Source organism: Paenibacillus sp. J22R160 (assembly GCF_059692135.1).
In genome coordinates this window covers 1-99,200 of sequence record NZ_JCAUAU010000025.1, presented here as the reverse complement: position 1 = coordinate 99,200, position 99,200 = coordinate 1, and the positions used below count along the sequence as shown (strand labels likewise).

79 protein-coding genes and 1 pseudogene are annotated in these 99,200 nt (G+C 46.5%); 18 read left to right on the top strand and 62 right to left on the bottom strand.

The window, feature by feature from the left end; genetic code table 11:
- Nucleotides 1-318: 318 nt before the first annotated feature.
- The 3 genes from AC58UW_RS29655 to AC58UW_RS29645 all read right to left on the bottom strand — a co-directional run bounded on the left by AC58UW_RS29655 (nt 319) and on the right by AC58UW_RS29645 (nt 5,202).
- Complete coding sequence (locus AC58UW_RS29655) at nt 319-1,728, bottom strand: HEAT repeat domain-containing protein (RefSeq protein WP_497424161.1); 1,410 nt, start codon at nt 1,726-1,728, stop codon at nt 319-321.
- A gap of 116 nt (nt 1,729-1,844) precedes the next feature.
- Nucleotides 1,845-3,440, bottom strand: coding sequence for a response regulator (locus AC58UW_RS29650; RefSeq protein WP_497424160.1), 1,596 nt, complete (start codon nt 3,438-3,440; stop codon nt 1,845-1,847).
- The gene (locus tag AC58UW_RS29645; protein WP_497424159.1) at nt 3,433-5,202 is read right to left on the bottom strand and encodes a cache domain-containing sensor histidine kinase; all 1,770 of its coding nucleotides are present in this window, start codon (nt 5,200-5,202) and stop codon (nt 3,433-3,435) included. Before AC58UW_RS29645 ends, AC58UW_RS29650 begins: the two co-directional genes overlap by 8 nt.
- A 262-nt stretch (nt 5,203-5,464) precedes the next feature.
- Here AC58UW_RS29645 and AC58UW_RS29640 point away from each other — a divergent pair, with 262 nt between their 5' ends.
- Nucleotides 5,465-6,259, top strand: coding sequence for a helix-turn-helix transcriptional regulator (locus AC58UW_RS29640; protein WP_497424158.1), 795 nt, complete (start codon nt 5,465-5,467; stop codon nt 6,257-6,259).
- On the opposite strand, the gene AC58UW_RS29635 is transcribed toward AC58UW_RS29640, so the two are convergent.
- The 5 genes from AC58UW_RS29635 to AC58UW_RS29615 form a co-directional block, all read right to left on the bottom strand.
- Complete coding sequence (locus AC58UW_RS29635) at nt 6,256-7,488, bottom strand: HAD-IA family hydrolase (RefSeq protein WP_497424157.1); 1,233 nt, start codon at nt 7,486-7,488, stop codon at nt 6,256-6,258. The two genes, AC58UW_RS29640 and AC58UW_RS29635, sit on opposite strands and share 4 nt — an antisense overlap.
- 63 nt (nt 7,489-7,551) lie before the next feature.
- Nucleotides 7,552-8,796, bottom strand: a complete 1,245-nt coding sequence (locus AC58UW_RS29630) for an MFS transporter (RefSeq protein WP_497424156.1) — start codon at nt 8,794-8,796, stop codon at nt 7,552-7,554.
- Nucleotides 8,797-8,874: 78 nt separating this feature from the next.
- A complete protein-coding gene (locus AC58UW_RS29625) occupies nt 8,875-9,906 on the bottom strand; it encodes a zinc-dependent alcohol dehydrogenase (protein ID WP_497424155.1) in 1,032 nt (343 codons plus the stop codon).
- A gap of 31 nt (nt 9,907-9,937) precedes the next feature.
- Nucleotides 9,938-11,185, bottom strand: a complete 1,248-nt coding sequence (locus AC58UW_RS29620; protein WP_497424154.1) for an aminotransferase class III-fold pyridoxal phosphate-dependent enzyme — start codon at nt 11,183-11,185, stop codon at nt 9,938-9,940.
- A 21-nt stretch (nt 11,186-11,206) separates the two neighbouring features.
- Nucleotides 11,207-12,361 (bottom strand): glycosyltransferase family 2 protein, encoded by a 1,155-nt coding sequence (locus AC58UW_RS29615; RefSeq protein ID WP_497424153.1) that lies wholly within the window; start codon nt 12,359-12,361, stop codon nt 11,207-11,209.
- Nucleotides 12,362-12,663: 302 nt separating this feature from the next.
- Here AC58UW_RS29615 and AC58UW_RS29610 point away from each other — a divergent pair, with 302 nt between their 5' ends.
- Both AC58UW_RS29610 and AC58UW_RS29605 read left to right on the top strand, forming a co-directional pair.
- Nucleotides 12,664-13,557 (top strand): AraC family transcriptional regulator, encoded by an 894-nt coding sequence (locus AC58UW_RS29610; RefSeq protein ID WP_497424152.1) that lies wholly within the window; start codon nt 12,664-12,666, stop codon nt 13,555-13,557.
- 191 nt (nt 13,558-13,748) lie between these two features.
- Nucleotides 13,749-14,815: pseudogene (locus AC58UW_RS29605) on the top strand (UxaA family hydrolase); the annotation flags it as partial.
- 1 nt (nt 14,816) lies between these two features.
- Here the strand turns inward: AC58UW_RS29605 and trhA are convergent.
- The 3 genes from trhA to AC58UW_RS29590 form a co-directional block, all read right to left on the bottom strand.
- Nucleotides 14,817-15,461 carry a PAQR family membrane homeostasis protein TrhA gene (gene trhA, locus AC58UW_RS29600; protein ID WP_497424151.1) on the bottom strand — a complete coding sequence of 215 codons (645 nt, stop codon included), beginning with the start codon at nt 15,459-15,461 and terminating at the stop codon, nt 14,817-14,819.
- A 112-nt stretch (nt 15,462-15,573) separates the two neighbouring features.
- The gene (locus AC58UW_RS29595; RefSeq protein WP_497424150.1) at nt 15,574-16,206 is read right to left on the bottom strand and encodes a glycerol-3-phosphate acyltransferase; all 633 of its coding nucleotides are present in this window, start codon (nt 16,204-16,206) and stop codon (nt 15,574-15,576) included.
- Nucleotides 16,203-17,297, bottom strand: coding sequence for a glycosyltransferase family 2 protein (locus AC58UW_RS29590; protein ID WP_497424149.1), 1,095 nt, complete (start codon nt 17,295-17,297; stop codon nt 16,203-16,205). The genes AC58UW_RS29595 and AC58UW_RS29590 overlap by 4 nt, the downstream gene beginning before the upstream one ends.
- 215 nt (nt 17,298-17,512) lie before the next feature.
- Here AC58UW_RS29590 and AC58UW_RS29585 point away from each other — a divergent pair, with 215 nt between their 5' ends.
- The 5 genes from AC58UW_RS29585 (at nt 17,513) to AC58UW_RS29565 (ending at nt 20,858) form a co-directional block, all read left to right on the top strand.
- A complete protein-coding gene (locus AC58UW_RS29585) occupies nt 17,513-18,064 on the top strand; it encodes an S-Ena type endospore appendage (protein ID WP_497424148.1) in 552 nt (183 codons plus the stop codon).
- Nucleotides 18,065-18,195: 131 nt separating this feature from the next.
- Entirely contained in the window at nt 18,196-18,528 is a 333-nt protein-coding gene (locus AC58UW_RS29580) for an S-Ena type endospore appendage (RefSeq protein WP_497424147.1), read from the top strand.
- A gap of 157 nt (nt 18,529-18,685) precedes the next feature.
- A complete protein-coding gene (locus tag AC58UW_RS29575) occupies nt 18,686-18,862 on the top strand; it encodes a hypothetical protein (RefSeq protein WP_164819425.1) in 177 nt (58 codons plus the stop codon).
- A gap of 42 nt (nt 18,863-18,904) precedes the next feature.
- The gene (locus tag AC58UW_RS29570; protein WP_497424146.1) at nt 18,905-19,663 is read left to right on the top strand and encodes a hypothetical protein; all 759 of its coding nucleotides are present in this window, start codon (nt 18,905-18,907) and stop codon (nt 19,661-19,663) included.
- 319 nt (nt 19,664-19,982) lie between these two features.
- Nucleotides 19,983-20,858 (top strand): helix-turn-helix transcriptional regulator, encoded by an 876-nt coding sequence (locus AC58UW_RS29565; RefSeq protein WP_497424145.1) that lies wholly within the window; start codon nt 19,983-19,985, stop codon nt 20,856-20,858.
- A gap of 21 nt (nt 20,859-20,879) precedes the next feature.
- Here AC58UW_RS29565 and AC58UW_RS29560 read toward each other — a convergent pair whose 3' ends face one another.
- The 19 genes from AC58UW_RS29560 to iolD all read right to left on the bottom strand — a co-directional run bounded on the left by AC58UW_RS29560 (nt 20,880) and on the right by iolD (nt 49,072).
- The gene (locus AC58UW_RS29560; protein WP_497424144.1) at nt 20,880-22,031 is read right to left on the bottom strand and encodes a Gfo/Idh/MocA family protein; all 1,152 of its coding nucleotides are present in this window, start codon (nt 22,029-22,031) and stop codon (nt 20,880-20,882) included.
- A 104-nt stretch (nt 22,032-22,135) separates the two neighbouring features.
- Entirely contained in the window at nt 22,136-22,903 is a 768-nt protein-coding gene (locus AC58UW_RS29555) for a response regulator transcription factor (RefSeq protein WP_497424143.1), read from the bottom strand.
- Nucleotide 22,904: 1 nt separating this feature from the next.
- Nucleotides 22,905-24,686, bottom strand: a complete 1,782-nt coding sequence (locus tag AC58UW_RS29550; RefSeq protein ID WP_497424142.1) for a sensor histidine kinase — start codon at nt 24,684-24,686, stop codon at nt 22,905-22,907.
- Nucleotides 24,687-24,839: 153 nt separating this feature from the next.
- Complete coding sequence (locus AC58UW_RS29545) at nt 24,840-25,667, bottom strand: carbohydrate ABC transporter permease (RefSeq protein WP_497424141.1); 828 nt, start codon at nt 25,665-25,667, stop codon at nt 24,840-24,842.
- Nucleotides 25,668-25,671: 4 nt separating this feature from the next.
- Nucleotides 25,672-26,541 carry a carbohydrate ABC transporter permease gene (locus AC58UW_RS29540; RefSeq protein WP_497424140.1) on the bottom strand — a complete coding sequence of 290 codons (870 nt, stop codon included), beginning with the start codon at nt 26,539-26,541 and terminating at the stop codon, nt 25,672-25,674.
- 90 nt (nt 26,542-26,631) lie between these two features.
- The gene (locus AC58UW_RS29535; protein ID WP_497424139.1) at nt 26,632-27,960 is read right to left on the bottom strand and encodes an ABC transporter substrate-binding protein; all 1,329 of its coding nucleotides are present in this window, start codon (nt 27,958-27,960) and stop codon (nt 26,632-26,634) included.
- A 171-nt stretch (nt 27,961-28,131) separates the two neighbouring features.
- Complete coding sequence (locus AC58UW_RS29530; RefSeq protein ID WP_497424138.1) at nt 28,132-33,873, bottom strand: carbohydrate binding domain-containing protein; 5,742 nt, start codon at nt 33,871-33,873, stop codon at nt 28,132-28,134.
- Between the two features lie 117 nt (nt 33,874-33,990).
- Nucleotides 33,991-34,749 carry a response regulator transcription factor gene (locus AC58UW_RS29525; protein ID WP_497424137.1) on the bottom strand — a complete coding sequence of 253 codons (759 nt, stop codon included), beginning with the start codon at nt 34,747-34,749 and terminating at the stop codon, nt 33,991-33,993.
- Between the two features lie 134 nt (nt 34,750-34,883).
- Nucleotides 34,884-37,682: a carbohydrate binding domain-containing protein gene (locus tag AC58UW_RS29520; RefSeq protein ID WP_497424136.1), complete on the bottom strand. Its 2,799-nt coding sequence runs from the start codon at nt 37,680-37,682 to the stop codon at nt 34,884-34,886.
- Nucleotides 37,683-38,560: 878 nt separating this feature from the next.
- Nucleotides 38,561-38,731 carry a hypothetical protein gene (locus tag AC58UW_RS29515; RefSeq protein ID WP_161406315.1) on the bottom strand — a complete coding sequence of 57 codons (171 nt, stop codon included), beginning with the start codon at nt 38,729-38,731 and terminating at the stop codon, nt 38,561-38,563.
- A 35-nt stretch (nt 38,732-38,766) separates the two neighbouring features.
- On the bottom strand, nt 38,767-39,750 hold the full coding sequence (locus AC58UW_RS29510) for a formylglycine-generating enzyme family protein (protein WP_497424135.1): 984 nt from the start codon (nt 39,748-39,750) through the stop codon (nt 38,767-38,769).
- A 116-nt stretch (nt 39,751-39,866) separates the two neighbouring features.
- Nucleotides 39,867-40,877 (bottom strand): LacI family DNA-binding transcriptional regulator, encoded by a 1,011-nt coding sequence (locus AC58UW_RS29505; protein ID WP_497424164.1) that lies wholly within the window; start codon nt 40,875-40,877, stop codon nt 39,867-39,869.
- Between the two features lie 82 nt (nt 40,878-40,959).
- Nucleotides 40,960-41,778: a 5-deoxy-glucuronate isomerase gene (iolB, locus tag AC58UW_RS29500; RefSeq protein ID WP_497424134.1), complete on the bottom strand. Its 819-nt coding sequence runs from the start codon at nt 41,776-41,778 to the stop codon at nt 40,960-40,962.
- 33 nt (nt 41,779-41,811) lie between these two features.
- Complete coding sequence (iolG, locus tag AC58UW_RS29495) at nt 41,812-42,855, bottom strand: inositol 2-dehydrogenase (protein WP_497424133.1); 1,044 nt, start codon at nt 42,853-42,855, stop codon at nt 41,812-41,814.
- Nucleotides 42,852-43,730, bottom strand: a complete 879-nt coding sequence (gene fba, locus AC58UW_RS29490) for a class II fructose-1,6-bisphosphate aldolase (RefSeq protein WP_497424132.1) — start codon at nt 43,728-43,730, stop codon at nt 42,852-42,854. The genes iolG and fba overlap by 4 nt, the downstream gene beginning before the upstream one ends.
- Before the next feature lie 43 nt (nt 43,731-43,773).
- The gene (locus AC58UW_RS29485; protein WP_497424131.1) at nt 43,774-45,219 is read right to left on the bottom strand and encodes a CoA-acylating methylmalonate-semialdehyde dehydrogenase; all 1,446 of its coding nucleotides are present in this window, start codon (nt 45,217-45,219) and stop codon (nt 43,774-43,776) included.
- A gap of 42 nt (nt 45,220-45,261) precedes the next feature.
- Nucleotides 45,262-46,272 (bottom strand): 5-dehydro-2-deoxygluconokinase, encoded by a 1,011-nt coding sequence (gene iolC / locus AC58UW_RS29480; protein WP_497424130.1) that lies wholly within the window; start codon nt 46,270-46,272, stop codon nt 45,262-45,264.
- A gap of 7 nt (nt 46,273-46,279) precedes the next feature.
- Nucleotides 46,280-47,188 carry a myo-inosose-2 dehydratase gene (iolE, locus tag AC58UW_RS29475; protein WP_497424129.1) on the bottom strand — a complete coding sequence of 303 codons (909 nt, stop codon included), beginning with the start codon at nt 47,186-47,188 and terminating at the stop codon, nt 46,280-46,282.
- 18 nt (nt 47,189-47,206) lie between these two features.
- Nucleotides 47,207-49,072, bottom strand: coding sequence for a 3D-(3,5/4)-trihydroxycyclohexane-1,2-dione acylhydrolase (decyclizing) (gene iolD, locus AC58UW_RS29470; protein WP_497424128.1), 1,866 nt, complete (start codon nt 49,070-49,072; stop codon nt 47,207-47,209).
- Nucleotides 49,073-49,358: 286 nt separating this feature from the next.
- Here iolD and AC58UW_RS29465 point away from each other — a divergent pair, with 286 nt between their 5' ends.
- Entirely contained in the window at nt 49,359-50,171 is an 813-nt protein-coding gene (locus tag AC58UW_RS29465) for a CPBP family glutamic-type intramembrane protease (protein ID WP_497424127.1), read from the top strand.
- On the opposite strand, the gene AC58UW_RS29460 is transcribed toward AC58UW_RS29465, so the two are convergent.
- The 5 genes from AC58UW_RS29460 to AC58UW_RS29440 form a co-directional block, all read right to left on the bottom strand.
- Complete coding sequence (locus AC58UW_RS29460; RefSeq protein WP_497424126.1) at nt 50,146-51,030, bottom strand: TolB family protein; 885 nt, start codon at nt 51,028-51,030, stop codon at nt 50,146-50,148. The two genes, AC58UW_RS29465 and AC58UW_RS29460, sit on opposite strands and share 26 nt — an antisense overlap.
- A gap of 141 nt (nt 51,031-51,171) precedes the next feature.
- Nucleotides 51,172-52,386, bottom strand: a complete 1,215-nt coding sequence (gene fdhA, locus AC58UW_RS29455) for a formaldehyde dehydrogenase, glutathione-independent (protein WP_497424125.1) — start codon at nt 52,384-52,386, stop codon at nt 51,172-51,174.
- Between the two features lie 142 nt (nt 52,387-52,528).
- Nucleotides 52,529-53,455 carry a hypothetical protein gene (locus AC58UW_RS29450; RefSeq protein WP_497424124.1) on the bottom strand — a complete coding sequence of 309 codons (927 nt, stop codon included), beginning with the start codon at nt 53,453-53,455 and terminating at the stop codon, nt 52,529-52,531.
- Between the two features lie 37 nt (nt 53,456-53,492).
- Entirely contained in the window at nt 53,493-53,810 is a 318-nt protein-coding gene (locus AC58UW_RS29445; RefSeq protein ID WP_497424123.1) for a MocE family 2Fe-2S type ferredoxin, read from the bottom strand.
- Nucleotides 53,800-54,939 carry a fatty acid desaturase family protein gene (locus AC58UW_RS29440; RefSeq protein ID WP_497424122.1) on the bottom strand — a complete coding sequence of 380 codons (1,140 nt, stop codon included), beginning with the start codon at nt 54,937-54,939 and terminating at the stop codon, nt 53,800-53,802. The genes AC58UW_RS29445 and AC58UW_RS29440 overlap by 11 nt, the downstream gene beginning before the upstream one ends.
- Nucleotides 54,940-55,108: 169 nt before the next feature.
- Between AC58UW_RS29440 and AC58UW_RS29435 the strand changes: the two genes are divergently transcribed.
- The gene (locus tag AC58UW_RS29435) at nt 55,109-55,993 is read left to right on the top strand and encodes a helix-turn-helix domain-containing protein (protein ID WP_497424121.1); all 885 of its coding nucleotides are present in this window, start codon (nt 55,109-55,111) and stop codon (nt 55,991-55,993) included.
- 13 nt (nt 55,994-56,006) lie between these two features.
- On the opposite strand, the gene AC58UW_RS29430 is transcribed toward AC58UW_RS29435, so the two are convergent.
- From AC58UW_RS29430 to AC58UW_RS29410, 5 genes are all read right to left on the bottom strand, one after another.
- Nucleotides 56,007-57,284: a polysaccharide lyase family 7 protein gene (locus tag AC58UW_RS29430; RefSeq protein ID WP_497424120.1), complete on the bottom strand. Its 1,278-nt coding sequence runs from the start codon at nt 57,282-57,284 to the stop codon at nt 56,007-56,009.
- Nucleotides 57,285-57,965: 681 nt separating this feature from the next.
- Nucleotides 57,966-58,967, bottom strand: a complete 1,002-nt coding sequence (locus AC58UW_RS29425) for an aldo/keto reductase (protein WP_497424119.1) — start codon at nt 58,965-58,967, stop codon at nt 57,966-57,968.
- Between the two features lie 165 nt (nt 58,968-59,132).
- A complete protein-coding gene (locus AC58UW_RS29420) occupies nt 59,133-59,279 on the bottom strand; it encodes an aspartyl-phosphate phosphatase Spo0E family protein (RefSeq protein ID WP_145657396.1) in 147 nt (48 codons plus the stop codon).
- A gap of 149 nt (nt 59,280-59,428) precedes the next feature.
- Entirely contained in the window at nt 59,429-61,270 is a 1,842-nt protein-coding gene (locus AC58UW_RS29415) for a PAS domain-containing sensor histidine kinase (RefSeq protein WP_497424118.1), read from the bottom strand.
- Between the two features lie 213 nt (nt 61,271-61,483).
- Nucleotides 61,484-62,362, bottom strand: coding sequence for a phytanoyl-CoA dioxygenase family protein (locus AC58UW_RS29410; protein WP_497424117.1), 879 nt, complete (start codon nt 62,360-62,362; stop codon nt 61,484-61,486).
- A 173-nt stretch (nt 62,363-62,535) separates the two neighbouring features.
- On the opposite strand from AC58UW_RS29410, the gene AC58UW_RS29405 reads away from it, so the two are divergent.
- Nucleotides 62,536-63,396, top strand: a complete 861-nt coding sequence (locus tag AC58UW_RS29405) for a helix-turn-helix domain-containing protein (RefSeq protein WP_497424116.1) — start codon at nt 62,536-62,538, stop codon at nt 63,394-63,396.
- Nucleotides 63,397-63,540: 144 nt separating this feature from the next.
- Here AC58UW_RS29405 and AC58UW_RS29400 read toward each other — a convergent pair whose 3' ends face one another.
- A complete protein-coding gene (locus AC58UW_RS29400) occupies nt 63,541-64,740 on the bottom strand; it encodes an ATP-binding protein (protein WP_497424115.1) in 1,200 nt (399 codons plus the stop codon).
- A gap of 233 nt (nt 64,741-64,973) precedes the next feature.
- Here AC58UW_RS29400 and AC58UW_RS29395 point away from each other — a divergent pair, with 233 nt between their 5' ends.
- The gene (locus tag AC58UW_RS29395; RefSeq protein WP_497424114.1) at nt 64,974-66,131 is read left to right on the top strand and encodes a glycosyltransferase family 4 protein; all 1,158 of its coding nucleotides are present in this window, start codon (nt 64,974-64,976) and stop codon (nt 66,129-66,131) included.
- A 14-nt stretch (nt 66,132-66,145) separates the two neighbouring features.
- Nucleotides 66,146-67,474 (top strand): UDP-glucose dehydrogenase family protein, encoded by a 1,329-nt coding sequence (locus tag AC58UW_RS29390; protein ID WP_497424113.1) that lies wholly within the window; start codon nt 66,146-66,148, stop codon nt 67,472-67,474.
- A gap of 58 nt (nt 67,475-67,532) precedes the next feature.
- Here AC58UW_RS29390 and AC58UW_RS29385 read toward each other — a convergent pair whose 3' ends face one another.
- From AC58UW_RS29385 to AC58UW_RS29310, 16 genes are all read right to left on the bottom strand, one after another.
- On the bottom strand, nt 67,533-68,237 hold the full coding sequence (locus AC58UW_RS29385) for an MgtC/SapB family protein (RefSeq protein ID WP_497424112.1): 705 nt from the start codon (nt 68,235-68,237) through the stop codon (nt 67,533-67,535).
- Nucleotides 68,238-68,256: 19 nt separating this feature from the next.
- Complete coding sequence (ald, locus tag AC58UW_RS29380; protein ID WP_497424111.1) at nt 68,257-69,390, bottom strand: alanine dehydrogenase; 1,134 nt, start codon at nt 69,388-69,390, stop codon at nt 68,257-68,259.
- A gap of 19 nt (nt 69,391-69,409) precedes the next feature.
- Nucleotides 69,410-70,510 (bottom strand): 2-aminoethylphosphonate--pyruvate transaminase, encoded by a 1,101-nt coding sequence (gene phnW / locus AC58UW_RS29375; protein WP_497424163.1) that lies wholly within the window; start codon nt 70,508-70,510, stop codon nt 69,410-69,412.
- A 42-nt stretch (nt 70,511-70,552) separates the two neighbouring features.
- A complete protein-coding gene (gene phnX / locus AC58UW_RS29370) occupies nt 70,553-71,368 on the bottom strand; it encodes a phosphonoacetaldehyde hydrolase (protein WP_497424110.1) in 816 nt (271 codons plus the stop codon).
- Between the two features lie 35 nt (nt 71,369-71,403).
- Nucleotides 71,404-72,189, bottom strand: a complete 786-nt coding sequence (locus tag AC58UW_RS29365) for a DeoR/GlpR family DNA-binding transcription regulator (RefSeq protein ID WP_497424109.1) — start codon at nt 72,187-72,189, stop codon at nt 71,404-71,406.
- Nucleotides 72,190-72,235: 46 nt separating this feature from the next.
- A complete protein-coding gene (locus AC58UW_RS29360) occupies nt 72,236-73,960 on the bottom strand; it encodes a putative 2-aminoethylphosphonate ABC transporter permease subunit (RefSeq protein WP_497424108.1) in 1,725 nt (574 codons plus the stop codon).
- Nucleotides 73,960-74,997 carry a putative 2-aminoethylphosphonate ABC transporter ATP-binding protein gene (locus AC58UW_RS29355; RefSeq protein ID WP_497424107.1) on the bottom strand — a complete coding sequence of 346 codons (1,038 nt, stop codon included), beginning with the start codon at nt 74,995-74,997 and terminating at the stop codon, nt 73,960-73,962. The genes AC58UW_RS29360 and AC58UW_RS29355 overlap by 1 nt, the downstream gene beginning before the upstream one ends.
- 88 nt (nt 74,998-75,085) lie before the next feature.
- Nucleotides 75,086-76,180 carry a putative 2-aminoethylphosphonate ABC transporter substrate-binding protein gene (locus AC58UW_RS29350; RefSeq protein WP_497424106.1) on the bottom strand — a complete coding sequence of 365 codons (1,095 nt, stop codon included), beginning with the start codon at nt 76,178-76,180 and terminating at the stop codon, nt 75,086-75,088.
- Between the two features lie 453 nt (nt 76,181-76,633).
- Nucleotides 76,634-77,608: a substrate-binding domain-containing protein gene (locus AC58UW_RS29345; protein WP_497424105.1), complete on the bottom strand. Its 975-nt coding sequence runs from the start codon at nt 77,606-77,608 to the stop codon at nt 76,634-76,636.
- Nucleotides 77,605-79,368 carry a sensor histidine kinase gene (locus AC58UW_RS29340; protein WP_497424104.1) on the bottom strand — a complete coding sequence of 588 codons (1,764 nt, stop codon included), beginning with the start codon at nt 79,366-79,368 and terminating at the stop codon, nt 77,605-77,607. The genes AC58UW_RS29345 and AC58UW_RS29340 overlap by 4 nt, the downstream gene beginning before the upstream one ends.
- Complete coding sequence (locus AC58UW_RS29335; protein WP_497424103.1) at nt 79,361-81,001, bottom strand: response regulator; 1,641 nt, start codon at nt 80,999-81,001, stop codon at nt 79,361-79,363. The genes AC58UW_RS29340 and AC58UW_RS29335 overlap by 8 nt, the downstream gene beginning before the upstream one ends.
- 105 nt (nt 81,002-81,106) lie before the next feature.
- Entirely contained in the window at nt 81,107-82,114 is a 1,008-nt protein-coding gene (locus tag AC58UW_RS29330; RefSeq protein WP_497424102.1) for an ABC transporter substrate-binding protein, read from the bottom strand.
- A gap of 66 nt (nt 82,115-82,180) precedes the next feature.
- Entirely contained in the window at nt 82,181-83,179 is a 999-nt protein-coding gene (locus tag AC58UW_RS29325) for an ABC transporter permease (RefSeq protein ID WP_497424101.1), read from the bottom strand.
- A gap of 16 nt (nt 83,180-83,195) precedes the next feature.
- Entirely contained in the window at nt 83,196-84,695 is a 1,500-nt protein-coding gene (locus AC58UW_RS29320) for a sugar ABC transporter ATP-binding protein (protein WP_497424100.1), read from the bottom strand.
- Between the two features lie 179 nt (nt 84,696-84,874).
- Nucleotides 84,875-85,573, bottom strand: a complete 699-nt coding sequence (locus AC58UW_RS29315; RefSeq protein WP_497424099.1) for a hypothetical protein — start codon at nt 85,571-85,573, stop codon at nt 84,875-84,877.
- Nucleotides 85,574-85,756: 183 nt separating this feature from the next.
- Nucleotides 85,757-86,542, bottom strand: a complete 786-nt coding sequence (locus tag AC58UW_RS29310) for a DeoR/GlpR family DNA-binding transcription regulator (protein ID WP_497424098.1) — start codon at nt 86,540-86,542, stop codon at nt 85,757-85,759.
- A 190-nt stretch (nt 86,543-86,732) separates the two neighbouring features.
- Here AC58UW_RS29310 and AC58UW_RS29305 point away from each other — a divergent pair, with 190 nt between their 5' ends.
- From AC58UW_RS29305 to AC58UW_RS29290, 4 genes are read left to right on the top strand one after another with little or no spacing between them, the layout of a single operon-like run.
- Nucleotides 86,733-88,304, top strand: coding sequence for a spore germination protein (locus tag AC58UW_RS29305; protein WP_497424097.1), 1,572 nt, complete (start codon nt 86,733-86,735; stop codon nt 88,302-88,304).
- Nucleotides 88,305-88,330: 26 nt separating this feature from the next.
- On the top strand, nt 88,331-89,488 hold the full coding sequence (locus AC58UW_RS29300) for a Ger(x)C family spore germination protein (protein WP_497424096.1): 1,158 nt from the start codon (nt 88,331-88,333) through the stop codon (nt 89,486-89,488).
- A 15-nt stretch (nt 89,489-89,503) separates the two neighbouring features.
- Nucleotides 89,504-89,746: a hypothetical protein gene (locus AC58UW_RS29295; RefSeq protein ID WP_497424095.1), complete on the top strand. Its 243-nt coding sequence runs from the start codon at nt 89,504-89,506 to the stop codon at nt 89,744-89,746.
- 24 nt (nt 89,747-89,770) lie between these two features.
- Entirely contained in the window at nt 89,771-90,919 is a 1,149-nt protein-coding gene (locus AC58UW_RS29290) for a GerAB/ArcD/ProY family transporter (RefSeq protein ID WP_497424094.1), read from the top strand.
- 34 nt (nt 90,920-90,953) lie between these two features.
- On the opposite strand, the gene AC58UW_RS29285 is transcribed toward AC58UW_RS29290, so the two are convergent.
- The 5 genes from AC58UW_RS29285 to AC58UW_RS29265 all read right to left on the bottom strand — a co-directional run bounded on the left by AC58UW_RS29285 (nt 90,954) and on the right by AC58UW_RS29265 (nt 98,658).
- Nucleotides 90,954-92,576, bottom strand: a complete 1,623-nt coding sequence (locus AC58UW_RS29285) for an extracellular solute-binding protein (protein ID WP_497424093.1) — start codon at nt 92,574-92,576, stop codon at nt 90,954-90,956.
- Between the two features lie 26 nt (nt 92,577-92,602).
- Nucleotides 92,603-94,882 (bottom strand): helix-turn-helix domain-containing protein, encoded by a 2,280-nt coding sequence (locus AC58UW_RS29280; protein ID WP_497424092.1) that lies wholly within the window; start codon nt 94,880-94,882, stop codon nt 92,603-92,605.
- Between the two features lie 238 nt (nt 94,883-95,120).
- On the bottom strand, nt 95,121-96,002 hold the full coding sequence (locus AC58UW_RS29275; protein ID WP_497424091.1) for a carbohydrate ABC transporter permease: 882 nt from the start codon (nt 96,000-96,002) through the stop codon (nt 95,121-95,123).
- 10 nt (nt 96,003-96,012) lie between these two features.
- Nucleotides 96,013-96,867 (bottom strand): ABC transporter permease, encoded by an 855-nt coding sequence (locus AC58UW_RS29270; RefSeq protein ID WP_497424162.1) that lies wholly within the window; start codon nt 96,865-96,867, stop codon nt 96,013-96,015.
- Nucleotides 96,868-97,038: 171 nt separating this feature from the next.
- On the bottom strand, nt 97,039-98,658 hold the full coding sequence (locus AC58UW_RS29265; protein ID WP_497424090.1) for an extracellular solute-binding protein: 1,620 nt from the start codon (nt 98,656-98,658) through the stop codon (nt 97,039-97,041).
- A 108-nt stretch (nt 98,659-98,766) separates the two neighbouring features.
- On the opposite strand from AC58UW_RS29265, the gene AC58UW_RS29260 reads away from it, so the two are divergent.
- The gene (locus AC58UW_RS29260; protein ID WP_497424089.1) at nt 98,767-99,009 is read left to right on the top strand and encodes a hypothetical protein; all 243 of its coding nucleotides are present in this window, start codon (nt 98,767-98,769) and stop codon (nt 99,007-99,009) included.
- The last annotated feature ends 191 nt before the right edge of the window (nt 99,010-99,200 follow it).

The window sequence follows — 99,200 nt, the reverse complement described above, 5'->3', positions numbered from 1 at the left end:
GCAAGCGAATCCACGGTGCGATAGGTTACATGTCACCAGCTCGCTTTGCTGCGCAGTTCAAGAACAAAAAAACGGGATAAGAGTGTCCACTTTCTTGACAGAGGTCCATTTTTCCTGTTAACTGGATTACTAAGCCAGGACATGCTTGAAATAACGGTAGGATTTCCCGTTACATATTGAATTCAGCTGAGCGAAGCAAATATTTCATGTGTAAAATGGAATGATGAATAGGCTGTTCCAGATGCCAAAAATGAAGGAGCTAAGCGCAAACAGGCCGCTTAGCTCCTTATTCATTTCAAATATTCACTGTGGCGTGGCTTACGGATAAAAGGCGTTCGCTTTTGTCGTCGTGGAGCACCAGCGGTTGTTCAGCAGGAAACGGATCAACGAATTTTTCGCCCGCTCCGTACCGATGTAGTTCAATGTTTCCGCGGCATGCGCACGAACATATCTGTTCTCGTCATCCAGCGCGATCTCCAATTGCGGAACAGCCGGCTCTGCCGAAGCGCCTAAGCGGGACAATGATAAACTGGCCATGAAGCGCACCTGTGCATTCTGATCTTGAAGGCCGCGGGTTAAGCTAGCAACGACATCCTCTACGGGCGAGTTCATGAAACCAAGCGCATCAACAACGGCGCTGCGAATTTTATCCTCCGGATGATCAAGCAGCTTCGTTAGAGCAGGAACCGCTCTTGCTGCTAATCCGCTCAATTCTCCCAGTGCAAACACAGCATGCGTTACCGTATTTACATCCTCATGGTTCAGCGCAGCGATCAACCCATCAACCGCTTCGCTTCCAGCAACCGCCAAGCCATACGCAGAGATCCGTGATACATGAACATCATCGCTGCGAAGTCCATCGAGCAATGCATTCACCCCAGCCTGCCCTCTACGGGCAAGATCATAAGAGGCATTAATGGCGATAGTCTCATCACCACTCAATTTCCCTGCCAGTACCTGAACTTCTTGCGGATCAGATGAAGCCGTTCCTGCCAAGGAGCTGATTTCACCGGATAACCAGTTCCATGTCTCTTCCCACATCAAATCGTGCGCAGCAAGCGGTGCAAGCAAGTTCACAGGCTTCTTCCATTCGCGCTCTTGATTATTCCAGCTTGGCTGCTTCGGCAGCTCGGTGCGCATGAACTCAAACTTCAGCATATAGCGTGGCTGTCCAAGAATATTCGGCGTGGAACGGTGCCAGATATCATAATGGATCAATGCGAATGTGCCTGCCTCGCCGCTTGCCAAAACTTCAGCTGGATGCTCATTGGCTTCGAATGCCCGTTTCTGATGATTTTGCGTGCCTGGCATAATGCCTGTCGGCCCCAAATCTACCGGTGTATCCTGCGGGAAATACATAATCATGGCCCAGTTCGGGTGATGATTGCGCACGCGGTCATATCCCCAATAGCTGTCTTTATGCCAGCCCCCAGCAGTAGGCAGTGCATTGAAATGCCCATGTCTGTGTGCGTGCATCATATAATTGGGACCTAACACACTTGTTAATGCACCAGTAACAACAGGATGGTCGAACACTTTTTGCAGCTCACGGATACGCGGCAGCAAGTTATTTCCAGGATTCCCCTCTTCTGCGTACACCGTATTTAATTGCTCAAGCAAATTGTCATGAAACGCATGGGAAAAATCCGTTTTAAGAATCAGACACCCGTTGGTAATAAACTCTCTCATTTGCTCATCCGTCAATAGTAAAGGTTGTTTCTCCTGCATTGTTCCTGCCTCCTTGGCGTGTATTGAATGCTGTAACCTTACCCTTATTATAAAAAAGACGAATGAGATACTTAATAGACATTCTTAATCAGAGCTAGCACAAAACTAAGATAGAATCATTCCAACAAGCTTTTAGCGCCCGCATTCCGCCTAAATTCCGTTACGGTACGGCCTTCAATCTCTTTAAATACTTTGCAAAAATAAGAGGTCTCTTGGAATCCCGTTTTTTCTGCTACCTCGTATACTTTACAAGAAGGATCGCTCAACAATCTCTTCGCCTTTTTAATCCTATAGCGGTTAATATATTCGATAATCCTTAGTCCGGTTTCATGCTTAAATAAATTCGACAAGTAGTTTGCGCTTAAATTTAGGACTTGTGCCAACTTAACAACGGAAATATCCTCGGCATAATGGATATGCACATACTCCAGTGCAAGTTGAATTTCTTTCCGCGAGAACCGTTTGTATTCATCCGATTTATGAAGCAGCTGTTTACACTCCACAAGGAACAAATCCTTCAGCTCTCCTAACGGATTGAGCTCCTCAATCGATCCGAGAACTTCGGCATGCCAGTCTGCCATATTATCGGTATGCAGGTTCTTTTCAAGCGAGGTGAACTTTAATAAAGCAAACAAATCGATAAGCCATTTTCGAAGATCAACCATCTCGGGCTGACCTTTATAAAGCAATTGAAAAAAATGATCGGTGATGGTCTCAACGCCCCTTAAATCGCCCCTTTTCATGGCTTGAGCCAATCGCCCGAGAAGGGTCATTCCTTCATTCGCATTAACATTTGAACGGAATGACAGCGGGTACCTATAAATTTGCTTAGGGCTCTCATAAACCGATTGATACAGCGCCTTCTCCGCTTGCTGATACAGGGTATTGAGCGCTTTAAGCCCATAGCCTACTGAGCTTATTCCAATGGCAGAAGAACGATATTCTTTCCTCAAAACAGAGGCTAATTCGGATGCTATCTGCATCGCAGATGAGCCCATATTGGTTTCACTTTTCTCGTGATAAAACGAGACTACAACGGCCATTTTCCGCTCTGTAACCGGTTTAACCATAAGATTACGCTCGGTACCTGTATGAGGCGCAAGGCAGGTTTCAAGGCTTAATTTCCACGCCTGCGTGTCGACATCGTTACCCGAACAAGCAGCAAGCAACACAATCGTGGGCTCATGAAGAATGGGGAATTGGGTAACCACAGCACGATGCTCGATTTCCTTGACATTCACCAACTCGCCTAGCAGCAGTTTGCTCACCAAGTCTGTCTTTAAACATGTAAGGCTGGATGCCATGAACGAAGTATCCTGCCTTCTCTGGCGATCCCGCAATATCTGTGTTTTCATCTGCTCAAGCAGATTATGCAAGGATTGCGGCTCCAACTCATGTTTGAGCAAGTAGTCCTCAGCTCCGAGTTTAAGTGCTTCCTTAACAAAATGAAAGTCGTCGTATGAACTCAGCGCTACGATTTTAATGTTGGGATCAAACAACTTTACATGTTGGATGAGCTCAATTCCGTTGAGTTGTGGCATACTGATGTCCGTCAGAATGAGATCCACCTGAGACTGCTTTAGCAGCTCCAACGCATGCTTGCCGTTTAATGCTTCATGTATGATTTCAAAGCCATGATCCTCCCAGCGGAGAATCGATTTCACTGCATAGCGATACATGGCATTATCCTCTACGATCATGGCTTTAAGCATAATTTTCGGCCTCCCGCAGATTTAGAATATACGGTAATCGAATCATTGCTTTCGTACCGCATCCCTCCTCACTCTCATAACTAAGCCCATAGTCGCAGCCATAATAAAGTTGAATGCGTTCATGTACACTTCGGATCCCAATGCTAGTTAAGCCTGAAAAAAGCCCTTTTCTGTCTCCTCTATGCAAAATACGATCAACTTTCTTCGCACTCATTCCGATGCCGTTATCCTCAACAAGGAGAAGCAGTGTTTGCCCGTCTCTGTAAGCGTGAATCGTAATTAATCCATTCCCTTTGGACATTTCCAACCCATGCAAAATCGCATTTTCCACCAAAGGCTGCAGAGCGAAATATGGCACATAGGCAGGCATGACTTCCGAATCAATTTCATAATGGACGTCAATCGCTTCCCCGTAACCAATCTTCTGAATGTAGATGTAATCTCGGATATGGCTAATCTCCTCGCTTAATGGATGGTATTCACTTTCTCGCCTGACAGATGATTTAAGCAGATTAATAATGGCATTCATCATCTGAACAATATCATTTTGCTGCTTCATATGCGCATACCACTTGACGGTGCCCAGCGTATTGTAAAGAAAATGCGGATTGATCTGGCACATCAATACAGAGAACTCCGCCTGCTGCTTGGCTAACCTTTCCTTATAGACCGTGTTGATCAATTCTCTGATACGGGCAATCATGAAATTGAAACGAATCGTTAAGCTTCCGATTTCATCCTGACCAGAAGGTTGAATATGCACATCAAAATCTCCCTCCTCAACAAGCTTCATAGCCTGTTCCAGCTTCTTAATAGAGCTTGTGGTAGAAACGGAGAAATAGAATGCAAAGATCGACGAGATTACTAACGCTACAAAGGAAACCAAAATAATAACAACGGTTAAGACGTGTTTGTTTGCATATAAAACGTCCTTGGGAATAAAACAAAGCACCTGCCAATCGAGGCTTTTCATGTGCTCTCGCACCAGAAAAAAACTGTTGTTCCCGCTTTGGCCGATCCACTCATCGGCAATCGCCGTTCCTCCATTTGCAAGAAGAGAGCCCTCCTCGTTCAAAATCGCTAAATTTTCCTTTCGTATTAAAGAACTGTTGGATTCCATGGAAAGCAAATAGGCCGAGTCGATGCCAAAAACAAGCGTACCGAGACTTTGATTCACATGATTCAGATTAATAAACTTTCTTGCCATCAAGACTTCATTCGGCGTTCTCGTAGAGGCATGCCAAGCAATTTCAAAACCAGCGTGTTCAATAGCAACCGCTTCAGATGATAGAATTTCATTAAAATAATTCACATCCTGTGTCCTGCCGGCACCTTTTTTATTTTCCCACCAAATTACCTTTCCTGCATTCGTCCGAATTCCAATAAAATTAATAGATGGATTGCTATTTCCATATTGCAGTAATAAAGCTTCCAATTGGCTGCGAAAAATGGGGTAGTTATCACTTGCCGTATCTAGTGATCTTTCGGAAAGGATGCTTCGAAATGCCTCATCACCGAGTAAATAGACCGACGTGTTAATGAGACTTTTGGAATGATTATCCATATTTTCAGAAAACTGTTGAAGCACTTGCATCGACAAATCTCGCGTGTTTCTCTCTAGATACTTGGAAGATGCATAAACGGCAACCCCCCCAATGGATGAGGTAATAAATACGATAATGAGCAGGTTTGACAGAAAAATTTTGGTGCGGAAGCCGAAATCTCTAGGCTTTTTAATAAACAGATTCAAGTTAGTTCTCACTGCCCTTCGCGTTTAGTAACAGCATCCAAGTGAAACCATTTTTTTACATACATGTATTATAGCAGCGATCTATTAAATGGAAAACTATGGAACTATTTCTTTATATTCTGTGTTATGTATACAAAATTGTAGTTATTTTCAATGTAAGTCAGATAACTCGTCTTTATAATAAATACAAACAGGTGAAAGAAGCCCTTGAATACATCCAAGGGCTGCAAGTAGGTTTCAAGTTAACTTCTTCTTAATTTGAAAGGAGACATCCATGCCTAAAGATTATGTACTTCCTTTATTGATTACCAGTCACGGCAGCATGACTCTCACTGACCACCGAACCATGCTGCATCATCCCTCCGACTATTTCATGATTTATTGTAGGAAGGGATCTGGCCGTATTATTTGTCATGATCGCGAATTTGTGCTCCATGAGGACATGATCTTTATTTCTCCTCCTCAGGTATCCAGCACATACAACATGATCAGCGAACCCTGGAACTTCACATACCTTACCTTTAACGGTTCTCTATTAAATCGATTTCTGTATGCCTTACAACTAGTAGATGCCAGCGTTTTTCTACTTGATGACATGCAGCAGATGATTTTTAATGAAATTGTACTTTTTCAAAAATCCCAGCACAAGGATCGTGATTATCATGGATCAGGACTACTATACATGCTGTTAATCAAGTTGAAAATCGCTCGAGATCATTCGCCTCTTGACGATCATAAAGAAAATAAGCTGATGTTTTCCAGCATTATCTCTTACATAAAACAAAACTATCAGCATGACATCTCGCTGACCATGTTAGCCAACCAAATGTCCATCACCGAACAGCATTTTAACCGTATGTTTAAAAAAGAATATCAAATGACACCCATCACTTATTTAACACGCTATCGACTGTTCAAGGCCAAGGAATTGCTGATTCGTGACGATCAGATGACCGTGAAGGATATCTCAGAAGCTGTAGGATTTAACAGTCCCAGTTACTTCGGAGCTGTGTTTAAAAAATATATGGGCTGCTCCCCCATCGAATTGCGCAGAAAGAATGAAAGCTAGAAAACCCCCAGATCAATCTCTTCAAGCGAGGCAACCATCAAATCATGTGCTAAAAACTCCAAGTTCCGTGTAACTTCATTCGGCACGACAACGCATCGGATACCTGCAGCCTTAGCGGCTTTCAACCCATTCGGTGAGTCTTCAAAGACGAGAGTCTCCATGGCAGCTACGCCAAGTCTATCGAGCGTCAACGTATACAACTCAGGGTCAGGCTTCACCCGCTCGACATCATCAGCTGTATGAATCACATCAAAATAGGAAAAGATGCCTTGCTCTTTCAAGTATTTATGAACCCAATCGCGCGTAGAACTAGACGCCAAACCAATTCGTAGACCTCTCAGCTTGGCTGCTTCCAACAGCTTATGTACACCAGGAAGCAGCTGCGCTTCACCTAAATAGGTTGCATACTTCTCTTCAGACAGCTGCCTGATATGTCCATGATCCAAAGGTTTCTGGATCGAAGTCTCCAGATAAACATAGGGGTTAAACTCATCGAAGGAAGTTCCCACATTTTTAGACCAAAGCTCAATTGAAAGTTCAATGCCGTGTTCCTGGTAAATGTCTTTAAAAGCGTAGTACCAAGGAGTTTCCGTGTCCATAATTAAACCATCAAAATCGAAGATAATGGCTTTAAGGCCAAATCGACTTTCGGGTTTTGCCTCCGTAATTATTAAATTCATAAAATTCGTCGTGCTTCCTGTTCCTTGAGGAGATTGAGAGACAAGCCCAGCCTTCCCTCCGTTTGGCGTTCGCATCCCGAAATAACGAACTAACGTCCACTCTTCACCATCCTGCGAGTAAAAGAATGATACACAATCGTCAACTTTACGTATTTTCAAATACGGGTTAGCCACTTGAACGATCTCTGAATTACAATCATCGGAAACGCCATCTTTTGTCACGACAGATACAATCGTTGCCGCTTTACCGTTATATTCAAAACACAATTTACACCAATTGTTTTCGTCTACTAAAAGCATTAAGCATCCCGAGTCATATTTGTTTTTCATTTCAACAGTAAGCTGCGTTGTCATTTCAAATGATTGCTCCACAATTGTGTACAGAAAAGGAGCCGAAGCACAGATATGCTTTCCGGCCGGATCGCAAAAGAAATCAGCCCCGGGAGGAGCGGTAACGATGATACCCCCATCCTCTGTAAATCCCCACTGCTCTGGCTTATTCAACCAAGAAAGTTCAAGCTGCTTTTCAATATGCAAAATATTGGTCATTTTTACCTCCTAAGGTACTTTTATGTATATTTATTTCTCTTTTAAGGGACAAAAACCTTTTCTTTAAAAAGATGAATCCACCATTTGTTGTCGCCCAGCTGGAAGAGGCAGAAATAAGACAACAATCATTAAGACAGCATATAAACCAAGGACAACAACAAATAGCGAAAATGGGCTATTGTTATAAATAAGTCCTGTTAAATAGCCGGAAGGGATAGCGGTTAAGGTCATGACTGTTTGCACGGCAGAATACATGTCTGCTTTCTCATGGGTGCCCAAACGGTTCATTAACAATGCGTCCCGGTAGGTTTGCAAAATAAATGTTCCGGCAGCCAGAATCGTAATGGTTATCATGAGAATGAGAATATTCCCTGATGGAATGAACAGAAACAGCAAGGAGCCCACTGTGCATAAAGCAACGGATATGCCGACATATTTTTCATCCGAGTGCCGTTTTAATTTCGGGAAAATGACAAAGTAGAGCAGCATAACGGTTACAGCGGAAACGACCGGAATATAGGATAGCGTATGATTGTCAAAACGCAATTGCTCTTTGAAAAAGATAACTTGAAAGAAATTGAGCTGTAAAATGAAGTTGGATAAAACGGTGATCAAAATAATAGGGAACAGTCTGCGAGTCCGGAATGCTTTGGCAAATAAAAGCAAACTTGCCCTCAAGCTTTTGATAACATGGGTCTGGTGATGCACCTTCATCAGCTCTTTGCCCACTTCCGTCTCGTCCGTCATTCGATTACGAAGCAGAAACAACACCGTCATAATGATCCCGCCAAAAAAATAAATATAGGCAAGTGTACGCGCTATGCCATAATTAGCCATTATCAAGCCTGCAAGAGGTGTAAGTACGCCTGCAGCAGTAATGATCATATTCATTATGCCGAATACTTTTGGCCGCTTTCTCTCTTCTACATCCTCAATAATAAGACAATTGAATGATACCGTCACAATCTTGGACGTAGCATTTAATAAATAGGCGATGAGAAATAACCAGAAGCTTTGGGAAAAAGCCCAAATAAACATCGGAATACTCCAAGCCAACAAATCGAAGAAAAGCGTAGTTCGTTTTCTGCCTAATTTATTCGTAATCGTTCCGGCAAATAACTGAAAGACAAAAGCAAAATATAAATGAAGCGAATTGATAATTCCAATCTCAATATCGCTAAGTCCGGCCTCCTTCATGTAAAGCGGCGCATAAAATAAAACAATCGTTCCAGGTATGGCCCACAATGGTTCAAATAATATGGAATAGCGCGGATTTTTCGGTAAATCATCCAGCCACTTCTTTTTCAAAGTAAAGACCCTCCTTCTGACCTTCATCGCTGCAAACGTTTACCCCAAGCCTGTTTGCAGCGACAAGCGGTCCGTTTTTTATGAAATTAACACGGCTTTGACTGAGGTCATCGGCCTGGATACTCCTGTCCGTAAATCATACCCCATGGTCTCATTAAAAGCTTGTTCATACTGATCCAGTGATTGACTGGATGTCACCATGTTCTCCAATTCAGGCAAGTTTTGCGCAAACTTGAGCGCTCTGCTGATGATTTGATGAACGGCTACGTCACCGATAATATTCACGCCATTATTAATAAAATCCGTAGGCTTGAATGATACCTCATAACTATCATCGTACCCCATGGGGATGATTCGTCCCCCTTTGCCAATCAGACCTAAGGCCACATGCAGTTGGTTGCCGACCGCATCGACGATAATATCAAACTTTTGATTGTTATTGATTTCATATACTTTTTCAAGCGTAAGCTCGCTCGGATGAAAGACGTGATCCGCAATTTTGGATGCGAATTGCTTGCGGTACTCATCGATCTCCGTTCCAACCGTTAAACGGGCAAATCGCTTACTCACCAGTTGGCATAACGAGCCGATGGCACCCGAACCAAGCACTAGCACAGCATCACCGGGCTTGATATTAGCCTTCAAAAACGTATTTAACACGCATCCAAGCGGTTCTACCAACATTGCCGCTTCCCAGCTCATAGATTCCGGGATTTGATAGATATACTTTTCTTCGCCTACGTAATATTCCGTGAACGTTCCATGAATGGTCATCCCTACCTGATGCTCCTCAAAATTCTCGCAGTAACAATGCAAGCCCTCACGGCAATATGTGCATATCCCGCAAGATTGCGTGGGGTCGATGAGGACACGATCGCCAACGCGGACGCTTCTTACTTTGGGACCAACCTCAACGACCGTACCGACCCCTTCATGGCCGATAATGGTCCCTTGATTAGCAAAAATCTTCCCTTTTACAACATTCAAATCCGTTCCGCAAATGCCTGATCCGTAAATTTTGACCTTTACCCCAGTCTCTGATTGTATAACGGGCTCTTCGACATCCATTAGTTCTACCTTCCGGTAATCCTGAAATACAAGTGCTTTCATAAAAAGTGTTCCTCCTCATGGAATCTTATTTTTATTGGTATCGCGGCCAAGCTCGCAGTATTTGCTTTAAAGTCTCTTTCACCCACATGATTTCCATCCGGGTATGGCTGTCTGAAAAGATAAAAAAGCCTTTGGAGAAAATGCCTTGTATAGCTAATTCTTTCACCATAAATTCCCGGAAAGGGTCCCGGTAGAAATCCCGCTCCGCTGTCGATCGGATGCAGAAGCTAGCGTAAGTTCCTTTTAACTCCAATTCTCCCGTTAAATTCAGCCCTATCAGCTCGTCCTGTAGTTCGAACATGAATTCTTCCGTCACCCCTCGCCAGCTCGGCCAAACAGGCGCACTTTTCATCAGCTGTTCGCAGGCAATAGCAGCCGCTAACGCAGTGGTTTCACTGGAATGAGCGTTGCTAAATTTGACTTGACCGCACAGGCTCATTACGTCTTCATTGCCGAGCACGGCGCCAAGTGGGAAACCATTTGCCATACCTTTGGAGAGACAGAGCAAATCCGGCCAAATATCAAACTCTCCTGCAGTTGCCTTCTTCCCCATCCGAATGCCAGAAGTCACTTCATCAAAAATAACCAGGATTTCGTTACTCCGGCATACGTTTACAACTTCAAGCAGTTTATCCCGCTCCCATTCATTAGGACACAGAACGATGCAAGCAGCTCTATCTGCATGTTGATGAACCACTTCTGTAATTCGATCCACAGTGGGTTCGCCGACCCACACCGTGCTCCTCTCAATTTCCTGCGGAATCCCAAGCGCATCCGCTTGTTGGCCATAATAGCCATAGGCAGACCAGTCATGCCACCCATGATACGCAGTCGTGATCACAATCGGCTTATGACTGTAGGCTCTTGCGAGCCGCACTGCGCCGCTAACCGCGTCGGCGCCGCTTTTGCAGAAACGAAGGGCGGAATACTTACCTTCAAACCGATCTAATATGAGTTCGCCGCAAGTCAGTTCAATGTCAGAAGGAATAGAAAAGCTTGTTCCTTTGGACAATTGCTGAATAACCGCGCTTTGAATTTCTTTGCGAGCATGTCCCCATACCGCCGTTCCCATCGCCATCTCGCAATCCAACCACTGGTTCCTATCGATATCAATAAAACGGGCATTCTGGGCTTCCGTACAACATACCGGTGTATGACCTGGAAATAAGCGCTCAGGTGTTTTGGCTAATGTACTGCAGCCATTCGGAATAATTTGCTGAACATGCTGCCACCAGGCCAAATTCCGGGTAAAAGAAGCTTGTTCCTCAATAGACTTCATAGGGTTCCTCCCTCCTTCTGATTAGCGAACTTTGGTACCCGGCCAGCAGCTCTCGTAAATTCGATCAATCGTAACCACATTCCCGTACAAATCAATTATTAAATCGTTCACCCGTTTGGCGTGGCGCATTTCAATCCAATAACGGTTCTCCAGCAATCGTGTGAAATTATCAACAAGAATTAACAAACGCTGCTTACTCTGAAAAAGCTCCTTGCCTAGCACCTGCGGCAGCCAGATAGCGCCATTGGAATTAAAGCGATTGGAATAATCATAAACCTCCGTCACCTTACAGATCTCTGTTTCTTCCAATCGCTTCCAGAACGTATCGGCATCGGCTCTTACCTCAGCCAGATCAACTCCTATCATCGGGAGAGCTGAAACGATCCCTTCTTCTTTAAGATGCTTTTGCAAACGTTCTAACATAAAAGGCCAAAGATCGGCTTTAATTTCGCTGCCCCATTTTTTCCAGAAACGACCCAGGTTGTTTTTACGATTATGACTGCGGTGAATCCCGCTGCTTCGCTCCCAATGATAAGCTGTAATCTCAGGATTAATGACGATATCATAGCCTTCAGCTCTGGCTCTCATTTGATAATCAAAGTCTTCATATCCGTTAAAAAACTCCTCATCCAGTTCCCCTACTGCTTGATAGACTTCCCGCTTCATGCCAAACATGGCAAATACGACAAGCTGGACAGAAAACGTATGCTGAGGAATATCCGAAGGTGAAGCATTCAGGAACAAATGCCGCCCGATAGAGTCTGTAAATGCGATACCACAATGCTGAATACCCCCGGTTTGAGGGTATAGCAGCACGCCGCCAACCATGCCTGTTCGGCTGTTGCTATTTAATGTTTCACTCATCAACTCCTGCCAACCATGATTCAGCATCGTATCCGAATCCAAAAAGTAAATATATTCGCCCTGCGCGATTCTGAGAGCACTGTTAATTGAAACCGAACATCCTAGCGGATAATCGTGCTCTAATATCTCAATTGCTACTCCATCCCTGCTTTCCAATTGCAGCTTATGGAGGTGCTGTTTGACGGCTGCACCTGATCCGTCGTTAATGAATATTATTTGGGTTGATGGACTCACCGTTCTCAGCAATGAATCCGTAAACAAGTTCAGAATGGCATAGTCTTGATTCACTGGTACTATCACTGTGTGTTGCATGTTATCTCCTCCAAATAAATTTTTGCTTAAAATAGGAACCTGGCCGTAACGGATACCCCCTTACCATCAACTAATTTCCAACTAAATTGGAATATATTGATAGTTTATAGTTTCGATATTTGCCAGTAAATCTCACATTTCGAACACTATTAAAAATTGAATCTATCCGCTATTGAAAACCACACCAATCTTGCTCTAAAATGAAGGCACAATCTCATAAAAATCAGCTATTGATCTAATATTTCTATCAAATCTTGCTCAAATACCGTAATTTCATGCACAACTAGAAAGCGAGGCAGCTCATGACTTATCCCCAAGATTTAAGGGAGAAAACACCTCTCTGGGACAGCAACTATCCGATCCGGTTTTACCGAAATCGATCCCGGATGGCGAAAAAGGACGACACTATTTTATATCTCCATTGGCATGAGCACTTCGAAATTATCGATATGCAGGCCGGCAAAGCACAGTTTCATATCAATAGCCGCCCTTATGAGGCAAGCGCTGGCGACCTGTTATTCGTTCCAGCCGGGGCGCTTCATGTTGGCTATAACACCTCCGATGAAGACGTGGAATTCGTAGCCGTTGTCTTCAACGCCTCCCTCCTGCGCATGTTGCATCCCGATCCTATCTACGAGCGGTACATGCTGCCTTTCCTGGACGGACGCGCGCAACTGCCTGCCATGCTTTGCGCAAGCGACGAGCGGGGAGCGCCTTTTCGGCGGCTCATTCGTGAATCAACGGATGAGTTTGAGCAACAAGCCGCTGCCTACGAGCTTGTCATCAAGTTCAACTTTCATCTGCTTTTCGCCTTACTCTCCAGGCAATTTCTGCCTGAGAAGTTCGCCGATAAACCTGCTCCCCTGCGGCATTCAGAGTCATTCAAGCCGTTAATCCAGCACATTGAAGCGCATCTTGCGGAACCGCTCTCGGTTGAACAGGCTGCGAGGATGGTCAACCTCAACCCGTATCATTTTTGCAAAACGTTTAAAAAGCTGACCGGGCGAACTTTCGTTGACTTTGTCAATTGGCTGCGAATTAACGAAGCAGATCGTTTATTGCGTGAAACGGAGTGGACCGTAACCGAGATTGCCGAGAGAATCGGCTGCGGGAACGCGAACTATTTTACAAAACTTTATAAAAAATATAAGAGTTATCCGCCATCAGAAGTCCGAAGGAGGCTTATGTCTACCTAAGTGTGAAGCGGTGTTTGCATCAATCATCTTAATCCTGTGCTAATACACGTGAGAAAAGTACTTTGCTCGCACTGTTTCGTTCCTTAAATTGAAAGTTGTAAAGATTAGATCCGTTTGAAGGAGCGCCCCACTATGGCGCATGACTTTAGTCAAGGAACTGATAGCCTGGTAATGAACGAGAAAGACGATATGTATGCAATCGGATCGCGCAGATGACGCCGGGCACAGTTGTTATTCCACATCAACACGGATGCAGCCAAATTGGGGATGACAAGAGCCGAACTTTTGACGTATTAGCCGGAACAGGGAAAAATCCGAATGTGGGAGCTGTGATTATCATTAGCTTGGGCTGCGAGGTCATCGACCCTGCTGCTCTGGCTGAGGCGATCAGGGCGACGGGAAAACCTGTGGAGGTATTTGATATACAATCCGTGGGCGGGTCAGTTAAAGCCATTCAACATGGAACGGAATTAGCCAAACGTATGCAGGCTCAGCTATTTCAGCAGCCCAAGGCCCCTGTGCCGCTTAACAAGCTGAAGGTAGCGGTGAAGTGCGGCAGATCGGATGCTACTTCAGGCTTAGCTTCCAACCCTGCTTTAGGTGTGGCCGCTGATAAATTGATGCATGCCGGAGGCAGTATTGTCATTGGTGAAACCACCGAAATTATCGGTGCTGAGCACAACCTTGCAAGCCGATGTTCGTCCAAAGCGACGAGCGATAAGCTCTACGATGCGATTGAGCGTTTCGAGCGAGAGATTGAACGCATGGGCGCGGATATGCGCGGCGGCAACCCGAGTCCTGGCAATATCGCAGGCGGGCTATCGACGATCGAGGAGAAATCGCTCGGCTGCATCAGTAAATGCGGCTCGCAGCCGATTGAGGATGTGATCGGGTATGCGGAGCCTATTCCCGAACACGGTTTATATTTTATGGACTCGCCAGGCAATGACATTGAATGTGTATCTGGCATGGCTGCCGGTGGCGCGCACATTGTCTGTTTCACAACAGGCCGTGGAACACCAACAGGCGCTGCCGTTGTCCCCGTGGTGAAATTTACGGGGAACAAATTCACTTTTGCCAACATGGCAGATTATATGGATGTCGATGAGAGCGATATGCTCCCGGTACTTTGCATTTAGAGCAAGCAGGCGAGCGCATCTGGCGTGAAATCTGCGATGTTGCGGAAGGTAAACTGACGAAAGCAGAAATTCTGGGGCATCAGGAGTTTAGCATTAACCGGATCGGCCCCAGCCTGTAAGTTAAAGTACAGCCGGCATCACATACGTGTACACCGCAATAAAATGGCAGCCGCTTCCGGCAATGACGAACACATGCCAAATAAGATGATGATAGCGCAATTTCCGCCATAGAAAGAATAATAACCCGATACTGTACAGAACAACGCCGGTTACGATCCAAATGATAGCCATCAGAGGAAGCCTTTCCTGCAGCGGTAAAATCAATGAAGCCATGAAACCAGCTAGCAGCAAGTATAGGAACAGCCCCCATGGGATAAATCGCCGAATGATGAACTTAATGTAACGCACGCCCCCAAAGGCTAGCACCCAGATCAGCAGCAGCATGGAGTAGCCTAACGTGCCCTGCAGAGTAATCATGAGGAATGGCGTGTATGAACCCGCAATGGCGATAAAAATGGCAGCATGATCCAGCACTTCGAAACGCTCTCCCCATTTGCGCGAGCGGGAGCAATGCAGGAGTGTTGAGGACAGGTAGACCATGCAAAAGGATAAGCCATAAATAGCATTGCTAATTGTATAAGCAAAATCCTCAAACATGGCGGCTCGCTGAAGGAGCAGAACAAGGCCGAAGGCGCTAAGCGCCGCGCCGATTCCGTGGCTTATAGCATTCAAGCGCTCCTCTTTTAAGTGAAGGCTGTTATCCATGCGAAGGGGTCACTCCTTTCTGATTGTTTCCTAGTTTTACCCTTAGTCGGGACTAGTATGTAATCAGATCGTAGTGACCCCTTTTTCCTTGCTGGCTATGGCTTAGCCGCGTTTATTCGCTACCCGGCTCGGACTGTTTCCTTTTCAGATAAAAGGCAAGCTCCTTTCGATGCTTATAGGCAATCAGCACAACATTTCCCAGCCACACCCACAAAATAGCTTCCATATAGCCGCTTATATACAAATACACGCCTAAAAGCAGTATACCCAATACCACTTGCAGACCGTCTGCCGAGGAGGAAATGGGCTTCCCTCTTGACGACAGCTTCGCTACGGCCAAGCTAACTGCCAAAATGATCGCTAATGCGATGGAAGCCTCGAACCTCGTCAACGCACTCCAAACACCGAAAGTAACCGCTATCGCTTTGCCTCCTTTCCCCTTCAGAAATGGCGAAAACGCATGCCCTACAATCGGTGCAAGCGCGACAGGAATTAATGCGAAACCTTGAACTCGCGCATTTTCTAAGCTAAATCCTAAGATCCAAACCAGCACGAGGTACCCTTTTAAAAAATCGAGAATAATGCCCGCAAGCCCGATCTGATACCCCGCTGCTTTCCACAAATTCAATGCCCCTGGATTCCCATCACCAACGTGTTTTAGATTGTGTCTTGCCATAAGTCCAAGCCAATAGGAAAACATCAGAGAGCCTGAAATAAAAGCGCAAGCCGTCCATACGAGGGTCATAGCTCCCGCCTGCTTCCTACTTTGACGTTTCTTCCTTTCCACGCTACATGACCCAGGAACACAACCTGATAAACGGAGTACAGCATGACAATAACCATAAATATCGTTGAACAGATATGCAAAATTGGCATAATGAAGCCAAACTTCCCCACATACCTAACGAAGTAGAAGAGTTGAAGCGTATAGATTAAGTAGCCCATAAATAAAGGCAGCCACCATGAGGTGTTCATAAATAATAAGAATGTTTCCGAAGCAATCAGTCCGACCACCCACAGGGCAATAAGGGCAATAGTTCCGCGTTTCAGCTTGGAGGTTCCGAGGACTGCTCCTTTGCCAAAGCCTTGGATTCGGCTCTGCATCCCCTGCGCATACATACGGAAGGAAACGAGACCGTAGCCTATGAAATTCGTCACTTCAATACCAGCTTTGCGGAAAGCTGCTCCGAGGTTCAGGTCGTCCAGCATCTCCGCTTTGATGCTTTCGTGGCCTTTAATGGATTCGTAATCTTCCCTAGTTGTTAAAATACAGGATCCGTACAGTCCCTTACTCGGATTGTCTTTCTCTAAAGGTGACGTGAAAGCAAACACCCCTAAGAAGTTAAAAATAAGTGCCAGCCTTTCACCGAAACTCACCGTGTAGTGGAAAGGCACGACCGAGATGACACCTCCGGCTTGCTGCCTCGCCATGACTAACATTTCCAATGCTCGTGGCACCAATCGGATGTCGGCATCAAGAAACGCGATCATATCGCCAGTAGCGTGCAAATAGCCGTTCCATACAGCCCAATTTTTGCCGGTCCAGCCTTCAGGAAGGCTGGGATTGGAGATGACCGTGACCCCGTAGCTTTCCGCGATCTCCTTGGTGTCATCTTCCGAAAAATCATCTACGACGATAATTTCAAAGGGTTCCATGGTTTGTATGTTGAGCGCATGGAGCAGATGCGGCAAATTGGACGCTTCATTCCTAGCTGGAATAATGACGGAAAGCTTCACTTTTTCAGCGCCTGGCACATAACCGGGCCGAAGCACATTTTTTCTAAAAAGCATAAACCCGGAGAGACACCCGATTACGCAAATAACCGCAATCAACATCCTAGAAACCCCCTCAATCCTATTCGCGCAGCCGCTGCTGAGAAACTCCTTCGCTCATCTCTGGCGTTCGAGCTTGTATTCATGTATATGAACTTTGGCTCGATTTTAAGCCAGTGCGACTGGCATTAGAAATAAACATGGATGGATTCATTAGTCAAGTCGTCCAACCATAAACGAGGTTTCATCCATAAATTGGTGTATAGGAGGTGGTTTCTTTGCCGTGTCATAAAAGACGTGTTAGAAAATCATGCAAAATTCGCAGAACTAAAAAGTTAATCTGTAGAAAGAGGAAAACATCTCCACTTCAGAAACAGCTCGTAACAGATGAAATCTGCGGCAGCATTTCACAAGAAAGCAATGGCGAAAGCGTGCAATATTGGCGGACGGCCTATACGGGGCGCAATCTGCCTTTTGGAACGATTACAGTACGGAATCAGAGTCCGCATTGTACGTTGACGGTTAAAGCAGATACAACAGGGGATGGGATTTCCGATATCACCTTATTTACACTAACAGAGATTAATCAAACAAAATCAATCACTTTGGGAGCAGTCGCGGGTTTAGAAATTAGCGCCTCAAGCTCAGCAAAACTTAAATGCGTAGGCCAATTCTCCGTCACCGCACATTATTTTGCTATAAGAAAACGTAAGAGTCATAAGAACAAAATAACGGTTACGCCTCGTCCGCAGATCGTTTGTGATAGCCCACCCAAAGACGAAATTTACCTAGTAAAAGAAGAAACGGAGCAAATCACTTGTAAAACATAGAGTTGCTAGGTGTATAAACATATTTCTAAATATAGACGAGCTGCTATGTTAGTATCTATACCAACTACAATCATCCAGCATTAATAGTAAAGTAATGATTTAACAATCTAAGATCCGTAGGAGATGATTGTATGCCTTGTCTATGCAACAACAAAGATTCTTTTAATGACGATATTTGCGGAACGTTTATGTTAATTGCCGGCACGACATTAACCGTTTACGCGATTGATACTTCAGCTCCTGCTGTCCCCCCATTGCCAATTAGCGGTTCTGTTAGTGTAAGAGCGATAAGTGGAGGAAACGTAGATGTGACCATTCGCAACTCAGTTGGAGCAACTATCGATTCTTTTACTGTGCCAGTAGGTAGTACATTTACAAGAACATACGGCGATATTGGTTTTGTAGATCTCCTGAATAACACGTCTTCTGCATCAGGGGAATATGGTCTCTCCCTTCACTACTAACTTTACTAGGCACTTCATCTCTGCGGATAAAATACGGCCAAAAAACAAGCTTCCTAAGGCAGCTTGTTTTATCATTTTAAACCTATGCCACCTCATGCGAACTTTTGGGCGATTGTGTTATAATAATTCATATCAACTGATTTGGAGGCATTTTGGCATGAAAATATACGTCATCCTCTCTTTCGACGGCGAAGAAATGGAAAATGTTTATGTAGGCACAGACGAGGAGAAAGCGCTATCGTTCACACCTGCTGATTTCGATAACAGCGAAGCCCTATTTGTGGAAATTTGGGAAGATGGCGAGAAAACGGATGACTTCCGATTAGAACAATAATGGAACCTTATCTTATATATACATAGAAAGGCGGCACCGAACATGGTACTTGCATTCACCATTCAACCTGAAACATACACAACCTTCGAAGATGAAACCGAACAACTGGAGCAGTGTAAAGAATGGGGCTTGCTTTCTGAGAAAGCGGCCAAAACGAAAGCTTTTTACTACAAAAACAACGGCATGAACTTGCCTTGCGGCATCGTCGGCTTGGTGGATAAAATGACGGCTGTCATTGAATTCGACAATAAACAGCTGCACTGCATTCACCCCTCCTATCTGAAGGAGATGCAGGCGGCCAATTACAGTCAAAGACTAACGGCAGCTACAGATGAGACGGCTGGAACTGAGGCTCTAGAGCCTGAAGCTGAAGTGCCAGCTGCTGTGGAGTCCATCGCAGACGACTCCGCTCCTGCCGAGCAAGAGGCTGAAGAAGCTAAAGCTCCGAAAACAAAGCAGCCGAAAGAAAAAGCAGCCAAAAAAGAGAAGGCGCCTAAGCTAGAGCTGCCTGAAGATAAAGTAAAAATGATTGCTACGGTACAGGAATTTACTACCGTCCCGAACAATTTCTCCGATAATGATGATGAAGTCATTATTTATGAAGCTGTTTCCATCACAGATCCTGCGATGGAGATTGGTACAGCATGGTCCAGTCACAGTAATACATTGAAAAAGCTGGAGCTCGAAGTCGGAGATACCGTCACCTTTGAGTGCAAAATCGTAGCCAAGAAGCTCAGCAAGCATCCTGTCCCTTACAAAATTAACAACCCAGCCAAAATGCAAAAGGTAACGGCGGAATAACTGCTTATACTTATAAGAAAAACCGTCAGGGACGGCCCTTTTAGGTTTAGCGACAGAATAGGGTTCACTAAGGGAACTGGAGTCCTCTATTGGGAGAAAAACGAGTAGTTTTCCTTCTGAACGGAACTACAGGCTCTTATTTGTCCACATGGTCTGTTTTTCAGGTGAAATCTGCAAAATAGCGGACTGTAGTTCCCCTGAAAGCCCCCAAATCATATATATTTTTATTTGTTTCAAAAAAAAGCTTAATCCATCAGCTTTAGCAAGCTGGGATTAAGCTCTTTTAACGCTGCCGCGGCAGCAGAGGGACGTGCTTCAGATGACGTATATTCAGAATCTTAGCTTCAGCGAGAGTCCGCTCTACTTTGCCTATCGACGCCAAACGATCGGCAACGAACAGTTTCATGGCACCTTTCATGCGCATCAAGGTGTTGAGATTTTGTTCGTACACGAGGGACATGGCACGCTGATTGTGGATCAGCAAAGCTATGAAGTTACCGCCGGCATGCTCTGCGTTTTCCAACCCTATCAGCTGCACCATATCCAAGTGAGTCCCGACACGCCATTCATCCGTTCTATTGTGCATTTCGAGCCCTATCTCTATGAATCCTATTTTGAAAGATGGCCGAAATTGCTCACATTTTTCAAACAAATGCACACTAGCAAGCTGCCTGCGCCATGCATCTATAATATCGGTGAGCCGGAATCGCTGCTTTCCCTTTTTCCAAGCCTAGAAGAGAAAATACCGATGCTAGCCAAGAAAGATGAGCTAGAGGAGTTCTCCTTATTCCTAGTTGCCTTTTTCCGGGCCTTACGGCAGATTTGGGAACGAAGCGATGTGCAATTCGACTCTGGCCCCACGCGTCATAAGCATCAGGCTGAGCGCATTCTGGCCTGGCTCGAAGGACATTACACAGAGCCGCTTCGACTTGAGCATATGGCTAGCGAGCTTCATCTATCTCCCTACCATCTCTCTCACCTGTTCAAAGAGTGCACGGGCAGCAGCATTTCCGACTATGTGACCGCACGTAGAATGCAGCAAGCTGTCATGCTGCTAACCTCAACCGAGCAGCAGATTGCACAAATCGCCGAAAACATCGGCATTACGAACAGTTCCTACTTCTGCAAAATGTTTAAAAGCCGCATGGGCAGCACACCTCATCAATTCCGCTTGCAATGGCAGAAGCAGCGCTGACAGCCGCAATAAGCTGCTTCCTTATTTGTAGCTGCTTCCCGTTGTGATCGTCGTCGTTGCAAAATTTTCGATCGACTTATTTTTCTCATAGAAATGAGTTGCATTCGCCTGTACACCTTCACGGGTATAGAATGCATCCTCCGGGCCGATCGGGAATTTCACTAATTGACCAGTGCTTGCCGATTTATAGATAGCTGTAATTAATTCAAGTGTTTGCCTGCCGCTACTACCATCGATCAAGAGTGGTGCGCCTGTCTCAATGGACGTAAGCACATTATCGATTTGGCCCGCATGGCCTTCATGTACCACGTCTGGCAGAGCATCATAGAAAGCTTGCAGCTGCGACTCCAACTCTGGATTCGGCTCAGGGAAACCGTTCGCTCTTGAGTTCGATGCTTTCACCTTCCAAGGGGTTGAGACACGCGCCTTAGCGCCTTGAAAAATCAACTGCTGCTCTTCCCCGTGATGTACGACTGAGCTGGTCAGTTGACCGAGCGATCCGTTCGTATAGCGCAGCATACCGATCGAAAGATCTTCCACCTCGGCATTATCATGCGCAACATTGCTCATGAATGCCTGCACTTCACTCGGGCTGCCCATCATCCACAGCAGCGCATCAATATGATGCACGGCGTGATTCAGCGTCGGGCCGCCGCCTTCTTTTTCCCAAGTGCCGCGCCACCACAGATCATAATACGAATGACCGCGCCACCAGAACGAATCAACCTGCACGTGCAGAATATTCCCCATAAGTCCGCTTTCTAGCACAGACTTCATTTTCATCATCGGCGTTTTGAAGCGATTCTGAGCCACAACGGACAACAGCTTGCCTGTGCGCCGCGACGCTTCATTCATCGTATCGCATTCTTCGAGCGAAGACGCCATCGGCTTTTCCACCATCACATGCGTGTTAGCCTCCATAAATTCAACAGCCAATGAAGCATGGGTATACGGTGGTGTACAAATGGAAACGAGGTCGAGCTCCCCCGTGAGCAGTTCTTTATAATCTTTGACGGCTTTGGCCTTCAGCCCGTAATGGTCTATTCGCTCCTGTGCCTTGTCCACATAGATATCACTAATCGCCACAATTTGGCAGCGCTCCGGGAATTTCAAATAGGCTTCGATATGTGCGGTCGATATGGCCCCTGCACCAATAATAGCTACTTTGAGCATGCTTATTTCCTCCTTCAGCTTATTGGTTCAAGCTTACCAATATTCCCCTTCCAAATGTACACACATCTTGTGCAAAAATACGACTATTTTGCGGTCATCATCATCTACGTCCGCAGCCCGCTCTGATATTCCTTCGGCGTCATGCCCACCGTCTTTTTAAACAGTTTAGTGAAGTAGACTGGATCGGCATAGCCGACAAGGGAGCCCACTTCATACATCTTCACATCCGGGTAATCCTCCAAAATATGCTTAGCCTTCATGATGCGCAGATCCGTGACATAATCGGTGATCGTTTTGTTCGTTTCTTTTTTGAACAATTTGCATAGATAGCTGGCGTTTAAACCGACCTTCGCGGACAAATCCATGAGATCGACCGACTGATTCAGATCTGCTTCCAGCATCCGTATCACATCGCCGATGATCTGCTTCTTATGTCCCTTTGCATCCTCTTGGCTAGGCTTTTCAGCATTTTCCTCAGGGCTCGCAAGGCCCCATGAGGTCTGAATCCGTTTGAGAGTTTGAAACAATTCTTTTTTATTCACCGGCTTTGATAAATATTCGACAACACCATAACGAATCGCTTGCCGGGCATATTCAAATTCATTAAACCCGCTGAGCAGAATAATATGCACATCCGGGTAAGCTCCGCGCGCTTTTTCGATCAGCTTCATGCCGTCCATCATGGGCATCTTGATATCCGTAAGAAGGACTTTGCAGTCGCCTTCCTCCCAGGAACTCATTTTATCCATCGCTTGAATCCCGTTCGCGCAAAGTCCTGTCATATGAACAGCGAGCTCCATCGATTGAATCATCGCCTGCAGGCCTATACGAATTCGCTGCTCATCATCGACTATCACAACTTTCATTGTCATGTTAAGCGCTCTCCTTTCTTACTTCTAGTAAAGGCAGCACAATCGTAACCGTTGTTCCGGCATCCTCTCTACTACTTAAACGAAGACCATACTGGGGTCCATATTGCAGCACAATGCGCTCGTTCACATTGGCAATGCCGATATTTGTTCTTTTCTCCTGCAACTTCCCTTGAAGTGCGCTGCGTATCACCTCTAGCTGCTCCTCATTCATCCCGCAACCGTTGTCAGTCACTTTGAAATAAACCATCTGCCCCTCTTCCTGCGAGGAAATCGTAATGCGGCAATCATCTTCCTTCGTCTCGAAGCCATGCAGGATCGCATTCTCCACAATCGGTTGGAACAGCAGCTTAATCACGGGATAGCCCATATGCTCCTCACAAATGTCCAGGTGTATCTGAATGTCTTTGGAAAACCGGAAGTTTTGCAGGGCAATATACTTTTCCAAATGATCCAGTTCCTTGCCAATCGTCACTTTCTCGGTTCCCCGCAAAATACCGTAGCGCAGCAGCTCACCTAGATTATAAGTCATTTCCGATATCTCATAATCGCGCTTCACTTCCGCTGTCATCCGAATGACCTCAAGTGTGTTATAAATAAAATGCGGATTGATTTGATGCTGCAGCGAGCGGAGCTCTGCCTCACGTTTCCGGTTCTGCGTCTGATAGACCTCTTCCACAAGCTCATGAATTCTTCTTATCATATTATTAAAATGCTTCGCTAGTATGCCGAACTCGTCCGAGTACTTGACTTGTATCTGCACATCCAGATTATCCTTGTTCACCTGTTTCATCGTTCGCATTAAATCACGCAGCGGGCGTGTTAAAGCGACAGCGATTAAGGAAGAAGTGATTAGTGCTACTGTAATGGATAACAAGACGAGCACCATCGTAAAATCACGTGTAACTCTTGTTTCCTGCGTCAACTGATTGACCGGAATCAACACAATTTGCTTCCAGCCTGTCACTTCTGAAGTCGTATAAGAGGTCAAATAGGTAATGCCTTCCAGGTTCATTTTAAAGCTTCCTTGCGCACCGACGGCTTTCTGCACGAGATCATTCTGCGCAACATTCGTTGAAATCAGCTTTTGATCACTGTCGTAAATCACGGTATTTTGATCGTCAAGGACCATGGTGCGCCCTTTGGTGATACTGTCGAGCTCACGCACCGCATCTGCAATCACTTGAATCCGGGAATCGAAAATAATCATGCCGATCCCTTCGAGCGAGTTCGTATTCTTCAATTCTCTGGCGATGGAAAAATAGTATTTATCCGCGCGACCTGTCGTTATTTTTTGCGTGGAAATGACGATAGATGAGCCTTGCGCGTTTCTTACTCGCTGCCTAAGATCAACAGCTTGCTGCCGAATATCGGCCCTGATCGTATCATTTTTCGTACTATCGTACATATTGCCGTAGTTGTCAAAAATGTAGACAGATTCCGTATCATTTTTGAGCGAGTTTAAGCCTTTGACGAAGTTTTGCAGTCGATTCGTTTCCTCCAGCGTTTTAGTTGGATTTGCGAGCGACTCTTGGATATCTTGCATGTAAATTTGGCTGCCCGTCACTCGCTTGATATCCGATACATACTGATCGACACGCTCCAGAATTTTCTGAGAAATCTGATTCACGTATACGGCTGTATTGTTTTCGATCGATTTGGAGTAACTGGAGTAAGAGATCATACTAATCGTCACAATAGGTACGGTTATCAGGATGACGAACACGGTAATAAGCTTCTGCGTCAAAGATAATCTGATGATCCAATGCCATATATCTTTCAGCAAATCTGGTTCCCCCTAGCCCTATTTAGTCATAGATTAGCTATTTATCGAGTGAAATGTAAGCCCTTTCTTAACGAATAACAGAAAAACCCACGACTCCGCATAAGAGTCTTGGGTTACTATTCCACCTGCACAGTCCCGTATCCTGCTTTCACTTTATTTCACAGAACCGTTCGTAATGCCGGAAAAAATATAGCGCTGCAAAAACAGGTAAAGAAGGACTGTCGGAAGCAAAATAATGAGAATCGCCGCGCAGATTAACTGCCATTCCGCACTGTTCGTCCCCGTAAACTTCATCAGAGTTGTGGAAACGACTCCCAGCTTCTGAGAAGGCATGTACAGGTAAGGCGTATACATATCATTATAAATTGAAATGGATTTAAGAATGATAACCGTTGAGATGGCCGGCGTCAGCAGCGGAACGATGATCCTATAGAAGATGCCGTAAAGAGACAGGCCTTCCATCATGGCATTTTCGTCCAATTCATACGGAATGTTGCGGATAAACTGAAGCAGAATGTAAATCTGAACCACATCGGCACCAATGTAAAGCAGTACGGGCGCAAAATGGGTATTAAACAGCCCAAGCCATTTGATAATCGAGAAAATAGCAACCTGTGTCGTGATGGCTGGGATGATCGCTGCCCCTGTGTACAAGCCGAGAATCAACCCGCGTCCTGGAAAAGTAAACCGGCCTAATACATATGCGACCATTGTTCCCATAACGATGTTGCCGATGAGAGAAAGCGCGATAATGATTACGGTGTTGAGAAAAGCCTGCCCCAAATTGCCACGTTCAAATACAAGGCGGAAATTTTCAAACTCGAGGAATGAATTCGGCAGTGAAAAAGCGCTGGACATCCCGTATTCCTTGCTGCCCTTGAAAGCATTAATAAACAAAATGTATAGCGGGAAAAAGATAATGAGGCTTGCCGCACCCAGGAGAACGTATTTCACGGTTATCGTTAGCTGTCTAGGTTGCATAGATTTAGTCCTCCTTTCCTCCTACTATTCTACGCTGCGCAGATACGACGACAATGACTACGATCATGAGCAGGACGCTCATCGCTGAGGCGAGACCAAAGTTATTATATTGAAACGCTGTCTCCACTGTTTGCTGAACGTACGTTTTGCTGGCCGATAAAGGACCGCCTTTGGTCAGGACGAAAGGTAAATCAAACACTTCCAAGGCCCCGATCACCGTCAGAAACAGATTAAGCTCGATAATTTTCCGCATACCAGGTAATGTGATGTAACGCAAAACTTGTAATCTGCGAGCACCGTCAATCCTCGCCGCCTCAAATATATCCTCCGGAAGCGACTGCAGCGCCCCCAAATACACCACCATGTTGAAACCCATGAACTTCCATGCCGAGATGGAAGCCAGTGATACGTTCACAAGCCCAGGCTTGCCTAACCAACTAACAGGCTCAAAACCAAACAGGCCAAGGAAATAATTCAGAGACCCCATATTGGTGTCAAAAACATAACCAAACATGAAAGCGACAGCTACACCATTCATTATGTAAGGCAGAAATAAGACTGTTCGAAACACATTGCGACCCTTCAACTTACTGTTCAGCAGTACAGCAAAGAAAAAGGCGATCACATTTTGCAAAATGCCGCCAACAAAGTAGGCGATATTATGAAGAAAGACATAAAAGACCTCATGGTTCTCCATGATTTCCATGTAATTTCGGAAGCCTACCCATGCCTTCATTGGACTCACGCCATCCCACGAAGTAAAGCTTAAATAGATCAGCCGGAGAGCCGGATAATAAGTGAACGTCATAAGGAGCAGCAAGGGAGCGAAGAGGAACGTTATAATTAAACCGATTTTCTGTCGTTGGTAGGTCATTTCCATACCTCATTGCCGTTTAATTTGAAGAACAAGGTTGGATGTTCCGAGCATCCAGCATCCAACCTTATTCGGTTGCCTTGGTGCAAACTATTTGCCTAACGCTTTTTTGGCCTCGTTCCACTTCTTGTTGTACTTATCAAATACTTTGGCAACATCTGTTACGGCAACTTCTTGAGCAATGTCGTTCAAATCAATTTGCGCTTTATTTTGAATAGCCATGGCATCACTGTTGTCAGCGGCAATCTCCACGAAGTTCAGATCTTTCGTTGCCAGGAAATCAGACAGCTGTGTAACGGAGGATTTCTTATCTTTCAGAGATGGGATGAAGCCCGCAAAGTCATCATAGCCGGATTCTTCGATTAACCATTTCACGAAAGCTTTCGCTGTTTTAAGATTTTTGCTATTTTTGCTTACCGCATAGAAATAGTCTGGTGTCATCAGCGTTGTCAGCTTGCCGCTGTTGTCGAACGGCATTGGGAAGAAGCCAACATTTGCAGAATCTGTGCCGTTTTCGATGACTTGCGGGATGACCCAGTTAGGCAGCAGATACATCGCCATCTTACCGGAAGCCACATCTTTCTTGGACTGCTCCCAGTTCGTGGAGTTGATATCTTTCTCGGCGTAGCCTTTGCTGATTAGCGTCTTGAGAATCCCTAGCGATTTCGCAAAAGCGCCGTTCGGGTCGAACGCGTTTTCCTGCTTAATGCGGTCATTCCAGAAGTTCGGATTGCCCGACATCGCTACAGCCACGTGCTGCCATGTATAGAGCGGCCATTTGTCTTTATAGTTCGTGGCAAGGGGAACGATGCCCTTTGCTTTCAATTTCTCGGAAGCGGCATAAAATTCGTCCAGCGTTTTTGGAGGCGCAGTGATGCCCGCATCGGCGAAAGCTTTTTTGTTATAAACGATGCCTGTGGTCGATCCGCCAGTCACAAGTCCATATGTACCGCCATTAGCTGTCTTATAATCCTTGAAGCGAATTTTGTCATTGAGTCCGAGATCATCCAGCGGGGCAAAATAATCAGGAAGCTGTGTATTCGGAATGTTCGGAATAAGCACAACGTCAGGCACTTCAGCCGTCGCCAAACGCAGCTTGATAGCAGCTTCATAATCCTTCAAGGCTTCAAATTCAACATCGGCATTCGGGAATTTCTTCTTAAAAGCTTCCCGGTATTCTTTCAGCTTCGTGTCTATTAGATCAGTACGGTTTGTGGCGAATACGATCTTTCCTTTTATCTCATCGTTTGGATTTGCTGCTTTTGGCGCTTCTGTAGCCACAGCTGCCGTTGAAGCCTTCGCTTCAGGTGTCGCACTTGCTGATGTCGTTGTTGTTGTTGTCGTGCTTTGACCACTGCAAGCAGCGAGAACTGCTATTAATAGGCATACTGTTGTTGAGGTTGTAATCGTCTTCTTCATCGTTTTCCCCCCATTTAACTAGTTTGTGTAGCGCTTACATTCTTATTATAGGACTTCCGATTTCGCAACAAAATGGTACGAATTTGTTTTTCCTTGTACTGTATTTCCTGTTTTGTTGTCTCTAGACAACAACATGCAAGCAGATTTGGGGGCCGCAGCCCCCTCATCGCGTCATTTCAACATGCTTACTATATGTTGGAAAACAACTGCTGCTTCAGCGCGTGTAGCCACAGCCTGCGGGCGATAAGCGCCATCCGGATAACCGCTCAGCAGCCCCGCCCCCACCGCCTGCGAAATCGCATCCTTGGCCCACGAGGAGATCGCTGCCTCATCGGTGAACGTCAATTTACCGGCTGAATTCACGGCAGCTTTGATTTCTGCCAAGGCGAGCGCTCTTTGCAGCATAACGGCCATCTGCTCTCTAGTTATGGTGCGGCTCGGCTTAAAGCTGTGGTCTTCGAACCCCTCAACTAAGCCAATTTCGCTGGCAGCATGGACTGAACCTGCAAACCAATCGTTAGCTCCTACATCAGTAAAGGCAGGTGACGATTTGCTAATCGGTACAATCCCTAATGCTTTCGTCAGCATCGCCACAAACTCTGCTCGCGTGACGGAGCGGTCAGGTGCGTAGGTGCTCTCCGTCATGCCGCTTAGCAGGAACTTCGACGCCAGTTCCTCAATGGCCGACTTCGCCCAGTGGTTGGCTGGAACGTCGCTGAACGTTTGCTCATGCTTCACAAGCGCATATACACTGTTGCCATTTCTGCGAATGACCGCTTCTGTTGCATGGCCATGTTGTATAAAAGTCGCAGGAACATACGTAAAGGTTCCTGTTTGCTTGTCGTAGGCAACCGCCGAAGCATGGCTTATATCCACCGAAGCGTCCGTGAACAAGCTTCTCATCACGAAAAGCGAGCCGAAACTTTGAAGTTCTACTCGTTTATCGCTGCCGGATATGGCAAGGCGGAATTCAACGGGCTGACCAATTAGGTCTGCCCCCTGCTTCTGCGCTGCTTCGCGCACTTTGGCAGCATCATCTGCCGCTAATGGTATTATGGCTACATGAAGCATAATCGGTTGTTGAAGTTCGTGAGTCGTATTCCGAACAACCGGATTCTCCATGATCGAAGACGGAAGCGAATACGTCCCTGACTTGGTTTGAAGCTTTAGAATCCCTGTCCCTGCCCATGCAGAGCTCGGGATGAGCACTTCATCGATGGACGACTCATCATACGTTAGGATCATTGGTGTGCCTGGCGGCTTTTTGGCTAAAAGTTCAACAGCCAACTTGAGATCATCTTCCTTAATGACAGCTTGCTTCTTGGATTGCCCATTGCTGTCAGTAACAGTACGCAGGGTTAGCGAGCTGGCTGTCAACTCGATCTCGTTGGTTTTCTCAACAACGCCAGGCTCCGGTGAACCGCCGCCGCTACCGCTGCCATCACCATCTGAATCATCAATCGGCGGCAGCGTTGTTTCATTTTGATAAATCTCGATGGAATCAAAAAATAAGGCTCCCGCTCCTAGTGGACCATCCCCCTGATTGACATAAAGGGAGAATTCCGTGATATCGCTTAGGTTTAGCTTCTCGTCTCCACTGGTACTCCATGGCGCTAATTGGAACTTGCTGAACGGCAGCTTTATCACGCCCGCAGCGTCATCGCTAAGCGTGACATAGGACTCCCATGCTTCCCCGTTGGCTTCCAGAAATTGAATCGTCAGCTTCCGATTAGAGGCATCCTTTTTCATCCACAAGCGAATGCCGTCATATGTCGTCCAGTCCATATGATCGAGTTTCTTGTTAACACCGGCGAAGTTTTTGGAGGCTGTAGGCAGCTCATACGTATATTTACCACCAAAAGCACCCGCTTCCTTCTGGGACGCCTCCGGCGCAAAAGTGACTGGACCTCCCCAGACATTGGTCGTATAGATGCCGCCCGCAACCAAGTCTCCCCCGCCGCCGTAGTAATCGAAATTGTCGATCACTGGCACTTGATCCATCGCCAATGTATCCAAATAGATCACATTCGCTCCTGCTTGCCCTGGGCCTTTGTTCACATAGATCGAGTACTCGGCAATGCTGGCCAAGTTCAATTGGCCGTCACCCGTTGACCACTGTTTATTTAAGCCAAATCCGCCAAACGGAATTTGGACTATACGCGCCTCCGTTCCAGTAATGGCCGTTTGCGCTTCCCAGATATCGCCGTCACTTTCCTTTAATTGCAAGGTAAGTCCATGTCCAGCTGTGTTAGACTTCAGCCAAAAGGAAATCGCATTGCCGTTATGCGTCCAGTTTGCTTTGCCAAGCGTGCGCGTGACACCTGCGTAGCCAATGCCGTCCGTCAGCGTGTAGCTTAGCTTCATGGCATGTTTCCCCTGTTGTTTTGTATCACTTTCTAATGCAGCTTGGATTGTATCGCCCCACTGACTTGGCACATAATCCGCTTGGACCGCAGATGACTGGGTATAGAGGTCGAAGCTATCTATGCTTCTGACGTTAGCTGCCTCAATGGAATCCACGTACAACGTGCCCGCTCCATTGCCTCCTGCTCCTTTATCGACATAAATTGAAAACTCTTCCACCGAGGTCAAATCTAGCAGCCCATTTTGTTTGCTGGACCATTGTGGCTGGTGGAACGCCCCAAAGGGAAGGCTCAACAGTCCTTCGGCGAGATCGGAAGTAAATAGTTTGGCTTCCCAATACTCACCGCTGGATTCCTTGATTTGCAAGGTCAATCCACGGTTCGTTTCGCCGGGTTTCACCCACAGCTGCAAGCCGTTATAACCTGACCAGTCGGCACCGCTCATCGCTTTACTAACGCCTGCATAGCCGGTATCTGTCAGCACGTAGTTAAGCTTCAGGCCATACTTACCCGCTTGCTTATGGTCGGCGTCTAAAGCCAATGTGATCGCATCGCCGCTTGTGTTCCGCTTGTAAGCCGCTTGCAGCTTGCTATTGTCGTCGCCATAGCCGTCAAATGAATCAACGACCGGTGACTTATATAATTTAAAATCATCAAAATAAAGCGTTCTTTCACCTTGGCCATCTATATTCAAGGAGAATGTAATGATCGATGACAAATCAATCTGATTGTTTCCAGCCGTTGGATTGGAGGTTTTCCACCAATCAGCGACATAGAATTTACTGAACGGCAATTGGATGAGCTGAGGCTCCTCTCCTGACACTTGCAGATCCGTTTTCCACACTTCGCCATTGGACGCCATACCTTCATTGAATTGAATGGAAATACCAGTTGTTCCTCCGGTTGGTTTGACCCAGAAAGAAATGCCGCTATTGCCGGACCAATCGGTGTTCGTAATGCTCTTCTCCATCCCAGCCCAGCCTGCGCTGAGGGAAGAGTTCAATTTCAAGCCATAATTACCTTCGGATTTATTGACGCCATCGAGCGAAATTGACAGTGGCGAGCCCCACTGATTTTTGGTGTACGCTTGATTCAATGTCGCATTCGAGCCGCTGTAATTTTCAAAATTCTCAATAACCGCGCTCTTTTCATGAGTTGGGGGTTCAAGCCTTTCATCGCCGACACCAATCTGAATTCGTCCCACTTGCGGATTCCAAGTCTGATCGGCATGTGCAGAAGGAACGAGCGGGAAGACCGTCTTCAAGTACTTCGTATCCGCTGGCAGCGTATAAGCTGTATACACCGTACGGTTCCAGTAGCCCTCGCCGGGCACTTCCTCCTTAACGAGCCCTTGCAGAGGTGTATAATGAATGCCATCTGTGGAGGTTGAGAATGTGAAATCCTCCAGCCGGTAGTCGCTTGGATTTTGCCTTGCATAACTCGTCATAACAAAATAGTTCATAGTGCCAGCCGTTCGATGCACGAACGACTCGGCTTCATTCGCTGTGCGCGTCAGCCTCTTAAGGTCATTGCCGAAGTATTGCGGATTGTCCGAGGTGAACGATAAGTTCGGTGTATGCTCAACCATTTTGAGCGCATTGTTCATCTCATCGGTCAATATCCCCGTCACGATGTCCGTGCCTGAGCTAGCTTTTTGATAAATAAGCTCTTCGCCGCTTGTATGATTGTAAACAAGCTCCACACCACCCAGTTGGGAGAGTGAATCTCCTGCTGGGAAAGCGATTTTATAATAAACTGCATCCGTCGGGAAACTGTTTGTGCGATACATGACCTGCGTCCAATTCCCGCCTGATTCCGCTTTGGTCACTGGAAGCTCCGTGTAGTTGGTTCCGTCCGCAGAGGTCCAAACTGTAAACTCACTCGCAGGATGACCAGGACTTCTGAAGGCCGTGACTTGCAAGGATACAGCTTTCACTTCAGGTGATTGGCTCGCTGTGGCAGGCAGCGCATAAGTAACGAATTGATCCACGGCATTCGGCTGCAGCTTCAACCGGTAATGATCACCTGCAAACAGCTCCGGAGAATCCGTTGTAAAGGCGAGATCCGTTGCATACTGGTACATTTTGCTGTAGTCAATCAGCTCATCACTGATTGCATGCTTGGCAATGACTGGACCCATGACCTGTGAGTAGGGAGATTCACCTGTTGCATTTTTGGCCTTCACGCGATAGAAGTAAGTGGCTCCAGTCACAGATCTCATATCGTCGAACAAATCACTCGTTGCCGCATCATACACCTCAGGACCGATAACCTGCCACGGTCCAGCCGCGTAAACCGATCGTTCGACGGTATAGGCTGCCGCCCCTGTTGATCCTTTCCATCCGATACGGGACACCGTATCTACAGGCAACATAACCGGCGCAGCTGGCGCCTCCAAAGCCGGCTCATTTGCGATGCCGCGAATTTCGTACGCCTTATCGCGCAGCAGTGCTAGCGTCGCTGCTTCTTCGAAGCTGTCACCTGCCGGGAAACCCGGCCACTTGTAAGCTTCGTAGAAAACGCCGTCATAGGTTCCTTCCGTGTGACGGAAGAAGCCTCCATCCTCGCTGTGATAGCGCAGGCTCCAAATCAAAGCCCCGCTGGTACCGCTTTCAATAACATTATTTAGGAAAGGTGTTAACTTTGTTTTTGGAATAAAGCCAAACTCGCCGACATAAAAAGCTTTTTTGCCTGCAGCTTTCAACTTATCCAAGCTAACTTGATTGGCGTAGTTATCATAGTGATTCGGGTAGTAATGATTGCTCACGATATCAACTGGACTGCTTGCCGCAAGCGAGGACTCATCAATGCCATATTTACCGTCAACGATTAGATGATTGGCATCCATGCTCTTGATAAAAGAGGCGATATCCGACGTCCATGCCGAAGATGATGGCGTCAATTCATTGCCTGTTTCCCAAGCGAGAATCGCCTTGTCATTCTTGTAAGGGACACCTGTGATTGTGTTTACTCGATTAAGCACATAAGAAATAGTCGCTTTGAAATCCGCATTAATCTGCGGGTCCGTCCAGAAATCATCCTTGTTTTTGCCTCGAAAGGCGGCATATTCGCCGATTCCGCCCCACCATTCGTATTGATCCACGAAAGGAATAATTAAGCGGATGCCATATTCATTGGCAAGTGCCAGCGCACGGTCCAGCACTTTGAAAGCATCCTCGTTAAATTGCCCCGGTCCTTCGACATGACGAATCATGCCCGGATAATCCGCTTGCTTTTTAACCGATAACACATAGGTTCTGGTCGCCGTTGCGCCCATCTGCTTAAGCGCTTGGAACGCATCCCGCTGCTCCCACTCGGTCGGCGCATGCCAATAGCCATCCTCCACCATTGTCAGTGTAGGCACGTTAGCGCCAATGAATCTGTACTCACTCGTACCGTCCATCAGCCTATCCCCTGTACGCGTAATAAAATGATCCAAAGTCGAAATTGGATCCGCTTTCAATTCTGGTGTTCCTAAGAATCCTCCAAAGATCGTAGACACTAACAACAATGCAACCAGCAGTTTTGCACACATGCTCTTCACTAGCACAAGTTCGCCTCCCCTGTATCCTACAAGTTGGATCATCTACAATTATAGGAGGGTCACTCTGCGGATAAAATGTACTGGCTTGGCTTTTTATTGGACTGCATTGCCAAATGCTGTTTTTTAGCTTCCGTTCGGCAAATTAGTCAGCTTCGTTTGCTCCCGGTACATCCGAGGCGTCATGCCAACGACCTTTTTGAATAGACGGTTGAAATACGCCGCATCCGGGTAACCGACAGCCTGGCCGACCTCATACGTCTTGAGCTCCAATTGATGGAGCAGCAGCTCCTTCGCCTTAGAAACGCGCAGCTGCATAATATAGTCCGTTATGGTCATCCCCGTTTCCTTGCGAAATAGAAAGCTGACATAGCTGGCCGTCAAAAAAACTTGATTGGCGAGCTCGGAAAGCTCAATTTCACGATTATAGGCCTGCTCAACAATCCTCTTGACCGTACTGACGACTTTTCGCTCATAGGTCTCCGTTTCCGGAGCTCTCTGATGCTGCTCTTCTTGCATGCGGTCTCTCACCTGCTGTAGCATTTGGGCCAGCTCTTTCTTGTTAACAGGCTTGACCAAATAATCACTAACGCCTTTGCGCAGCGCATTTCGGACATACTCAAATTGGTTGAACCCGCTTAGAATGACAATATGCGTTCGGGGGTATTGCTTACGAACGTGTTCAGCAAGCTCAAAGCCATCCATTTTCGGCATGGATATATCCGTAATAACGACGTCTACAGCTTGTGTGTTCAAAAACCGCAAAGCCTCCAGCCCGTTTCCGAACGAGCCCAGCACCTGATAATCAGGCTCCATCCGTTCAATAATGCTGACGATGCCTAATTGAATCGGTTTTTCGTCTTCGACGACAATGATGCGGATCATGTTCATCCCACCCTTGGGGCATTCCAGATTATTCCTACTGGTGTCTTTCATTTTATCACATAGGCAAAAGCCATCATACGGACATTTCCGCATGACGGCTTCGGATTTTGTAAAAACGATTTTCCTGCTGCAGCCTAGTAAGCCTGAATATCATCCAAGTAAATCGTACTGGAACCTGCGCCGCCTGAGCCTTGATTCACATAGATATTGAACTCCGCGATTGCGCCTAAATCTCTCGTCCCGTTCCCACCCGAATACCAAGAAGGATGAGCGAAGGAGGTAAACGGCAATGTGATAGTTCCGCTTGCCGTGCTTGAGAGCGTGTACGCCTTCTCCCACAGTTCACCGCTCGATTCCTTGAACTGAATCGTCAATGTGCGGTTCGAGCCATCAGGCTTCAGCCAGAATTGGATGCCGGTTTTACTGGTCCAATTTTGACTAATGGTGTGAATGACGCCGGTATAGTCTGGGGTACCCATCGTATAAGCAAGCTTCAATCCATATGTGCCTTGTGACTTATTGGCTGAATCCAATGTAGCTGTTATTGCGTTGCCGCTGCTGTTCGGGACATAAGCCGCTTGCAGGTTGCCATTAGAACCGCCATATCCCTCGTAATTGTCAATGTTCACAGGAGTTGGGGGCGGAGGCGTTGTACCGTTACCGAGCTTGATGGAGTCTACATAAATAATGCTGCTGCCGTCTGCGCCTGAACCTTTATTTATATAAAGATTGCTCTCCGAAATGGAGCCCAAATCGACGACCCCATTGCCGCCACTAAACCAACCCGGATGTTGGAAGCTGGTAAAAGGTATAGAAAGTGTTGTCGCCGTCGTCCCCGCTAACGTGTAATACGTTTCCCACAGCTCCCCGTTTGATTCCTTGAACTGAATCGTTAGTATGCGGTTCGAGCCGTCCGGTTTAACCCACAGATTTAAGCTGGTATTGCCGGTCCAATTCGCATTTCCGAGCGTGTGGACGGCCCCTGCATAATCCGTTGCTGCAGAAACGGCATAGGCGATCTTCATACCATAGCTGCCCGCTTCCTTGTTAGCCGTATCGCGAGTCACAGTAAACGTGTTTCCGCTTGAGTTTCTCACGTAGGCTGATTGCAGCGCCGCATCCGAGGCATAGCTTTCGAAATCATCCACCGTCGTCGTAGGAGCCGCTTGCGCAACCGTTGTGAACGAAAGTCCAGCATTAGCGGCATTCGTGGACCCCGTGCCGTTTACTGCTGTCACTTTCCAATAGTAGGTTTTGTTATTCGTAAGCAAAGTGGTAGGTGTGTAGCTCGTGCTTGTGAGTCCGCTAACGTTGACGGCAGGATTCGTATAAGACGTATTATCCGCAACGACGAGCGTATAGGACGATGCATTTGAAGACGCTCCCCATGTGAATTGCGGCGTTACGCTGACATTCGCAGCTCCGCTTGTTGGCAGCGACTGCGAGAAGCTTCCGGGTGCAGGCAGCTGAGTGCCAGAAATCGCGTACACATTTGAATATGCGCCGGCAACACCGGATAAGTTGTGTCCCTTTACTCTGTACCAAGTTGCTGCGCCTGCTGTAGATCCCGCATCCGTCCATGGCGTTTGATTGTCAGTTGCGCATTGGTTGCAAGCAACCGTCCAAGGTCCGCTGCTGCCCGCCGTAGAGCGCTCTACGGTGTACTTGTCGGATGGCACCGAACCGCGCCAGTTCAGCACATACTTGCCTCCGGAAGTTGACGAACCTGTGATGAGCGGTGCTCCCGGAATGCCATGAGCCGGCGGCGTGCTGAGGCCTCTCATTTTATACGCGTGAGTCCTCATCTGCTGTGCTTGTGTGCGCATGAAGGTGGTATCGCCAGGGTAATGTACCGTGAAACCGTCAGGATGCTGTACATAACCATAATTGTCGTTGTGGCCAAACAGCGCCCAGTACATATCACCTGCGATGACCGAATCATTTTCGATCGCCGTATGGAAATTTGCCAATGTTCCGAACTGCTCATTCGTCCAATCGTATTCCCCGACGAACATCACTTTCCCGGCCGTTCTTACTTTATTCGCTTGCTGCTGCAGAATGGGTACCGACAATCCCTTGTTCCCCCACGTATAGAAATGGTCCGAGTACATGTCGATACTGGAAATCGCCAAATGCGCATCTGCAACGCCGTAATTGCCATCGGCCACCAAATGATTCGGATCTTGCTGTTTCAGATAGTTGGCAATGTCCTGTGTCCAATTCTTGAGCTGTGTCGGATTATCAAACCATCCAAGTTCATTGCCCGTCTCCCAAGCCAAAATCGTCGGATCGTTCTTATACGCTACCCCGGTGTATGTATTAACCCGATTCAGGAGGACGTTCAAATGCTGCTTAAACGCGCTAATAATATTGGCATCGCTAAAAAATTCATATCCTGTGTAGATGACGCCATCATCCGGATACCCATACCATTTGGTCCACGTTTTCTTACCGCCGTGATAGTAGTTATACATATCAACGATCGGCAGAATTAAGCGGATCCCTTGATCGCCTGCTGCTTTAATGGCGTAGTCTACCTTCTGCCAAGCGGCTTCGTTGTAAGTACCCAGCGTTGGCATAATACATTTGGCACAGCCAAAAGAGTTGATGGCATGGGAACGAACAACCGTTGCGCCCATTTCTTTGGCGGTTGCGAGCGCGTCATCCACGCGGAATGACGTTGGGAAATCAATCGTGCCATTCGTCGGCACGTTCTCATCCAGCCCCAGCCAATAAATATTCGCTGAGCTGAACCGAAAGGGCTGGCCCCCCAGCTGAAGCTGGCTACCCGAGCGTGTGACGAATCCGGTAACCGCTGCTTCTGCTGCCGGCGGCGTATAGACCATTCCCCAAAGCATCATGACCGATAACACCCAGATCATCATGAACGACATTTTCCTTCTAGCTGTCCGTGACGTATAACCTGCGTACATCAATATCACCCCAATCACTCTAATTTGCAGACTTGTAAGCGCCTACAAATTAAGTATACTTAGTTTGTCTCGAGATTAAATTGGACTGAATATCAATAAATTGACCTTAATTGCGAACTTTAACGGGGAGTGTGCTGGGATGTAGTAAAGCAAGTAGGCGGTTGCAAAACGGGTGGGCAGTAGCAGATCGCATGGGCTGTAACCTAACCTCGGCTGTGAGCAAATAAGCCTCTGTAGTTCTGTTCAACTTTGCATCTATGCCTCTATCGGTAAAATAGTGGACAGTAGTTCCCTTTCGCTGAGGGAGACAGTTGTCGGGACGGTCACATAGACAGTGTATGGGCAGACAGGCTTGTTTCGGCACGTTCTCATCCAGCCCCAGCCAGTAAATGCTCGCGGAGCTGAACCGGAAAGGCTGGCCCCCCCAGTTGAAGCTGGCTTCCCGAGTGTGTGACGAATACGGAAATCGCTGCTTCTGCTGCCAGCTTTGAAATAACTGGAAATAATACCGTTATTCCACACTGAGTTGTGGCAGGGAATGAAATAGCGGTAGAAGCTCCAGCTAAATCATCAGTAGCTGCACGAAATCTGCTAGATCTGTGAATTTAGCAGTAGAAATTCCATTTATTTGGGAAAAAACGGATCGATTGCTGAAAATAACAGGAGTAATCGGCGTTACTTACAATTAATCCATCCACACAGCCTCCCAGCTCCAAGGGGACAATCCATGTAGCCTCCTCATCTGATATAGATGGGAAAACTACTATTTCCCGCTAACTTCCCCCCAGCACATAAACCAACACCCACAAACCACAAACTAATCAAAAAAAAGGCCGCTCTGTAAGCGACCTCTCCGTGTCTTTTCTGACTATCTCCCATTAATGCTTCAGCTTTCTTCTTGCTTCCAATTCCTTTTTCAGTGCATGCTCAACCGATTCAGCGAGTAGATCGAATTTCTCTGCAACCGAATAACCCAGAACTACCCCGCAGTGCGTACACTTCTGCAATTGAAGATCTGTCGTCTTGGAACAATGTCTACACTTGATCACAGTAAGCCGAACCTCCTATCGTGAAAGCATTGTCTCTATTCAGCATCCGACGCGCAGCGGAAACCAATATTTCCTGTTGAGCTGTCCGGTGTGTTCTTGCTACGAGCAGCTACCCGGTACCGGTTGCAATACGATTTGTGACACAAATAGGAGCCTCCGCGCATCACACGGGCTTGTCCAGATGGAGGTCCTGACGGGTTCACTCGTTTGCCTTTGACATGATAGTCCGGACTGAACCAGTCCGAGCACCACTCCCAAACGTTGCCCGAAACGTTATACAATCCGTAGCCATTAGGCTCGAACGCTCGAACCGGCGCGGTACCCGCATAGCCGTCGCTGGCGTTATTCTTGATCGGGAATTTCCCCTGCCAAATATTGCACATATGCTGGCCGCCCGGCTTCAGCTCATCCCCCCAGGGATAGCGCTTTTGCACCAAACCGCCACGGGCTGCGTACTCCCATTCAGCTTCTGTAGGAAGACGTTTGCCAGACCATTTGCAGTAAGCCAATGCATCCTGATACGACACATGAATGACCGGATGATCCCATCTGTCTTCTACATTTGAGTCCGGTCCTTCCGGATGCTGCCAATCTGCTCCCTCAACAACCCACCACCATGGTGTTTGCTGCACAGCAGATTTCACCTTTTGAGCCGTGGCTTCAGACACAAACAGATGAAACACAAACGACCATCCGAACGCTTCCGCTTCGGTTCGATACCCCGTTTGATCAATAAATAGCTTGAATTCCGCATTGGTTACTGTACATGGATCTATGTAAAAAGGCTTGATTGTCACCTCTCGTACCGGTCCTTCACCATCAGCAGGGAAACCTTCTTGGTCGTCCGTCCCCATCAGGAACGTGCCCCCATCCAAATAGATCATGCTCGACTTGTCCAAAACTTGACTATCGCTAGGGCCAACCGCCTTAGTCTGAGCCTGAACAGGTGTCGGAGCATCGGAGTGAACTTGTGTAGCTGAATCTCGACTTGCTGAGCAACAGGACTTATTAGTTTCCACAAAAATCTCCTCCCTATTTTATAATAATTGCTAAGACAACTTTATAAAACAAGAATATCACCTTCCAAGCCAACAAGAAAGGACCAATCGACAATCATCGACTGGTCCTCTCTTGTTTATGTGCTTATCGCTCCGGTAGACTTGCGTACAACCAGCTCCGGCTTAAGCACATGCTCTGGCTTTGCCTCATCCTTGTTCGCGAGCTGCGCGATCACAAGATCAACAGCCAGCTTCCCCATCGCTTCGATAGGCTGGGCGATCGTGGTCAAAGGCGGGTCTGTGACCGAGGCTAGAATCGTATCGTCGAAGCCGACGATCGATACATCCTCCGGCACGCGCAGACCTAATGCTTTGGCCGCTTGAAGCGCGCCAATGGCGAGCAGGTCGTTACAGCAAAAGAGCGCCGAAGGGCGCCCCTCCTGCTGGAGCAGCTCCAGCGCTTGGCGCTTGCCGTCGCGAAGCAGGTCGTAGCCGCCGGACTTCACTGAGGCTTCCGGCAGCTCAAGCCCAGCGCCCGCTAACGCTTCGCGGAACCCGCGGATGCGCTCCCGGGAGGAGCTGACCTTTAGATGCTCGGCCAACACCGCGACCCGGGTATGTCCGAGGTCCAACAGATGCTGCGCCGCTAATTTGCCTCCTTCGAAGTCACCCACATGTACGGTTTGTACATAGGGACTAGCCATCTCCCGAGCAATGGAAACAATTGGAATCGCCTTATCTACCAAGGGAGACAGAAGCTCCAAATTGTCCATTCCGGTACCGATGATCATGCCGTCCACACTTTTTTGCTGCAGCAGCGTCAAATATCTCTCAACTCGCTCATCTTCGTTATGCGTTGAACAGATGACAATGCTATAGCCGAGCTGATGCCCTTGATCCTCCACCGCATGCGCGATTTCAGCAAAGAAAGGATTAGAAATATCGGGGACGAGCAGCCCCAGGGTATATGTTTTTTTGCCTGTCAAAGCTGAAGCAATAACGCTCGGTCGATAATTTAACCGCTGCATAACGAGAAAAATTTCGTTACGGCGCTCTTCGCTGATTTTGCCTTTTCCGTTAATGACCTGCGAAACCGCCGCGATCGATACACCGGCTTCACGGGCTACATCATATATGGTTGCCTTCATTTGCTTCTCCCATCGTTGTTTCATCCACATTAGTCTCTATTATGCTCAGAAGGCATCCAAGTTGCAACCCGTTCTTACAGCGCTATTCGCGAGGTTTCGTCATTAGCCATGCGTGATCGGGGTCGTTATGGAACTTCCACGTTCTCGTTGGCCCCGCCATCACATTCAAATAATACACTTCGTATCCGGGCGGCGCACACACAGGATGGTAGCCTTTCGGCACCAGCACGGTTTGACCGTCACGGACAACTAACGTCTCATCCATTGAGTGATCATCTGTATACACGCGTTGAATCGCGAAACCCTGCTCAGGCTGAACATGGAAGTAGTAGGTTTCCTCCAGCAATGACTCATCAGGAAGCGAATCCCGATCATGCTTATGAGGCGGGTAGCTGGACCAATGCCCATCTGGGGTAAAAACCTCCACAACGAGTAAGCTGTCGGCTGACTCCTGTTCAGGCAGTATATTATGAATCCGGCGTTCGATATTGCCATATCCGCGAGCCTCAATGCCAACTTGAGCTGGCTCAATCAAACGGGCCGGGTAGCGGCCAAAGCCGGGAGCGGCGCATACCGCCAACTCTACGCTCGTAAGGGCCTTAACTTCGTATACATCATCATTTGGCACATACACGGAATAAGGTGCAATCTTCTCAAATACGCTCATCCGCTCACCGATTCCTTGCCATGTTTGGAGCTTGGTAGAGACGTCCGCTTTCCCGCTTAAAAGGACCAGGCAGATTTCATTACTCCCTGTTTCACGACGCAGAACTTGGCCTTCTGTCAGCTTGACGACTTGAAATCCTACATACTCCCACCCTGCAGACTCCGGAGTGACAGTAAGGACGACACCCTCTTTATCTGTCTCATGGGCTTTAACGATCAGATTTGAATCCGACATGCGATCCCTGCCTCCCAACCACATAATTGAGCATTATTGTGCTACTGACTGCTGCGACAACAACTCGCTGATTTCACTGATTTTCACCGGACGCTGCAGCTCTCTTGAGAATTTCGCAGCCAATGCGATCCGCTCTGCCTGCAGCCCGTCGAAGCCTTCAACAGGCAGTGCATGACCATTCACTAGGCTGTCGATGAACATTTGAGTCTCAAGGATATACGCTGCATTGTAGCGTTCCAAGAAGAAATGCAGCGGTTTATCCCGCGTAATGCCTTCGGCTGTGGAGATTTCCGCCGTATTCGGATGATCGTTGGTTACAGCGACACTGCCTTTGGAGCCGAATACTTCTACTCGCTGATCGTAACCGTAGACAGCCTGGCGGCTATTATCGATGACACCGAGCGCACCGTTTGCGAAGCGAAGCGTTACAATAGCCGTATCTACATCGCCATGCTCAGCGAAAACTGGATTGATCAGCACATTTCCTTGTGCGTATACCTCTTCTACTTCGCTGCCCGTTACGAATCGAGCCATATCAAAATCATGGATCATCATATCCATGAAAATACCGCCGGAAACCTTGATGTAATCCGGATGTGGAGGATTCGGATCGCGCGATGTGATTTTCACAATATGAGGCTCTCCGATGGTTCCATTTTGCACATGGTCGCGCACACGTTTAAAGTTATGATCGAATCGGCGGTTGAACCCGATTTGCAGCTGGACTCCCGCTTGACGAACGCATTCCAGCGCCTCTTCTGTTTGCGTAATGTCCATGGAAACGGGTTTCTCACAGAAAATGTGTTTGCCCGCTTTTGCCGCTTGCTTAATCAAAGGTACATGCGTATCCGTGGACGAACAAATAAACACAGCGTCTATGTCGGGATTAGCAAGCAGCACCTGGCTGTCCTGCACAACTTGATCAATGCCTCTTTCGGCTGCCCATGCTTCTAATTCCGCCCCGGCAAATAAATCACTCACCGCTACAACTTCAACTTGCGGCAATTTCAACAGATTATCGGTATGGATTTTTCCGATTCTTCCCGCACCGATGATGCCAACTCTGATCTTCTTCATTGTACATGTCCTCCCGCTTTACCATCGCTGCCAAACAAACGAATTTTCGCCTTAACCGAAGCCTTGATCGCTTCCCGCGCGGGGATCAAATAATTACGCGGATCATAAGCTTCCGGATGCTCTTGTAAGTAGCTGCGAATCGCTGCTGTACAGGCCGATTGGTTATCTGTATTGACATTAATTTTGCAAGTTCCCAAAGCGATTGCTTGCCGAATTTCACTCTCGGGCAGACCGCTGCCGCCGTGCAGAACAAGCGGCAGACCAGTCAATCGCTGAATTTCGCCCATCCGGTCAAAGCCTAGTTTAGGCTGCCCCCTGTACGGGCCATGCACGGAACCTAGAGCAGGCGCCAAGCAGTCTATACCGGTTTGATACACCAGTTTGACACAATCCTCCGGCACTGCGTACATCCCCTCGGCTTCGTCCACCACCAAGTCATCCTCACGTCCAGTGATTCTTCCAAGCTCTGCTTCAACGCTTGCCCCAAGGACATGAGCCACTTGAGTAACTCGCTGAGTCACCTCAATGTTCGCCTCCAATGTGTGGTGCGAAGCGTCGATCATTACCGAGGTAAACCCCGCATGAATCGCCCGTACACACACCTCATAGGTTGTGCCATGATCCAGGTGAAGGGCGACCGGTACAGTAATTCCGTAATGCTCGATGAGTGCATTGACCATTCCAACAATGCATGGAAGCCCGCCCATATAAGGAATATAAGGCTCGCTGACACCGAGAATGACAGGTGCCTTCTCTTCCTGAGCCGCTTGCAGAATAGCCTGGGTAAATTCCAAGTTGTTCAAATTAAACTGCCCAACGGCATACTGTTCTTCTAGTGCCTTTTGGAGCATGTCTTTCATCGAAACCAGCGCCATGTCTTCCACTCCTTCTCTATCTCCATCACGTTTTGTACCTACATTACCAGCGAGCCGTCACCATTTTCTTCCGTGTATAAAATTCAACGCCATCTGTGCCGTTCGCATGCAGATCACCGTAGAAAGATTTCTTCCATCCTGAGAATGGGAAGAATGCCATTGGTGCTGGTACGCCCAGGTTGACACCTAGCATCCCGGCATCAATCGTATCTCGGAATTGTCTTACAGCGCTTCCGCTATCCGTGAAGATACAAGCGCCATTCGCAAAGTCCGAACGATTCGCCAAATCGATAGCTTCCTCAAGGGAATCGACCCGCACGATGGAAAGCACAGGGGCAAAAATTTCGTCTTTCCAAATTTTCATATCGCATTGCACGTTGTCAAAAATCGTTGGCCCAACGAAATAGCCTTCACCGCTCACAGCCGTATCTTTACGTCCATCACGCATCAGTAAAGCCCCTTCTTGCTCGCCGGTCTGAATGTATTGCAGCGTGCGCTCCTTATGCGGTCCTCGAATGACGGGGCCAAGGAAAATACCATCTTCATTGCCGTTACCGATCGTAATTTTATCCGCTGCTTCCACTAACTTCTCAACGAGCTTATCGCCTACTTCACCCACGGCTACAACAACCGAGCACGCCATGCAGCGCTCGCCCGCGGAACCGAAAGAAGCATTAATAATTTCTTTGACCGTTAGGTCAAGGTTAGCGTCTGGCAGGACGATGGAATGGTTTTTGGCGCCAGCCAGCGCCTGTACGCGTTTCCCGTGTGCGGAAGCTGTTTTGTACACATATTCTGCGACTGGCTGTGAACCTACGAAAGAAACCGCCTTAATGTCCTTATGCTCCAAAATGCCGTTAACCACGTCATGCGCGCCATGAACGATGTTCAGCACACCATCCGGCAAGCCGGCTTCCATAAACAGCTCAGCCAGACGATTAGCAAGCAGCGGCGTCCGCTCGGACGGCTTCAGAATGAACGTATTGCCGCAAGCAATCGCCAGCGGAAACATCCAGCAAGGCACCATCATCGGGAAGTTGAAAGGCGTGATACCGCCGACAACCCCTACTGGATATCGATACATGCCAGACTCCAGCCCCGTTGCGATATCCGGAAGCTGCTTGCCCATCATCAGATTCGGCGCACCTGCAGCGAATTCCACGCACTCGATGCCGCGCAGCACTTCACCGTAAGCTTCCGTGTAGCTTTTTCCGTTTTCTTTTGTTACGAGGCGCGCAAGCTCTTCCCAATGATCAACTAGCAGCTGCTGATACTTGAACAAAACGCGGGCTCTGCGCGGAACAGGTGTAGCACTCCAGGTTTTAAAAGCAGCGTTTGCCGCTTGAACCGCATGATCTACATCCTCTTTTGTTGAAAATGGCACATAGGCAATTATTTCTTCGGTTGCTGGATTCATCACGGCTTCGTTATGCGTTGCAGTTGATTCTACCCATGCTCCGCCAATCAAGTTTTTTAATACTTGTGTCATTGTGGTTTCCCCCTTCATTGTTGCCTGGTTTCTGAATATCGCCTATGAGGCAGTAATTTCATTACGATTGCAGCGCTCAATATAATCTTCTACTTGGTTAACGGTAGGCATTGCGTCTGAGCAGCTATGGCTGGAAATAACGATACAGGCGGCTGCGCTCCCGAATTCCATACTCTTCTCAAGCGTCCAGCCTTGCATAACACCATATAAGAAACCTGCGGCATAGGAATCTCCTGCCCCGAACGTTTTGACGACTTTGGCCGGGAAGCTCTTCGCCCGGTGCCCTTCATCATCCTGTGTATAAGCGATGGAGCCATCTTTCCCATGCTTGATGATGACGATTTTGGCTGAATGGTTAAACCACTTGGATGCTGTCACTTTGTCATTGGAGGACTCGTTATTTTCGAAGCACTCCATCATATCGAACTCTTCACGCGTTCCGAGGATGATGTCGCATTTTTCAGCGGCCAGATTGTAATACACAGCCGTCTCCTCCGGTGATGTCCATGTATAAGGGCGATAATCAAGATCGAAGACGATGACTGCGCCATGCTTTTTGGCATAATTTAATGCTTGGAATACCGCTTCCCGCGATGGGCTTTTGGCAAGCGCCGTCCCGGAAATGAGCAGCACCTTAGCCTGCGCGATCAGCTCTTCTTGAACCTCGTTAGGCGTCAGCTTAAGATCGGCTGCGTTGTCACGGTACATCAGAATGCTGCAATCAGTAGGACTTTTAATTTCCGTAAAAGCAAGTCCCGTCACGGCTCCGGTCGTATCCGTTACAACACCTGTAGTGTCGATCTTGTTGCGTTGCAGATAATCCGTTATAAAACGGCCCATTTGATCGTTAGCGACTTTCCCGATGAAAGCTGTATTCAGACCCAAACGCGACATCCCAATCGTGATATTCGCTGGCGATCCGCCGACATATTTGGTGAAAGTCATTGTTTCTTCCATGGGCCGATGAATTTCGTTCGCGTTCAAATCGATGCACAAGCGTCCAATGGCTACAAAATCAAGGTGCTTATTCGTAGGAAAGGATACATAAGTCATGGCTTCTCTACCTGCTTTCTTGGGATATGAGCGTTTGGATAAAATCAAGCGACTTCTTCGCATATTCGTACGCTGGATGTTCAGCAGGATCTTGCTCTCCTTCGAGCATCGCCCACCCGCTGTACTTGCGTTCCAGCAGCTCCCGGAAAATCGGAGCGAAATCCAGACATCCGTCACCCGGTACCGTAAACACGCCTTGCCGAATGCAGGTAACGAAATCCGCGTTCACAGCGCGTGCTTGATCGAGGATCTCTTGCCGAATATCCTTTAAATGAATATATGCGATACGGTCGTAATGCTTACGCAAAACCGCAAGCGGGTCCGCACCGCCATAATAGGCGTGGCCGGTGTCAAACAGCAGATACACAAGACTAGGATCGGTCAGCTCCATTAAGCGATCGATTTCTTCCGGTTGTTCCACAGCTGTTCCGCCGTGATGATGATACGTTAGTTTGAGGCCGTATTCCTGTGCGATGGCTCCGGCTGCATTCAAACCTTCCGCCAGTGAATGCCAAGCTGCGTCATCGAAACGCAGCACTTCCTTCTCATTTGGCGTACGCCGCGGATCAAAGTGTAAGGAACCTCCCACTTCGCACGTAGAGATGACCTTGCTTCCCATTTCATGAAGAAATTCTACATGCTTGCGGTAAGCTTCAAGTTCTGCCTCCCGATAAGCCGGATCGGAAAAAAGCACCGATTTCCACTGTGAAACCAGCTCAATACCACGTTTCGCAAGCTCATTTTTCAAAGCAGCAGGATCGGTCGGATATTTGCGTCCCATCTCTGTACCGGTCAACCCTAGCGCCTGAATATCGTCAACGATTTGCTCAAAGGTGGTGTCAGCGCCGTGTTCCTTCACATCCTCGCCAACCCAGTTAATTGGATGTATGCCAAGTTTAAAAGACTGATTGCTCATGCCTCGTATCCCCTCTCGCTAAAGAATGGTGACCGCCTGAATGCGGGCCTTCATATTTTCGTGCGCTTGCACAACCTTGTTGGAGACGGAAACCTCGGGTACGCCGACATTCCACCAGGATTCATACCCATCGGTATTCGTGCCTGGAACAACAGCAATCTCAATGAGTGTAGTCACACTCTCCTGTTTGGCTAGCTGCAGTGCTGTCTGAAGCTCTTCAGCCGTATTTGCCTTATAAGCCTTAGCCCCCAAACTGCGAGCATGCGCGGCAAAATCAATAGGCATGTAGGCTCCCGTCAAACCGCCTGTTGCTTCGGTGCGGTAACGGAATTCATTGCCGAAGCCGTCACTGCCTTGGCTCCTTTGGAGGTTGTGAATGCATTGAAAGCCATGGTTGTCAAACAACAAAATGGTAATTTTGCGTCTTTCTTGCAGGCTGGTGACCATCTCGGAATGCATCATCAGGTAGCTGCCATCGCCTACCATGGCGTATACGTCGCGTTCCGGTTCTGCCAGGGCAGCGCCGAATGCTCCGGCAATTTCGTACCCCATACAGGAGAAGCCATACTCCATGTGGTAGGTTTTGGGCTCGACCGGTCGCCATAATCGATGCAGATCGCCCGGCAGGCTGCCCGCAGCGCAAACGATGACCGAGGAAGGGTCAATCTCTGCGTTAATTACACCTAATGCACGAGTTTGCGCTAGACCAGCCTCATGCTGAGCTGCGTACAAACGGTCTACTTCAGCGGTCCATTGCTGTCTATGCCCGTCAATTTCCCCGCTTATGTATGCAGTTCTATAGGCCGCTTGTGTAAGCGCTTCCCGCAAAGCGATAAGACCTTCTCTTGCATCTGCGGTAATCGCTGCGCCACTTAGCTTCGCAGAGTCAAATCCGCTGACGTTAATGTTAACGAACTGTACGTCAGGATGGGCAAAAGCCGACTTCGACGATGTCGTAAAATCGGAGTACCGCGTACCGACGCCGATAATGACATCCGCTTCTTGCGCGAGCCGGTTGGCTGCCAGCGACCCCGTCACGCCGATTGCCCCGACTTGAAGCGGATGGTTCCAAGGTAAAGCGCTTTTGCCTGCTTGCGTTTCGGCCACGGGAATGCCAAAGGCTTCGGCGAACGCAGTAAGCTCCTGCGATGCGGAAGCGTACAGTACGCCGCCGCCGGCGATGATGAGCGGCTTGCGCTTGCCTTTGAGCAGCTCCGCTGCCCGCTTGACCGCGCCATCTGCGGCTGGCCGACGGTCGATATAGTGGACTTTCTTGTCAAAGAAAGCTAAAGGATAATCGTAGGCCTCTGCCTGTACATCCTGCGGCAGAGCTAAAGTTACCGCTCCGGTCTCGGCCGGGTCCGTCAGTACACGGATAGCTTGAACGGCAGCTGTCATCAGCTGTTCCGGTCTAACGATCCGGTCCCAGTACTTGCTTACCGTTTTAAAAGCGTCCGTAGCGGATATCGTGTAATCCTGAATAGATTCTAATTGCTGCAGCACAGGGTCTGGTTGTCTGGAGGCAAAGTTGTCTCCTGGCAGCAACAGCACAGGAATGCGATTAACCGTCGCAGTCGCTGCGGCTGTGACCATATTCAGTGCACCAGGGCCGATTGAACTCGTGCAGGCATAAATTTGCTGCCGATTCCGCTGTTTGGCGAAAGCGGTTGCAGCATGCACCATTCCTTGTTCATTTTTACCTTGCCTATAAATCAAACTGCCTGCGCTTCGTTCCAACGCTTCGCCAATGCCCGTCACGTTGCCATGTCCAAAAATACCGAAAACACCTTCAACAAACTTTTGTTCAATCCCATCAACCGATAGGTATTGACTGTCCAAGAACCGAAGCAAGGCCTGCGCCATCGTTAAGCGGATTGTGCTCATGGGTATCTCGATCTCCTTTGCTATCCCGAGGGATTAAGCGCTTAATCTCTCCTGTTTTAAGCACTTAATCCCCGGTGAGGTTAAGCGCTTAATTTGATATTACTACAGGATGTCAATTGCTTCAACATTTATTTTCCAGCTCTATTTTAACACCAGAATAAGTCTATTCGTTGGCATTCGAAAATAAGTTTTTTACATATATATTCAAGGTTAGCAGGCTTTCATTCACTCATTTTGAGGGGATAAGATCTATGAAGATCTATCATGTAATCAAGGGGAAGCGATGATGAAAATAATTTACGATAAACGGTTAAGGAATATCCTGCTTTTTTCATTCCTTGCAATCAGCTGCGGTTGGGTAGGTCGGCTTGTCGATTTAAAAGCAGGCACGGACGCCAATGGCAGCCTAGGGCAGCTTATCTGGATTGTCACACCGCTGCTGGCGATGATTCTATTTCGCGTGTTTAGCGGAGACGGTTGGCAGGACTTTGGTATACGGCCGCATTTCAAAAAACATGTTTTGCTGTATATGGTCAGCGCCCTATTCTCCCCCTGCTGCGCATTCCTGATCCTTCTAATTGGTCATAAGGGGCTGATTGATAGGGCGCCCTTATCTCCCTTATTTCTCACTGCTTTTGGGATGGCGATCCTGCCCAGCTTCATCAAGAACATATTCGAAGAATTTGCATGGAGAGGCTATTTGGCTCCAAAAGTGTATGCGCTTGGCTGGAATAAGCTGCTCTCACATAGCTACGTCGGCCTTATTTGGGCCGTGTGGCATTTTCCCTACCTTTTCCTTTTTGTAGATACAACAGAACATATGTTCACTTTTATACCGCGTTTGGTGCTTGGCGTTGTGATCTTGTCTATCGTCTATGGAGAACTACGGCTGTTGACGAATAGCGTCTGGCCAGCCGTAGTTATGCATACGATAGGTAATGCTTTCATTGATACGTTAATCTTAAAAAAATTCATCACAATTAGAGAGGGCTATTCTTTTCTAATGATGCCTAGTCCTGACGGAATTTTCAGCATCGTGATTACTGGATGGATTGGATTATGGTTGTACAGAATCAGGGTGAAATCAATGAGTAGCTGACAAAAGCCAGCTTGCTGCTGTCTGGAGACCATGAATTTACGTTAATCGTGCCTTGACCGCCAAACAGTTTGACCAGTGTTCTAGCTTCGCCACCACCGCTTGCCATCAACCGTATTTCCACTTGCTTGTTCGGCGGATGGTCGCCGGGGTCAACATCGCCTTTTTTGTAAGAAATATACGCAACAAGCTCACCGTCAGGGGACACATGCGGGAACCAGTTGTTACTTTCATCAAACGTCATCTGCGTCTGCTCGCTGCCATCTATGTTCATGCGCCATACCTGCATCAGGCCCGATCGCACGGAATTAAACCAGATATGCTTGCCATCCGGCGAGTATTCAGGTCCGTCATTCAGACCAGGACTATCCGTTAGCTGTCTCTCTACACCGCCGGCTGCGGGTATTGTATATATGTCATATTGCCCGTTCCGTTCTGCACAGTAGGCTAATTCACTGCCGTCTGGTGACCACCCATGCAGATAACTCGGCGCCATTGGGGTAACGAGGATCGGATGCCCCTCCTCGAGCGGTACAATATAAATACGGGACTGGCCGTCTTCCTGTGTGTGATGACTAACCGCAATTTGTGTTTGATCGGGCGACAGCACGTGATCGTTGTTACAGTGATCGACGTATCCCGAATCGATAAGCGTGCTTTCACTTTCCAAAATATCAAAGGAATAGAGACTGCCCAGACTATTATAAATGAGTCGGTTGCCGTCACTCGTCCAATTCGGGGCCTCGATTAGGTAATCGTAGTAGGCTAGCTGCGTTCGCTCACCCGTTTGGATATCAACGACTTCCAGAATACTCCTCACATTGCGGCCTTTGTTCGTCAGCGGTTCTTTTAACGTATTCATTTGCTTACCTCCGTGTCCATAGGATGCAACTTCATCTGTTAACTACTTCGATGTTGGCGTGCTTAAACCTGCCAGGAGGCTCGGCTCAACCCAAAAAGACATCCTCAGTCCTATGACTGAGAATGTCATCGACAAAACCCTCTACTTCACAAGCCCATGCGGATCGATCACGAATTTCCGTGAAACACCACGATCAAATTCCTGATACGCGTTAGGTGCTTCCTCTAAGGATATTTTCGTCGCGTTCACCGCTTTCGCGATTTGCGCTCTGCCGCTAAGGATCGCCATCATCAAGTCGCGATGGTATTTCATGACTGGCGTTTGGCCTGTGACAAACGTGTGGGATTTGGCCCAGCCGAGTCCGAACCGAATTTTTAGCGTGCCGATTTTGGAATCCTCATCCACAGCTCCAGGATCGCCAGTCACATACAGCCCTGGAATACCCAGACTGCCACCCGCGCGCGTAACCTCCATGATGGAGTTAAGCACAGTCGCCGGCGCCTCGCCGTGTGTCTTGCCATGCCCATGGGCCTCGAAGCCTACGCAGTCAATCGCGCAGTCCACTTCCGGCGTGCCCAAAATTTGCTCGATCTGCTCGGCCAAATTAGCGTGCTCACGCAAATTGACGGTCTCGCAGCCGAAGCTTTTCGCTTGAGCGAGCCGCTCTGCGTTCAAATCTCCAACAATAACGACCGCTGCGCCCAACAGTTGTGCGGAATGAGCAGCCGCCAGTCCGACTGGGCCTGCGCCGGCAACGTATACGGTTGATCCTGGACGTACACCGGCACTAACTGCACCATGGTAGCCCGTTGGGAATATATCGGATAACATCGTCAGATCGAGAATTTTCTCCATCGCTTGTGCTTTGTCCGGAAATTTCAACAATTGAAAATCAGCGTAGGGCACCATGACGTATTCGGACTGACCGCCTACCCAACCGCCCATATCCACATAGCCATAGGCAGAGCCGGGGCGATCCGGATTCACATTCAGACATACATTCGTATGGCGCTCTTTGCAGTTGCGGCAGCGTCCGCAGGCAATATTGAATGGAACGGAGACTAGATCCCCTTTTTGGATAAATTCCACATCACGACCAACTTCAATAACTTCTCCCGTGATTTCATGTCCCAAAATAAGACCCGACGGCGCCGTCGTTCTTCCCCTGACCATATGCTGGTCGCTGCCGCAAATGTTCGTCGTGACAACTTTAAGAATGACGCCATGCTCACATTTACGTCCAACGTTTAACGGATTCACGCCTGGACCATCGCGTAAAATAAGATCTGGATAAGCCGTATCCCGAATTTCTACACTGCCTGGTTTGTTGTAAACGACTGCTCTGTTTCCTGTCATCTTCGTATTCCTCCCAAATTGAAATGTCACTTTCGCCAATCAAACATCCGTGAAACATTCATCACTTTTATAGGGGAAGCGCTTCCAAGATTCCATCTATTCCCATTATACGAGACAAGCCTAGTGAAGTATACAGCTTAAATCAACAAAGTTGTACCCCGTCCCCGACACCAAATGAAAGCTCCATTTCCCACTCAAAAGAACCTTTTGCCGGAATGACCTGCGCCGTCCCATTGCTAATAGCTTTCTCTAGAGAATCGTAGTAGCCGATGCTTGGCTCCAACGCACAGGTAACACGATCATTTATCATTCCTTCGTCGATCCAGATGCCGATATAGGGGACCTTGTCCGCCTGCACAGATAGAATGAGATAATTGCCGCTTTCTTCTTCATACAAACCCGACCATCCAGCTGTCACTTTTCCTTCGTAATAAAATTTGCGTGCATCTCCAGTGACCTCCGGTGAAAGCCGTGACACATCCTTCCAGGAATAGGAACTGCCAAGCGCAAGCTTTTTACCTCCAAAAACACACATCATACGCTCCATGGCATCAGGGAGAAGAAAGCGCGTCCGTTCTGTAATCGCAAACTGGGGATGGGGTACCCACAGGAAGGGAAAGGGGTTATCACCCATATTCTCAGCGCGGTATGCCAGCCTAATCCTGTCTGTGTCCACCAATGATATCCGTCTTGAAAAACGGTAAGGCAGCTGCGGACTTTCGATTGTACAGTCAACAGTCCCATCTTCGACCTTGCAGCTTCCGGCAAGCGACCAAAGCTCACCATGATCCGGCAAGAGAATACGTTCATCCACACCAGAAGCACAAGCAATGATCGTTGGAAAGCATTCGTCCCACCCGCTCATATCCCAATCCGTGAAGGTTGAGCCAAACTCTGGCTGCTCAAGAGGACGGGTAGCTGAATCAAGCAGCCACTCCTTGCCAGTTGGCTTATAGAGCATTGAAACCAGCTTCCCTCCGAGCTGCGGGACTAGTTCAACTCTGAGCTGTTCATTGTCAAGGGTAAGAGAGAAGCATCCTTTATAGGTTCCGGTCTGAACTATCGCCATATTCTTGTCACCCTTTCCCGTTTCTCCCTGAAATCCTTTAGGGCTTAATGAAAACCTTTCCAGCTTCTACCTTCACGGGATAGGTTCTCAGATCCATACAAACCGGCGCCCGCTTCGCTTGCCCAGTAGTCACATCGAATCTCCCGTTATGCTTTGGACATTCAATTATGTTTCCTATGACAAGCCCCTCTGAAAGATGAAACTTCCCATGTGTACAAAAACCATCCGTCGCATAGTAGTCATTGCTATCGGTTCGGTATATAGCGAAGGAGCGATCGCTATAATCGAAGCGAATCACGTCCTCCTGTTCGATTTCGTCCGCTCTGCATGCTTCAATCCACTCATTAGGCACCATGTGTCATTCCTCCGGTCATCGCTGAGCTAGTCTCTGTGCTTTTCGCCTCTTTAGTACCAGGCAACTTTGCTGGTCCATAGTAGTAAGGACGCGCTGTGCTGGGCAACGGTTTAACAATCGTATACGACGGATCTTTCCCCTGTTTAATGAGCGCCGTAATCACTTCTTTCAGCGCAGCGCCCAGGCTACTGCATGGCTTCGGACAATCATTCTGCATTTCCTTATGCAGCGCAGGAAGTGCATGATAGGGCACCATTGGAAACATATGATGCTCTACGTGATAATTCATATTCCAGTAAAGAAACCTAAACACTGGATTCAGATACACCGTGCGGGTATTCAAACGATGATCCAGCACATCTTCGTGCAGCCCCAAATGCTGTGATAATCCAAATAACAGCATCAGCAATGTACCGTAGAAGGTCGGCAAGCCAATAAACATTAGCGGCAGTAAACTCATTTGATAAATCGACAGCCCGATGACAGCTGCTAAAATAAGCAGGTAAATCCGTGCTTCCAGGTAGACTTTGGAGCGCTCTGACAGGGGAATGTATTCATTTTCCGTCCGGTCCACTTTCCCTATACAGTGCAGAAAAAATCGTTTTATTTCCTTTGATCCGCCGTAAAGATGAAGAATCTCCATAATAAGAATGCGCCAGATCGGCGGTCTTTCCATAAAAATCTCAGGATCACGCCCCACAATGTACGTATCGCTATGATGACGCGTGTGGCTCCATCGCCAAGGTGTTGCAGACCGCAGTACCATGAAGGAAGCAATCTGATACACCACCTCATTCATCCAAGGTGTCTTGAAAGCCGTCCCATGCCCGCATTCATGCCAACGTGAATCTCCTGGAGATGCGTAAAGTGTGCCATAGATAAAAAAGGCTGGTACTGCCCACCAGGTTCCCCACGAATAATACGCAAGGATTCCAGTACCTATGAGGAGTACGAATAAAATAATTGTATCCCGTATCGCAGGCCCATCTTTACGCTTCATTAGCTCCTTCATCCTCTGACGAGGAATAGGCGATGTGTACCATTCCGTGGTCACGAGCCCCCTATCTTGGGCTCGCTGGTTCTCCTTGCCTGTAAGGCTGTAATCTCTTCTTCCATTGTTAGAAGACATCGCTGAAAGCCTCCCTCGTCTTGATGAATATGCTTTCATTGTACAGACCAGCCCCACGGAAGTATTTATCCCAAAGTAACAAAATGGTTACCAAAATCACACTATTGTAGGTTCCCATAAATTTGTATAATGGAATCAGGCATTCGGACGGATCATGCGGAGGCGAACGATGACGAATAAGCTTTATTTTATGGAGCCAAGCGAGACGCTTGAACAGTTAAAGCAGTATTATTTCCCACCGTACATTACGCTTGCACACATGTTCCATGCCCCTAACGGCTGGAAATTGAAACAACGCTCCTTGAAGCAATTTCAACTGCAGTATGTGGTTGAGGGGGTTGCGGACTATCATATTAATGGGCACGATTATGTGACGAAACGCGGTGATTTGATGTTCCATAGACCGAACGAGCCCCATTACATCACCACACGGCCGAACGAGCCTTATGTCTGCATCTCGATTGTTTTTCATTTTGGCGATTCTGGCTTCCCCATCCAACAAGTCCTTGATGATTCCAATGAAAAAGGCCTTCATTACATGGGGAATTACCAAAATCACACTATCGAGCATAAGCTGACTGAGCTCTTGCATCATTACCGAATGCCGGAGGTAACGGACCACTTTCTATGCCAAAGCCTGCTGACACAAGTTCTGCTTCAAATGTCCAAACAAAAAAAAGAGCTCGCCGTCAGCACTTCGAAGAAAGAAGATGCTAACAAAGCGAAGCTCATTCTAATACGTAACTATATCTCCAGCCATTTGCAGGCCGGCTTTACGCATCAAGATCTTGAGAAACTGACCGGTTGGAGCCGAAACTACATTATTACGCAGTTCCGCAGTGCATTCGGCATGTCGCCCGTGCAATATTTGGTCTGGGTTCGACTGGAAAAAGCCAAGGAACTGGCGCTCCAGTCCGGCCAATCCTTTGGCGAAATCGCAAATAGGGTCGGCTATACGAATATCCATGCATTCGGTAAGATTTTCAAGCGGAAAACAGGTATGAGTCTTAGCCAATTTTGCGCTACGCTTTTTAAAGACACACCGGATCAGTAGCTCTTATTGCAGCTTATTGATGAGTGACAGAGTAGTCGTACACCCAGTTTTCAGCATAGGCATCTGGACTTTCGCCAGGAGCAGTTGAATCATTGGATTGCGTGTAGTTCCCAATTTTGAAGAAGCATCCTGTTACATTTTTTGTTTGTGTGTAAGGTACAGTTTGACCATTGTATTCATAGGAGATGACGCCGCCAGCTACAATGATTTTAACCGTAAACAAAGTTCCCAGCGTATAGTTGCTATCGAGCAAATAGCCATGCGTATTGTCCCCATCTGTAATGTAAATTTTTGCTGTTGTGGAAACACCGCCAGGATTATTTCCTTCGACACGGAAAACAGTCACGTCATCGTCGGCATCATGGATTTGGCCAACGACCGTTTGCGGTTTTACCGTTGTCAGGTGAGTCACTTTTTGCTTAATGTACATCGTATGCGTTTTCCCGTCATTACTGCCCCAAGCCATCTGATTGCTGGAATCACCAGTCGTATAATTATCCTTCATCTCGCGCAGCTCACTTCTTGGGTTGCTGGACCCGGACGTTGACACAGCGCCATGGTTAGCGCGGAATTGAACGGCATAGCCATCTGCATCGTGCACAACTTTAAACCAAGGATCGATCGAATACGTATTTAACGCAGGCTGTAACACTTCTAGTGGACTTGTGGAACCGGATTGTTTCGGAATGGGCAAAGTGATTTTCCAATTTTTCAAGTATAGGACGTCAGATGGAAGTGTCGGAGTTGTAGGTGGTGTCGGTGTTGGTGTGGATGTTGGCGTTGCGGTAGGAGTTGGCGTCGCGCTAGTGCCGCTGTCAAGGGTAAAATCATCAAATCGTACATCCGAAGAGCCCGTGCTTCTAGTAAAAATTACGGCGCTAGTATTCGTCGCCCCTGTTGTAAAGTTCACGGTAAATTGCGTCCAAGCAGCGGTATTGCCGCCTGCTGTAACTTCAGTGCCGCCAAAGGTATTAGTGCCAATAACGCCTTGACCGAGAATCCAAGCTTTCAGCGTATAGCTGGTGTTTGCTGTAAGACCGGATATCGTCTGCTTATAACCGCCGCCGTTAGCTGTGGATTTCGCCGAACGAGTACCACTGTGATGATCGCTCGTTGAGATTGCAGCGGAACCGACTTTCGTCCAACCGGTTGCATCGCTTTCAAAGCCAGGGTTGGTAATTGCAATGGATGCAGCTGTCACCGATGTAACATTGCTAAAAATTAAAGCAGTCGATAACAACAAGGAAAGCATAACTAAGTAGTGGATCGGCTTTAGCATCTTTTTTCGCATAATAATCCTCCTAATCATGATTAACTTTAGTGTTCGAAGCAGTACGCATTGCTGTTAATTCAGATAAACAGGCGTGTGGCGTGCTTTAGGTGAACAAAATATTGAAAGCGGAACGCTACCTCCTTTCATGTTTGAATACTAACGTTTATTTCCGTGTAAGCGCTTAACAATGTTCATTATAGTTAATATTTTCCTGTTTCTTTAGCGTTTTTTTTAGGTGTACTTGTGTTATTCGTAGAGTAGGCACAAGAAAAACCGTCAGGGAAGTCATCCTATCGGTATGATTTATTCAATCGAATCTCGTACAGCTCTTTTCAAATTTCTAAAACCTAGCGGGAAGAGGACTAAAGGTTCACTCAGGGGAACTGGGGTCCGCTATTTGGAGAAAAGCGAGCATTTTTCCTTCTGGACGGAACTACAGGCTCTTATTTGTCCTCCATGGTTCGTTTTTCAGGTGAATCGGCAAAATAGCGGACCGTAGTTCCCCTTGCATATGAAAAACATACCTTTTCAGAGAAATAGCGGACTATAGTTCCTCAAAACACCAAAAACATACAAAGTATATATAAAAAAAGCCGCCCCTTAGAAGTTAATCTTCCAGGAGCAGCCCTCTATTTACCTATGTCGGTCACACTCCTCACCTACATGGGTGATGAGCAACGTGCCTGCAGCCGCCATTACTTAATTCCGAACCAAATCCGCTTGTGTGCTTCTCGTCACCGCATCGAGCTCATTCAACTCTTCCTGAGTCAACTTCTCAGAAACCGTTGGCAATATATCCGTGATGTGATGCGGTTTGGACACACCTAGAATTGCGGAAGTAACTCCTTGCTTGCTGAGAACCCAGCTCAGCGCTAGCTGAGCAAGTGTCCAACCTTTGCGCGCTGCGATTGGCTTCAACTGCTCCACAATGTGGAAATGCCGCTCTTGTTCCAGCAGCGTTTGCAGCCGCTTCTCATTCGCAGCGCCACGAGTTCCGGCCGGCGGTTGCTGACCGTAGGCGTATTTCCCAGTCAAGAGACCGCGTCCCAGCGGGCTGTATACGATAACGCCTACGCCTTCCGAGATAGCGAACGGCAGCAGCTCCTGCTCTATTCCGCGTGCAATCAAGCTGTATTCCGGCTGGACGCTTTCGAAGCGTTCAAGCCGCTGCAGCGCGGATATCCCATGAGCCTTGGCGATCTGCCACGCCGCATAGTTCGAGGCGCCAATGTAGCGAACTTTCCCTTGACGAACAAGGTCATCGAGCGCTCGCAACGTTTCTTCCAGCGGCGTTTGTTCGTCAAACCTGTGTACTTGGTACAAGTCAATATAGTCAGTTTTCAGCCTTTTGAGACTATTTTCAACAGCTCGATAGATATGGTATCGGCTTTGGCCGGCATCGTTAGGGCCAAGCCCAACACGTCCGTGAACCTTGGTCGCAAGCACGATTTGCTGCCGACGAGCACCCAACAAGTTGCCGAGAATCGTTTCGGACTCGCCTGTCTCAAGCGGATTATCCTTGTCCATCCCGGAACCGTACACATCAGCTGTATCAATAAGGGTAATCCCCGAATCAAGCGCTGTATCCAGCACTTCCGCAGATTCCTTCTCCCCGATCCATCTGCCGAAAGCCATTGTGCCTAGACTTACCTCTGACACGCGCAACCCAGATCTGCCTAGTCGTCTTTGTCCAATACTCATATCCACATCTCCCTGTCCTTTTGGTAATTAAAAAAAAAGGGCAATCCATCAAAGGATTGCCTCCGTTTTTTACGGTCGGTCAAACTGCTTAACTTAAACCAAGTTAATCACTTGGATTAATCCCATATTATCACCACGATATCTAATCGTCAACCTGCCGAATTATTATTTCAGCACGTAATACCGGATAATATATTCATCCAATTGTTGGCTAATCGCAACGACCTTTTCATGGGTAAAGCAGCCGTGACGCTCGGCTTCCTCTATCATCTTCATGCGAAGTGCTTCAATTTTCTGTAGTAATAGTTCCATCTCGACAGTTCACACCAATTCTGTTCAGTTTCGTTAGTTTCTTTATTATAAATCATGATTCCGCAGAAGTTTGTAAAACTTTGTCGACATGTTTTGAAGAATTTGTGAAATTTTATTTCAGAATGAGAAAGACGTTGAAAGCACTCTTTTTATAGCACATAAGGGAGTTCGATATCAATTACTGTCCCTACTCCCAGCTTACTTTGAACCTTCAAACTCCCTTGGTGCGCTTCAATAATCCGATAACAAACCATGAGTCCGAGCCCGGTTCCTTCTTCTTTTGTCGTAAAAAAGGGATCACCCAGTCTAGGTATGAGCTCCTCAGCGATGCCAATCCCCGTGTCTTTGAGTTTAATCGACATCTTCCTATTTCCAAGGCACTGAATAGCAATATTAATGATTCCGCCACTTGGCATGGCCTCTACGGAATTTTTTAACAAATTAATAAATACCTGTTTCAGCTGACCTTCATCGCTGTTTACCATATACACGTCATCATGATTGTTCTCAAATTGAATCTCGACATTATGCAGGAGCGCCTGGGGCTGAAGCAGTGAGACCACATTCTCAATAATCTGACAAATATTTTTATCTTCAAATCTACTTCTTTGCGGCTTCGAAATGAGCATGAACTCATTCACAATGCTGTTGATCCGATTTAATTCAACCAACATAATATCTGTGTACTCGGCGATCTTTCTGGGAGGAGCGCACTTGATAAGCTTCAAAAAGCCAACAAGCGAGGTCAGTGGATTTCGAATCTCATGCGCGATTCCTGCCGCTAATTGGCCGACAACGGAGAGCTTTTCCGATTGGAGCAGCATCTCTTCCGCTGTCTTGCGTTCGGTGATATCTCTTAGAACCGTCTGGATAACAGGGCGTTCCAAATAGTTATGAAGAACGACAGAGGATGCCTCAATGGCGATGCGATCTCCGTGCAGATCCAACAAATTCAGTTCAATAAATGGAATATATTTATCAACTAACTCGACAGACTTGGCTCTCTCCTTAAAAATCTCATGAAAATCGGGGTGTACGAAGTCAATGACACTTTTACCTATAACTTCATTAGGCGTTATTGCCCCTAATAGCCTAAGCCCGATATCGTTGATATAACAGATAATTCCTTCCTGATGCACAACGATCGGCTCCGGGAGCAATTTAATCATGCGCCTGTATTCTTCATCCCGTTCGCGAACAATACTTTCCATCACTTTTTTATGCGTAATGTCTCTGCATAACAATTGGATCGATGCTTTGCCTAGATACTCAACGGGAACCGCTCTGATTTCGACATTGATCAGTTGATTATCCAACCTCAGCAATTTCTTTTCAATAATATCTGCAGGCTTCTCAGCTTTCAGTAAATATTCTACCTGCGCCTGAAGCTCATGTCTTTCATCTGGATGAATAAACTCTAATGCTAACTTCCCTCGTAGCTGGCTTTCACTTTCAGCACCTACTAGCTTTAATGCGGCAGGGTTCGCATAAACGATAATGGAATCACTGTATACAATTATGGGTTCTGGTGAGTGTTCGACCAAATTACGATAGCGTTCTTCGCTTTCCTTCAGCTTCACATCTTCCATTTTACGATTGGAAATGTCTCTAGCCACTTCCACTAGTGCAAAGATACGGCCTTCACTGTCCTTCAACGGGGAAATGGTCATGCTTGCAAAAAAAGAATCCCCATTTTTGCGAAGCTTATGCGTCTCATAGCATTCAGCCTGATCATTACAAATCACTTGTGAATGGATATTTCTTACTCGTTCTACTTCGTATAAGGGAACCGTTTTTAAACACTTTTCATAAACTTCATCATTCGTCCAGCCGTACATGTGTTCATACGCTTTGTTCACCTGCAGAATGTGATTGTGAAGATCAATAACCGCAATGCTGGCATTTGTATGGTGAAAGCAAAGGTCGAATAGTTGGTTAATTTGTTGCATCCAATTTGTCGGTATTGGTTTACTCTGTACCCTTTTATCCATGTTGTTAGCCCTCACCCTATCAATATACGCATGTTGTTTTAGTAACAATTCTATGTTCCTTTGCATTTTCCTTTCCAAATTAGGGCAAAAAGAAATTTTCCAATATGTGGATATTGTCGAACAAGCAAAAAAGGAGTAGCTCAGAAAGAGCCTACTCCTTTATTAGGGACAGCATCCCCTATATGTCGACCAGATTTTCCTACCGTAAATGGACTAAACTGGCGTGACGGGGGAATGCTCCATTCGATTTGCCAGCCAATCCTCTAGGGTCGCAATTCGATCGGGATATTTATAGCTTCTTGCCAGGAAACCCGCTCCATGGCCCGGCATCGGGTCCTGATCGGTAGGTTGATAACGCAGGTCTACACTCCAACGTACCTCATCGGATAAATTAGGCGTTGACATGTGGAGACAACGATCATTAAACAAGATCGCGCTTCCAGCCGAAACCGGAAGAACGACAGTCTGCGTTTTGCCCAGTTGGCTCTCATGCAATGCCGTGTACCCTGTTCCTGTATCTGATTCTTGGTGCCACTTCAGTAACCGCTTACGATGCGTTCGCGGTTTAATATGCAGACAACCGTTAATCTCATTCGCGTCAACAAGCGGAATCCAAACCGTAATCACGGGATTGGAATTGGCATCGGGCCAATAGGATTTATCTTGGTGCCACGGCACAGCGCCTGCGGCAACCTTTGGAATTTTCGGTCGCGTATTATAGACCGGATTGGAGAAAAGTTCTCCACCGATTAATGATTCCACCGCATTCAAAATTTTGGGATTGCTCATTAATTGAAAATAACCTGGAATCCGATCTCGCCAGCTTCGTCCATATTTCAGGAAATGCTCCGCCGTTAAATCTTTAAACAACTCCGCCAAACGATATTTAAAAGGGCGATCTTCTAATTTGTCATGAATAAGCCCTGCCTGGACAAGCTCCTCCGCAATTTGCGAGACCTTAGTCGTCATCGCTTCAATCGCCTGTGCAAGATCTTCTTCCTGAAGCAGATTAGGAATTACCAGATAGCCTTCCGTGTTATAAAAGTCGACCTGCTCTTTGCTCAAACTTCCGCCGATTTGACTTGCGTTCATTGTTTCCATTCCTCCTCAAAGTTGATCTACACTTATAAATTTAGCATCTTTGAGTTAAATCGTATTTATCAGGATGTTCAAGAATTGATCAATTCTTCCGGTTATTTCTTTTCAATCAGGACATTATGACATACAATGAAAGGACAATCTGCGCGCAGAAGGGAGACTGTCCGATGCCGATTTTGACAGCGATGAATCCAACCGTAAGAACCGCTCACCACTACCGCTTTCCTTATGAAAAAAATGGCAGTGAATCTTTCCGATTAGGCTATTGTTATGCCTTCCACCTCGTGACCGGCGGCAAAGGAGCCGTTACTCTCCCGATTGGAACCTTCCCCATAGCCAAAGGTGATTTGCTCTATTTTCCGCCTAGGCTGCAGCATTCCTTTCATTCTGACGCTACGCATGCGTTATCCACCTATAATATTTATTGCGACTTGTGGGCTACGCGCCCAGACGCTGGGCAAAAGCATCTTGTTTGGAAGGAAGCGGACTTCGATCCTCACATTTTGACGGCTATTGAGCCGAATGCAGACTTAGACAGCTTGCCTAATCTGCTCCATTTCCAACATCAAAGTACCATTACCGACCTGTTCGCTCTAGTCGTAGAGCAGCATCAGAATTCGGCTCCCTATTCAGACGCTATTGCCACAAGCCTTCTCCAAGCCTTGCTCTTAAAAATTGTTCAGCTGCACACCTACATGCCGTTCATCGATTTCCGTATCAAGCCTCTGCTCGATAACATTCACAAAAAAGCCTACATGGGGTCCAGTTATGAATCATGGCTGGAACAAAGCAAGCTGAAGAAAACACAATTCCACCAATTGTTCAAACAAGCCACGGGTATGTCTCCGAAGGCCTACTGGACGTCCGTCATCATGAAGCAAGCCGCAGCCGCGTTAAAAGAGAGCGCCCGATCCGTCACGGACATCGCTGAGGATTTAGGCTACTCCTCCATTCATCATTTCAGCAAGCAGTTTACGCTGTATTTTGGCATCTCCCCTTCAGAGTACCGGAATCGGCAGCGCTCTTGAACTATTGCGTAAAACATCGTTGCCGACTGGGCAAAGCGCGTTGCTATAATAGGGTTACCGTTTTTCACCCCTGAAAAATCCCACTTCGGTAGACACATACAGATCTACTCTGTATGCAATTACCGAAGTGGGATTCTGAACCTCTTACAAAGCCTCCAGCAATCGCTGCCGCTCCGCCGAGCCCATCGCCAAATGGATAAGATGTGCCATTAATTTCTTCTGTTCCAAATTTAATCTAGCGAACACTCTTGGTTCCTGCTGGCATAGTTCCCGTATGACGGATTCCAGTTCAATTTTCTTCATAGCATCCTCAGGACCATCCGTGAAATCCGGAAAAGCCTTCGCTTCCGTAAATTCTTGAATGACATGGTCAGACAGAATTTCTAAATACGGCTTTCTTTTTAGCTTAATAAACGCATTGATTTCTTCCAACAAAAATTGAAAAGCATCGCTTTTCTTGCTTACGCCGAAAGCAGCTTCCAGCTGCCCGCTTTGATCATCGCTCTCAAAATCGAAATAGTCGAACAGCTTGCTTTGAATGTAGACACTATGGTAAAAGGAGTCGCCTTTATTATTAAAGGTAGTCGGCTGCTTATACTTTTCTTCCAAATGGGAGTCAATGAAATACAGCTTGGAGTATTCATGATTAATCCGGTCCTGCCACCGGACAAATTTAATTTGGAAGGCTGTGTTGCTGCCAGGATGAACGAGGTCGAAGCACTCTTTTTCCCCGATTAGACTCGAATAATCCAGTGATTGACCGTCCAAGCGAAGATCGAAATCTTTATCCGCGTGCAGTTCCAGAAACCAGCCAAATTCTTTACATAGATAAGCAGATAAATCCTCAACGACGAAGTCCTGCATGATATTGTGAAAAGTTACACTCGTGCCTGGCGCTCCATCCGTCAATTTGATTCTCGAAACCTCGTAGGCGTCCAAATAATTCGAACGAATTTGAATGGTATACGTATTTTTCAGCAAGCCGTCTACATAGGTTGTTTTCCATGTCGCATCTGAAGCGAAGCGATGAAAGGTTAATCGGCCGATCCCATTTTTACCATGCATCGCCGATGTGGTTCTAGTTCGCTTCTCTGGATCTATCTGCTTCTCAGACTCAAAAAATGGCGTAAATTTCCGCTCCAATTCGCGCCGATCAATACCGTAACCGTTATCCGAGATTACGATATGGTCAACACCGCCGAGCACATTCAACTGAAGTTTAACGTCTACCACTGTAGCTTGCGCGTCGAAGCCGTTCCAAATATATTCAGAAATCGCCTGCAAATAATCAAATTTACGAAGAGTTTTTTCGATCCCTTTTGAGGATATTTGTATTTTGCCCACAACGATCAGCCCCTTCTACGAGTGAACTCTACCTTCCTCTCTATCATATTCCAAATCTCTCCTATCTGTATGTCGATTTCTGCAAACCCTTACCATAGATTTTCGACAAAATGAGGGTTTAAAAGGCATGTAATCGTTTTCATGTATTTAAAAAAGAATTAACATACGGTTAACGTTCCACGAATAATCACATGTTACGCTAAACGCATCTAGGAACTACAGGAGGGATTCTTATGCGCCTCGCGTTGTTTACCGATACCTATGTTCCTCAAATGAATGGCGTTGCACTTACCTTAGGGCGGCTCACGAATTACTTGAACCGCCATGGCGTTGAGCACCTTGTGTTCACCCCGAAGTGTACGGATGAAATGGCATACTCCGAATTGATTCGCCCCGTACCCTCTGTACCTTTTTTTCTCTACCCCGAATGCCGGATTGCTTTACCCAACATTATTTCTATGCGTTCTGAGCTTGACCGTTTCCGTCCCAATCTACTCCATATGGCAACACCGTTTAATATCGGTTTGTGCGGACTTCACTACGCCCGCAAGCACCGGATTTCGCACGTAGCTTCCTATCACACCCATTTTGACCGTTATTTAACCTACTACCGGATGAAAAGGGCTGTTCCTTTGTATTGGACGTACATGAAATGGTTTCACCAATCCTGTGATGCCACTTTCGTCCCTTCAACCGATACCATGCAGAACCTGCATGCACAAGGCTTCGACCGCATGCTGTTGTGGTCCAGAGGTGTCGATTGCGAGCTCTACACCCCCGATAAGCACACTAATGCGGTTCGTGAGCGATACGGAATTACAGCCCCTTACCTTTTCCTCTATGTGGGGCGCATTGCCCCTGAAAAAGATATTGATACATTATCGGTCGTTATGCGAACTTTGCCTGATTCTCTGAAAGAGTGTATTCATTGGCTCATCGTAGGAGACGGACCGCAACTTGATGAGCTGCGCGAGCAAGCTCCGAACAATGTTACATTTGCAGGTTATAAGCAAGGTGAAGAACTCGCAGAAATCTATGCTTCATCAGATCTCTTCTTCTTCCCTTCCAGTACCGAAACTTTCGGTAATGTTGTCCAAGAGGCCATGGCTTCTGGCCTTCCGGTCATTGCCGCCAATAGCGGAGGAGTGCGGGATATGATCGTTCCTGGACAGACGGGAACTTTATGTGAACCTCGCCAGCCAGAATCTTTCATTCAAGCCATTGACGCTTTCGTCAATGCCCCTGAACAATGGGCAGATTTCCGACAAGCAGCAAGAAGTTTTGCTCTTGGACGCTCATGGGATGCTATCTTTGATAGATTGCTGGATGACTACGAACAAATTATTGATGCTCGCCAGCTTGGAAGCAAACTGGGATTTTATACGGCATAAAGGAGGGGACATCCATGCGATTAACATTAGTAGGAACGGGGTATGTAGGTTTGGTTGCCGCTGTGTGCTTTGCGAAGCTGGGGCACGAAGTCATTGCCGTTGACCGAGAGCCCGTCATTCGCGGGCTAAAGGAAAATAAGCTGACTGTATGGGAGCCTCAGCTGGAGCCAGAATTGGCTGATGTCTATGCGAAGGGCTTACTTCGCTTCGAGACCGATATCGTCGAGGCTTCATCGGACACTGACGCCTTGATGATTGCTGTGGGCACGCCTACACGATCGGATGGCCATACGGAACTGGGGCATATCCATGACGTGCTGTCACACTTCATGCAATCCGGCACCTGTCCCCCTCTTGTAATCATAAAAAGCACGGTACCCGTTGGCACCTGCGATGAGCTGGAAGCTACTTTGCTGGCGGCTGGACTTCATACAGAGGTGGCCTTTAATCCCGAATTTTTGAGACAGGGCAGTGCTTTCAACGACTTCATGGAACCCGACCGCATCGTATTCGGCTGCAAATCACCCCAAGCCGAATCGCTGCTCCGCCAGTTATATGAAGGGATTGAGGCTCCCGTACATGTATGCGACAGGCGCAGCGCCGAGCTCATTAAATATGCATCGAACGCCTTCCTTGCGATGAAAATCTCTTTCGCAAATATGATGTCCGATGTGTGTGAAGGTTATGGCGCGGATATCCGCCATGTCATGAGCGGAGTTGGCGCTGACCGGCGCATAGGACCTGAATTCCTGTCGGCAGGTGTTGGCTACGGAGGCTCCTGCTTCTCCAAGGATCTTCAGTCCCTGCTGACCACCGGGAAGTTGATCGGCAGCTCGCTTCCACTTTTGGAAGCGGTCGCTAAAGTTAATGATCAGCGTATTCCAAGGATGATCGCCAAGCTTATCTCTCTATGGGGTAATCCCTCGGGCAAGCGCCTCTGCGTATTAGGCATCTCGTTCAAGCCAAATACAAATGATGTTCGCGATGCGCCATTTCTAACTTTACTAGCTCAATGTGAGCGTCATGGTATCGAGGTTCAAGCCTTCGATCCTGTCGTCAGACAAGTTGGAGCCAAAGCCGTTCAGGTGATGGATTCCCCTTACGCGGCAGCTGCTCAAGCAGACGCAGTCATGATTATGACGGAGTGGCCGCAGTTCGCCGAACTCGATTGGCCATACCTGCTTGACCTTATGCGTCGGCCTTATGTGCTTGACGGTCGGAATCTCTTGCCAAATCAAGTCATCTCACAAATTGTGGCAATGGATGGCGCCATGTATATGCCAGTTGGAAGATCGATGGAGTGTAGTCCAATCCCATGGGCGGAAGTTTCTTCACCGGAATAAAATAAATCAAACCCCAGTCCTCCATAACAGGACTGGGGTTTTTCGTTCTACCAAGAAGTTATCTGCTTTCAACTTCTACAAAAGTAACATGTTCAACAGATTTCAACGAAGCGTAGATATCCGTTACTTGCACTTTTTCATAGGTTAACAACTTCATTTCCAACTGACTAGAGCTGCCTTCTACATCTTTCATTTTGACGCGTTCAATGAGAATGTTTAGTTCCTTCAACCTTTTGAAAATCCGATTGGGATCCTGACTTTCATGACAAACGATTCTTACTTCCAGATATCTTTGCTTGAGTGAGCGAGGACCGATCCATTTAATGATGACAGGAAACAAATTGACGGAAAAAATAATAAAGATAACAGCTACAAATGCCTGCAAATAATAACCGGCACCGGTTGCAATCCCAAGCGCAGATGCCGACCATACCATAGATGCTGTCGTTAAACCAGAAATTTCATCGTTGTTCTTTCTTAAGATAACGCCTGCGCCTAAGAAACCGACGCCGCTGATGATTTGCGCAGCAAGCCGCATTGGGTCCATGTTGGTATGACCTGGAACAGAGAATCGGCCTACGGATTCGATTGAAACCATCGTAATTAAGCAGCTAGCAACGGCAATAACCATGTTCGTCTTCATGCCTACGGGCTTATGTTTTAATTGACGATCAATTCCGATTAACATTCCAAGAAATAAAGCTACACCTAACTTGATAACAAAGGGAGATATCAACACTGTGTTTCTCCTCTCAACTTGCATCTATCTACAACACGGCGACTTATACAGATACGGAAAGACTATTTAATACGGCGTCAATCTCAACATAGGGATACCCATGTGCTTCAGCAACAGCTTTGTAAGTGACTTTACCCTCAATTGTATTAAAGCCCTTTGCTAAATCTTTATGCTGCAGGCCAGCTTCACGATAGCCTTTATTGGCAATTTGTAAGCCGTAGCCTACCGTGACGTTTGTTAAGGCAACTGTGGAGGTCTGTGCGACCGCACCAGGCATATTAGCAACAGCATAATGTACAACACCATGCTTCACATAGGTCGGATCGCTATGTGTTGTAATCCGGTCGATGGTTTCAATCGAGCCGCCTTGATCAATGGCAACGTCCACAATGACGGAACCCGGTTTCATCGTTTTGACGACGGCTTCAGTCACCAGTCGTGGTGCGCGGCTGCCCGGAATCAACACGGCGCCGATCAGCAGATCCGCCTTCTTAACAGCCTCGGCAATATTGCTACCATGCGACATTAACGTGCGCAGACGTCCTTGGAATTGATCATCCAGTTGGCGCAAACGCTCTGGATTTACATCAAGCAGCGTCACACTCGCTCCTAGACCGATTGCCATTTTCGCTGCTTGCGTCCCCACCACGCCGCCGCCGATAATCACGACTTCAGCTGGCGCTACCCCAGGAACTCCGCCAAGGAGAATACCTTTACCGCCCTTGGACTTTTCCAGGAATTGTGCGCCGATTTGAATGGACATCCGACCGGCTACTTCACTCATCGGTGTCAGAAGCGGAAGAGAACCGTTATTTAGTTGAATCGTTTCATACGCGATTGCGACGACCTTTTTCTCCGTTAACGCCCGGGTCAATTCGGATTCTGCAGCAAGATGCAAGTAAGTGAACAGAATTAAGCCTTCCCGGAAATATCCGTATTCCTCAGCAAGCGGCTCTTTTACTTTAAGAACCATCTCAGCTGACCATGCATCTGCAGCAGTGGGTACTATTTTCGCGCCTGCAGCCAAATAATCCTCGTCCCCGAAGCCGCTCCCCAAACCAGCGCTGGATTCAATCCAAACCTCATGTCCGTAATGTTTAAAAGAGGCCACACCCGCAGGGGTAATGCCAACTCGATTTTCATTGTTTTTAATTTCTTTCGGTACACCAATAATCATGCTCATGCATCTCCTTCGTCTATGTCCAGAATTTTTCTTGCTGTATGGCATCCACAAGACGAATCATATCCGCTGTTTCCACTTCACCAATGTTACCAATTCGGAACGTGTTGGCATTCGTAATTTTACCCGGATAGATCACAAAACCTTTGAGCTTCAATTTCTCATATAACGTTTGGAACTGGAACGCTTCACTTTCAGGATATAGGAAGGAAGTAATGATCGGCGACTGCAGCGTCTCTGGCAGCAAGGTCTCAAAACCGAGCACCTTCATTCCTTTAACGAGTGCCCGCTGGCTTGTTTTGTATCGATTGTATCTGGCGATAACTCCACCTTCGTCTGCCAACTCCTTCAGTGCCTCATAGAAAGCACGAACGACGTGAGTTGGTGATGTGAAACGCCATTTACCGTTGTAATTCTCCATTTTATCCCACTGGTCAAATAAATCGAGGGAATGGGAACGCGCCCATCCGGCACACTTTTTCATTTCATCAATCTTGGCGATAATAAAACCGAATCCTGGAACACCCTGTATGCACTTGTTAGCGCTGCTAATCAAATAATCAATCTGTAGATCCGCGATATCCATCGGAATTCCGCCAAAGGAGCTCATGGCATCTACGATATAAGTTTTGTTATATTTTTTAACTATGCGGCCTACAGCTTCTATCGGGTTCAACATGCCTGTAGTCGTCTCACAATGAACAACAGCTACATGCGTAATATCCGTTTCTTTGCGCAGCATGTACTCCAATTGATCCAAATCCGGAGGTTGAACTTCCCCGTTATCCAAGAGAACGAGCGGAATGTTCAGCATTTTGGCCATTTGAGCCATCCGTTGACCATAAGCGCCATTCGCCATGACTAGAATTTTGCCATCCTGTGGAATAACGCTTCCGATGACTGATTCTACACAAAATGAGCCGCTCCCTTGCATAAGAACGGAGGTATAAAGCGAAGTCTCTTTGGTCGCTAATTGGACCAATTTAGAGCGAATATCCTGTACAATTCGATTATAATCATCATCCCACGTACACCAGTCTTTCAACATGGCCGCTTTTACCCTTTTGCTCGTCGAGAGTGGTCCTGGCGTCAAAAGCAAATACGGGTTATCTTCAATCAAATCAATATTCATGGTTGAAACCTCCTTAGTCTTATTCATCTATTTCGCACCTATTGCCAAACGGGCGTTAATATCATCAATGACCTTCACAAGATCGCCGATCGTTGGGATCACATAATCGGCCCCGGCTTGACGGAAACGTTCTTCAACAACGGCCATTTTCGCTGCCAATTCCGCAGCTGGCAGTGTATTGACCTCCTCCTCGGTTAGACCGAGCTCGCTTCCGCCTTTTACAACTCCTACGCTCCATGCGCCTGCATTGACACCTTCTTGAATATCACTGACGGTATCGCCTACTTTGACAATGGCCTGGAACGGATAAACTCCAAGATTCACGGCATTCGCGTAACACATCCATGGATACGGCCGCCCAGCTTTCACTTCGGAAGGCGTAACCAATGAATCCGGCTCATACCCTTTCAACTTGGCTTCCCGGCTCACAACTTCCATCATTTCTGCAGTATATCCAGTCGTAGAGCCAATTTTCAGTCCTCTGCTGCGCAGTTCCTTCACTAGGTCCAGAGCTCCAGGGATCGGATCCGTATAATTCGGTAAAATTTCAAAAAGCAAAGGTTCAAAATCGGCGTACAAATCATCCACATCCGCATTCGTAGGCAGAGCTCCGAATTTATCTTTCCATAGCTGGGCGATTCTTGGAATGCCGCATAAAGTATGGATATGATCCCATTTCAAAAGTCCCATCGGACCGCGCGCTTCTTCAGCAGTAATGGCAATGCCCCGCTTCTCAAATATCCGCAGGAATACGTCCAGTGGCGCAAAACATCCATAATCAACCATCGTACCTGCCCAATCAAAAATAACCGCTTGAATTTGACCTTCATAATTCTTCGACATCATTACCATCCCTCTCTTAGTTCGCAAGCTTATATTTATTCTGAAGTTATCCACTCTACATGCATTTGTTCTAGCTCAGTTTCCCATTCTTCCGGTGAAGGAACATTACTAACGACGACATCGATATCCCGCAAGCTCGCCATTTTATAAAATTGCACCATGCCTATTTTGGAATGGTCGGAGACCACAATGCTCATTTTGGCATGTTCCATCATCTTCTTCGCTAATTGACCGCGCTTTTCATCAAAGGACGTGATCCCTTTGTCAATCATCATCCCATCGATGGAGATAAACGCTTTGTCTGCATAAAAATGCTCCACCATTTTCTCCGCCAATGAGCCGACAACCCTGGATTGCAGCGAGCTTACTTTGCCGCCAATGAAAAATATTTCCCCAGAGTACAGCTCTCTGTTCTTATACTCAATAAGCGAATGAAGCGCAGGAATGGAGTTTGTTAAGATCGTGAGATTCGCCTTATCGAGCAAGTGCTCGATCATCTGCAGCGTCGTAGAGCCATCGTCGATAAAAATCACTTCATTGTCCTGGGCAAGGGCTGCAGCCGCTTTGCCTATTTTGCGTTTCTCCTCCACATTCAGAACTTTTCTGTTCAAATGGGAGGGCTCTTCCCGGGAACGATTCACTTTCACCGCTCCGCCGTAGACCCGCTTTAACTTGTTAGACTCTTCAAGATCCTCCAAATACCTGCGCACAGTCTCCGAAGAAACCTGGAGTACCTCGACTAGCTCATTGGTAATAACTTTACCTTCGGCATTGATCTGATTAAGGATATACTCCTTACGTTCTTCCCCGATAAGTGACACGAACGTTAACCCCCTTACACAACTGCCTATTGTTAGTTAGTAACGGCTACTTTCGAATTTGCCAAGCCTCTGTTTTCTTTCTTACCTTCTTGGAAAGGAGCGTGTACAGCAGTCTTACGATAATATTCGTAATCACGATGAGCACCGCCATGGCTGCCGCCGCTGCTACATCGCCTGCATCCTCCATATTCACCAACGCAACTGCAGCTAAGTTCAAATCCGCAGACCGTAGAAACACAACAGCAGAAACAGTAACCATCGAGTTGACAAAGAGGTACATCGCTATTTCAATAATTGCGGGCAGACACATAGGAACCGTCACTCTCAGCAGTGTTTTGTAAAACGGTACACGCATCGATTCAGAAACGAGCTCGAATTCTTTATCCAGCTTCTTCAAGGCCGTCGTCGCAGTGATGAATGGCACACCATAGAAGTGGGTGATATTGGCAAGTACAAGGATGATCATCGATCCGTAAATCCAGTTCATAGGATTGTTCGGATTATTAAAGAAGAAAATGTAAGCCAAACCAATGACCATACCCGGCAGTGCTAGCGGCAGTACGGACAGAAAATAGCCAATCTGCCTAAGTCCGTTCAAATGGCGCGATTTCTCGATGAGATAGGCGAAGAAAAACGTGACAATTGTTCCGGCGATTGCCGTAAAGAACGATACCTGCAAGCTCGTCCAGAACGGATCGAGTCCTGATCCTGCGACACTGGAGAAATCATAATGTTTGAAGCTGAAATTTAAGTTATAAGGCCACACTTTAATTAACGAAGCACATGCGATTGTAACTAGTGGAATGAGAATTAAAATAGAAATGAGTACACCATATAATTGATAGATCGTGTCTCGAGCTTTTCTCGCAGCAATTCGATAAGGAGTTGATTTGGAAGAAAGCATGGAACGCTGTTTTCTTTCTACTAATCGGTCAACTACAAAAGCGATAATCGCTGGAATGGTTAACAAAATACCAACCGTAGCGCCCATTGACATATTTTGCTGTCCAATAACTTGCTTATAAATATCGGTGGCTAATACATTGAATTTACCGCCAATTGCTTGTGGCGCCCCGAAATCCGTGAAACAGGCCGTGAAACAAACGAAGATTGCACTGATTAATCCATACTTGACCGAAGGCAGGGTGACACTCAGGAACATTCTCACCTTGCTTGCCCCTAAGGTCTCAGCCGCTTCATACAAGCGTTGATCTGTGATAGACAATGCGGTAATGAAAATGAGAAATGCTTGTGGGAACAAATAAATGACTTCGGAAATGACGATGCCCACAGGACCGTAGATCGGGATATGAATACCTCTTGGTAATAAACCGAAAATACCAGTTGTCACAATTCCTTGATTGCCGAAAAGATACGTTAAAGCAATACCATGCATCATAGTCGGTTCAAAAAGCGGCAGCATGGCAACATAATGCAAGTAGGCCTTACCTCGAATGGACGTCCGGCTAATCCCATACGCATACAGGAAGGCCAGCGTGACGGCAATACCCGTAGAAAGCAATGAAACCCACACCGTATTCCACAAGGATTGTACCAAGGAAGGTGTCGTAAAATATTTGATGAAATTCTGAATACCGATGAATTCAGCATTCGTATTGAAAAAAGCCTTACTAAACAATAAACAGAGCGGCACTAATATCGTAAATGACAGCGTAATGACAAGTAGGACGATAAGGAAATTCTGCAGACTGAGGAGTTCTCCCCAGTTTCGGCGAACAGGCGGTGTCCAGGTAGCGCTTTGCTTCTCCATCACGCGGTCACCACATCATCCGGTGTAAAGGTAATGACTCTTTCTTGCGGAAACTCAACAGATACCTCAGCAAACTTCATCAAGTTCAGTTTGTGTGCATGCTGTGAAGAAACATCCACGGAGAGCTGTTGATTTCCTAGCAGCTCCTTCAGCTCACGGATGGGCTGCAAAAGCAATCTATAAAACGGACCTCTAAACTCCATGTGCTTGACGACAGCCTGGTAACCTGAACCTGGAGAAGAAATACGAATATGTTCGGGCCTGACAGCAAAATTGGTAAGCGGCATGTTCCCTTTGCGGGGTCCATAGGCTAAGAAATTAATGGATCCTATAAAATCAGCTACAAAAGGCGATTCCGGTTGATCATACACTTCCTGCGGACTTCCGACTTGCATAATTTCAGCATTATTCATTACGACAATCCGATCAGCCATGGTCAATGCCTCTTCTTGATCATGGGTAACCATGATTGTTGTAATTCCCAATTTTTCTTGCAGGCTACAAATTTCTTCACGCAGTTTGGTCCGAACTTTGGCATCCAACGCCGATAATGGTTCATCCAGCAGGAGAAAATCCGGCGATAAGACGACTGCTCTGGCAAGTGCAACTCGCTGCTGTTGACCGCCCGAAAGCTGGGACGGATAACGTTCTTTCAAATGCAGCAGATCGACCAGCGACAGCGCCTCGCTTACTTTGTCGCTGATTTCCTTAGTCGTGAGTTTCCTCCCTTGCAGGCCATAAGCCACATTCTGAGCAGCTGTTAAATTGGGAAATAAGGCATAAGATTGAAAGACCATGCCGAAGTTTCGTTTGGATGGCGGCAGATTTGTGATGTCCTTGCCTCCGACCGTTATTCGCCCGCGTGTCGGTTTCTCAAGGCCGGCGATAATGCGCAGCAAGGTTGTTTTGCCACAACCACTTGGGCCGAGCAAGCAAATGAATTCATTTTTTTTGATATCAATATTTATTTCTCTAAGCGCTGTAAAGGAGTCAAATGTTTTGTTCACACCTTGAATGGATAAATATGCTTCTGTCATAAGCTGCCTCCTTGAACTTTGATTTGAGAAGGAAGCGGCTGCTAACCTGGGCAGGTCTAGGCAGCAGCCGTTCATGAAAATTGCTTGGTTATTTCGGCTCGCTCTTCGTGTTATATCGTTTATCCCATTCCGTCAAAATGCTTGCCCGATTCTTGGCAATTTCGTTTAAATCATTTTTGATTAATTGCTTGATTGGATCCACTTTGTAACCTTCAGGAAGCTCAGTAGTATCGGTTTTGATAGCTAATATGGCATAATTTTTGTTGTATTCTTTCATAGCTTCATCTGTAATGGCCCAATCCAGGAACTGCTGGGACACTTGTTTAATCGTTTTCTTCTTAATAAGCGCATTAGCTTCTACGTCCCACCCGGAGCCCTCTTTCGGGAACACAACCTCTACCGGGGAACCGTTCTTTTTCTCCTGCAAGCCGCGATATCCAAATGAAATACCGATTGGGTACTCTCCCGTACCAGCCAACTTAGCCGGCTTCGAACCAGAATGAACATACATGGCAACATTATCATGCAATTTGTTCATATAGTCCCAAGCTTTATCTTTGCCCTCCAATTGGATTAATCCAGATACAGTCAGGAAGCCTGTTCCTGAGGAAGACGGGTTAGGCATCGTGATAAGCCCTTTATATTCCGGTTTAATTAAATCGGCATACGATTCAGGAATTGGCAATTTACGCTTCTCCATCTCTGTTTTGTTGACGATGAAAGCCGTTTCCCAAGCATCGATGCCAACCCAATGAGCCGGTACATTTTTATCTTTAAATTCAGGAAGTATGCGATCTACCCCTTGCGGAGCATAGGGTTCTAGCTGATTGCTTTGATCGAGCACCAGCAAACTTGTTGCCGCTAATCCCCAAACTATATCTGCTTGCGGATTGTCTTTCTCTGCCAGCAGCTTAGCCGTGATTACCCCTGTCGAATCTCGGACAATGTTAAGTTTAATATCGGGATATTTCTTTTTGTAACTAGCTAGATAGTTCTTGATCGCATCATCTTCAAGTGCCGTATACACCGTCAATTCCTTACTGGTTGAATCTATACTGCTTGTTCCAGCAGGACTTGCAGCTGCTCCAGGTGTTGATTCATTGATGGTTGCCGATTTGCCGCATGCCGATAATAAAGAAACCAATGTAACCGCAACGACTAAACTTCTAGTTAATTTTTTCATTGTTCCGATTCCTCTCCTGGTTATAATCTGTTCCTTCCGATTGTACACGCTCTTCTCTCTACTTTAATTTTGTAATGTCTGGGTGCAAAACATTGTTTTCGCTGATCAACTTTCGATCAAAGATCCCCCCCACATCGTTTTCCTTCAGTAACAAACATAAAAACAACTTAATTTAATTGATTTTAATTGTTTTTGGTTGTTTTTATAATCGAATTATAAGCTTTTCTTCTTGGGTGTGTCAACCACTTTAATGTCATCATAGGTGACATAAGAGCACTTTTTTTTCGAAATATCCCAAAAAAGATATAAATCAAGAATATTAACTCGATTGCGTCATGAAATATAACATTAACATCACGCGAAACCTCTGAAATATTCGAATTCATCGAAAGAATCACTAATAACGATTAAGAGGTCTACCCCGTATTACGGAGAAGACCTCTTATTTCACTTCTAAGGACGCTTATCTAGAATTGGAAAAAGCAGCTTCTGATTTGGCTTCGTATACATGTTCGTTTTCCAGATCACCTCCGAGCCCGTATCGATCCTTCCCTCCACCTTCTGCCCATTGCTCAGTTGAACTGCCGTCTTCAATGCGACATAACCCATATTGAACGGCTTTTGGACGACCATCGCCTGAATGATTTCTTCTTCCAGGAAGCCGATTTCTTCCATGGAACTGTCGAAGCCAATTAGCTTGATCTCACCGGGCTTCCTCCAGTCATGAAGCGCCTTTGCCGCGCCAAGCGTCGAAGGCTCATTTAATCCGACTATTCCTTGCAAATTCGGATAATCCTTGAGCAGCTGCAGCGTAATGTCGTACGCTTTTCCCGAAGATCCCTCGCTGTAATAGGTATCCAGGATTTGAAAGCCCATGTCCATTGGAATGGCAGCGCGAAGTCCGCTTTCTCTTTCAATGGATGTGGATGACCCTTTAATGAAATTAATAATAGCAACTTGCCCGCGATTAGGCAGCGTCTGGATCAGCGCTTCACCCGCTTTTTTGCCCGCTTCCACATTATCCGTCGCGATAAACGATTTGGAAATGCCTCCTTTGAGACCAGAGTCCACGGTAATTAAGGGAATGCCGGCTTTGACAATCTCGTGTGCAATGGGCACCGTTCGCTCGAAATCTAAGGCCGACAAGACAATCGCCTTGGGTTTCATCGCCATCGCTTCGCGCAATAGCCGGATTTGACCATCGACATCTTTTTCCGTCTCTGTGCCAATGACTTTCACTTCAGTCCCCGTCTCCGCAGCAGCGGCATTGACGCCTTGCTCGACGACCTGCCAAAATTCAATTTGTTTATCCATCGTCTTGGGTACAAAAACAATGGGCTGATTATTTTTACCTGCCACTTTTAAGCCATACATATAAATGCAAATCGACATGATCGCAATGACAATTAATAAAAGCCAGCGCTTCATTCGTCTTTCACCTCCAACTGCGAGTAAGGAATGCGCAGTGTGACCGCTGTCCCTTCTTCCAGTTCGCTTTCGAAAGACAAGCCATACCCTGAACCGTAAAACAATTGAATACGGTGATGCACATTCCAAACGCCAAGTCCCTGATCCTTAGAAGGCCCCAGTAAGCCTTGCAGCTTGGCTTTATCCATACCTAAACCGTTATCGCTTACCGTAATTTGAATGACTCCGTCAGCCATCCGGCCGTGAATGCGGATATGTCCCTGTTCTTCCATGCGCCTAATGCCATGGTAAATCGCGTTTTCTACGAGCGGTTGCAGAACAATTCTTAGTATCCGGCAGTCTTGGAGCTCTGGTTCAACCTCAATCTCGTAGGAGAATTTGCTCGTATATCGCATCGATTGAACGGTGAGATAATTAGCTAAATGCTCCATTTCCATGGAAATAGAAACCTCTTGTTCCCCTTTACCGATGCTGTAGCGCAGCATTTTGGAAAGTGCCATAGTCATTTTCACGACTTCTCTCATTTTGTTCGTTTCCGCCATCCAAATGATAGATTCCAGCGTGTTATACAAGAAATGCGGATTGATTTGAGATTGCAGCGCTTTGATTTCACTAGACCGAAGCAGCGCCTCTTCCTGGACAATTTGCTTCATGAGGTCTTTTATTTTAACAATCATGACATTGAAGGTTCTCGCTAATTTCCCGATCTCATCAGCTTGCGTAATGTCAGCTCGGATGTCAAAGTTGCCCTGCTCAACCTGTTTCATATTCGCTTCAAGCTTCTTAATCGGTCTGCTGAGTGTAAAAGACAGTACGATTGAAATACCCAGCGCGATGATCAAGCAAATACTGCCCCACAGAACCGTTGACAACTGCATTTTTTTCTTATTGCCAACTAGCTCTTCGGGATAAGTAACACCAACAATTTTCCAACCGAAATTCGTGGTTCGGATCGATAAGATTTTCTCGTGCTGATTTTCTTCCAAAGATAGCTGCCCGTCTTCCGAGGCTAAAATCGTTTCAATGGGTTCACTTTTCAAATTCGTATGTACGATCTGCTGCTGAGGATGATAAACGAGGTCACCTTCGGAATTGACAATAAACACATAACCTCTCTTACCTAGTTGAATATGGCTGCAAAGGTCATTAATGATCGTGTAGTTCAAATCAACCAGCAGCACGCCGGTCTTGTCTAATCGATCGTTGCCCCGAAATTGCTGGCTCATGGAGATGACCCATGGATATTCGTTCCGATAGACATGTTCAACTTCCGAAGAGGAGATATAGATGGAGCCGTTCTTCGCTTTCGTATACCAGTCCTGCGCAATTAACTCCGGATAGCTTTTCAGAGCGCTCTGCTCCCGGTCGGAGATCACGGCTCCATTGGAACCTATAAAAAGAATCGCACTAATGTCATTTCTGGATTGAACGATAACTTGAAGGGAGCTTTCAATAGTGTTTACCAGGCTTTGTCCTACTTCTGAATGTGGATCTGCCATCGTTAAATACTGTCTGATTTGCCCATTATTATATAGAAGAGACGAAATACTTTTCATATTATCGATGTACGTCTCAATGGTCGTTCCGACCTGATTGATCAGTTCATTCGTGTACTGCACAGAGTTTTCGGTAACAGAATCTGACGATTGGCGATACGTGTTATAACTCAAAATAAGCGTTGTGCCTATGATTAGACAAGAGAAGGCGACAGCTATGCTCGTGTGTATGCTTTTAAATCTAAAAAAACGCCGCTTATTCAAGAGAGATCCCCTCTCTACTTGCTGCTCTATATTCTTTGGGTGTCATCCCATGATGCCGTTTGAAAATCACGCTGAAATATTGCGGATCGCCATATCCAATCTTCGCAGCAATTTCATAGGCCTTCAAATTCGTCTCTGTTAACAATTCCTTCGCTTTGGCAAGACGTATCCATGTGACATATTCAATAAAGGATTGGCCTTTCTTTTGTTTGAACAGCCCACTGAAATAATTCATGCTCATATATACGTGCTGGGCCACATCATTCAGCGATAAATTCTCATTGTGATAGTTTTCTAAAATATACACTTCAGACCTGATTAACAATGAGTCTACATCCTGCGCCATTTTCAACATGACCTGTTCAAACAACTGCAAACATAACGACTCTAACCATACTTTTACTTCATCAAGTGTCTGGTAGGCTCTGACCTGCCCTAGAATATCTGCAGCCTCCAGTGCGTCATGGCCGGAATCCTCAAATAATTGAATGATGGAGACAAGAAACCTTTGCACATAAATGTAGCAGCGATCTACCGATGATTGCGAAGCGCGCAGCTCATGCATCCAGTCATTCAGCAGTTTGGCGAAAAGTTCTCTATTTCCCGTCTTCAGCGCTGCGATCAGCTTACGTTCCCATTCAGCATGATACACCTGCAGCTGGCCCCTGCCATGCACGATATCTTCAATAGAAATGATCTTATTTTTGCCGACTATAAATCGATAATCGAGCGCGGAAACCGCCTCGGAATAAGATTTAGACAACTCTTCCATCGCCTGGTACGGTCTGCCAATCCCGATCGAAACGCGAACTCTCACATACTTTTCTATGCACTGCACGGCTTGCTCCGCATACTTCTGGACAGCTAGAATCAAATAGGGCATTTCTCCGGCGAAAATGATGCCGATTCTCTCGTCTCTCGTTCGAAAGACAATACCTCCCTGCTCTAATTCGAAAATTTCGTGGACGATATTATACACGGCAAACCGCAGCAATTCGGTCTCCGAGTTTATTTTCGCAGCAATTGGATACATAAATTCTTCCACATCTAACGTTGCCGCCATAAAGTACGGCCCTGGGAGTGACAAGTGAAACAGAGCAAATTTATTCAGAATCTCCTCTTTCTTCAGATCGCTGGTTACCATGCGTTCTAAAAATTGCTCACGCAATAAAGGCAAGCTCATCTTTAGCTGGCTTTGCAGCCTGGATACATCTTCATTCCTTAACCGTTTCTCATCCAGCTCTATTCTCAAATGTTGTAAAATACCTGTAAACTCGTGATGACTAACAGGTTTCATCACATACTCATACACCTTCAGTTTTACGGCCTGCTTGGCGTATTCGAATTCCCCGAACCCCGTCATGATGATGACGGTAATATCCCGGTATCGATCGGCGATTGCAGCAGCAAGAGCCAGCCCATCCATATGGGGCATCGAAATATCCGTAATAATAACATCAGGCAGCCGAATTTCGAGGGAATCCAAAGCCTCTCTCCCATCACCGTAAGAGCCAACTAGCTCAAAGCCATAGGTCTCCCAATCTATTTTCTCACGAATACTCTCCCTTACAGCTTCTTCGTCGTCAACTATGATTAGGGAATACACCGAACCACCTCGGGTTAACAAATTCACTCTGAACCTCAACTCTATTCGAGAATAACGCTTACATTTCCTTTTATGAACAGGAATTTCTTTTTGAGAAAGAGGCTGCCCGCGTAGGAGCAACCTCATCTACTCTTAGTTATACAGCAGCGCCTTGATTTCAGCTGAGTCAATATTCGTTTTATCATACCAATGGAAGCCCGTATCTATGGTCTTCTCTACTTTCTCGCCTTTGCTCGCCATGACCGCGGCTTTGACGGACCAATAGCCAATGCCGATCGGATCTTGGGTAATGGCTCCTGCCATTTTGCCGCTCTTAATGGCATCAATTTGCGCTTTGCCCGAGTCATAGCCGATAATGACAAGCTTATCGTTTTTGAGCTCTGTTACCGCATTGACGACACCAATCGCCGAGCCTTCATTGGCTCCGAAAATGCCCTTCAGATTCGGATGCCCTTGAATGATGGCTTTGGCCAAATCGGTTGATTTCAATTGGTCGCCGCCGCCATATTGAATATCAACGATTTTAATGTTCGGATGCTTCGCTTTCATCTGATCTACGAAGCCATCTCGGCGATCAACACCGGTGCGGCTCGTTTGGTCATGGACAACAAGCGCAACTTCACCGGCATCGCCAATCTTCTCCGCCATTTTGTCAGCGGCGAGCGCTGCGGCTTTTTTGTTATCCGTTGCAGCTGTCGTAACGGGAATATCACTGTCTACGCCGGAATCGAAGCCGATAACCGGAATATTCGCGGATTTCGCTTTCTGCAGGAGCGAGACGGATGCTTTGCTGTCCAGCGCTGCGAAAGCGATGGCGGTAGGTTTTTTATCCAAAGCAGCTTGCAGCATTTCAATCTGTTTGTCGACCTGTGCCTCGGTTTCCGGGCCTTCGAAAGTAATATTCACGTCATATTCTTTGGCGGCCTTTTCTGCTCCTTGTTTCACTGCTTGCCAGAACTGGTGCTGAAAACCTTTGGAAATGACAGGAATATAAGGCTTTGAACCGTTAGAAGATGCTGGTTTTGCCGATGATGACGTGGTTGTACTGGATGTTGAGCTTGATCCGCAAGCAGCCAGAAGAGATACTGAAAGCGTTAATACTGCGGCAGTCATAACCATTTTACTCATTTTGTTTTTCATTTTTCCGTCTCCCTTTTACTTGAAATTGGTATATGAATTCTTACAAAGAAGGAATACCTGAGGTCATTATCCAGCCTTACGCCGACGCAGAATATCTGCATACACCGCAAGTAGAACCACAATACCGACGATAACCGTTTGCCATTCTTGAGGTACGGATAGAATCCTTAAGCCATTGGTCATCACACTCATAATCAAAGCCCCAATGACGGTTCCCAGTATGGATCCCTGACCGCCGCTTAACGAAGTGCCCCCGATGACGACCGCTGCGATGGCTTCCAACTCATACCCCATCCCAAGCGCCGGCTGCGCGGAATCTAATCTTGAAGCGATCATGACTCCCGCAATTCCGCTAAACAATCCGGTCAATACATAGATTGAAATTTTCCAGAAGCGGACGTTGACACCGGATAGCCGCGTTGCCTCCTCATTGCTGCCTAAAGCAAAGTTGTAGCGTCCAATAACGGTCTTCGTCAGCACCAGGCTTGAAATAATGGCTAGCCCGAAGAAGATCAGAATGGCATTCGGAACTGCCAAGCCCGGAATCACCTTCTCCAGTGCTGTGCCCATCACGATTTCACGAAATGCAGGCGTTTCATTGAAATAAATGGGTTTCGCATGCGAAATCACGAGTGACAAGCCTTTCGTCATCATCATGACAGCCAGTGTCGCAATAAACGGCGGAATATTCATCTTAGCTACAGCAAATCCGCTGAACAATCCGCAGAGAACACCTGTTACAATCCCTGCGAGTATCCCAATGGGAATCGGCAAATGCCAGTTCGTAATGAACACACCGGTCATTACAGCAGAGAAGGTCATAACAGTGCCGACGCTCAGATCAATGCCGCCAGCAATGATAACGAACGTTGAGCCTAGCGCCAGGACGCCGATTACAGCTGTTGATAAGAGGATCCCGACGATATTCGTGAACTGCAAGAAATTGCTGGAAGAGACAGAGAAAATAACAACTAAAAGGGCTAAACTGGCGAAAGCTAACAGTTTCTGTGTAGCGGCTGTCTTAGGAATGATTGGCTTCGAAGATTTCAAACTGCTTAATTGCATGGATGTCCATCCTTTCTTACTTGCGGCTTGTCGCTAATTTCATAATCTCTTCTTGGCTGGCTAGATCCCCTGGCAGCTCGCCGGTTATCCTGCCTTCGCACATCACCAGAACACGATGGCTTAAACGCAAAATTTCGGGCAGCTCGGAGGAAATCATGAGAATAGCTTTTCCCTGCTTGGCTAAATCCTCGAGCAGCGCATAAATCTCCGATTTAGCCCCCACATCGATACCTCTTGTCGGCTCATCGAAGATGAGAATCTGGCAATCGCGATGCAACCATTTTCCGATGACTACCTTTTGCTGATTGCCTCCTGACAGAAACTTAGCTTTCTGCTGAGCACTTGGCGTTTTTATTTTCAATGATTCCACATATTGGCCTGATACTTGTTCGATGCGACGATCTTTCATCCATCCGAAGCTGTTCCGGAATTTACGCAAGGATGGCAAGGCGATATTCGCTCCAAGCGCCATATCCACGACAAGCCCATATCGCTTGCGATCTTCTGAAAGATAACCTATTCCGTGTTTCACAGCATCATGGGTTCCGCGAATTCTCACTTTCTTCCCGTGCACATAGACTTCGCCAGTGTCCATAGGGTCTGCCCCAAAAATGGCTCGCGCCATCTCCGTTCGACCAGCTCCCATCAAACCAGCCACCCCCACTATTTCACCAGCATTCACCGTAAAATTGATATCCTTAAAGGCATTTCCTCTGCTCAAATTGCTGACCTGCAGGACAGTTTCCTTCAGTCCGGCTTGCAAGCTAGGCCGCTTCTCAACGACGATTTCCCTTCCAACCATCATCGAAATGATCGTATTCATGGACGTATCTTGGGTCTTTAACGTGGTGATATAACGACCGTCCCGCATGACGGTTATCCGATCGCTAATTCTTCTTAACTCTTCCATGCGATGAGAAATATAAACGATGCCTACACCGTTTTGACGCAGCTTCTCAATCATCCGGAACAGCTCGTTAATTTCCGCTTCCGTCAGTGCCGCGGTTGGTTCATCCATGATGAGTACCTCGGAATTGAAAGACAAAGCCTTGGCAATCTCAATCATTTGCTGCTTGGCTACACTAAGCTCCGATATTTTCATACGTGGATCCAAATTCAGGTTTAGTTGTTCCAGGAGCGCCTTCGTGTCGTCATTTATTTTCTTTTCGTCTAGTACAAATCGCAGCTTCTTACGCGGCTCCCGGCCAATGAACATATTTTGAGCTATGGTCAAATCGGGTATTAAGTTGAGTTCTTGATGAATGATGCTGATGCCTAGTCGTTGAGCTGCTTTTGTATCCGGGATCTGTACCTCTTTTCCTTTCAAAAGGAGGCGTCCGCCGTCTCTCTGGTAGATGCCGGTTAGGATCTTCATCATCGTTGACTTTCCGGCACCATTCTCACCAACCAAGGCATGGACCTCACCCGGCTTCAATTCAAATTGGCAGTTTGAGAGCGCTTGTACGCCGGGGAAATATTTATCAATACCTTCCATTTGCACGAGTGGATGTGTCACTTCTGTTGTTCACCTCAATATTGTTTACTGCTTTCATCTTAGCTGTAAACGCTTCAATTGAGAGTGGAGTATTTTCATGGAAAAGTCGAAAAATTACTGAATTATCGATGAACGATTGGATTTTGTTCGGGGATAAGAAAGGGGGAATAACACAATTGATGAGAACGCAAAATGACTCCCTACTGGGGAGTCTCCTTTTTCAGCTTGGCATTCTCTAGTTTCAGTTGCAGATTCTCTTCCGTTAGACTCTTCAATTCAGCCTGCTGAGCATTTATCTTCTGCCCCAAATCAATAAGCTGTATATCACGTAAAATAATCGTATTCGTTCTTTCTACGATTTGAATATCGCGCAAAGAAATTACGGTAGTCAACGAAGCGATTTGCTCATCTCGAGCGGAAATAGTGACACCGCGTTCGGCAATTTGATAATCTCGCGCCGCGATGATGAGGTTACGCTCTGCAATCTGCTCGTCCAGCGCAGCAATGACGACATTACGTTCTACGATTTGCCCGTCCCGCAAGGCGATAATGATATTGCGTTCGGCTATTTGTTCATCCCGTACAGCAATGATGGTATTACGTTCTGCTATTTGTTGATCGCGCGCAGCAATAATCGCATCTCGTTCGGATATTTGTTCATCGCGCGCAGCAATAACGGCATCTCGTTCGGATATTTCAGTTTCTCTTAAAACTACTAAAGCTTGCAGCCTTTCAATTTCTTTCTGGGCTGTTTCGAGATCAGCCTGAGTTTTTTTAAAATTTTTGCTGCACAGTGCCAATTGTTCGGCACAAGGAACTACAGCCTTCATTTTTCTTTTTTTTTGACGCTGTTTCTTAACATCTGTGGACTGTACATAGATTATCTTTTTGATGTCCACACGGTTAATTCCTTTCGCAAGAAAAATATAGAGACAAGTCTTGTACATTATAGCTTATTCACAATCCAATGATTATAATATTAGATTTTCGAATATTTTTCTTAATCTCTCCCTTTATACAAATAGAAGCATCTGAGGCGCTGCCTCAGGTGCTTCTGATGTTCAATCCATTATGCCTTCATTCTATACAGCTTGAAGCCACGTAATATCTTTTTGTGCCAATTGTTCCTTCCACTCCTTAGGAGCATCCACATTACTAACGATAATATCAATCTTGTTCAAATCCGCAATTTTATAAAATTGTACTTGTCCAAATTTCGAATTGTCCGTTACCACAACGCTAATTTTCGATTGGTCAATTAGTTTCCTCGCAAATTGCCCACGATCTTCATCGAAAGCCGTGATCCCTTTGTCCAACATAATGCCATCAATCGAAATAAAAGCTTTATCCACATAAAAGTTCTCGATCATTTTTTCAGCCATCGAACCAACGACACGAGACTGTAATGAACTTACTTTTCCTCCAATAAAGAAGATATCTCCGGAGAGGAGTTCCTTATTTTTATAATCAATAAGCAAGTAAAGGGCAGGAACTGAATTAGTAAGCACTGTCAAATTTTTCTTATTTAGCAAATAATCAATAATGTGCAGCGTCGTTGAGCCATCATCGATGAAAATGACCTCATTATCTTCCACCAAAGTAGCCGCTGAACGACCGATTATTCGTTTTTCTTCCGCATGTAATACTTCTCTCTTTAGGTGGGATGGTTCCTCACGGGAGATATTGATTTTGACGGCGCCGCCATATACCCGCTTCAACTTGTTTTCATCTTCCAATTCCTCGAGATATCTGCGAATCGTTTCAGAAGAAACATTCAGATTATCAACCAAGTCCGTCGTTTTTACTTTACCCTCAAGGTTAAGCAGGTTTAGTATATAGTCTTTGCGTTCTTCCCCAATTAATGACATGATTCCCTTCCTCCTGAAAAACTTTGTTTGTCCTTACTCATTATATGGCTTTACGTTTCGTTTGCCTATCTGTATTTAAAAAAATAACAGGAAGGGTAAGCGGTAACCCTCCATTCTATAAGGAATACATATTTTTGGTAAAATGAACGCATATTAACGTTGGCAATAGATTTTTTGATGAAACGGGAAGATGCCCATGTTATTTAAAAAGTGGTTCAAGAATAACCGTTCCGCCAAACATGTAGAACCCAAGGCTCCTCCAGCTAATCAAGGGAACAACGACTCTCCCATCATTTCGCAAGACATTTCAATTAATTTACAAAAAATTGAAGGACTATTCGCTGATTGTCAAGATCTAACCATCCTGCATTGGAGATATGGTCCCAGCCTCAATCATACAGCATTTTCAGTCTATTTTGAAACGTTGGTTCAAAAAAAAGAGCTTAATTACATGAAAGCCTCTGTTCAGGATCTTGTTACCCATGAGATTGGACCTGCATCGATGATCTCGCCAGAACAATTGATTGACTTTTTTGAACATAATGGCATCTCGTCACAAAGCGCCGTTGTTCTCGAAGATTTTAATAGTACTGTAAAAAGCATACTTGACGGACGAATCGTGATTTTCGTTAATTCCTGGGACCGCGCTCTCAGCTACAAAGTACCCAATTTCACAAAAAGACAAATTACGGAACCCTCTGCTGAATCCGTCGTGCAAGGTCCGCGTGAATCGACGGTCGAAGAACTGGATAAAAATATCGGGATGCTGAGGCAGCGTTTAAAAACGCCTAAATTCAAACTATTCTCGTTCACAGCTGGACATGAGCTGCAAACCGAGGTGGTCTATTGTTATTTAGAAGGGGCAGTAAACCCTGAAACACTAGACATCTTTAGGCAACGGCTCGAACCGGTCAAATCGTTAGAAATCGCGGAAACCTCTTACATAGAAAGCGCTATTGAAGATGTCACTTATACGCCTTTCCCTCAGTATCGTTATACCGAACGGCCGGATGTTGCTGTCTCTGCCTTGCTTGCTGGGAAGATTATCGTGATGGTCTCCGGTACTCCCTCTGTTTTGATTTGCCCTGGACTTTTCGTCGAGTTTTTCCAAACGAGCGACGATTATTACCAGAGAACGATTTACACATTTATGGTCCGCAATTTGAGGGTTATTGCCTTTCTTATAGCCCTCACCTTACCAAGCATCTATATTGCTTTATCCACCTTTAATCCTGAACTGATCCCTACGGTATTGCTGCTCGCTATACTAAATACGCGAGAAGGGATTCCTTTTCCCGCTTTCATGGAAGCGGTCATCATGGAGTTCTTCTTCGAGCTGCTTCGTGAAGCCGGTATTCGACTTCCTCGCCAAATTGGGTCTGCTGTAAGTATCGTAGGCGCACTTGTCATTGGCGATGCTGCGATTAAAGCTGGAATTGCTTCTCCAATCATGGTCATCGTCGTAGCTTTAACCGGGATTGCTTCCTTCTCGGTACCGCAATATAATTTTGCCATCGCACTTCGAATACTGCGATTTCCCCTTATGATCTTGGCCGCGACCTTAGGTCTATTCGGATTAATGATTGGCGCACTTTTACTTCTTTTGCATTTGCTTACTCTTCGATCCCTTGGACAACCTTTCTTATCTTCGTTCGCGCCTTTTCAAATTAAGCAATTAAGAGATGTTCTCATTCGTTTGCCGATGAAAACATTACTGAAATCACCAAGAAATCGCAATCAGCATAAATATCCGAATGATTAATAGAAGTGAATGGGAGGAAGGTCACTATGCGTTCTGTCGTTTCTACACTTTTGATTGTTTCCTCCCTCCTCCTCCTCACAGGGTGTTGGAATTCGACAGAACTGAACAACTTTGCTTTTGTACAAGGCGTAGCGATTGATAAAAAAGGCGATTCATCAATCGAACTGACGGTTCAATTCTTTAAACCGGGCAATCAACCGGATAACCCACAGGAAGCGGCAGGCAAGCATTATTTCAATATTACGACAGAAGGCAAATCCGTTTTTGAAGCGATTCGTAACATCACCGTATATTCCGGGCGCAAGGCGCAGTGGAGCCATTTGAGGATGATTATCATTAGCGATCAATTAGCCAAGACCCGAAGTGTTGGAGAAGTACTTGAGTACTTCTCCCGGGATCATGAGCCAAGAGCAACCTCTTATGTCATGGTAAGCCAAGGAAAGGCTGCCAGCTATTTAACAATAAAGCCCTATATTGAAAATACGGTTTCTCAGCAGTTTCGTGAGATGACCAATGTAGGTTCCAAATTTTCCGGAAAATCAATGAAAACGATTCTTTTAAACATCTCGTTGCAGATGGCCAGCGAAGTTGGCGATGCCACGATACCTTATCTCAGGATGGTGGAAACAGAAGGTCAGAGCCAACCGATTGTTGCAGGTATGGCACTTCTCAAAAAAGGGAAAATAATTGGCTCTCTTTCCCCCTTTGAAACACAAGGCCTGAAGATGCTAACGAATAAATTTAATGGTGGAATTATTACCCTTCCTTGCGGCAATGACTCGCCAGAGCTTAGGGAGTCCTACGAGGTTTCTGTTTTAAAATCAAAAATGGCCATTCAACTCAATGGAAATTCTTTAAACGGCGTTAAAATAGAGGTCTCCTTGGAGGGACCGGTAGGCGAACTTGTTTGTACTTCTTTATTAGATCAAGAACACTTCAAACAATTTGAAGACAAGATTAAAAAAGAAGTACAAATAAAATTAAAACAAGCCGTTGAGGCCCTCCAGAAGGAAAAAGTAGATGTCATTGGCGTTGGAAATAAGGTCTATGGGAAAGATCCAAAACTGTGGAAAAGTTGGAAACCCACCTGGGAAGATCGCTTTGCCCAAATCCCATTTACTTATGATATCAAAGTAAAGGTATACAGCACTGGCATGAAAGGCGGAAAGCCGTATTCTAAATAATTAAGGAGCGTACGTATGGCTATCAAAACAATCACCCTTCTCCTCATTTATGGCTCTCTGCTCATCCATGAATCCAAGTGTTGGAAAACATATTCCAAACGGCTTCAAATTGCCATTGCAGCTCTTCTTGCAGCTTCTGTGTATCTAACCTTGATCTTTGAATTTTCGCTGCAGTGGCCAAATCTGGATGATTTAGTGAAATTCATATTTCATCAACCAGCCCAACGAATCGTAGAAACCATCAAACTCCCATCCTAGAAATTCCATGAAGGAGAGTTAGGATTGAACCCTAAAGAATCTATAAGCGTTTGGCAGATGACGATTTTATTTCTAATCTTTGTGACAGGATCAGCAATTATTAACATCCCCTCGCCGCTAGCAACAGCAGCTAAGAATGGTGCCATCCTTTCTCTCCTTATAGCTAATGGGATGGGCTTATTGTTACTTGCATGCATTTTTCACTTGTACAAAAAGTTCCCGGATCTAACCATGATCGGCTACAGCGAGAAAATGATTGGACGTATAGGTACACTTCTACTTTCCATTCCTTTCTTAAGCGTAGCCGTCTTGATGCTATGTCATGTGGTGAACGATATCAGCGGATTTTGGACGAGTACAATGATGAGAGAAACGCCCAAATTCACCTTCGATGCTCTTATTATTTTAGTATCCGCGCTTACCGTGCGGGGAGGCATTGAGATCATAGCTAGAATGGCAAGTATTCTTGTCTTCTTCCTGCTCCTCTTTACCGCTCTTGTATTGCTGCTGGCTGTACCTTACTACCATGTTAGCTTCCTGTTCCCTCTCTTTCCGGACGGTTTCAAGCCTGTGCTGTATGGCGCGTACCAAGCATGGGGATTTCCATATGCGGAAATTATTCTGTTTGGACTTATTCTTCCTTTTGTACGCCCTGATAAGAACAAGGGTCTTGGCAAAAAATTGTTTAGCGCCATGCTTTTTAATGGGTTTTGCTTAATTACTACACTCACATGCTCCATCATGGCTATCGGACCACTAACTAGCGATAACAAATTTTCGATCTTTCAGATTGCCCGCCTCATTGAGGTTGCTGAAATTATTGAGAGGATTGAATCGATCATCGGTCTTGCACTCGTAGCTGGTTCGTATATGAAAGCCACAATCATTTTGTTCGTCGTGGCATTAATCCTTGCGCAGTTATTGAAGTTGCCGGATTACCGAGCTGTCGTTTTTCCTGTTGCACTCGTCGAATTCCTTCTCTCCGTTACGCTTTATAAGGATGAATCCGAGTTTGTCGATTTTGCCGTCACAATCGTTTGGCCGCTCTTCATTACTGTCGCTGGTGTTATACCTATATTCATCCTCACAGTCATTTCCTTTTTCAACCGCAAACCCAAGGAACCAGAATCTCTAAGCAGCACAAACATAGAAGCACATGCCGTCAACGAATGACTCCATTCCACCATTGATGGCATATGCTTCTTATTTAACGTTTTTCATATCGATCAATGGCTAGTTTTTGGATCTCTATCGCACGATCTATTTTGGACGATTTAATTTTACTTACATAACTATCAAAAGCTTCCACAGACTCTACGCCGAGTATAATTTTCAAAGACATCTCGTCGACCAGCGTTGTGACATCGTTCATGATGGAGGAAAGCTCTGCGCTTTCGAGCTCCGTTCTAGGAACTTGCGGCATCATATGTTGATCCACATTCGTATTCGACCAATCCAGAATAGCCGTTCTTTGCTGAGGTAACGTGTAGTACTGCTCCATATACCGGATATCTTGAACAAAAGGCCCAAAATAGCTGGACCGCGTATACATCGCTAGCGCTTGAGATGGAGCCAGCTTATCCCCGTTGCGCAAAACGAAATCGGAGTACGTCGGATAACCGTCTTTCATGGTGTAGCTCGTTCCCTCGATACCGAAGTTAAACAGCATGTGTCCTTCTTCGCTGTATCCGTAATCGAGCAGCTTGGCCGCCTCTTCTGCATGTTTGCTTTTACTCGAAATCGCTACGCCGCCTGTTCCTACATACGCATAACTGCGCTGTCCGAATTCCGGTTTGTCGCCTTTTTTCAAAACCGGGTATGGCGCGGCTGCGAACATCACGCCTTTTTCCTTCTCTTCCACGATAGGCTGCCATTTGCCAATTCCCGCGCCGGCATTCCAGATCGTTGCGCCGCTTCGTCCGCTAATCATATTCGAATCCATCGTTTTGGTATCCACAGTGGCTATATTTTTATCCAGCAGCCCTTCAGCATACCATTTATGGAACGTTGCGAGAAATTGTTTGTACCCTTGCTCCATAGCGCCAAATTTCACTTCACCTTTATCAAGGTAGAAACCTTTCTTGACCCCAAAAGCGCCAACGAAAGCACCGCCTTCAATGCCGAATAACGGATTCGGAACACCCAAAAAAGTTAAAGGAGCCTCGACACCTTTCTTCTCTTTAAAAGCCTTCAACACCGTGTACCACTCATCGATGGTCGACGGGGTCTGTAGACTGAGCTCATCAAGCCAATCCTTCCGGATTATCGGACCCTGATACGTGCGCAGCAGTTCATCCCCGCGAATAAATGGAAATACATAATAACTGCCATTGTCGGTCTTGACCTGCTTGTCGATATCCGGATGCTCCGCTAAATATTTCTTGAGATTTGGCGCATAGTTGTCAATAAGCTCATTTAATCTCAAAATATATCCATCGCTGATTGCCTTTTCCGGGCCGCCGGGATGGCTGTCCCATTCATATTCCATCATATCCGGCAAATCCCCGGACGCCAGAAGCACATTCATCGATTCTTTGGCCTGATTGGCTGGCGGTTGGATGAATTTGAGCCGGACGCCCGTTCTTTTTTGCCATTCTTGAAAAAATGGAATATCCTGGGTGTTCGGCTTTACGCTCGCGGCGTTGCCGTTAAGCTCAGCCCAATAAGTCAATGTTGTTCTGGCCGAATTGGGCTGACCTTCTCCCTGAGCTGCATCTTCTTGCTCAGCTGTCTTCCCCGGCGAGGCGGAGGGGAACACAGCGGAACAGGCCGTTAGCGTGAGGGCGCTGATCGCCATGCACAGGAAGAGTATTTTTTTACGCATTCTCATCTGGTGAACCTCCATCAGCTGGGATCTTACCGAGCAGATCCGTGCATTTCTTTGTATTTCCCAGGCGTGATCCCCTCATATTTTTTGAAAACACGAATGAAAGTCGCCACTTCATTGTAGCCGACGCTCTTGGCAATTTCGGAAATCGAGTCCTGCTTGTAGCCAATCATTCGCTTGGCCTGTTGAATCCGGAATTTCGTAATATAATCCAGCAAGCCTTCGCCGGTTCCATCCTTGAACAGCTTCGAAACATAGCTTCCCTTGAGCTCGAAGCGCTCGCCAATGGTATTGACGTTCAGGTTCGCATCCTGGTAATGATCCTCAATGTAGCGAGTTACATTCGCAATCAGCTCACGCAGCGTCTCAGCGCGTTCTTTGGATGAGTTCGATTCCATTTTGGCCGCAGCATGGGCGCACACTTCTTTGAGCAAGGCAAGCAGCTCCTGCTGCATTTCGAGAATCGTGTCGCACGCGATGATGGAATCCATCCAAAGCGGATTATCGCCAAGCAATCGACTATCGCCGTCCCCCAGCTCATTAATCGCTTTCACCATCGTACCCACAAGATTAAAAATTAAGCATCTTGCCAGCGTAAGCGACACCAGCGGCTTATTGAAATTCCGCTCCATAATCTCGTTCATGCTCGAAGAAGCAGACTCATAATCGCCAATTTTAATCAAATTGATAATTTGCTGCTCCACTTGCAGTGGATAATAATAACCTAATTGAAGCTTATCCGCTGAATCGATCCGAATTTCATCATACGTAATGATCTCGCTTTTCCCTCGAACCATCTTATATTCCATCGCATCCAGGGCTTCGCGATAAGCCTGCGCCACCCCGAAAAGGGAGGAATGAATGCCTCCAATCGATATGGTGAGATCCATGTGAAACCGCAGCAGAAATCTCTGGGCCTCAGAGGCAATCCAGCTTAGGTCTTCCTTCAGCTCAGCTGCCTCATTGTCAGCAAAATTGACTAAACAAACCATCATATCGTCAACTTCCGCGACATATCCGGCATGATCGCGATGTCCGACAAGTTCTTCTACCACGTTGGTAATGATGAACTGAATCAGCTTCCGCCTTTCATTCATATCCATCCCCGGCAAATTGGAGGAAAGCTTTTCATTATTTTCAACAGCAAATAAAATAACTGCGAATTCATTGGATATGAGCTCCATATCGAAAGATTTGAACGCTTCCTCATACGAAATGAGGGTATCGATCTTCCCTTTCAGCAGCCGGTTCAACATATTGGAGCGCAGGACATATTGGTGTGATTGCAATTGCAGCTCAATCTGATCCTTTTCACTGCGGGTATCGGAGATGACTCGCTGAATGAAGCTCAGCTCATTCCCGTCTGTCCGCTCCTCAGCGGAATGCTTGTCCGAGAGAGACTGTACAAGCCGTTGAATCGGCGAATAGTTGCGACGCATGAAAAACCAGGTTAACACGCCGGCTCCAATAAGCGAAATCAGGATGCTGACATAGGTGAAGTTGCGAACATATTCCGCCTTCTCCCAATAAATTCCGCTGGGAATAACCAGCACATATTTCAAATCAGAAACCGCCGATTGCATATAAAAGAGTTCTGAATCCCCGTTCTTTGCCGGTGAATACGCCACATGATCCGGATCTAACGCCTGTTCCAGAATCAAGTTGGTATTCACCGATACAGGCAAATTGGAAAGCAGAACTTGATTGTCATGGTTAAGAATTAATATTTGCCCCCCGCTAAATCCAGAAATCGTTTCCATGGCTTTCTGGAATCGCTCGAGATCCGCCATTACAACGACGGTCCCCGTTTGTTTCCCGTTCAAATCTTTGGGGAGATGAGCAATATAAGCGATGGAGGTTTGCGGACTCTCCGCATCCGTATGCGGCAGTAACAGAAACTGATTATTCGCAGCATTATTAATCGTATCCAGCCACTGCTCGTATCGGAGTGTGCCTGTATTATGTATCGTATCGAATGCTGTTTTCATATCACGGACATTGCCAGGCCGAAGAATGGAAGACGTCTGATCCCAAGTCACATAGAACTCGTCAATCGTCGCATAGGAGGTCTGGTACATCCGAAACTCCTTTACTAATTGAAAAGCAAGGAATTGATCGTCACTTTGACGGATGTTGGAATACATCAAGGATTGCAGCTTCGCATTCCAGGTGATCTCCATATTCAATCGTTTCATTAAATCGATTTGTGCGTCGATCGTGTAGCGCACTTGCTTGAGTAAAGAATCATTGGCCCGGTGAATCTCGCTTTTTAACGCATTGCTAGATTGTGAATAAATAATTAGGCTCATCATCATTGGGATGAACAAAACTGCGCTATAGGAGATTAGCCACGTAAAAATTATGCTTTTTCTTTTTCGCCATAGAAAACCGATGTTCAATATGGACCTCCTCCCATTGGTTGATCGATACAAGTCTGAAGGGATTGTCTCCACTTCCCTATATTATACCTCTATATACAAGGGGAGGAATGTCCAAAATGACAAATCGGATTGACAAAAGCTCTATTCGGGCCGGATTTTAGCGGTTTTATCCCTTTAATGAACCAACCATAACCCCTTTGACGAAGAAACGTTGAACAAACGGATAAATGCATAGCACCGGCAAAGTTGCCACAACGATCGTAGCATACTTAATGGTTTCACCAATTTGATGACGGTCGCCCGCATCCGCGCCGACGGACATCCCGTCCGTTGAATTGGCGATCAGAATTTCGCGGAGCACAAGCTGCAGCGGGAACAGATCCCGGCTTTTAATAAACACGGAAGCATAGAACCAACCGTTCCATTTATCCACAGCATAGTACAGGATCATAACGGCAATGACTGGCATAGAGAGCGGAATAATGATTCGGAACAAAATGGTAAAATGGTTCGCGCCATCGATTTTGGCCGACTCCTCTAAGCTGTCCGGGATGGACATGAAGGCTGTGCGCATGATGATCAGGTTGAACGTACCGATGGAGAACGGAATAATCGTCGCCCATAGGGAATCAAGCAGGCCCACATTTTTGACAACCAGATATAAGGGAATTAAGCCGCCATGGAAAAACATGGTGAACACGATGATGAGCATGAACGTCTTGTTCCAGATGACATTTTTACGGGAAAGCACATACGCCCCCAGCGCTGTCATCAGCAAATTCACCGTAACGCCAGCGACAACGATGAACAGCGTATTCCGGTAACCGATGAGAATGCCCGGATTTTTCATGACACCTTTGTAAGCTTCCAAGCTGAAACCAAGTGATTTGAACAAAATTCCTTTGTGCGCAACTAATCGGCCCGCATCGCTTAACGAGGCAAACAGCACGTAAAGCAGCGGATATAAGGTTACAATGACTAGCGCGATCAGGATTAAATAAATAGCGGCATCGAACAATTTTTCAAGGATGCTAGTTTGTTTTTTCATAGCCTTCACCTCACCATAGACTGCTTTCGTTAACTTTGCGGCTAATATAGTTCGCTGTAATCAGCAGGATCAGGTTGATGACCGAATTAAATAAACCTACGGCTGAGCTGTAACTCCATCCGAACTCTAATAGCCCTTTGCGGTAGACGAAAGACGAGATCACGTCTGCGGTTTCATAAGTTACAGGGTTATACAGGAGAATAATTTTCTCAAAACCCACATTCAACAAATTCCCCATCCGCAAAATAAACATAATCGCAATCGTTGGCATAATCCCCGGCAGCGTAATATAAATTATTTGCTTCCATCTGCTAGCCCCGTCCATTCGGGCCGCCTCATACTGCTCCTGGTCAATGCCCATTAATGCAGCAATATAAATGATGGACTCCCAACCAATTCGCTGCCAAATTTCCGACAGAATGTAGATCGGACGGAATAAATCCGGCTTCTGCAGCATCGCTTGTCCGTCGTAGCCGAAAACCATCATGATCTTATTAATAACCCCGTCCGCATTCGTAAAATCGGTAATAATCCCGCAAATAACGACCATCGAGATAAAATACGGCATGTACGTGATCGTTTGAGCTACCCGCTTAAACATTTTGCTGCGCACTTCATTAATAAGCAAGGCCAAAATGATCGGTGCCGGGAATTCAAACACCAAAGAATACAAGGAGATAACGATCGTATTTTTCAAAATCCGCCAGAAATAATAGCTGCCAAAAAAGTCTTGGAAATGCTTAAACCCGATCCAAGGGCTGCCCAGTATCCCTTTCATTGGCGAATATTCTTTAAATGCGATCAAGGCTCCGTACATCGGTGCGTAGTGAAAAATAAGGTAATAAGCAAGAACAGGAACCATCATCAGATATAAATATTTGTTTAAAACGAAGTCGCGGACATAACGGTTCACGTCCACTTTCTTCCTTGCAAGCTGCGCTTTCTCAAGCGGTCTGGCACTCTCCACCTTATCCTCACCCCAATTCAAAGTAGGAGAGAGGGCTGCTATAAGCCCTCCCTTTCTATACTCCCATGCTTACCGCTTGTTGTAGCGGTCAAGTGCTGCTTTTTGAATCGCAATCGCGCGATCCAGGTTCAGCGACTTCATTTTGGCAATGTAGCTTTCATACTGACTAACCGGCTCGTTGCCTAGGATGATTTTGAGCGTCATCTCATCGACCAACGTGTTGACGTCGTTCATGATTTTCGCGTATTCCGAGCTCTCTTCTGGTGTAGGTGTGAGCGGCGGCAAGCTGTATTTGTCCGCATCCGTTTTCTTCCAAATATCCACGGCTGCCCGCTGTGTAGGCATCGTAAAGAACTGTTCCGCATACCGTTTATCTTGGATAAATGGACCGTTGTAGCTGCCGCGTACGTACATGGACATCGCTTGTGCAGGAGCTAATTTATCTGGATTTTTCATCAACAAATCCGTATATTTCGGATAACCGCTCTCCATCTTGTAGCTGACGCCTTCCGTTCCGAAGTTGAAGAACATCCGGCCTTCCTCCCCGTAGCCATAATCAAGTAATCTTGTAGCTAATTCAGGATCTTTCGCTTTGGAAGTAATCGCTACGATACCTCCGGAAGAATATGGCTTATCCTTTTGACCGAATTTCGGCGTATCGCCTTTTTTCAGCACAGGATACGGCGCTGCAACCAATTGCGCTTTCGGATCTTTGGCTTGAACGAGCGGCTGCCATTTGCCGATCCCGCCGCCAGCGTTGCCGATACTTGCGCCAGTGCCGCCTGAAGCGAAGCTGCCATCCAAGGCTTTCGTATCAACCGTGGCAATATTTTTATCCAGAAGGCCGTCTTTATACCAGCTATTAAACAAGCCCAAATACTCTTTGAAGCCCTTTTCTGCAGGTCCGAATTTAATGTCCCCGTTCTCTAAATAGAAACCGCGGTTAACGCCAAAGGCTCCTAGGAATGCGCCATTATAAGATTCATTAAAGAAACGCGGCTTGGAGATGAAAGAAAGCGGTGCGGCTGCTCCTTTCTTCTCTTTGAACGCTTTGAGCGTCGTCGTCCACTCATCAATTGTTTCCGGCACAGGAAGCCCTAGCTCGTCCAGCCAGTCCTTACGGATAATCGGACCTTGGAACACTTGGAGATATTCATCTCCTCTAATGAAAGGAAACGCATAGTAGCTGCCGCTATCCGTTTTGACCATTTTGTCAATTTCCGGGTGTTCCTTTAAATATTTCTTCAAATTAGGCGCGTATTGATCGATCAAATCATTCAATTTGAGAATGTAACCATCCTTAATCGCTTTCTCAGGCCCACCTGGGAAATCGCTTAGGAAGTTGTACTCGATCATATCCGGCAAATCTCCGGACGCCAGCATAACGTTAAGAGCTTCTTTCGTTTGACCTGTCGGTGGCGCAGTGAATTTAAGCGGAACGCCCGTTTTCTTTTGCCAATCTTGGAAGAAAGGCACATCGCTATGGGTTGTTTTGACACCCGTTAGGTTACCGTTTAACTCCCCCCAGTAGGTGAGGGTTTTATCCGTTTTGATCGGATACGTAGTAGCTGTCGCCGCTCCAGTCGATTTCGTATCTTTGGTGGCAGGTGCAGATTCCGTCTGAGGGGAGCAAGCGATCATCGTGCTCATCAACATGACGGTCATTGTGGAAGCTAACATTTTCTTCATTCATTGACCCTCCATTATGGTTATGGTGAGATGCATCTCTTCCTTAAGCCTACTCGAAGGATGAGCCCGTTCCTATGCGTAAAATGAGAAAACGCATGATGATTTTATATGGGATCATTGATGATTTCTCCAAAACAATCGGCGATTTCGCAAAAAAACGTCTTTGTAGATGGCTTAGAAATTGGCTGCATAGATGACTGGGACGTAGATTGGGAAGATGACCGGGAGGATGGCTGGGAGACAAAAAAGAAGCGCTCCCTCGGTCATTGGATGACTTGGGAAAGCTTCTTTTTTATGGAGCCGAATCTAATAGTGGGAAAAACTACCTTTATTCAAGCAAGTCTCCACTAAATAAATCTAATAACTGGAAAAATCACCTTTAATTATCTCCTTTAACCCTGTTTCCAAGCTCAATCGTCCGCATTAACAGGAGAAATGGACCTCTGTCAAGAAAGTGGACACTCTTATCCCGTTTTTTTGTTCTTGAACTGCGCAGCAAAGCGAGCTGGTGACATGTAACCTATCGCACCGTGGATTCGCTT

What these genes read in the sequence shown, in the direction of transcription:
- AC58UW_RS29260 (WP_497424089.1), top strand. Translation starts at nt 98,767, where the DNA reads ATGGGATCATTGATGATTTCTCCAAAACAATCGGCGATTTCGCAAAAA.
- AC58UW_RS29535 (WP_497424139.1), bottom strand. Translation starts at nt 27,960, where the DNA reads ATGAAGAAGACGATTACAACCTCAACAACAGTATGCCTATTAATAGCA.
- AC58UW_RS29640 (WP_497424158.1), top strand. Translation starts at nt 5,465, where the DNA reads ATGCCTAAAGATTATGTACTTCCTTTATTGATTACCAGTCACGGCAGC.
- iolE (WP_497424129.1), bottom strand. Translation starts at nt 47,188, where the DNA reads ATGAGCAATCAGTCTTTTAAACTTGGCATACATCCAATTAACTGGGTT.
- AC58UW_RS29395 (WP_497424114.1), top strand. Translation starts at nt 64,974, where the DNA reads ATGCGCCTCGCGTTGTTTACCGATACCTATGTTCCTCAAATGAATGGC.
- AC58UW_RS29415 (WP_497424118.1), bottom strand. Translation starts at nt 61,270, where the DNA reads ATGGATAAAAGGGTACAGAGTAAACCAATACCGACAAATTGGATGCAA.
- AC58UW_RS29565 (WP_497424145.1), top strand. Translation starts at nt 19,983, where the DNA reads ATGACGTATATTCAGAATCTTAGCTTCAGCGAGAGTCCGCTCTACTTT.
- AC58UW_RS29325 (WP_497424101.1), bottom strand. Translation starts at nt 83,179, where the DNA reads ATGCAATTAAGCAGTTTGAAATCTTCGAAGCCAATCATTCCTAAGACA.
- AC58UW_RS29655 (WP_497424161.1), bottom strand. Translation starts at nt 1,728, where the DNA reads ATGCAGGAGAAACAACCTTTACTATTGACGGATGAGCAAATGAGAGAG.
- AC58UW_RS29525 (WP_497424137.1), bottom strand. Translation starts at nt 34,749, where the DNA reads ATGATCCGCATCATTGTCGTCGAAGACGAAAAACCGATTCAATTAGGC.
- AC58UW_RS29650 (WP_497424160.1), bottom strand. Translation starts at nt 3,440, where the DNA reads ATGCTTAAAGCCATGATCGTAGAGGATAATGCCATGTATCGCTATGCA.
- AC58UW_RS29620 (WP_497424154.1), bottom strand. Translation starts at nt 11,185, where the DNA reads ATGAAGTCTATTGAGGAACAAGCTTCTTTTACCCGGAATTTGGCCTGG.
- phnX (WP_497424110.1), bottom strand. Translation starts at nt 71,368, where the DNA reads ATGTCGAAGAATTATGAAGGTCAAATTCAAGCGGTTATTTTTGATTGG.
- AC58UW_RS29360 (WP_497424108.1), bottom strand. Translation starts at nt 73,960, where the DNA reads ATGGAGAAGCAAAGCGCTACCTGGACACCGCCTGTTCGCCGAAACTGG.
- AC58UW_RS29355 (WP_497424107.1), bottom strand. Translation starts at nt 74,997, where the DNA reads ATGACAGAAGCATATTTATCCATTCAAGGTGTGAACAAAACATTTGAC.
- AC58UW_RS29430 (WP_497424120.1), bottom strand. Translation starts at nt 57,284, where the DNA reads ATGCGAAAAAAGATGCTAAAGCCGATCCACTACTTAGTTATGCTTTCC.
- AC58UW_RS29625 (WP_497424155.1), bottom strand. Translation starts at nt 9,906, where the DNA reads ATGAAAGCACTTGTATTTCAGGATTACCGGAAGGTAGAACTAATGGAT.
- iolB (WP_497424134.1), bottom strand. Translation starts at nt 41,778, where the DNA reads ATGTCGGATTCAAATCTGATCGTTAAAGCCCATGAGACAGATAAAGAG.
- AC58UW_RS29275 (WP_497424091.1), bottom strand. Translation starts at nt 96,002, where the DNA reads ATGAAAAAACAAACTAGCATCCTTGAAAAATTGTTCGATGCCGCTATT.
- trhA (WP_497424151.1), bottom strand. Translation starts at nt 15,461, where the DNA reads ATGGATAACAGCCTTCACTTAAAAGAGGAGCGCTTGAATGCTATAAGC.
- AC58UW_RS29560 (WP_497424144.1), bottom strand. Translation starts at nt 22,031, where the DNA reads ATGCTCAAAGTAGCTATTATTGGTGCAGGGGCCATATCGACCGCACAT.
- AC58UW_RS29545 (WP_497424141.1), bottom strand. Translation starts at nt 25,667, where the DNA reads ATGCAACCTAGACAGCTAACGATAACCGTGAAATACGTTCTCCTGGGT.
- AC58UW_RS29505 (WP_497424164.1), bottom strand. Translation starts at nt 40,877, where the DNA reads ATGAAGGCAACCATATATGATGTAGCCCGTGAAGCCGGTGTATCGATC.
- AC58UW_RS29410 (WP_497424117.1), bottom strand. Translation starts at nt 62,362, where the DNA reads ATGAACGCAAGTCAAATCGGCGGAAGTTTGAGCAAAGAGCAGGTCGAC.
- AC58UW_RS29450 (WP_497424124.1), bottom strand. Translation starts at nt 53,455, where the DNA reads ATGGCGATAGTTCAGACCGGAACCTATAAAGGATGCTTCTCTCTTACC.
- AC58UW_RS29285 (WP_497424093.1), bottom strand. Translation starts at nt 92,576, where the DNA reads ATGAGAATGCGTAAAAAAATACTCTTCCTGTGCATGGCGATCAGCGCC.
- AC58UW_RS29460 (WP_497424126.1), bottom strand. Translation starts at nt 51,030, where the DNA reads ATGAATACGTTAAAAGAACCGCTGACGAACAAAGGCCGCAATGTGAGG.
- iolD (WP_497424128.1), bottom strand. Translation starts at nt 49,072, where the DNA reads ATGAGCACAATCCGCTTAACGATGGCGCAGGCCTTGCTTCGGTTCTTG.
- AC58UW_RS29270 (WP_497424162.1), bottom strand. Translation starts at nt 96,867, where the DNA reads ATGATGGTTCCTGTTCTTGCTTATTACCTTATTTTTCACTACGCACCG.
- AC58UW_RS29265 (WP_497424090.1), bottom strand. Translation starts at nt 98,658, where the DNA reads ATGAAGAAAATGTTAGCTTCCACAATGACCGTCATGTTGATGAGCACG.
- AC58UW_RS29590 (WP_497424149.1), bottom strand. Translation starts at nt 17,297, where the DNA reads ATGTTGATTGCGGTTATTTGCGTAATCGGGTGTCTCTCCGGGTTTATG.
- AC58UW_RS29330 (WP_497424102.1), bottom strand. Translation starts at nt 82,114, where the DNA reads ATGAAAAACAAAATGAGTAAAATGGTTATGACTGCCGCAGTATTAACG.
- AC58UW_RS29390 (WP_497424113.1), top strand. Translation starts at nt 66,146, where the DNA reads ATGCGATTAACATTAGTAGGAACGGGGTATGTAGGTTTGGTTGCCGCT.
- AC58UW_RS29445 (WP_497424123.1), bottom strand. Translation starts at nt 53,810, where the DNA reads ATGGTGCCTAATGAGTGGATTGAAGCATGCAGAGCGGACGAAATCGAA.
- AC58UW_RS29345 (WP_497424105.1), bottom strand. Translation starts at nt 77,608, where the DNA reads ATGAAGCGCTGGCTTTTATTAATTGTCATTGCGATCATGTCGATTTGC.
- AC58UW_RS29440 (WP_497424122.1), bottom strand. Translation starts at nt 54,939, where the DNA reads ATGTCTTCTAACAATGGAAGAAGAGATTACAGCCTTACAGGCAAGGAG.
- AC58UW_RS29595 (WP_497424150.1), bottom strand. Translation starts at nt 16,206, where the DNA reads ATGACCCTCGTATGGACGGCTTGCGCTTTTATTTCAGGCTCTCTGATG.
- AC58UW_RS29425 (WP_497424119.1), bottom strand. Translation starts at nt 58,967, where the DNA reads ATGAGTATTGGACAAAGACGACTAGGCAGATCTGGGTTGCGCGTGTCA.
- AC58UW_RS29465 (WP_497424127.1), top strand. Translation starts at nt 49,359, where the DNA reads ATGAAAATAATTTACGATAAACGGTTAAGGAATATCCTGCTTTTTTCA.
- AC58UW_RS29615 (WP_497424153.1), bottom strand. Translation starts at nt 12,361, where the DNA reads ATGCAACACACAGTGATAGTACCAGTGAATCAAGACTATGCCATTCTG.
- AC58UW_RS29485 (WP_497424131.1), bottom strand. Translation starts at nt 45,219, where the DNA reads ATGACACAAGTATTAAAAAACTTGATTGGCGGAGCATGGGTAGAATCA.
- AC58UW_RS29300 (WP_497424096.1), top strand. Translation starts at nt 88,331, where the DNA reads ATGCGTTCTGTCGTTTCTACACTTTTGATTGTTTCCTCCCTCCTCCTC.
- AC58UW_RS29635 (WP_497424157.1), bottom strand. Translation starts at nt 7,488, where the DNA reads ATGACCAATATTTTGCATATTGAAAAGCAGCTTGAACTTTCTTGGTTG.
- AC58UW_RS29570 (WP_497424146.1), top strand. Translation starts at nt 18,905, where the DNA reads ATGGTACTTGCATTCACCATTCAACCTGAAACATACACAACCTTCGAA.
- AC58UW_RS29540 (WP_497424140.1), bottom strand. Translation starts at nt 26,541, where the DNA reads ATGACCTACCAACGACAGAAAATCGGTTTAATTATAACGTTCCTCTTC.
- AC58UW_RS29610 (WP_497424152.1), top strand. Translation starts at nt 12,664, where the DNA reads ATGACTTATCCCCAAGATTTAAGGGAGAAAACACCTCTCTGGGACAGC.
- AC58UW_RS29575 (WP_164819425.1), top strand. Translation starts at nt 18,686, where the DNA reads ATGAAAATATACGTCATCCTCTCTTTCGACGGCGAAGAAATGGAAAAT.
- fdhA (WP_497424125.1), bottom strand. Translation starts at nt 52,386, where the DNA reads ATGACAGGAAACAGAGCAGTCGTTTACAACAAACCAGGCAGTGTAGAA.
- iolG (WP_497424133.1), bottom strand. Translation starts at nt 42,855, where the DNA reads ATGAAGAAGATCAGAGTTGGCATCATCGGTGCGGGAAGAATCGGAAAA.
- AC58UW_RS29555 (WP_497424143.1), bottom strand. Translation starts at nt 22,903, where the DNA reads ATGACAATGAAAGTTGTGATAGTCGATGATGAGCAGCGAATTCGTATA.
- AC58UW_RS29420 (WP_145657396.1), bottom strand. Translation starts at nt 59,279, where the DNA reads ATGGAACTATTACTACAGAAAATTGAAGCACTTCGCATGAAGATGATA.
- AC58UW_RS29280 (WP_497424092.1), bottom strand. Translation starts at nt 94,882, where the DNA reads ATGAGCCTAATTATTTATTCACAATCTAGCAATGCGTTAAAAAGCGAG.
- AC58UW_RS29310 (WP_497424098.1), bottom strand. Translation starts at nt 86,542, where the DNA reads ATGTCATTAATTGGGGAAGAACGCAAAGACTATATACTAAACCTGCTT.
- ald (WP_497424111.1), bottom strand. Translation starts at nt 69,390, where the DNA reads ATGATTATTGGTGTACCGAAAGAAATTAAAAACAATGAAAATCGAGTT.
- iolC (WP_497424130.1), bottom strand. Translation starts at nt 46,272, where the DNA reads ATGACTTATGTATCCTTTCCTACGAATAAGCACCTTGATTTTGTAGCC.
- AC58UW_RS29305 (WP_497424097.1), top strand. Translation starts at nt 86,733, where the DNA reads ATGCCCATGTTATTTAAAAAGTGGTTCAAGAATAACCGTTCCGCCAAA.
- AC58UW_RS29350 (WP_497424106.1), bottom strand. Translation starts at nt 76,180, where the DNA reads ATGAAAAAATTAACTAGAAGTTTAGTCGTTGCGGTTACATTGGTTTCT.
- fba (WP_497424132.1), bottom strand. Translation starts at nt 43,730, where the DNA reads ATGGCGCTGGTTTCGATGAAAGACATGCTCCAAAAGGCACTAGAAGAA.
- AC58UW_RS29295 (WP_497424095.1), top strand. Translation starts at nt 89,504, where the DNA reads ATGGCTATCAAAACAATCACCCTTCTCCTCATTTATGGCTCTCTGCTC.
- AC58UW_RS29385 (WP_497424112.1), bottom strand. Translation starts at nt 68,237, where the DNA reads ATGCAAGTTGAGAGGAGAAACACAGTGTTGATATCTCCCTTTGTTATC.
- AC58UW_RS29435 (WP_497424121.1), top strand. Translation starts at nt 55,109, where the DNA reads ATGACGAATAAGCTTTATTTTATGGAGCCAAGCGAGACGCTTGAACAG.
- AC58UW_RS29580 (WP_497424147.1), top strand. Translation starts at nt 18,196, where the DNA reads ATGCCTTGTCTATGCAACAACAAAGATTCTTTTAATGACGATATTTGC.
- AC58UW_RS29520 (WP_497424136.1), bottom strand. Translation starts at nt 37,682, where the DNA reads ATGTACGCAGGTTATACGTCACGGACAGCTAGAAGGAAAATGTCGTTC.
- AC58UW_RS29405 (WP_497424116.1), top strand. Translation starts at nt 62,536, where the DNA reads ATGCCGATTTTGACAGCGATGAATCCAACCGTAAGAACCGCTCACCAC.